Genomic DNA, 115,343 nt, shown 5'->3' on the forward strand with positions numbered 1-115,343 from the left:
TATTTACGTTGGGTTCGTGACATTGAGAGTTCCTCCTTATTCTCTTTTATTATACATGAATTCCTTGAGAATAAGGTGTCAACTTTATTTATACAACATCATTTCAAACAATTCAATGATACCATCAAGCAACGAATTGCCCTCGGCGACAACTTGTGTCCACAGTTCTTTTGAGGATTTCGGAGCTAAGACAACGGATGCGGCTTCCAATTTTTCTTTCAAGGAATTAAGTAAATTGCCCTCCAGTTTCTCATAAGCATAGCACTCAATCATTATGGTCTTATATTCACGATGCATAGAACGTTTCCATTCCATAGAGGCACGGTAGGCTTCCGTCGCACTTATTCCCTTCGTAGCTTTGAAATAAGGCGGGACTTCTCCTTTTCGGTTGATTCCAAAATACTCAATATAAATTTGGTAATCGGGTAGATAAAAATCGGGATGATATTGACCATACTCGCTGGTGCGTGTGTCAATTTCATATGGATACTCATAAACGTACTGTATGCCATTTTGCATCAGAAAATTGGCAATATCCATTTCTCCGTAGCTTTTCACCGTTTCATTATTAACGGTGGTCGGCGGATTCAATTTCAGATATTCATCATATTCTTTCTGCGTTTTGAACTCAAATTCTGATTTTGCCACCACACGATTATACAGCAGATACAAAATCAGCAAATTGAGATATGTATCGGACTGCATATTCAGCAAAAGCTGCTCCTTAACAAATTTTCGTAAACTGATTTGCGTGATTTTCGGCATTATACCATTAACTTGCGAAATAATATTCAACCCAAGTTTGTGAAATGTCGATGCCGCAATACTGTGTCCAGTCTCAGCAGAAATACGTTCACTCATCTCCGATGCAGAAGCATTTGTGAATGATAGCACTAAAATATCCTGCGGCAAACATTTACCCGTTTTAAGCAGATACTTGATTTTGCCGACAACGGTTGTTGTTTTTCCTGTTCCGGCACCGGCTATTACCAAGTGGTTATGCGCTTCTTTGACAATACAGGTCATCTGCTGTTGATCAAGTTTTCGCCCCTCAACGTCACCAATAAGATCATACGCCGCTTGTACTTTCATGCTCGCAACTCGCTCGTTATGTTGAAGAATTTGATGTGACATAGAACGAACAACATCAACCAATTCAAGTTGCTTTTCGGATAGTAGTTTATATTTAGCAGCCTTTTTCAGTTGTAGAATTTTATGCTCTTCGGAATCAGCTAATATTCCACTATTCCTGATTCTCCACTCGGTTTCGGTGTGTGGATCGATAAACACTTGCGGTGCGGAAAATATTGATTTGGCATCGTGCAGAGCATCATCTATACGAGAAATCAAATCATTACAAGCATTGTTTCGTTCTTGAACTTTCTTTTGATGCTGATCAACGATATTTTGAATAAATCCCATATTTCCTCCTAATTCCTTGGTCAAGCGTACAACCTCGCATATAGTGCCAATATCACAATCAAGATATTCGCAAATACGCAAATGCACCGCACATAATTTCTGTATTTCCATGAAGTCTCGGACTTCCATCAAATACTACAATTTTCATTGCTATCCCCTCTATCATTTACTCCGCTTTATTATACTGTGAGTTGACCGAAAATCAACTCGCCATTCTGTATCAAACCGCTACCTGTAAAATCTCTGCCAGCCGGTCCAGCAGATCTCCCTGCAGATAATACGTCGTCTCAAAATTTAAAAATTTCATAGTCTGACTGTCCCAGAGAATCCGGATCTGCGGAGCAAATTCATCATCTCCCTCCCAGAACTGAAGAAGCACCGGGAAGAACGGAAAAGCCGGAATCTGCGCTGTCACATCCGCACCGGCAAGCCTAGCTTTCACCTCGCCGCCCATGATCTTACAGGCTGCTTTCAATTCTTCCACTTTTCCATTAAATGCATCTGCATACTTCTGTGCAAAAAGATTGGCATCCGGACTCGACCCCGCTGCCGCAAAATTTCCGATCAATTTCCAGTCACCGGTAAGCGCCGGGATTTCCTGTTCCGTTCCGTGACAGAGCATATCATAGATGGTCATGACAATGGTATATTCTCGGCACTCCACATAGCCATTCTCCACTTTTCCTTCCACGGCTGCTGTCTTCCGGTCAATCCGATAGTCCGTATCCAGATACCGGATATATAAATAAGACTCATCGATTGATAAGTGAAATTTCGCCGCCAGTTTTTCCGGATCATATTTCAGGAAATACTGTCTGCCGATATCTACCTGTTTTTCATAATTGGAAGTCATCTTTTTTCCTCCGTCATCCACCTGATTTCTTCTTTTATCTTACACAACTTTCCTTTTCCTGTAAATCATGGGATTCCACATTGACAGATCATTTTTCTAATGATAAACTATCATCAATAAAAATCCCATGAAGAGCATGGAGTTTGTTCATTTTGGAATCATATACCCAAGTATAGTCGTTCGTCTGTACTTGGGTTTTTTAATGCTTACACAGGAGGAAGTCGAAAGTGGAATGGAATCTATTATTTTTCTTTAACAGCATATTGCTTGGTGTGGGACTGGCCATGGATGCCTTTTCCGTATCTCTTGCCAATGGACTCAATGAACCTCACATGCGGGCAAAAAAAATGTGTATTATTGCAGGTACCTTCGGATTTTTCCAGGCATTTATGCCTATGGCCGGCTGGTTCTGTGTTCACACGATCGTAGAGTACTTCAAGGCATTTGAAAAATTCATTCCATGGATTGCCCTCTTCCTGCTGCTTTATATCGGCGGTAAGATGGTATGGGAAGGACTGTACGGTGAGGAGGAAGCAGAAGAAGTGGTCCGCCTTGGAGCTGCCGGCCTTCTGATGCAGGGAATTGCCACCTCCATCGATGCGTTATCTGTCGGATTTACCATTGCTGATTATGGTTTTGTCATGGCTTTCGTCTGTTCCCTGATCGTTGCTGCCACTACCTTTTGCATCAGCTATTCCGGTCTGATCATCGGCAAAAAATTTGGAACCCGATTTGCAGACAGAGCAACTGTTTTCGGCGGTGTGATTCTGGTTTTCATTGGACTTGAAATCTTCATCACCGGGATCTTCTGATCCGGAAACATCTAATACAGGAGTAATCTCATGACCCTTATACCGCCGGAACTTTTTGGAGTTCCTATGATTCCTTTTGGACTCCTCAGCGCATTTGTAAATAAAAAAGAGATACGCATTACAGAATTTTCTGAAACAGGGTTCCGGTTTCGTACCGCAAAACCATGTTCCGCCCCGGTGAATATCCGCCTTGCTTTCTGGCAGATGGAACTTTCTTCCTATCAAGAAGTATCCCTTTCTGTCACCTCCTTTTCCTTCGAGCAGCGATATGATTATTTTTATGAATATACTGTACTCACAAAAGATCCCGTCTATCGCTCTGCTGTAAATGCATTGTTGGGCTGGTATGGATCTTATGTCAACCTGAAGTTGACCGAAGACGACAGCGAGCTTTCCATGGCGCTCACCGGATATCCGGCGGAACAGGAGAACATACACTTCGAAACCTTCGCTGCTCAAAAACAGGCATGGTTTCAGAAACCGGATGATCTGCCGGATTTTTCATTTCTGAATACAGATACTCCGGAACTGTCGATCGAACTGGACCGTCCGGAACTTTACACTTCTTATCTGAATATGAATTTTTCAGACTGGCTCTCCCAATATTGGGCATCTAACCATCTATCTTGGCATCCATTGTCCCGGCTGCAGCTGACTCGCCTTTATATTGGAAATCAGTTCTGTCATCTGCTGTTCCCGAAAGAAGATGTCCTGTTTGCGCTTATGGACAAGGCCTGGGCAGATGGATTGGCAATGACCCTTTCCTTTTCTTATTTGCGGGAGTTTATGCTGAAACCAATTCAGCAGCTGCTCGAAACATTAAATTTCTGGTGCCAGAAACACCAGACGACCGTGGAAATTGTCGTCAATGACTGGGCTATGGCAGACCTTCTGACAGACTTTCCACAGCTGCACCCTATTCTTGGAGTACTTATCAACAAACGCCGGAAAGATCCACGTCTTTCTTATAAGAAAGGGGAACTTTCCGCCCTCTCCGAAAACAGCATAAATGCAGATTTTTATCGAAATTTTCTTGCCGAAACCTGCAGGATCACACGGTATGAATGGGAATCCTGTGGTTATCTTCCGGAACTGCCGGAAGGAAAGCACAGCCTTCATCTGCCCTTTTACCAGACCAACACCTCCCAGTACTGTCCACTCTATGCCCGCTGCAAAAGAGGCAGTCGCGGCGCACAGACACTCCCAAAGGACTGCCCCCACTGGTGCAGGGAATATGCCTTTCTCTATCCGGCTCACCTTCACATGCTCGGACGATATAATTCCCTGTTTGCACTGGATACCGGGATTCTTCAGTCGCCGGAACTGCTTGGTGGATGGCTACGAGAAGGCGTTGACCGTCTGGTTGTCAATCTTCTGTAATTTTATTTTAATGGAGAATCTTTATGAAACTGACTGTTGGACTTGGATCTGTCGATGAATATATTCGTTTTAGCGAAGCGGGTGCCGATGAATTCTTCTGCGGGTATGTTCCTTATTCCTGGACGCAGAAATACGACACCATGATGCCTCTTAACAGGAGGGAAGTACTCTGCTCCAATGTACAGCTGGGTGCTTTCTCCGAGCTGGAAATCCTGGCATCCATGATACGGGACTATCAGCGTCCGGTTCATCTGACCTTCAACTCTCTTTTCTATCTGCCGGAGCAGTATCCAGAGATCGCTAAGATCATGAAAGCCTGTATGTGCCTTGGATTTCAGAGTTATATTATTGCCGACCCGGCGCTCATTCTGTATCTTCGGGAACATAACATTGACTGTGAGATTCATTTAAGCGGCGAAACCGGGGAAGTCAACAGCCGAATGGTCGATTTTTTCCAGCAATTTTCTTTAAAAAGAGTAATTTTTCATCGAAAGAACAGCTTTGACGATATGAAAGCAGTCATCAACGCAGAAAAATCCCATGGCGGTCTGCGGTCCAGGACAGAATTTGAGGCATTCATCCTCAATGAAATGTGCCAGTTTACCGGTGCCTTCTGTAATTCTCTCCACTGCGATGAGCTTGGACACCTGTGCCGGATTCCCTACTGGCTGGAGCCTTTAAGGGAATCTTGTGATGACTCATCTCTCAGACAGCTTCGGCCGTCAGTGCCTGCTGCTTCGTCGCAAACAGATGTGCCGAACGATTCTGATCTTCCGGATGGCTATCTCTGCGGTGCTACCGGATGCGGACTCTGCGCCCTTTACCGGCTCCGGGAAATCGGCATTACTCACCTGAAACTGGTAGGCCGCGGCAATTATACAGACTTTATGGAACAAGATATCCGCATGCTCCGGCAAGCACTGGCGATACTGGAAACAAGCGCTTCTGAAAAAGACTTTCAGCTGAATATGCGGGAGCAGCTTTTTCCACAAGGCTGCAGCTCCCACTGCTATTACCTTTAACCTCATCTATTTTCTTTTGGCAGGACGAATTTCGCCCTGCTTTTTTTCTGTTTTTTAAAGTTCACAGAAAGTTCACAAAAAATTAGCACTCACCTCTTGACAGTGCTAATAATGCGTGCTATAGTACAACTAGAACAAAGGAAAGGGAAACAAAAAGATAAGGTTCCTGATTCAGAGTTCCAGATAATGACAAATAAATATGAGGTTGACTGAAAGGAGAAATGACTTATGTTGATGCCTAGTATTTTTAATGATAACGTATTTGATGATTTCTTTGATTTTCCGTTTTACGACGACAGAGCTGAGAAAAAGCTTTATGGTCATCACGCAGCTAATCTGATGAAGACCGATATTCAGGAACATGAAGATGGTTACACTCTGGAGATGGATCTTCCGGGATTCAAGAAAGAGGAAATTCAGATTGAACTGAACAATGGTTATATGACCATCAGCGCAGCCAAAGGTCTGGATGAAGATGAGAAGGACAAGAAATCCGGTAAATACATCCGCCGTGAACGTTATACCGGTTCCTGCCAGCGTAGTTTCTATGTTGGTGAAGATGTGACCGAAGAGGATATCAAAGCTGAATTTAAGCATGGTATCCTGAAGCTCTTCATTCCGAAGAAAGAAGCAAAACCTGCTGTTGAGCAGAAGAAATATGTTTCCATTGAAGGATAACTGACTCTCCCGGCGGGAAACCGCCGGGAAGTGACTTTAAACATTTTGAATATAGATTTTATTTTTAAGGAGAGATGACTTATGTTGATGCCGAGCATTTTTAATACAAACTTATTTGATGATTTCTTTGATTTTCCGTTCTATGATGATACGAAAGCTGAGAAAAAGCTTTATGGTCATCACGCAGCTAATCTGATGAAGACCGATATTCAGGAACATGAAGATGGTTACACTCTGGAAATGGACCTTCCGGGATTCAAGAAAGAGGAAATCAAGGTGGAGCTGAATAACGGTTACATGACCATCAGCGCAGCCAAGGGTCTGGATGAGGATGAGAAAGATAAGAAATCCGGTAAATACATCCGCCGTGAACGTTATACCGGTTCCTGCCAACGTAGCTTCTATGTTGGTGAAGATGTGACCGAAGAGGATATCAAGGCCGAATTTAAACATGGTATCCTGAAACTCTTCGTTCCGAAGAAAGAAGCAAAACCTGCTGTTGAGCAGAAGAAATATGTTTCCATTGAAGGATAACTGACTCTCCCGGCGGGAAACCGCCGGGAAGTAACTTTAAACATTTTGAATATAAATTTTATTTTTAAGGAGAGATGACTTATGTTGATGCCGAGCATTTTTAATACGAATTTATTTGATGATTTCTTTGATTTTCCGTTCTATGATGATACGAAAGCTGAGAAAAAGCTTTATGGTCACCATGCAGCTAATCTGATGAAGACCGATATTCAGGAACACGATGATGGTTATACTCTGGAGATGGACCTTCCGGGATTCAAGAAAGAGGAAATCAAGGTGGAGCTGAATAACGGTTACATGACCATCAGCGCAGCCAAGGGTCTGGATGAGGATGAGAAAGATAAGAAATCCGGTAAATACATCCGCCGTGAACGTTATACCGGTTCCTGCCAACGTAGCTTCTATGTTGGTGAAGATGTGACCGAAGAGGATATCAAGGCCGAATTTAAACATGGTATCCTGAAACTCTTCGTTCCGAAGAAAGAAGCAAAACCTGCTGTTGAGCAGAAAAAATACGTTTCTATCGAAGGATAACAGAACACAGGAGGGGACTGAAAAGTCCCCTCTTTTTTATTTGCTCAGCTTATTCGCTAATTCCAGTTCACCCCGTTCTTTCATAAGTGCAAGCACTTGCTCCATAGTCGGCAGAGACGGCATTGCACCCATTCCACATACCGTAATGGCTGCTGTATAAGCTGCCATGCGAAGCGCCTCTTCCTCGGAAAGTCCTCCGGCCACACCGGTACAGAAAGCAGCAACAAAAGAATCTCCCGCTGCTGTCGGATCTTTTACGTTCGGCATATGAACACAGGGAACCTGAATTTTGTATTCCCCATCACATAAGATGGCTCCGTTGCTTCCCAGGGTAATCATCAGTTTTCCAATTCCCTTTGCACGCAGATTTTGAACCACTGCATCAAGATCTTTCGGATCCACACCGTGAGCATCTGCTTTTAAAGGAAGTCCACTTAATAATGCGGCCTCATGCTCATTCGGAGACGCATAGGCAATGCAGGAAAGAAGATCATCGTCTAATACAGCAGCCGGGGCCGGATTGAGCATTACCGGGACTTTGGCTCCATGTGCCATCTTTGCTGCTGCCTTGATCGTATCCATCCGAAGTTCTAGCTGCAGCATCAGCAGGTCATAACTGCTGATGCTCTCCTTTAACCAGGTCAGATCTTCCGGATCCAGATCATAGTTACTTCCCGGCACAACCAGAATCCGATTCTGTACCCCATCTTCCCTTACTTCCAGCTGAATATGTCCGACACCGCTGAAGTTTTTATGACTGATTTTCACATGAGATACATCAATTCCTGCCTGCTTCAGGACATCCAACATCTCCTGTCCAAATGCATCCGTTCCTACACAGCCAACCATAGTAACATCTGCGCCCAGTCTCGCACACTGCAATGCCTGATTAGCTCCTTTTCCACCAGGGGCCGTCTGAAAAGAAGTTCCAATTACGGTTTCTCCCAATTTAGGTACTCTTGGCGCGGAAGCAATTAAATCCATCATAAAGCTTCCTATTACCAAAATTTTTGCTCTTTTCTTCATAGATTCTACCATTCCTGTTCTAACGATGTCCTGTTGCACAAGATCTTAGCTTAAAATCGCCTGATTCTAAACATCACGCCCCTGATATTGAATCGTTACAACATAAACCCGCTTTTTATTTTCATCAATCTTATAGATAGCAATATAATTGTCTATCACTAATTGTTTATATCCTTTTCCTGCATATCTTCCCATCACACGGTCCTGATGGGCTTCTGGAAATATTTCTAATTTTTTTAATGCTGTCCAGATCCTGTCCGTCTGACCTCTTGCATTCTCAGGTGACAATTTATCAAGTGCAATGTAAGCATAAATATCATCAATATCCCGAAAAGCCTTTGGATATAACATTACTTCATATTTATCCATGGTATTTCTTATTCAGCCTTTCCATCGCACTGTCCAATGCTATCGGTTCCGCACCATCGTTCACTTCTGCCTCTGCTTCAAAAATAGCCTGATCAATCTTATTGATCTGGGCAAAACGTTCGTATAATTCTGCACTCATCACAACAAGATCACTGTATCCGTTTTTGGTTATAAAAATAGGTTCCTGTTTTTTATGAGCTAATTCTGATATTTCACTGGTATTTCTCAAATCCCTAATCGGCATAATTGTCGGCATAATAAATACCTCCTTTCTGTGTGACATTATTATAGCATTATTATGACTCACAACAAAGTTATTTTTTCTGAAATTTTTCTAAATATATCCCTTTTCCTTCCCATTCATGATATAATTTCTCTGTTTGAGAAAATTTTAACGGAGGTCGGCATCATGATTTATACTGTGACATTCAATCCCTCTCTTGATTATATTGTATCCGTAAAGGATTTTAAGCTCTGGAATACGAACCGGACAGACACGGAACTGATGCTCCCCGGCGGCAAGGGACTCAACGTATCCACGGTTCTGAAAAATCTCGGTATGGACAGCACTGCCCTTGGATTTACCGCAGGTTTTGTCGGCGATGAGATTCTCCGCCGAATTGAAACGATTGGATTTAAAAGTGATTTTATTAAGCTGGAAAAAGGATGTTCCCGCATCAACCTGAAGTTAAAGAACTATGACGGAACAGAAATCAACGGACAGGGACCGGTCATTGAACCCACTCATATAGAAGCTCTCTTGCAGAAGCTTGATCAGCTGCAGGAAGGAGATATTCTCATCCTGGCTGGAAGTATTCCCACTTCTATGCCTGCATCCACTTATGAAGATATTCTGGCACGGCTGCAGGATCGGAAAATCCTGACAGTTGTAGATGCCACTAAGGATCTGCTCACCAATGTGCTGAAATATCATCCCTTCCTGATCAAACCGAATAATCATGAACTGGGAGAACTTTTCTGTCTGGAATTTAATACCCATGAGGAAGTTATCCCTTATGCGAAGGAACTGCAGAAGCAGGGGGCACGAAACGTTCTGGTTTCCATGGGCGGAAAAGGTGCCGCTCTCGTAGCAGAAAATGGAGAAGTCTATACTTCTGACGCCGTAAAGGGCCGACTGGTCAACGCTGTCGGTGCCGGTGATTCCATGGTCGCAGGCTTTCTCACCGGCTGGCTGGAACAGCATGATTATGCACATGCCTTCCGCATGGCCCTTGCCGCAGGCAGCGCCAGTGCCTTTTCTGAACTACTGGCTACCAAAGACGAAATTATGGAGATCTATGATCAATTGCAGGTATAAAAAAAAGGAGGCACATTGCCTCCTTTTTTTAACCTACCGCAAATGTCATCTCTGCGCAAGCGGCCAATTTTCCATCTACCGTCGCCTTTGCGGTACCCACACCGATGGGTCCTTTCTGCTTCACAATTTCCAGTTCCAGTGTCAGCACGTCACCCGGAACGACTTTCCGTTTGAATTTCGCTTTATCGATCCCACCGAAATAAACCGTCTTCCCTTTATTTTCCGGCTGGCTTAAGATTGCCACTGCACCGGTCTGGGCCAGAGCTTCCAGAATCAGGACACCTGGCATAACCGGTTCCTGGGGAAAATGTCCGTTAAAGAACGGCTCATTATAAGTCACACATTTCTTGCCTACCGCTCTTTTTCCCGGTTCCAGTTCCTCGATCCGGTCGATCAGCAGAAACGGCTGCCGATGAGGAATGATTTCCATGATTTCTTTAATATCCATTACCATATGTATACTTCCTTTCTGTCCGGAGCCGCTTCGCCGCTTTTTTCTTACTCCGCGTATTTCTTAATCAGAATACTTGCATTGTGTCCGCCAAAGCCAAGAGAGTTGGACAATGCATACTCCAGATCCATCTCCACACCGTGACCCTGTACATAATCAAGATCCAGTTCCTCGTCTGGATGTTCCAGACCTCTGGTTACATGGACAAAGCTTTCTTCCATCTCTTTCACACAGGTGATGAACTCAACCGCACCTGCTGCACCCAGAAGATGTCCGATCATAGATTTGGTAGAGTTGATCTTCATCTCTTTTGCGTGCTCGCCGAAGGCCAGCTTGATGGCACGGGTCTCGAAAAGGTCATTATGATGGGTACTGGTTCCATGTGCATTGATGTACATAATATCTTCCATAGCGGTACCGGATTCCTCGACTGCCCATTTCATTGCGGTAGCAGCTCCCATTCCGTCCTCCGCCGGAGAAGTGATGTGGTAAGCATCACTGGTGGCACCATATCCGACTACTTCTGCCAGAATGTGTGCTCCTCTTGCCTTTGCGTGTTCCAGATCCTCCAGAATAACCACACCAGCGCCCTCGCCCATGACAAATCCATCGCGGTCTTTGTCAAAGGGAATGGAGCAACGCTCCGGATCCTCACTTCCGGACAGAGCAGTCAGTGCTGCGAATCCAGCTACACCGATGGGGCAGATACAGCTCTCGGTTCCGCCTGCCAGCATTACGTCTGCATCACCGGTCTGGATGCTTCTGTAAGCCTCACCAATAGAATGCGTTCCGGTTGCACAGGCAGTTACTACGTTAAGACTCTTACCTTTCAGGCCATAAGCGATGGAAACATTTCCTGCTGCCATATTGGAAATCATCATGGGCACCATCAACGGATTCACACGATTCGGTCCTTTTTCTACCAGTTTGGTATACTCTTTTTCCACTACCTGAAGACTTCCGATACCGGAACCGATAGAGCATCCTACACGATATGGGTCTTCTTTGCTCATATCAAGTCCTGCCTGTTCCATGGCCTCTTTTGCTGCTGCCACTGCATATTGGGAAAACGGCTCCATTCTCTTTGCTGCCTTAAAATCCATGTATTCTTTTGCAACAAATCCTTTGACTTCTGCTGCCACATGCGCTTTATACTCAGAAGCGTCAAATTTGGAAATGGTGGTAAATCCATGATTTCCTGCTTTAATGTTATCAAAATACTCTTTTACATTCAATCCCATGGGAGTGATGGCTCCCATACCGGTTACTACTACTCTTCTCATCAGATCGCCATACCTCCGTCTACGCTGATAATCTGTCCTGTTATATATGCTGCCTTTTCAGATGCCAGATAAGCTGCCATATTGGCAATGTCTTCCGGCTTTCCGAAACGTCCCAGCGGAATCTGCTTCGTCGCTGCCTCTTTTACCTCATCAGAGAGCACCTGGGTCATCTCCGTATCCACGAAGCCCGGCGCAATGCCATTGACCGTGATACCGCGGCTTGCCAGCTCTCTTGCCATGGTCTTGGTAAGACCGATGATGCCCGCCTTGGATGCTGCATAATTTGCCTGGCCTGCATTTCCAAGAATACCGGATACGGAGGTAATATTGATGATCCGTCCTGCACGCTGCTTGAGCATCTGACGGCTTACTGCCTTAATCGTGTTAAAGCATCCCTTTAAGTTCGCATCAATGACCGCATCAAAATCTTCCTCTGACATTTTCATAATCAGATTGTCGCGGGTAATACCTGCGTTATTCACCAGGATGTCAAGACTTCCATATCGTTTGATCACATCCTTGATCATGGCATCCACGTCTGCGGTATTTGCCACATTACACTGATAAGCCTCACTGTCTTTTCCCAGCGCTTTAATCTCGTCTACCACAGCCTCTGCCTTCTGTGCAGAGCCATTGTAATTTACAATCACAGTCGCTCCATCTGCAGCCAGTGCCAGTGCAATGGCTCTTCCAATTCCTTTTGCAGCTCCGGTTACCAGAGCAATCTTTCCTTCCAGCATGCTTACTCTCCTTTCAGCTCTGCCATGGCTTTCTCAAAATCAGCCATATTTTCAATGTTCAGGGTCTTCACACTGCGGTCGATCTTTCTCATAAATCCGGATAAAGTCTTGCCAGGTCCGATCTCCACAAAGGTATCCACACCATCTGCAATCATCCGTTCTACTGACTGCTGCCACCGAACGCTGGAGGATACCTGCAGACGAAGAAGTTCTTTTACTCCTGCGGGGGAGGTCACATAATCTGCGGTCACATTGGTAATATACGGAGTAGAGAACGCATGAAGCTCTACCTCTTTCAGTGCTTCGCCAAGTTTCTCACCTGCTCCGGTCAGCATTTTGGAGTGGAACGGTCCGCTGACTTTCAACGCAACCGTTCTCTTGGCACCTGCTTCTTTCAGGCTTTCTGCCGCACGGGCTACCGCTGCCTCTTCTCCTGTGATAACGATCTGTCCCGGACAGTTGTAATTTGCAATAGAGACGATACCTTCTGTCTTCTCACATACCTCTTCAATGACAGCTGCGTCAAGTCCCAGCACTGCCGTCATGGCTCCACCGGTGGGAACCGCTTCCTGCATGTAAATACCTCTCTTACGGACTACGGAAAATGCATCTTTTTCACTCATAACTCCAGACGCAATCAGCGCACCATACTCACCAAGGCTCAATCCGGCATTAACAGAAGAGGTCACTCCCTGTTCCTCAACCGCTTTTAAAATCGCTGCCTCTGCGGTGAGCATGCAGATCTGGGTGTATTCTGTCTGATTCAGACGCTCGTCTTCCTCAAAGCAAAGTGCCGGAATGTCCAGGCCTGATGCCTCCGATGCATCCTCAAATACTTTACGGCTCACCGGAAATGTATCATAAAAATCTTTTGCCATTCCCGTATACTGGGCTCCCTGCCCCGGGAACATAAATGCAATTTTAGACATTGTATTCTCCTTTATATAGTTTGAATTTCAAAGTATATATTTAAAAAAACAGAACCACGGAAATGTTCCAGCGGCTCTGTTCTCACAAATCTGCCTGCCGCAGATTGCAAACTATTCAGAGCCATGCACATGCCCATAAATATACGACTCATGTTTACATGAAGGCGTATATTTTGGTGCATGTATATGGCGAGAAGCCATACATGAGCAAAAGAAAAGCCTCGCAGAGGCGATTTTGCGAATGTGGCTCTGAATAGTTATTTCAGCAATTTCTCTGCCTGAGTCAGAATCTCATCCACGATCTCCTGACAACTCTGGCGTTTCGTGATCATACCTGCAATCTGTCCTGCCAGTACGGAACCATTATCCACATCACCTTCCACAACTGCCTTGCGAAGGCCTCCCAGAGTCAGATTTTCCAGCTGTTCAAAGGATGCTCCCTCTGCTTCCAGCTTCAGGTATTCACGGGTCATCTTGTTTCTTAAGCCCCGCACCGGATGTCCGTGGCTTCTTCCCGTCACCTCGGAATCAATGTCTTTGGCTTTCAGGATACGCTGTTTGTAATTCTCATGGATCTGACATTCATCAGCTACGCAGAAGCGGGTTCCGATCTGAACAGCCTCAGCCCCCAGCATGAAAGCTGCTGCCATACCTCTGCCGTCTGCAATGCCGCCTGCGGCAATGACCGGAACAGATACTGCGTCAACCACCTGCGGAACCAGCGTCATGGTCGTTGCCTGTCCGATATGTCCGCCTGACTCGGTACCCTCTGCAACCACCGCATCTGCACCGCAGCGCTCCATACGTTTTGCGAGAGCTACGGAAGCGACAACCGGGATGACTTTGATATTGGCAGCTTTCCACTGTTCCATATATTGCTCCGGGCTTCCTGCACCAGTAGTAACGGCTGAAACCTTTTCCTCTACCACTACCTGGGCAATATCTGCCGCATAGGGGCTCATGAGCATGATGTTCACACCGAAAGGCTTATCTGTCATCTCTTTTGCTTCCCTGATATAATTCCGAACTACCTCTGCCGGTGCATTAGCTGCACCGATGATTCCGAAGCCGCCTGCATTGGAGACCGCTGCTGCCAGATGAGACTCTGCCACCCAGGCCATACCGCCCTGAATAATCGGTTTCTCCACTCCTAAAAGTTCTGTAACTCTCGTCTTCATACTTCGCTCGCCTCTTTGCTTATGCTTCTACGCCTTTGGATTTCAGATAATCCATAACAGCGCCTACGGTTGTGATTTTCTCAAGATCCTCAGACGGAATCTCAACACCGTACTCCTCTTCCAGAGCCATTACCAGCTCAAACAGGTCCAGGGAATCAGCTCCCAGGTCATCTTTGAAAGAAGTAGCCTCAGTAATCTCTGCTGCGTCTACGTTTAACTGCTCTGCGATCATCTCTTTAATTTTTTCTAACATGGTGTTTCTTCTCCTTTTATTATCCATTCATTGTCCCCACCTGGGCGGGATATTTTTGTATCTGCCTTAATTACTTTGACATTCAAAGTATATCTGCGTCGTGCCTGTTTGTCAAGGGGATTTTTTACCACTCGATGACACATGCGCCCCAGGTCAGTCCTGCACCGAATCCGGACAGTACCACTTTGTTTCCTCTGTGAAATCTTCCCTGTTCATCAAGCTGCGCCATCAGAATCGGCAGACTGGCTGCGGATGTATTGCCGCATTCATTCATGTTCATAGGGAATTTCTCTTCCGGCTGCTTTAATCGCTTCGCTACAGACTGAAGGATTCTCACATTTGCCTGATGCAGCAAGAACAGATCTACATCATCTGCCTTCATACCCGCTTTTTCCAGGGCATCTTCCACGCACAGTGGAACGGTCCTTACTGCAAACTTAAAGACTTCCTGTCCATTCATCTGCAGGTATCCGCCCTTCGGGCAGGAAAGCACTTCCCATTTCTCACCATTACTTCCTACAGACTGAGAAAGGATTCCGCCTTCTTCCGATGCCGTCAGAAATGCAGCACCTGCCCCGTCTCCAAAAAGCACGCAGGTCCCGCGGTCTGTCCAGTCCACAATCTTCGACAGGCTCTCCGCCCCGATGACCAGTGCATTTTTATAAATACCGCTCTTGAAAAATGCATCTGCCACATGAAGCCCGTACAGAAAGCCGGAGCATGCCGCATTTATATCAAATGCCACCGCATGGTCTGCACCGATCTGCGCCTGTACTTTGCAGGCCGTACTCGGTGTATCCGTATCTCCGGTAATCGTGGCCACAATGACAAGCTCTACCTCGGATGCGTCCACACCTGCTTTCCGAAGAGCTTTTCTGGCTGCTTTTGCTGCCATGGACGTCGTAGTCTCTTCTTTTGCCAGATGTCTGGCACAGATTCCGGTTCTTTCTCTGATCCATTCATCACTGGTATCTACCAGCGTGGCAAGATAATCATTATCTGCCCTGAATGCCGGCAGTTCATAGCCGGTTCCCATTATTTTTGCATTCATTCTATGCCTCTCAATTATTTTGATTATCAAACTATTTCCTGCAAAGAATAACAGGGAATGGAATATTTGTCAAGTGCGAAACAAAAAACACCGGCCGGGAAGATTTCTTTCCCGGTCAGTGTCGTCATTTACTGCAAATATTTCAACGGATTCACCTGTGAACCATTCACAATAATCTCAAAATGGACATGGGGACCCGTACTGCGGCCCGTATTGCCGCTCAGGGCGATTTTCTGACCCTGGTCCACTTTCTGTCCGGCAGATACCAGAATCTTGCTCAGATGACCGTAGCGGGTCTGTTTGCCGTCCGGATGGCGGATGGTGATACAGTTTCCGTATTCTCCGGACCAGCCTGCGCTGACGACGGTACCGCCGCAGGAGGCTCTGACTGCCGTTCCCTTCGGTACTGCCCAGTCGATTCCCTTGTGCATACGTCCCCAACGCCATTTGAATGTAGAAGTCAGGGTTCCGCCGGTGATCGGTTTGATGTACGTCGGGGGCGTCTGGGTTCCTTTCTCGATAATCTCCGGTACCGGTTCCGTAATAACATTCTCTGACACCATCTCCCGGCTGGTCTCCGTGCCGTTCTTGGAGGTGGTAAGCACCGTTACCTCATGATGACCCGGAACCGCCTCCTGCCGAACCACCTGCTGGGTAGTATACCAGCTGTCATTCTCTATGTACTGCGTCTCCGCATCATAATCCTCTTCATAGGTAGACTGTTCTGTAGTCAGAACAGAAAGCTCCGGCTCCGGCACACTGATGACGATCTCGTCACCCAGATGAAGGGTCGCATCCCTCGTAAGACCCGGGTTCAATGCCAGCACCTCATCCACATAATAACCGCGGCTGTTGGCAATGACAGACAGAGTGTCTCCCGCCTGTACCTCATAAGTCTGATTTTTTTCCGTTTCCTTGGTCACCGCTTCGATAGCATCCTGCAGCGGTGTCACCTGATCTGCATCTACGTACGCTTCGCAGATTTCCACTTTTTCTGCAAAATTCAAAGCTTTTAAACCGTCTCCATCCGGAATCTCTTCTTTCGGGGCTACTTCCACCGTAAATGCATTCAGTTCCCGGCTGGTATCTGATACTACCTCAACCTCAAACATGCCGTCTGGATCATAAGGCTTAAGCGCCGCAGCGAGAAGTTCTTTGACTTCATCCATATTGGCAAGATAAGCCGTGAATTCATTGACCTTGACCAGATCATATTTTTGCTTTGCTGTCTTAATCTTCTCCTGAAGAAGATCGTAAATAACAGTTTCCAGTTCTTCTTCTTTCAGCGTTGTCCCAAAAAGGCGGGACACCTGTTGAAAACTGCAGTCTACATTCGCCAGTACCAGGCCATCCACTTCCCGGCCAATCCGCGCTCTGGCATCCAGAAATGCCTGATCCACAATGGTCGGATCTGCCACTGCACCGATAACCTCTCCATCCAGCAATACTTCGCAGTAAGTCGTCTCATTGCCTAACGTATTTCCCAGAATCGGCACAAAACACAACATCATCAGACAGGTAAAAACTGCCCATTCCACATAGATTATTTCGAATTTTTTCCCGAATAATTTTTTCTTCTTTTTCTTCCGCATGTATCCTTTTTCTTTCTGACTGAATATCCGAAGGTTCCGACGCGTTCACCAAGGCCATAATATTCTCCATGAGAATAAGCCACCAACCCGGACTGGTTCAGTTCAAATTTTCCGTTTTCGTTCATATACCGGTCATCGATGGTCACGTTGGTCACTTCCGCCAGAAAAAGATCGTGGCTGCCAAGGGGCTTTACCTCCGTCACCTTACACTCAATATTCACCGGGCTCTCCCCAATACCAGGGGACTGTATGGTCTGTGACGGCTGTTCCGTCAAATGCATTTCCTGAAATTTGTCTACGTCCCGGCCGGAACGGACCCCGCAAAAATCTGCTGCCCGCACCAGATCCTTCGTTACCAGATTAATGACAAATTCTCCGGTCTCCTTAAGAATGTCATAAGAATACCGCTCTTTCCTGACAGAAATCGATACCATGGCCGGTGAAGAGCATACCGTTCCCGCCCATGCAATCGTGATAATATTCGGTTTCTCTCCCGGCCGCTGACAGCTCACCATCACTGCCGGTACCGGATACAGCATATTTCCCGGTCTCCAGGATTCCTTTGCCATAATCTGCTCCTTCTATATTCCTGCCCCGCAGGGCATTTTCCCTTAAAAATCTGCAACAGTTCTATTTTACGCACTAATGGTCGGTTTGACAAGGAAAAACACCGGATTTTCACGTTATTTTCAAAAAAAATGACACCTCCATGGGGAGATGTCATTTTTATAAGGATATCTATGGCTTATGCTGCATACTCTTTTAAAATGTTTTCCAGGGCGGAACCACTGCTTGTGTGGCACCGAACCACTTCTACATTCTTCCTCTTTGCTTCATCCACAGCCGTTTTCACCATCTTATGAGATACGGTGTTGGTAAAGAGAATGAACAGGTCCGGGGTCCCCATCTGCTTGTCCATGCTGGCAGACATCTGTGTAAATATCTTTGCCTTGCATTTATAGTTCTTACAGATCTTCATATACTGACAGACCATCCGGTCATGTCCTCCTACAATTACAACACTCATGAAAACGGTACCTCCTCTTCTTTTATTCTGCTAATTTCTTTCCAAGTTCCACAAGTTTTTCTTCTGCTTCATCATCCGGAGCATCACAGCAGATAGCATCTTCTCCACCGAGAACTTCAGCGCCTGCATCCTGCATCTGTTTTACCCAGTTGCGCATCCACTCGCCGTCTCCCCATCCATAGGAACCGAAGAGTCCGATTCTTTTGCCTGCTGCAAATTTTGCTACTTCCTCAACGAATGGCTCCATCGTGCCTTCCTCAAGTACTTCGTCTCCCATTGCCGGGCATCCCAGTGCAAATGCTGCTTCATCCTTCAGCTCTGCTGCGTCAAATCCGTCTACGGATACAATCTTTGCAGTTGCTCCTGCTGCCTCTACTCCTTTTGCAACCATGGAAGCCATTGCCTCGGTGTTACCGGTCTCGCTGTAATACACGATTGTAATCTGTGCCATCTTCAGATTCCTCCTCAAAATAATTATGCCTGATAACTGATTTCGTAAAGATTGCTGCCAGCCATAATAAGCTGAAGCACTGCATCCCGGACACTCTGGTAAAGCTGAAAGGTACTTTTCGCTTTCTGTTCGTCCTGATATACTTTCCAATACCCGGAACAAAGATACTCTTTTCCGTGATGTTCGATAAATCCTTTCACGTCCCCCAGCGGATATCCCAGAAAAACACCCATCTCATGGGGAAATGGCTGCCGTCCTTCTTTATATTCCGCAAATCTGTACTGAAGCCGCAAAAGTTTCTCATCCAGACTCTCCTGGACCATCCAGTAACCGTACTGTTTCAGAAATACTCCTGTCTGAGGCCATACAAGCGCCGACTCCAACCGGTCTTTCCGATACAGAAGCCATGTACTTTTCTGTTGTCCTTCATAGAGACACAGTCTGGAAATTCCGGGAAGTTCCTCCATCTGTAAAAATACCTCTTCTTCCTCACTGGTCAGAATCAGGAGATTCGAAGGTTTCACATCCGCCAGGACCGGAGCGCATTGATTAGCTATCACTTCCCACAATTTCTTTTCCATTCTGCACCTCTTTATGTTTTATGGTTAGTCTTTACTAATTAGTTATTGCTAACTCATAATAACAAAAAACACAAAAAAAAGCAACCATGTTACTGATCACTTTTTCTCAATAACATGATTGCCTTTTCTCACTTATTTAATACGACACGCTCAATTTCCGGAGCTTCCGCATAGCCTTTTTTTTGCAGGGCATCTGTCAGCAGTTTCCTCCACTCGTCACCGGTGAATTCCACTTCTTTCTGATTCTTCAAGATGACACGGAATCCATTCCTTGGTTCCTGTAAAAAAGGATCCAGACGATAGGGAGTATGCGTCTGAAATACACCCAGCTCTCCCAACGCATTTACCATACGATAAACGGTGGCAATTCCAATATTCTTGTCTTGTTTGGATGCCTGGTAATAGATCTCCTTACAGCTGGTACATTCCTGTTCAAATACAATGTCCAGAATCAGCTTCCGCTGTTTAGTAATCCGCATCCCTTTGTTTCGAAAGAGTTCCAGAATTTTATCTTTCTCTCTGGCAACTCGAATCAGTCTTTCGTCTTGCACCCGGAACAACCTCCACAGTTTCCACTGCAGCCGCTGCAGCTCTTTCCGGATTTTTTATCCTTCCAGATACTGTGTGCAGCCGCTGCTGCAATTGCCAGAACAATCAGTCCTACAAATAAAGTTCCCATTACGCTTTCGCCGTTCCTTTCACATTTACCTTCAGGGTAGTTGCTTCTTTATACGGACGAACCAGCAACCAGATGAACAGCACGATCAGTACAGCTGCAACGATCAGCCACGGACTGAAGATACCATATACAACCAGGTTTCCTACCTGATTGATCACCAGTGATACGCAGTAAGCAAGCAGGCACTGGTATCCGATTGCGAACCAGGTCCATTTTGCATTGTTCATCTCTCTTCTGATTGCTCCGATTGCTGCGAAGCACGGTGCACACAGAAGGTTGAATACCAGGTAAGCATATGCTGCAACTGCGGTGTAATCCTGGGCGATGTTGCCCCAGAATTCCTGTCCGTCTTCAGCTACCTCACCCAGTCCGTACAGAACACCAAAGGTACCTACTACGTTCTCTTTTGCTACCAGACCAGTAATCGCTGCCACAGTCGCTTTTGCATTGCCGAATCCCTGCGGAATGAAAATCCAGGAAATTGCATTACCAACAGTTCCAAGGAAGCTGTTTGCGAAATCCTCTACTGCGCAGTAGCTGCCGCCCTCAAATCCATAGGTAGAAGTATACCAGATAAAGATGGTAGAGAGAAGGATAACCGTACCGGCTTTCTTAATGAAGGACCAGCCGCGCTCCCACATACTTCTTAATACGTTCAGTACTGTCGGTACGTGATAAGCCGGAAGCTCCATAACGAAGGGAGCCGGATCACCGGCAAACATCTTGGTTTTCTTCAGGATGATACCGGAGCAGATGATTGCTGCGATACCAACAAAGTATGCACTCGGTGCAACCCACGGAGCTCCGCCAAAGATAGCGCCTGCGAACAGGGCGATAATCGGAAGTTTAGCTCCACAGGGGATAAAGGTTGTGGTCATGATGGTCATACGACGGTCACGCTCGTTCTCGATGGTTCTGGAAGCCATAACACCCGGAACACCGCATCCGGTACCGATCAGCATCGGGATGAAGGATTTTCCGGAAAGACCAAATTTACGGAAGATACGGTCCATAATGAAAGCAACACGTGCCATATATCCGCAGTCTTCAAGGATAGCCAGGAAGATGAACAGGATCAGCATCTGCGGCACAAATCCAAGGACAGCGCCAACACCAGCAACGATACCATCAAGGATCAGGCTCTGCAGCCATCCGGCACAGCCAACGCTGGTCAGGAATCCCTCAATTGCTGGCGGTACGATCTCGCCAAACAGCACATCATTGGTCCAGTCAGTTACGAAAGTACCTACCGTTGTGACGGATATATAATATACAAGGAACATCACTACTGCAAAGATCGGAAGGGCCAGAAAACGGTTGGTTACGATCTGGTCGATCTTGTCAGATGTGGTCATCTTTCCTGCTTTTGCTTTCTTGCAGCATTTTCCGATGATGGAAGAAATGTATACATAACGCTCGTTGGTGATGATACTCTCTGAGTCGTCATCCATAGCCTGCTCAGCTGCTGCTACGATACCTTCTACATCCGGAACCTGAGCCATCTGCTCTTTGATCTTATCGTCACGCTCAAACAGTTTGATTGCGAAGAAACGTTTCTGCTCTTCCGGAACCTCACTTCCAAGCATATTTTCAATATCGGTCAGGGCATTTTCCACCTTTTTATCAAAGGTATGTACGATCTGCTGTGCCTGTTTTGCACTTGCAGCCTTCACTGCTGCCTCTGCAGCTTCCTTGATTCCGGTACCTTTCAGTGCGGAAATCTCAACCACCTTACATCCAAGTACCTCAGACAGTTTGTCGATGAAGATCTGGTCACCGTTTTTCTTGACAACGTCCATCATGTTGACTGCCATCACCATCGGGATACCAAGCTCTGCCAGCTGAGTGGAAAGATACAGGTTACGCTCCAGGTTGGTTCCGTCTACAATGTTCAGGATTGCATCCGGACGCTCGTTAATCAGATATCCTCTGGCTACAACCTCCTCCAGTGTATAGGGAGACAGAGAATAGATACCCGGAAGGTCCATGATGATAACATCATTATGACCTTTTAATTTTCCTTCTTTTTTCTCAACGGTAACACCCGGCCAGTTTCCTACAAACTGGTTTGCACCGGTCAGACCATTGAACAATGTTGTTTTGCCGCAGTTAGGGTTTCCGGCAAGTGCAATTTTCATTGACATTTTGACCTCCTGAGGTTAGTAGATTCTAACCCATATTTTTAAAAATAAGCTGTTTTTACACAGCTTTTTACAAGTTACTGTACTTCAATCATCTGAGCATCTTCTTTTCTCAGAGACAGCTCATATCCACGGACCGTTACTTCCACCGGATCTCCAAGCGGAGCAACTTTACGAACAAAGATCTGTGTTCCTTTGGTGATTCCCATATCCATGATCCGGCGTTTTACAGCGCCCTCGCCATGGAGTTTTACTACGGAAACAGTCTTTCCAACAGCCACTTCTTTTAACGTCTGCATTTTGTTCTCCCTTCCTTATGGTCGTTTTACGTCAGGCAACCATGATCTTGGACGCCAGTCCTCTGTCCAGTGCAATACGGACACCTTTTACAATCAGAATCATTCCGCCTGGAGTCTCACCTACACACTCTACTTCAGCTCCCGGAGCAAATCCAAGATCCTGCAGATGACGCAGTGTTTCATCCTTTCCGCGAAGAGTCTGTACTGTGCGCTTTTCTCCAATACTCATCAGTGCTAATGCCATCATGTTCCCTCTTTTCTTTCTCATTCTGGGGTTTATTGAAAACGACTATCATTTACGTTCCATATTATATAGTTGTAGCTAATTATTGTCAACTAACTTTTTGGAATAATCCGTATTTATTATTGATAACTTTTATCAGTATTATCAATAATGCATAAAATAAGGGCATTCTTGCGAATGCCCTTTTGATATTTTGTTTCACTTTTACTGTTGTAGTACGGTAACTATACTTGGAATCAGCTGTTTTTTCCTGGATACCAGCCCCTTCAGAACAATTGTCTCCAGATCTGCCGGCAGCTGGAATGCGCTGCGCGCCACATCCTTTGCCTTCTCCCCGAAGCAAAGAAGCTCTGTGTCTTCCTTTACAATGTTGGTAAGCATGACAAAACACATATTTACCCCAAGTCCGTCGAATTTTTCTTCCAGATACGGAACCAGCTTCTCTTTGACTTCCTCCAGTTCAATCGCGTTCATGCTGTTGATCTGTGCCACAATAAAGCTGTGATCACCTACCTGGAATTTTTTCTTATCCTGATTGAAAATCTCTTTCGGTGTACGGGAACTCATATCACTTCCGGCGCTGAACATATCAATGGCAAATTCCTCAATCTCCACACCACAGATCTCAGACAATTTCTCTGCTGCCATCCGGTCGATGGACGTACAGGTCGGAGATCGGAACATGAGGGTATCAGAAATAATCGCTGCCATCAAAAGTCCGGCAATCTTCTTGGAAATCTTGACTCCGTTCTCCTGATACATCTGATAGATGATGGTTGCCGTGCAGCCCACCGGCTGATTACGAAAATAAACCGGCTCCAGTGTCTCCAGCGTACCGATCCGGTGATGGTCAATGATCTCCATAATATCTGCAAAAGCAATTCCATCCACGGTCTGGCTGGCCTCGTTATGATCCACCAGAATCACCCGTTTCTTTCTTAAATTCAAAAGATTTCGTCTGGAAATCATACCGATGTAATTTCCATCCAGATCAAGAATCGGAAAGTCCCGATATCTCTTCTGTCCCATAATGCCTTTGATATCTTCTGTCTTCTCATTTACTTTAAAGGTTACCAGATTTTCCCGCTTCATGAAGTGGGAGATCGGCATACTCTGGTTAATCATACGTGCTACCGTGAAGGTATCATGGGGCGTCACGATAATACTGCAGTTGTGTTCCTGTGCCAGCTTCTGAATGGTCTTGGAAACCTTGGAACCCATACACACAATGATGCAGGCGGCATTCATCTCAATCGCGCACAACTGAGATTCATAACGGTTCCCCAGAATAACCATGTCCCCCTCATGAATGTACTCTTCCATTACATCCGGATTCGCTGCTGCAATGACAACTTCTCCTTTATCATAGGTCGCATTGATATCTCCCAGAAGAAGCTCTGCATCCAGCGTCTCCAGAATATTCTTATACGGGGTTTTTGCCACGGAAAGAATACAGTTGTCATAGACATCCATATACGCATTGGCAATATCACCAATCGTAATCAGTCCCTGCAGTCTTTGATTCTCTGTAATCGGAAGTGTTACCACTCCCAATGCTCTCATCATATTCCACGCTTTTTTCAGAGAAATGTCTCCCGTTACTCCCTGAGTCTTACGGATCTCAATATCCGTTACATCTGTCATTACGTCTGCCACGTAAATCGGCGCCTGTGCCTGAAAATAATTCAGCACATACTGCGTCTCCTGGTTAATCTGACCTGCTCTGGCTGCACAATAGCCGCCTCCGTAAAGCAGGTTTTTCAGTTCTGCATAGGCAACTGCAGAACAAATGGAATCCGTGTCCGGATTCTTATGTCCAATCACATATACCGGTGCTGTATCTGTTGCCATACCGTCCTCCTCTATATTTCTTTCTTCATTCTAGCACTTTCCTATTTTCTTGACAACGCTCCGTAGTTTTTTATTTGTTTTGCACAGTTTCTTTCTATTACAGACATTGTTTTTGTACTATTTAACAATGTTTTCAAAGTTTGTTCATATTTTGTTCACAAATAAATGATATATTATAACTATCAAAAAAACGTAGTTCACATCCATTTGACAGACAGATTTTTTCATAATAGCCCCGGCATCCGTATTGTCGGGGCACTCCTCATTTTATACGATATTTTTCTTACTTTTTTGTGAGATATCCTTTCTAAAGCCCGACGGGGATGATCAGACCTGACCATCCCCGTCAATTTTCTTCATTGCTTCATTGAGTGACATCATCTTCGTATCCAGACGTGAAATGATGGACGCACATTCCTGTAATTCCCGTTCAAAGTAATCCGGTGCATTTCCTTCATATTTATAATACATCTTATGTTCCAGGCTGGCCCAAAAATCCATGGCCATGGTCCTGATCTGCAGTTCCACCTTAGTAGGAATCACTGCATCTGCCAGTGCTACAGGAATGGACAGCAGCATATGATAACTCATATAACCGCTTTTCTTTGGGTTGCTTATGTAATCTTTGATACTGATCACTTCCAGATTATCCTGCTTTTTGATCACATCCGCAAGAAAGTATACTTCCGAGAAAAAAGAACAGGTGATACGGATGCCCGCAATATCATTTACATTTTCCAGCAAAGCCGGGATCTGGAATCCTCTGCCCTGCTTCTTCAGTTTCTTCATAATACTTTCCGGTGTCTTCAGGCGTGTCTTCACATATTCTATCGGATTGTAGGTATAAATATGGCTTAATTCATTATTCAGCACTTCAATACGGCTGGACATCTGAATCAGAGCAGACTGATGAACAAACATCACCGTTGCAAACGCATCTTTCTCCGGATGTCTTTCAATGTACTCCTGAATACTCATCTCTTTTGCCATTTCTACTGCCACCTCCCAATCACATATTGCATAACATTTTAATTATACCATACGTTTTTTAGGGATATTGTCATAATTTGTAAGCCGCTTATATCTTTTTCTTCTATTATAAGCGAGTTTCATAAGTATTACTAATCTCTTTACATTCTATTATAAACCCGATATACTGAACAGCATAAATCATGTAAACACGGGGAGGAGCCATATGTTTCGTGTATGGGGAAAACTATTTAAAGATAATCGGATGTTAAAGGATCTGACGGTCTGTGACGACAGTCAGGACACACGCACCCACAAGGTTCTGCATGCTCTGGATGAGATGTGCTACGCATTCGATTTAAGCAAACCAATCTGGCTGGATTCCAACGTTCGTGAGTTTCAACGCCATGCAAAAACCCGCTTCCGTCAGGATAGTTTTGTGGATGAAGTAGATTTTGATTTTCTTGAATTTCAGGTAATAGAAGAGGATTAGAAAACCGGCGGAGATATGTCCGCCGGTTTTTTTATTTACTGTTTCAGGAAGCTCTGGATCAGATCCCAGATGGAAGATACCAGTTTCGTTACAAAATTTCCTACTTTTTCACTGTCCAGCTTGATTCCCATGGAATCCAGCTTATCATACAATTCCTTTGCCTGGGCAGCCAGCTTACCCGGATCAATGTCCAGATTATCAAGCTTTAAAAGCAGATCCACAATTCTGGATACCTGCTCATCCGTCAGCTTCATGTCCATCTTATCCGATGCTTCATTGACCAGTGCAGTCAGTTTCTCCGGGTCATCCAGTCCATTTTCTGCGATCTGCTGCTTCAGATAAGCAATCAGATCTGCAATCTGTTCAGAGTTTAACTCGTCACTTAACTCTCCCGTCAGAACCAGCTCATCCGTTGCCGCTTCCAGAGCCGCATCACTGACAGATGTGCCGCTGTAGGTTTCATATGCCTTTACCGCTCCAATCAGAGCCGCTGTACCGCTCATCGGAGCCGGAGCTGCCACAACCACCTTCGCATCCTGCACCCCTGCCGTCAGAAGCGCATTCCGATACATGGCAATCGTACAATAATTGACATTATGGGTCTCCACGCTTAACCCTGCCCCGCTTTCCTGGGGAACCAGAAGCACGGATGACAGGGAATGGGTTCCCACTACAGAAGCCCCCAGGGAACTATCCAGATACTGGTGCTCCATATCATTGGTAATGTAAATCACATCATAGGATGTCAGATCCGCATCTGTCAGTCCCATTTCGGATAATACGGTGGCTTTCTGAGAATCGCTTAAGTCAGCGCCCAGAGCAAGAACCCCTTTCCCGGCCGCTTCTGCCGTCAGGCTTCCCGCCGACAGCATGACCATTGTCAGCAATAAAAACAACCACTTTTTCATGTAAATTCAGCCTCCTGCATTTCTGCTCTTTTCCCGGTGCAAAATCCCGCTGCACCAGGTCTTAATGTCCTGTGTTACCTGCTCTTTGTTCAGGTCACACAACAATTCATGACGCGCTCCCGGATAAATCTGACAGACCACATTCGTCATGCCGATCTTCTCCAGCATACGCGCAAACCGCTTCACGCCTTTTCCATTCTCTCCCACCGGATCTTCCTCTCCGGATAAGATTAGAATCGGCAGATCCTTTGGCATTTTAGCCGCTCTACGGATGTCAATATCTTCTTCAATGGTACGGAACAATGCTTCATATGCACCTCTGCTGAAATGGAAATTCCGTTTGGAATCCTGTAATGCATCCAACAGTACCTGCGGATTCCGGCTCATCCAACTGCCGGTTCTCGCATTATCCGGATACCGCTTCGCAAATCCGGAGACGGACATCAAATCCAGAATCCGGCTGTGTCCATTTCTGCCGTCCCGGAACATCCCGGCATAAGCAGTTAAGAGTCCTAATTTCACCAAAGGCAGCCGCTGCTGCCCGGTCCCCATGAGGATTGCTCCATCCACTCTCTCTCCATGATAAATAAGGTATCTGCGGACCAGATAAGAACCCATGCTGTGTCCTAACATAATATAAGGAACTTTCGGCGCTGCTGCAGACGCCATACGCCGTACCAACTCCATATCCTTCAGCCAGAGCACGGCACCTTCCTCACCAAGCTTTCCTAACTCTTCCGCACCGTTTACCGAGTCTCCATGTCCCAGATGATCATGGCCGATCACATAGTATCCTGCCTCTGCCATCTTTTCTGCAAACTCGTCGTATCTCTCAATATATTCCAGCATTCCGTGTACGATCTGCAATACACCGATCCATTTTCGACTCGGATCGTACCAGCGATAGCCGTGTATCATATGAATTCCATCCATGGAATTTACGTAAAATTCTTCCCTTGTAACCATTCTTTGTCACCTTCATTTTCCGGTCTTTTATGGCAGTATACCATACTTTCCCCGAAAATAACGGGACTTCACAGAATTTTAAGGAATCTTAAGATCCTCGCAGACCATTTCACCCCATGATGCCATAGCTCCTACACAATGAAAAAGCTTCTGTACCCACCAGGGGTCAGAAGCCTTTCTCCTGTTCTACAGCTGGGTCGTAATAAAGATATCGTAAATCGCCTTGATTGCTTTTTCAAAATCTTCGTTTCTTACACCCACAATAATGTTCCATTCACTGGAACCCTGATCAATCATCTTCACATTGACATTGGCATGAGCCAAGGCAGAGAAAATTCTTCCTGCAGTACCACGGTTAGACTTCATGGCACGTCCTACCACTGCTACCAGCGCCATATCACCTTCAACCTCCAGATAATCCGGGTTGACCGCTCTCTGGATTCCTGCCAGTACCTGCTGCTCTTTCTCCTCAAACTCATCCTGATGAACAATAATACTCATGGTATCGATACCGGACGGAATATGTTCAAAGGAAATACCCTGTTTTTCAAACTCTTCCAGAACCTTACGGCCAAAACCAATCTCAGAGTTCATCATATCTTTTTCAATATTTACCGCTACAAAACCTTTTTTACCGGCAATTCCGGTAATGGTATAATGCGGTTTGTGGCAGGTGCTTGCCACAATCATGGTTCCCTTATCCTCCGGGCGGTTGGTATTCCGGATATTAATCGGAATGCCCGCTTTACGTACCGGGAAAATCGCATCCTCATGAAGTACTGTTGCCCCCATGTAGGAAAGTTCTCTTAACTCTCTGTAAGTAATGACATCGATGGTCTCCGGATTCTCGATGAGTCTCGGATCTGTTACCAGGAAACCGGATACATCCGTCCAGTTCTCATAGAGGTCTGCCTCTACGGCTCTTGCCACGATGGAACCGGTAATGTCAGAACCTCCTCTGGAGAAGGTCTTCACACGGCCGTCTTCATAAGCTCCGTAGAATCCCGGGATAACAGCCTTTGGCATCTCTGCCAATTTTGCTCTCAGAAGCTCATCTGTCTTCTCAGAATCAAAGTCTCCGTTCTCGTTAAAACGAACAACTTCTGCGGAATCCACAAAGGGGAATCCCAAATATGCAGACATGACAATACCATTCAGATATTCTCCTCTGGATGCTGCATAATCGCTTCCTGCTTTATTTTTAAAGTTCTCTGCAATAGTCTCAAATTCCTTATCCAGAGACAGCTTCAGATTCAGGCCGCCAATAATCTCATTATAACGTGCCTTAATCTGCTTCAGCATGCCGTCAAAATTCTCGCCGTTTGCTGCTGCATAGTAGCACTGATACAGCATATCTGTTACTTTAGTATCTCCTGAATAGCGTTTGCCCGGAGCAGACGGAACTACATACCGCCGTGTCCCATCAGCCAGAATAATCTTTCCTACTTTCTGGAACTGCTCTGCACTTGCCAGAGAGCTGCCGCCAAATTTGACTACTTTTTTCATTATTTTATCTCCTCGTTTATAAAAAAGACTATCCTAGATTATACTTGTATTCCCCCAGGAAAACAACTGTTTTTTTGAAAAACACACGAAAATACCGGGGTTTTCGTATGGAAAACCCCGGTGTCGGAAAAATTTTTCTTTCTAGTTGGTATCCTGACCGTAATAAGCATTTGCACCATGTTTCCGGTAATAATGCTTATCCTGCAGTGCCTGCGGAGCCGGCTGAATCCGCGGTTCAATAATCTCGGAACGGAATGCCATCTTGGCAACCTCTTCCAGTACCACTGCATTATGTACTGCCTCATGCGGATCCTTGCCCCATGCGAAGGGACCATGGTTCTTGCAGAGGCATGCTGGAACTGCCATCGGATCTCTTCCGGTCTCCTTGAAATAATTTACGATCAGATGACCGGTATTCTCTTCGTAAGCCTCGTCGATCTCCTCTTTAGTCAGACAGCGCATGCACGGGATATCACCATACATATAATCTGCATGGGTGGTTCCATAACAGGGAATGCTTCTTCCTGCCTGTGCCCAGCTGGTCGCATAAGAAGAGTGGGTATGAATGACTCCACCTACATTCGGAAATGCTTTGTAAATCTCCAGATGAGTCGGGGTATCCGATGACGGTTTGTAACGTCCTTCTACTCTGTTTCCTTCCATATCCATGACTACCATATCTTCCGGGCTTAACTTATCATAGTCTACACCGCTCGGTTTGATCACAAACAGACCTTTTTCGCGATCAATTCCGCTGACATTTCCCCAGGTAAATGTTACCAGACCATATTTCGGCAAAAGCATGTTGGCTTCATAGACTTCTTTTTTTAATTCCTCCAGCATTTTAAAAATACCCCTTTCCGGCTTCGAAAAGCGCTCACATATTTAGTTCAAATATATACTGTTTCCAGTATAATGTCAATTCGCTTTTCCGTCGGAAGTATCCGCCGGGAACTCTTTTAATCTGCCTTTGCAGTATCCATAAATCAGCTCTGCATCCATGGCGTCCACTTCACCATCTCCGTCCACATCTGCTGCCTTTAACTGCTCTTCGGACGCCTCGATTTCTCCATTGGCAATCTGGACTACCCGTTTCGCATCATCCTCATTGACAACACTGTCACCATTCACATCTCCGGTAAGTTGTTCCGCTCCTGCTATGGTAAGCTCCACTTCTGCAGACGGTGCGGTATAATCCACCCCTGCCACGCCGTCTTTGTCCTGATATTTCACATGCTCAAAACGGATTTCAAATTCGGTATCCTCTGCCGTCAGCGGCTGATCCGAATAAGAAATCAGATCCGTAATATCTCTGGAAGTTCCATTGGTATAATGAGCAATGACTTTGATTCCTGCCGGTTCAAACAGGTCACCCACTGCATAAGCCGTCTTTGTCGGAGGTTCTGCAATCTCCAAATGGTCAATGGTGCTTCCCAATGCCATCAATCGTCCGGAATCATTTTTAAAATAAATGGTTCCGTCTTTGTCCACAATCGGGCTGCAGATGGCATACTGGGCCTCTTCCCCATCCGGGGTAAAGAGTACCGGAGCCGTCTCATAATCCACCAGTTTTCCATTGACCCGATAACTTTCCGTTATGGTTTTTCCCGGTGCGGTCTGGCCTTCCTTATCCGTAATCACCCGTAATTTGCCAGGTGTATAGTTATCAAAGAAATAGATATAGGCAACGCCTTCGCTCTTCTCGTAGGCAGTTGTCAGAAGTCCGCTGGTCTGCGGATAACCCATGGTTTTTACCTGGTATGCAATTCCCCAGTTTTTAAGATCAAGCACCGTAATATTATGACCGGAATAAGCACCAAACTGGCTGGCTCCGCAGACACCGATGTAAGCTCTGTTTCCATAGATGGTCGGAGTACTGGTACTCATGGGGATTCCTTCACTGCCATTTTTCAGCTGGATATACTTCAGAGAATTTTCATCAATAATACCATTTTCATCTACGGTCACCCCATAGAAATATCCGCCCTTGGATGTGAAATAGTAGGAGTTTGTCCCCTCTTGTCTCACAATGTTGCATCGAATATCCCCGGTGTGCGGAAGCGTGATCTGGCTGATCACAGCTCCCGTCTTCGGATCCAGAGAAAGAAGACTGGCATGTCCGGTCGTATAGCCTGCTTCACCATCATCGGTTCCAATCAGGACAAAATCATTCGATGCATAAGCTCCTGCCCAGTAGAAACCGCCCTTCTGCGTATAGGCCCAGGAAGCTTTCTTCTCTTCCTTGGTGGAAGAAAGATCTTCATCCGTCACAGACAGGCATACAAAATTCGCACGCTCCACTTCTGACCGCCAGAAACCGGTATAAATATATCCATTCTTATAGATAATCGGACAGTTCGGCTGACCGCCCAGTTCATCATGGTAGATCCACAACGGTTCCAGCGTATCCGCATTAAACGCCTGGATACAGCCATTCGCCAGCCCCACGAAGATCATGCCGTCCGCATAGGTCGGCGGATTAATGGCAAAGCTGGAAGCATGATCCATGGTTCCGCTGGCTTCCACTTCTCCCGTCATTTTGTTCACTTTATAGATCTGGTTTTTTGCGTAAGTATAAATATAATCCCCTATCAGAATCGGACTTCCGCATGCATCGGAATCGTATCCTTTTCCTAATACTGTCGACCAGTACAGAACGGCTTCCTCTGCAGTTCTCGGAACCGGAATATTTTTTACTACTCCGTTATTTTCCTCATCATACCGGAAGGTCGGCCATTCTGCATCAAATTTCACAAGTGAAGTATTTTCCGATGCTTTTTCCAGTTGAACGTTCACCGTCTCCGCCTGGGAAGATGCCTTGTAATTGCTGACTTCCTTTGCCCGATATCCGCTGGCTGTGATGCGGTACGTATAAGAGGTTCCGGGGATCAGCCGATACACGCCATTCTCCGGCAACACTGTTTTCTTGTTTCCATTATTTTTCACGAGGATCCGCGCATTTTCCGGCTCCGTCTTGAATGTTACAGATACCGGATCCATCTGCCTGATGTGAATCGTATAAGTCATGGGAACACTGCCAGCAGCAATATTGTGAATCTCAATCGCTACGTTCTTTTCATCCCATCTATCCGGGTCATCTCCCAAGGCAAATTCTACATTTTCCAGTGAGTCATATCTCGCACCATCCATCAATGCATAATATCCGCCACAGCAATCCGTGGTATCCAGCGTGTTCGGAAATTCCGCCTGGAACCAAATTGCCTTACTTCCACGCTCTACCGTCACCCAATATTCATCAACATTACGGTTAAAACTGATGATATTTCCTTTCTGATCTGTCAGATCAAGGGAAGTTCCTCCAAGAGAAGCCGCGAAATTGATTATATGGAGGGATCGTTTAATCTTGACTTCATAGTCCTGATACAGCGTAACGGATGCATCTGTATCTGAAGTTTTGGAAAGACGCAGGCTCAGGTTCTGTCCATATCCGGATTTTGCAACCAGTGAGCCGAGGATCGTGCAGGTGCCAGTTGAGGAATAAGGTTTCGTAATCGGCTTCTCATAAAAAACGTCATTGCTTGAACTTTTCGTCGTCTGCGTCTGATAGCGGGCATTAATCTGATAGCCCGTCTCACCTGTTGCCTGTGCATAGACTGCCGTATTCATATCCGGTACCACACACTCATACTGATGTGTACTCTTCTGATATTTAGAATTCAGTGTAAATTCTTTTCTTTTCGCTGCTCCTCCATTATCATACAGTGCAAAGGCTGTCATAGCATCTTTGGTCTCTGGTGCTGCCACATGCACCGTCTTTCCTTCTGAAGCCAGGAACGATGCTGTACTGTGATACCAGCTTCCTTTGGTAGCTGTATAGGTATATTGCTCTCCTGGTATCAATAAATAAGTGCCATCATCCTCTGCCTTGATTTCGGATAACGCCTGGTTCGTCACCTGCACTTCTGTATCCGCCGGGACTTGTAACGTCACTTTGGCGGCATCTGTTCGGGTGATCCGCAGTGTATAAACAGTAGGATTTCCTTCTCCATAAGATACTGATACCGGAATCTCATAGGTTTTCTTCTCCGGCAGTTCCACAATGCCGGAAGCATTCTGATCCACCAGTACCGTACACCCTTCTTCCAGAGGTGTTCCACTGATAACCACTCTGTCAGCAGTCGTGCGAAGCTCATATGCCATGGTCAGATTCTGAAATCCCGTCATCAGCTCCGTATTTCCTGCCTTGACAGAAATATTTTTCAGAGTCGGATAACGCTGCAGTTCTACCTCATAGGACTGAATCATCACATAGCCAAAATCCGCCCTGCTCTCGTCTGCAACCGTATACTGCGCCTCCAGCTGAAAGACACGTCCTTCCAGTCCCTGATTCAGACAAAACGCCAGAACACTGTACTGACTGTTCCAGGTCCGGTTGAGCTCTGATTTATCATTGCCATCCGTTCCTGTATAAATGGTTTTCAGACGGGTTGTACCGTCATCCGGAAGTGCACCGGATGCCGCATTCAGATAAATCCCGGAAGAACTGATGGTATCTGGAATCTGATAGACCGCTTTATGTGCAGATTTGTCCTGCTCTCCCGCATAAGGATTTTTGTTCTTGTCCAGTAGCTTAATATCCCCGAACCATTCGCCATCCGGAAGTGCAACCGTCAGATTTTTCTCAGAGACAATCTCCACATTTCCTTCTGTCCGGTTCCAGGTTCCATCGGATACAGAAAAATGATAGGTTCCTGCCGGTACCTGAATCGTTGTGCCATCTGCCTTTGTCTCATTCCCATAAGCATCTGTCATGGTAATCTTCAGACCGGTAACGGTCTGACTGCCTTTTGTCGCGGCAAATATTACCGTATATTTTGGTCCGTTTAAGATTGCTTCATAATCATTGACCGCCTGCACCAGGGCCGCACGCAGAGCTTCTGCATCTTCACTTCCTGCTCCGCGGCAGAGTCCTTTTAATGCATTGTCATATGCCTGCTTTGCAGGCTCATACTTCTGAAGCTTTTCATAATCTTCTTTTGCCCGGTACTGACCCAGATAACGGATCAGTTCCAGCATATTTTCTGAATAGGCATCTTCTGCTTCTGTAAAACAGAGAACCGTTACGTCTTTCAGCTTCGTATCCAGCTGATAGGCATTTCCGTCAAAAAAACGCCGGTAATTGCCGGTCACTCCGTCGATGGAAACAATCCATCCATCCTCCAGTCCTGCGAACTCATGTCCACTTTCCGCCAGAAGTTCCTTTACGGTCTGGTCTTCTCTTCCCGTAACCGCTGTCGGTTCTATGATCATTTCCGACTTTGTGGAAGCAGTTATGTAAACCGTTTTCATCCCAGCCGCTTCCTCTGCATGCACCGTACCGCCAAACCCAATCAATAATGCGGCACAGAAAATCAGGAGCGCTGATAGTTTCCTTATAGTCTTCACGTTTTTATCCTCCTCTATCGGCAGATACATAGAATCCAACGGTATTTCAGCCGTTCAATCAGATTCCATTTTGCCATACAGTTTTCCCGTACCTGCTCGGCAAACTTCATTTCCTGTCCCTTTTGTTCCTCCGTCATAGGATGACTGCTGAACATTGCCTCATCAGAAAGTGCCCGCATTTCCCGGTTTTCCTTCTCCTCCGCAGTTCCCCCATGCTGCATCAGGCAGACCGCATAACCATACCAGGCCGCCACACCTTCTTTCGGTGAAAGCTGTTCCATTTCCTGGAGTTTCTTCAAAAGCTGTCTTCTACGATAAACCTGACGCCCAATCAAAGCCAGCAGCAGAAGTAAAAGAAGCAGAAGTGCCCAGACAGGCGTCACCTTCCATTCGCTTCTGTCCCCGGATTCTTCTTCCATGGTATCCGGTTCTTCCTGCGCCATGTAGTCCTTATCCGGCGCCTCGTAAGAATCCTGTCCCAGACCATTATCCTCGCTGACTCCGATCTCTTCCTGATCAATATAGCCAGGCGTTGTCTCAAAGGGAATCCATCCGATACCGTCCAGATAATACTCTGCCCACGCATGTGCATGGGTCTCATCCAGCACCAGTTCTTCTCCCGGTGCTGCCGCATTGGCCTCCTCCGGGCGGAGATAATATCCTTCCACATACCGGGCCGGCACGCCATAATAACGAAGCATCAGTACGGCTGCCGTCGCATAATGGACACTGTATCCTTTTTTCTTCTGTTCCAGTGTATAGGCAAGAAAATCATTATTTCCATTCAGTGTCACGGCACTTTCATCATATGCGAGATTTTCTTCCAGACACTGGTAAATACGTTCTTTGATCTCTGACAGTTTCAGCCTGCCTTCCGCAGGGGGAAGCAGACGTCCCAGCGTCGCCGCTGCCGTATCCGTAATCTGAAGATCTTTATCATATACGTATTTCCGGTAAGCATCCTCACAGCGAAGATATTCCTGCTCTTTGTCCGCCTTCTGATGATCCGCCAATTTCTGTAATACGGCATACCACTGGGGAACGCTTCCCGAAAGATAAGAAATCGTCCAGTTTTCCTCGTTCTTCTTTACTTCTGCATCACCAATCACATCCGCAGAAAGCAAGGAGCTGTCATGCAGCGCATAGGGAAGATACAGGTGTTCCCTGCAGGCGCCCAGATTTGTGATCTCCACTGTCTGTTCTGCCGTCTCTTCCTCTGTCAGATCAGAAGCAAGACCGATCATTTCATTTCCGTAAAACCCATTTTTATGAAGCCAGTAAAACAGCGCCTCACTGTCTGCTTTTTCTTCCGCCGGAAGTTCCTCCCAGGCAGTTCCGGTGTAGTTTTCCCTGATGACGCCGCGCAGATACAGTTTTCCATACTGATCCGCCTTCAAGGACAATGCCGCCGCATCGGATTTCTTCCAGCTTCCCAGATTTTCCAGATTTCCTTCCGGCATGGACTCCGTACTGCTATCATACAAAAAACGATGGACACTGTCCTTCCACCAGTTCTCTTGAAACAGGTCCATTCTTCCCAGGAAAGTGCCCGCCGTCAGGAGCAGTACCAGCGATACTGCAATCACCGCCGCATAAGCCGGAAGATTCCCCTTCTCTTCCCTGTCTTTTCCGATCTGTTCCCGGAATACCGGAAGCAGTAGCACACCTGCCAGAAATACAGCTGCCGCAATCACTTCCCTGGAAAATCCGCTTATCAGTGCTGCTGCCGCCAGAAAAATCACCGGTGAGACCGGCCATAATGTTCCATACCAGATGGCATTGGCTGTCAGAAAAGCTGCCAGAAATCCAATGGAAAATAACGTAAAATACACATTTCCTTCTGCATTTACCTGAAAGTCCAGATAAATCTTTCCTGTTTTTTCCGTCATAAAATGCAGCATATCATTGGACAGTATCAGAAATCCATCCCGAATCCGTCCATAAAAGATCCCGGCAAATAAAAGATAAGGGATCAGTACGGCTGCCTGCCGGCCTTTGCTGTATCCTGCCAGCAGAAAAATTCCCAGACAAATGGAAGTGCCGCAGATTCCAGGGATTACCCATCCGCAAGACACAGAAGGAAATGCCGGCACAAACAGTCCGGATAATCCCATCATCAGAAACACAGCCGCCAGAAATCTTCCGGCATATGCCCTTCCACCATCCACCGCTTCTTCCGGCACCGCCATCGCAAGCCCTGTTTTTGTCACGTCTTTTTTCCTCATCTACAACACCACCATCTGAAGATCCTCTGCAAAAGTCTGTGCATGGTATACCATGGTATTCCACCGGTTATCCGCAGGAATCCCATCGCAGAGCAGAATGGAGATCTCTCCACCGGAAAATTCCTCCAGACTCTCCGGAATCCTCTTTGCAAAATAAATGATCTTTCCATATTCCGCCCGGCCATAAGCATCCATCCAGAGAGAAACTCCATCTTCCACTGGATTCTGCCCGTTTTTGAGCATCTGTGGCAGAAGTCTTAACAATTCTTCCAATGTAAACGCTTCTTCCTGGCAGATCTCCTGTCCATCCGTCCATCCCAGGGTGTACTGTACTCCATCCTGGCTTAATGCCTGACAGATGGATGATACCGATTCCGCCATTGCATCCATCTCATCCGGACTTGCTTCTTCTGTATTCTTATCCCAGAATACCAGCAGAGAACGGGATACCGGAAGACTTGCTTCCTTAATTAATATGTGGTTCAATTTGCTGGAAAGCTTCCAGTGAATCTGCTTTACCGGATCACCCGGTACATAATCCCGAAGCTGGAAAATCTCCGACGCATCGTTTCCTTTCCGGTCCGGTGCATAATTTTCCTCCTCATCCTGCTGACAGTAAGGAATCTGAAGTGACACTTCCGTGGAAAAGGTATTAGGAAGAATCGAAGTTCTTCCATCGCTTTTACAAGGAATTCTAAATGGGAGGAATCCAAACCAATCCATCACCGTTACTTTGCTGATCTCTGTATGAATATAGCCACAGTGTGTCCCGCAAATCGTGAACTCACTTTTGCCACTTCCTCCTGCCGGTACAGACATGACCAGCTCCAGTATGGAGTTCTCCCCTGTCAGCCTGTTTTCCGCCTGCACGGTACAAAAGAGATGAACTGCCGGTATTCTGGCATGATTCTGAATGGTCACTTCTGCCTGAATCTCTTTTCCTTTCTCAGCTGTGGACGGCATTTTCAATTCTGCTTCCAGTTTCTCTTTTAATAAGAAATTCATCCCCCAGGTACCCACAGGCAGAACCAGCAGCAGCACAACTCCGCCCCAGACCTGCGGAGCCATTCCCGACACCGCAACTGCACAGAGTAACAGGAACAGCAGCAGCCATCCTCCTAATGCAGTGAATTGTCTTTTTCTCATCTGGCACGAAACTCCTTCACTGACGGTTTTTTCACGTCTTTCAGAATCTCTGTCAGCAAATCATCTGCAGTGTATTCATGAAGCCGCGCCTTTGGGGACAGAACCAGTCGATGTGCACATACGGATAAAAATACTTCTTCTACATCTTCCGGCAGCACATAATCTCTGCCTTTCAAAAATGCATTGGCTTTCGCAGTCCGGCATACCGCCAGCGCACCTCGGGGGCTGACACCCAGCTGAATGTATTCCTGATGACGACTTGCCTCCGCAAGATCCGTTACGTATCCGTAGATTTCATCTGCCACATAGACTTCCGCTGTATCCACAATCAATTTTCTGAGTTCCGGAATATCCACTACCGCTTTTAACTGATCCAGCGGATTGGAATGGTGACGTTCTTTCATCAGCGCCACCTGGCTGTCACGGTCCGGATATCCCATGCTGAGGCGCATAAGAAAACGGTCCAGCTGTGCAGACGGCAGAAGCTGTGTACCTGCAGAACCAACCGGGTTCTGTGTTGCAAGTACCACAAACGGATCCGGAAGCGGATGGGTCACGCCATCTACTGTTACCTGATGCTCTTCCATTGCTTCCAGAAGCGCTGACTGTGTCTTACTGGACGTACGATTAATCTCATCTGCCAGCAGCAGATTGGTCATAATCGCTCCTGATTTGTACTGCAGTTTTCCGGATTCTTTTTCATATACAGAAAAACCGATAATATCAGAGGGAAGTGTATCGGAAGTAAACTGAATTCGTCTGGAATCCAGACCCAGTGCTCTGGCAAATGCCATGGCAAGCGTTGTCTTTCCTACTCCCGGAATATCCTCCAGCAAAATATGTCCCTGTGCCAGGACTGCCATCAGTACTTTTCTGATGACATCGTCCTTACCAATAATTGCTTTTTTAATCTCATTTTGAATCTGTTCTGTCAGCTCCTGCATTTGTCTTCCCCTTTCTTCTCACCGCCAGTACCACTGCTCCTGCAGCAACTGCCGCGATCACAGCAATCACGATTTTCATCATCGAAGTTCCGCTTTCCTGCGGACCTGTGTATTGTTCAAAACTATATAACCGCTCTTCACCCTGTCTGAGACGAAGAAGCGCCGTCTTCGCAAGAAGCACCTGCTCGCTTGCCATAAAGTTACTCTCTCTGTCAGACTGTGCATGTGCATATCCACCGTCATTTCTTGCAAAAGCTTCCATGCCATCGAGAAGCGTCACGCCATTTTTTGCAAACCGGTCATCTTCTGCCGGATCAGTTCCAAGAGCACAAAGAGCAATGACCGTCTGTGCACAGGATTCTGCACTTTCCTCCCCATAACGCACATAAGAACCATGTTCTGTCATGTGTTCTGACAGCCAGACAAGTGCTTCGTCAGATGCCGCCTTTACTTCGCTGTCTTCCTGATACGGCGCCAGCGCCTGCAGTGCCATGGCTGTGAGATCAGGATCTGCCGATCCTTTCTGCAATCCAAAACTTCCATCCTCGTTTTGCTCCGCAAGAATCTCTTCCACCATCATTTCCCGTGTATACTTTGCATCCTGTGGTTCCTCATAGGATCCTGCATCTGCAGCAATCAGAGAATAAATCCATCCATTGACTCCCTGATCTCCCGGGCTTCCGCCCTGATACTGCCAGATACCATCTTCCAAGAGATTTACCCCGCCAAACTGCTCCGGATCTTTTCCAAGTGCCAGAACAGTAAGAATAATGCGGTCATATTCTGTTATTTTCCGGTCAGACAGGCTGCCATTCCTTTCATAAGTTTCCTTCACATAGGTTTCCAGGTTTTTTGCATAAACCTGATAATGATCTTTCTCTCCCGCCAGCGCCAGTGCCATGGCCGCCCAGTCACTCTGGGGAGAGCCAGCAGGCAGTATTTCCTGCCGGTTTAGGATCATTTCGTCTTTTCCTTCCAGTGCGGTTCTTAAGCCTTTTGCCGCACTTCGCACTTCCTCTTTCATAGTTCCGACAGCTGTTCCTGCGCCCAGCAATATTAGCATCATACACAGCAACACTGGAATTATCCGTCTTCGTTTCATGCTTCTTCTCCTCCCTGGTCAGGAGCCGGATCGGGATCCGGTTTATCTGGTTCCGGATCCGGTTTATCTGGTTCTGGGTCCGGTTGGTCAGGATCTGGCTGATCTGGATCCGGTTGGCCAGGATCTGGCTTGTCGGGGTCCGGTTGATCGGGATCTGGCTTGTCGGGGTCCGGTTGGTCAGGATCCGGCTTGTCGGGGTCCGGTTGGTCAGGATCCGGCTTGTCGGGATCCGGCTTGTCGGGATCCGGTTGGTCGGGATCCGGCTTGTCGGGATCTGGCTGATCGGGATCTGGCTTGTCGGGGTCCGGCTGATCAGGATTCGGCTTGTCGGGATCTGGTTGATCAGGATTCGGCTGATCGGGATCTGGCTTGTCGGGGTCCGGTACATCCGGATTCTCCGGCAGCGGATCCAGGTCCTCTGTTTTCTCATCTCCGCAGATTTTACAGGTATATTTTACGTATCCTGCTACTCCCGGTTCCGGGTCTTTTCTGTCTGTCTCTTCGTATTTATGATCCTTCGCATGATAAGAACCATTGATCCAGGTACCACAGTAACCGGACAGACTTCCTTCCGTTCCACCGGATGCTTCAGAACCGCCGATATCTTTTCCATATGCCAGTGTAAAGCGGAGATATAAAGTATCTCCATCATTCAAATGGTATTCTGACATCCCTTTTCCTACCGCATAGGAACCATTCACTGAATACATCCATCCGGATCCTCTTGTGAAATCAAACTCTCCCAGCTGGTCTCCGCTGCACGGAGAGGTGAATGTAATATTATCCCGCTCCAGCAATTCCTGCAGATGTTCTTCAATCTCGGCTCCTGCAAAAGTATCTGCGCGCTCCAGGCTTCTCAGGTAGAATCCGCTGGCAGCACTTCCCGAATAATTTGCGGTATATCCGTATTCATCCAGCATCTTCAGAAGTGCATCTGCCGCTGTCTCTCCCTGTATGAGTTCAATGCCATCTGCCTCGTCAATAATGCCAAGATCTACCGTTGTTGCATCTATTACCACCGTGACAGATCCAATCACTTCTCCATCATCCGGCACCAGTGTCTCTACAATGTATTTGACAAACTTAGAATTTCCTTCGTCATCCCATGCCATAACCGTAATGACATGTCGACCGATATCCTGATTATTGGGACGCTCAAACCACAATGCATATTCGTAAGTAGAACTTCCTGTAGGATTCGTGATCGTCTGCCCATCCATGGTCACGCGGATATGATTGGAGCGGATCACTTCTCCCTGCCAGGTTCTCGCTTTTACCAGGAAGGTAAAATTCTGCTGCTGAATGTAGCCTTCCCAGTCATCCAGGTTTGTCTCTATGGTTGGCGGGTTTTCTCCGATTTCCGGTGTACGCTCATCCGCCTTATTCGCCTCATAGGTTATAATATAACGCTTTGTTTTCTTTTCTCCTTTGGAATCCTTATAGGAAACCGTAATCTCATTTTTCCCGGCTTTCAGTTTGGTACTGTAATTATGTCCGTCCGCTCTCAGCCAGGTTCCATTCCCCGTATCACTCTGAGCTCTGTATTTTACTCTCAGATTTGCATCCACACTCTCCGGTGTGTAATAGGCGTAGAATGAAAACTGATCATTGGTAAGTTCAGAAAATAATATAGTTTTACTGGAAAGATCCGTTACCAGACCTTCTTCCAGATCAGGATTGTCCGGTTCCACCGGCTGCGGCTGATCGGGATCCTGACTGCCATCATCTTTCTTATCTCCATCTCCCGGTGTATTTCCGGTATCCTCTCCGGTTCCCGGTGTATCTCCGGTTCCATTTCCACTGTCTGTATTTGTTTCATTATTTCCGGGCTGATCTCCTCCCGAAGTATTTTCATCCGTAGTCTTCCCTCCGGACTGACTGCCATCTGACTTTGATTCATCAGAATGATCCGAAGAATCTTCGCCTGTATGATCCTCTGAATCCTGCTCCTCTGCCTTTTCCTCCTCATCCGGTTTCTGTTCGTCCGGCTGCGTCTCTTCCTCCGGCTTCTGCTCTTCCGATTGCGTTTCTTCTTCTGATTCTTCTTCGTTCTGATTTTCATCCTGCCCGGCTTCACTGTCCCCATCACCGGTTCCGGTTTCTGCCAGAAGAAGATAGCCCTGATCCACCTGATCCGAGTAATCTTCTGTCATAAGTACTTCCGGCTCTGTCGTAATCGGATCTTCGGGCTCTATGCGTATCGCCTTCCCCGGCATCTGCAAATGCCCGACTGCCAGCAGAAAAGCAAGAAATATCGCAAATATGCGGTACAATCTCTTCTTATTTCTGTGCATACTCCCCACCTTCTTTTTCTCCTATAACGCAAAGTAACCCCCTGTTCTTCTCTGAAGAACAGGAAGTACTTTACTTACATATTCTTTTACTCGGTCAGTTTTCCAGGAAATTCTTTTATCTTTCCCGATACATAACCATAAATGATCGCAGAATCCAGTGCATCCACCTGTCCGTCACCGTTTACATCCGCGAGTTTCATAATGTCGTCTCCAACTGTCCGGGTTCCGTTGGCAATGTTCCATACCATGGACGCATCTCTCCTGGTAACCGTTCCATTCTGATCAATATCTCCCAGCATCGGAACCGGTTTTACCGTTACCTTGGCTGTAGGCGGAGCACATGATGCAGCTTTCGTACCGGCATTTGCATCCAAACCAACAATATAGTAGGTTCCCGGCTTATCAAATGTTACACTCCAAGTTCCACCTTCACCTGCATCAAAAACTTGATCTGTCAGCATGCGGTCCTCTCCAAGAACTACATATCCCTGAAGACTTCCATCAACTGCAGCTTCAAAGGATTCCGAACCGCCATCAGCTACAGAACTGGTATCATATTTTAATGTCTTTCCAGTCAATGCCTCCCCGGCTGTGCATGTATAAGAGTCGTGTTCAAAGGCTAAAAATGCTCCGGTTGTCCAGAAATTCCAGTTCGCAAACATGGCAAGATCAACAGAATCATCATCTGACAGCAATATATAATCTGCTGTAGCTCCCCAACCTTTACTCATCAACGGATATACATGATTTCGATAGTACATCAGGTTCTCATCATGTCCCCAGAACTGCTGCATATAAAGAGAGGTCGGACTACCCGTAATATTCAACACTTTATTGGTCGATTCGTATGCAGTGTCACCTTTCATATTCATTACAGGATCATACTGATCTGCTTCAGTTACTCCGTTTTGCAGCCGGCCCTGCCCGCATTCATCTTCAGAAAGTCCCATGCAATAACGTTCCAACAGATAAATATATAAATGCAGTAATGTCGGACGCCTGATTAACTCATTGTCGATATATGCTCCCGTTCCATCTTTTGTGTGATACCGTTCAAAATCAGTAAGTCCATATGGTTCCAGTGAAAACCACGGAATATTAACATCCAGATGAGCCAATGTTGTATCATCTTCATCGTGTCCTACAATGGGAATTCCATCGCAGGATACTGTCACAACCACATGTACGCTTTCCTGGTCTGTCTCTTCATATGAATAAGGAGATGCATCAGCTGGATCCTTTGCAAGAACCGGCTGAACAGGAAGCGTCAGTAACAGTGCAATTGCCAGAAAACAGGCACTGATTCTTCTAAAAATTTTTAATTTCTTATTCATGCCTTCTTCTCTTTCTCGTCAATACCCAAATGCAGCCAATCATTGCTACTGCTGCAAGAACAATCCAAAGCATCGGTCCCTGATCTCCCGTCTTGGCAGACTGCAGATTCTGAGGTGTAGACGCTGCTGCTGCAGCTGTATTTGATCCAGAAGTTGCTGTCTCTTCTGTTTTACTGGAGGAATGATGGTGTTTCTTTCCCGGCTTTGCTTTTGCCTCGATGGTCAGGGTAGCCTGTGCCGGATCTTTCTCTGCTTCCGGTGCATCCCGGGTGATTGCCTGACTCTCTACGTCCATCTGTGCAGAATCAATGGTTACTTTTGTCGTACCGGCTTTTTCCGTATGAAATGCCAGCTGAAACACTTTTCCATCCTGCTGTTTTTCTCCATATTTGAGAAGACGCAGTTTTCCGTTCTCTTCCTGCACCGTATAATCATCCAGACCTGTTGATGCCTTCTGGTCAAATGTCAGATAATCCTTTTCATAAGAAAATGTCAGATCGGCTGTGTTAAAAGTTCCACCCGGTGCAGCTACTGTTATATCCAGAAGTACTGTCTGATCTGCTGTTACGGTCTGATCCTTCCCAATTCCAATCCGATAGTTTTCTGCTGCTTCAGACGGAATGCCGGCTGCCAGGCTGAATGCCATCAGAAATGCTGCCAGAATCAGCCCTTTTTTTCTATTCCATTTCATGTTCCGTCTCCCTTATTACTTGCTTTCTGCCGGAAATTCTGCAATTTTTCCATTGACGCGGGCATAAATCATTGCCGCATCTGCCGTATTAATCTTGCCATCTCCATTTACATCCGCTACTTTTTGCTGTTCTTCTTTAAGTGTTACCTTGCCATTAATGCTTGCGTAGGTTAATGCAGCATCCGCTGTATTAATCTTACCGTCTCCGTTTACATCTCCATATACTATAGAAGATTTTACATCATAACTTACCTTACCATTGTCCGTTTCCTTCAATGTATTCCAGTAATCCGTTGTAGCAAAATGCTCACGTTCTACTCGAAATGTATCTTTCCAATCCGCTGTCATATCTTTTTTCGCCGTAAATGTCAGCTGACAGATCTCCCCGCTTCGTAGAGCAACTCCTTCAGATGTTGTATCTACAAAATTAACACTATAACAAGGTTTTTGTTCCGAACCATAGGTCATCGCTTTTGTACTGACCTGTGCGTCTTCACATGCGGTTCCTATCGTACTCTTCTTCAGAGAGAAACTATCCGTATCAAAATAAACCCGGTAGTCGAAACAGATCACATCATTCACTGCTTCATCCAGTGTCAAGGTCAATGTAATATCACTTCCACTGGTCACCTTCGTCTGATCGGATGTCACTTTTACCTCAGCAGCCGACACTGGCAGACCGGAACCGGCCGCCAGTATCAGTGCAAGAAGAGCTGTAAATCCTCTTCTTCCATATTTCATATAGGTATTCTCCTTCTAAAACCAAACCCTTTATTTCAGAATCTCAGATACAACTGCTGCTGCATCCGCAACCGTCAGATTTTTACTTCCATTCATATCAGCACGGAGGAATCTCTCTACAGATAAGATATCAAAATCGTCATATACTGGTTTGTACATATCATATACAAGCTGGGCATCGTTGATATCGATCTGGCCTGTCTTGTTGACATCTCCAGAATAATCAATTTCTGTCTTGGTTCCTTCCACACTTCCAAGATGTTTTACTGCTTCTTCTTTCATTTCCTGCTCAGCCTTATCAGAAATTACAAGACAGCAGTATCCGTCATACTTTTCAGACCAGTACATTGCGGAACCGTCATAAGTAAGTACTTTTCCTTCTGTCAGAGAACTGTCATTTGCAACAACCAGATACATTACCTTGCCATTCAGTTTCACATACTGATATACTTCTGCGGTTTTGTTCGGGTTTTTAGCCACATTTACCATAATGTTTGCACCGTCAATATCAGCTGCTGCAATGGTATAGGTACCGTCTCCATTATCTTTTACATTAACCGTATTCTCGCCTTTTACTGCGGTTACTGCATATACAAAATCTGCCGCTTTTGTAATCTTGAAAGTAAAGTCCTGATGAAGCGGAGCATTCTGACTGGTTCCTCCAACTACATCTCCGGCACCCTCACCTTCAAAAGTAACTGTTCCTGCTGTCTGCTCTTTGGCCACATTAATCTCTACTGGACCTGTAATCTTATCCCCTGCAATCTTGTACTGATTTGCAGTTCCTTCCTGAAGTTCTGAAGTAATCTCTGTACCACCAGCTGTAATCTTTACCGTATAAGCATAGTTGCTATCCTGCGTTAAAGTATAAGTATAATCCGTTCCATAGGTTGCTTTTGCCGGTGCCGTTACATCTGCAGCGCCATTTCCGGTAACTGTTACCTCATATTGTTTAGCTGTTTTGGTTGCAGTTACGGTAATGTTTCCATTGATCTGCTCTTTACTGATGGTGTAACTTCCGTCCTTATTGTCTGTCACTGTAAGCTGAGTATCACCGATCTTCGCAATTACATCATAATCATAATGTGTATTTTTTGCAGTAAAGGTATAATCTGCATCCGGAGTTGCAGTGCCTGCACCCTCAAAGTCGTCCGGAAGGGTTACCGTATATCCACCGACCGTAATGGTAACTTTATCAGTAACCTTTGTTGCTTCCGGCGCGTCATCACTGATTGCATGATCTGCCTTATCTACTTTTGCAGAAGTAAATGCCACTTCTGCCGTGCCCACCTGCTGTGCCTTAAAGTTCAGAGTAAATGCGTTGCCGAGCTGCTTTTCTTCACCATAACCAGTAACTCTTACACTTCCATTGGACACATCATTCGTGATGGTATATCCTTCACCAAGTGAAGTAGTATCCAGTGCCAGTTTCTCTTTATCATACTTAAGCGTTACATCCACCGCATTGTAAGTTGTTGCATTATCAGAGGCAATCTTTACAGTTACCGGTGCGGTTTCACCCATCTGAACTGTCTGGGTTCCTTCAAGATCCACTTTATAAGATGCTGTAGCCGGTGCCGGAGTTACCGTAACACTGACCGGATCTCCCGCAGTTACTTTATCTGCATCTACTTCTACCCATGTAGTATCCATAACAGATTCTCTTTTTACTTTAAAAGATACATCATCACTGGATGAAATATCATCTTTAGCAGTAAAAGTCAGGTTATAGATAGTTCCAGCTTTGATCGTAACTCCCTCAGAAGAAGGATCTACAAAGCTGACCACATAATACGCGCCATCTGCATCTGTCATAGGAGAAGAAATCTTCATACCATTACAAGAATTTCCATTTTCAGATCCTGTCATAGTAAATTTATCCGAATTATAGTAAAGCCAATATTCAAATGAGGTACAATTTGCAATATCTTCATCCAAAGTCAAAGTTACGGTAACGCTTTCTCCTGCTGCCACACTTGTCTTATCTACTGATGGTTTCACCGAACCGGCAAATGCTTCCAGAGTAAAGCCAAACATCATGCAGAAGCATAAGATGAATGAAATTGCTTTCTTTATCTGTCTCATACAAAATTCTCCTTTTTATTATTTTGCTGCTGGAAATGTTTCTATTTTTCCATTGACACGCGCATAAATAAGTGCTGCATCTCCGCTGTTAATTTTTCCATCTCCATTTACATCAGCTGCTTTCAACTGACCTTCTTTGAATTTTATTTTTCCATTGACATATGCATAAGTCAGTGCTGCATCTCCGCTATTAATTTTTCCATCACCATTCACATCACCATAAACAACCGTAGACTTTCCGAATGTGGTAGTCAGCGTCTTCAGTCCATAATTTGCATTGTCAAATCCATAAGTATAAGTAACAAGATAAGTACCATCATCCTGTTTCGTCACTTTTACATCATCACTGATATCTCTCCGCTCACCGTTTTTCAGATTGGATACGACCTTTAATCCTTCCGCAGTAATGGTTCCATCTTTCTCTATAACAGAAGTAGGTTGCTCCGTTACCTCAATAGATTCAATCTTAGATGTAATCGCCATCATGTAACAGCTATCGTTTTTGTAGTAGATCGTTCCATATTCATCTGCAATGGTAGAACAGATACAATACTGTGCCAGAGGACTTACCGGGGTAAATACTTCACTGTAACCAGAATCTGTTGTGGTCAGTGGTGCTGTCTGACCTTTCTTATCTTTCAATACAGAAACACCACCCGGCGTATAGTTATACGGGAGGTAGATATATACATATCCATCCTCATCTACATATCCCGTCGTTACCATAGCAGAAGTCTGCGGATAACCAAGGATTGCATATGCATATGCCTGGGTCATGGAACCATCCTCATTCAGATCATACACGCCAATGGCATGTCCTGAATTTTTCCCAAACTGGCTACTTCCTGAAATTCCAATATAAATTCTTCCGTTATACACAGATGGTGTACAGGTGGACATTGCCTGTGTATTTCCCTGTGCATCTGTAATTACTACAGACTGTTTATCTGTGATTTTCCCAGTCTCCCAGTCAATCTGTGCATTGCAGAGAACACCACCCTTACTGGTGAAAAATACTCTGTCAGATTCCGGATCGTGAGAAACATTGGATCGGATATCTCCGCGGATACCATCCCAGGAATCTACTACCTCTCCGGTCTCCCGGTCAAATACCAACAGACTTGCACCTTCCGTGCTATATCCACTGGCTCCATCATCAGTTCCTACTACCGCAAATTTGTCTGTTACATAAGCGCCGGCCCAGTAAAATCCTCCTGCCCGCTTATATGTCCAGGAAGCGACCTTTGCTTCTGTTTCTTCAGACGGCTCTTCATCGGCTACGCTAATACATGCGAAGTTAGCATCTTTCTCCTCACTGTTCCAGAATCCAGCATAGACATAACCATCTTTGTACGTAATCGGACAGTTCGGCTGGCCTTTCAGTTCATCCTGATATACCCAGAGGGAAGTCAGATCCTTTGCATTAAATGCCTGAATTCTTCCATCACTTAATCCCACAAAAATCATGCCATCGCCATAGGTTGCCGGAACAATGGAGAAACTGGAGGAACCTACCATAGTACCTTCCGCTACAACTGCTCCTGTGTTTCTGTCCAGTTTGCGGATTGTAGAACCTGTGTAAGTTACCAGATCTCCATCCACCATAATCGGAGATCCCGGTGCTGCTGCCCATCCTGTTCCGTATTTTACTGCCCAGAGCAGTTCTGCATCATCCGGATTATACGGCGTTTTTGATGTCGTAATACCTAACTCATCATCACCGTTTCGGAAATTTCCCCACTGTGCATAGATGGTCTTGTCGATATCATTATTGTCTTCTGCCCTCTCCAGCGTGATCTCCGCTGTACCTGCTTTTGCTACAAAATTATTTTTCTGGCCAATATAGCCATTTTTTGTTACAACATAGCTGTAGGTATCTCCGATCTGAAGTGTCCATGTTTTATCATGATTCGGCCAGATTCTGACACCTTTGGCATCCCGTACTACTACCAGTGCATCTTCCGGATTTGTTTCAAAAGAAACTTCTCCACTACCCAGATTTTCTATTCTGGTAATCTTTATCTTATAATCAGTACTAACATGCTCTACCGGATCAATCACCGAAACATTGATCTCATTCTCACCAAGCTGCAGTGGGATTTCATTACTGCTTTCCCCATTATACTGAATAACATAAGTTTTATCAGTAATTTCTTCCTGTTGGGCAGCTGTAATGACTACCGTATCTGCCTTTGTAGTTGCTGTCATATTCTGCCAGGTCTTACGATTGCTTTCTGTTGCTTCCCACTGAAATCCATTATCAATCTCAATTTCTGATCCGGATTTGTCTGCAAGTGCAAGTGTTTTCAGACAGGGAAGTCTTTTCACATGTACGGTTACCGTCTGCTCTTTCTTTTCTGATATAGAAGAAGCAGTAACCTTCATATCCTGTCCTGCACTTGATGCTTTCTTGGTCACTCCAAGGAGTCTTGTTCCAACACCTGATGTCAGTTTCTCGCTTTTTGCTTTTCCTGTAAACATCTGAGTCCAGTCAACAGAGAGTGTCGTATCCGCCGGTGCATCATCTGCAAGCGTTGCTATAATATAAGGCATTGCTGACTGTGCATCCGGAATATAGATTGTACAGTCTTCCGTTCCATTCCAGTGCCCTTCGATTTCCTTATCCGGCGCCTTATTTACATAAGATTCGAAGAACTTCACTCCCTGCAGATACTTTACAGATTCAGCTGCCTGCGCTGCAACCGATGTTTCCTGTTCTTCCTGAGCTGCCTGATCCGCAGTCGGTTCTGTGATTTGTTCTTCCTGTGTCTCTTCTTTCGGAGCAGATTCCGTCACCTGTTCCTCCTGTTTTACTTCTTCCTGACCAGGCTCCGTCGTCTGTTCTTCCTGTTTTTCTTTTCCCTGACCAGGCTCCGTCGTCTGCTCTTTCTGTTCCTCTTCTCCCTGAGCAGGCTCCGTCGTCTGCTCTTCCTGTTTCTCTTCTTCCTGACCAGGCTCCGTCACCTGTTCTTGTTCACCAGCTGTTTCATCGCCAGCTTCCTTTGTTTCATCAGTCACTTCCGCCTGTTCCTGACTCTCATCCTGAACAGCCGTCAACTCTGATGCTGCCGCTGCTTCTGCCGCATTTGCTTCCACAGGCAGACTGCCTGTTACCATAGCGCAGGTTAATATCAGCGCTAACACAGAAGCACATGTCTTTCTTTTCATCTTTTTCCCTCCTTATGATGATTTATTTTAAAAACGGGCAATTTCTCTTCCGCTGAAGTTACACATCCGTCGTGCAAACTTACAAAAAAAGCTGCAGAACTTAAAAGTTCTGCAGCCGTTTTTCTGCCAGTTTCAAAATATGTAATTAATTCTATCGAAAGTTTCTTCAGCAGGTCTTCTGATTTACATCTCAAGCGCTGGCTATTCTGCCTTCCCAGTCCCCCAGTGGCCGACTTGCGTCCTTGAATATCAACATCGATGCTTACAGCGGCGGTGCCATCCGGGAATCTCACCCGGTTCTCTCTTAGCTTTTTGTTCTTCTCAGTTCAAAAAGCACTGAAGTCTTACTTTCTACGATTTATAAATACTCACACAGAAAATCATTCTCCTGGCAATACTTATCAATTTTGCTGCCTTTTCTGCAACGTATGGTACAACTTCTGTTTACAATCCAGTCTCCTACAACCTCTGGATCACCTGGAATTTCCAGAACTTTTAATCGGTTACATCCGTGGAATACCCATTTGCCAATTATTTTTACAGATTCCGGAATTCGCACATATTCTAACTGCGTACACTTAAAAAATGCGCTGTCACTAATCTTTACCAATCCATTCGGAAGATGCAGTTCCGTTAATCCATTTTGATAAAATGCTTCTTCTTCGATTTCTTTCAATGTGGCAGGAAATTGAATGCCATCCAGCTCTTTGCATTTATAAAAAGCTCTAGGTCCAACTTTTTCCAGCTTTTCAGGAAGTACAATGAGCTGAAGTCGATTGCATTCACGGAATACTTCTGGAGAAATCACGGTACTGAGATTTTCTGTTTCATATCGTATCTCTCGAACAGCTTTATTTTCCATAAATGCATTTTTCTCTATATAACGGAGACTCTTTGGAATATCCAACGTTTTCAAACTGGTACATCCCTGAAATGCACTTCTCTGTACGGTTCGCACCCCATCAAGGGTAAGGAACCGCAGATTGCTGCAGCCCTGAAATGCTTCTTCCCCAATTTCTTTTACACTATTCCCGATCTGCAACCGTTTCATCTTAATATTATTCTTCATTGCACCGCTTCCAATTCTGCGGTACGGCTCCGCAATTCTTATCTCACGGTCAACCATTGACTTGCCCAAGCGCCTGTCAAACACATCATAATTGCGGTCTGATACCCAGACTCCGGTATGATAAATATTTCCCATAATTCCCCTTACTGATATTCTGTCTCGTTAAGATTAGCTATCCCTAATAATAAAAAAACACGTTTGCCCATGATACGCAAACGTGTTTATGCTCTGTCAAAAAATATCCAGTTATCGTATGAAAATCAAACCGTGATCAGTAGACTTCCTGGGTCACATTTCAAAATTCTGTTCTGGATTTTACCATTTTACAGATCTCTTCATGTTCACAGCGGCGTTGCCCCTTCGGATTTGCACCAAATTGTCTTTTCAGTTCTGTTGCTGTATATACAGTACCAGACACTCTGTATCACTTATGAGTATAGCTCATAAATCGTTAAAAAGCAATGCTTATTTGTCACCTTTTTAACGTAATTTATAAAAAAAAAGCCGGAACCATAACTGATTCCGGTTCTGTTCAGTTATCCAGCAGATAACTGACGCCCCTGCCAAGGAGTCGATGCGACAGGATTTGAACCTGCGACCTCTGCGTCCCGAACGCAGCGCTCTACCAAGCTGAGCCACGCATCGTTATTGTGTTTTGCCCCATCACCAGAGCACTTGCTTAGTATACATCGGTTTTGGGGATTTGTAAAGAGTTTTTTTTATTTTTTTAAATTTTTTTATTTTGGCTCAAAAAGCAGACCAGAAAGCAGGAAAATCTGAGGTCTTCCTGCTTTCTGAATATGAATATGTTAATTATTCATAAAATGATTTACTACTGCGGTCGCATCTTCAACCGTTACCGTTTTGCTTCCATTAACATCAGCTTCCAGGAATTTTCTCATGGAAACATTGTCAAAGTCACTATATTTTGCATTATACATATCGTAAACCAGCTGTGCATCGTTGATATCTACTAAATTACTTCGGTTCACATCAAAATCATATGCCAGTTCAACCTTCTCCGCAGACACCTCAGCAATCTTTGATGCAGCCTCCGTCTTCATCTGTTCTTCTGTATTTGCAGAAATCACAAGATAACTGTATGCATCGTATTCTTTTGACCAGAACATTGCGCTGCCATCATAACCCAGTACCTTGTCCTCTGATACAGTGCCTGAAGCGGTAACCAGCCACATGCTCGTTTCTTCCAGATCAAGATATTTAGATACCTGTACTTCCAGCTTCTGTTCTTCTTCTTTTTCTACCGTAACTGTCAGCTGTCCTCCGGTCAGTTTATTTCCCGGAATGGTATATTTGCCATCTTCTCCTGCGGTCAGTTCGTCGTCTCCCAGTTTTACAGTGTAAATATAACCATCTTCCTTATCAAGCTCAAAGGCAAAGTCTTCTCCATTATTTGCTTTCTGGGATGTTCCACCCTTAACATCTCCGGAACCGCTTCCTGCGAAAATGACCTCTGTCATTGTTTCCGGCTTCCGGGTCTTTTCAACAGTAATGACAATATCACCAGTCACATCAGAACCTGCAATAGTATAAGTCTTTTCGTCTGCGCCCAATACTGCACTGACAGTAGTCTCGCCTGCTTTTACCGTTACATCATAAGTATAGTTGGCATCCTTATCCAGGGTAAAGGTATAATCCTTCGTATAAGTTGCTTTATCAGCAGCTGTTACATCATCTTTTCCACTGCCTGCTACTGTAACATTATAAGTTTTTGGCGTCTTGCTGGAAGTGATGGTCAGATTTCCGGTAACATTCTTGATCGTATAAGAACCGTCTTTATTGTCTATTACGTCTGCTGTATCTTCGCCCATCTTTGCATCAATGGTGTAATCATAATGGAGATCTTTTGCAGTAAATGTATAGTCTGCACCAGCATCTACCTTGCTGTCGCCTATAAAGTCATCACTCAGATCAACTTTGTATCCGCCTACCGTAATCGTCACAGTTCCGTTTGCAATGGTCGCTTCCGGTGCATCCTGTTCTACTGCATTTGCAGACTTATCAATATTGGCAGCTGCTACAGTCACCTGTGCATCACCCGCGGATTTTCCTTCAAAGGTGATGACCAGCTTATCCGTGCCACAGGTTTTGTCGTCGCCATAACCGCCAATCTTCAAAACCCCATTCTCATCCTTTACATTCGCATCTGTATTGATGCCAACATAGTTCAATTTTTCCGCATCATAATTAACGGTAAAGTAATAAGCATTGTAAAGGTTCTCTTCTTCACTGCTGATATCGAGTGTTACCGTTGCCTTTTCACTTGCAGAAATATTTGCATCATCACCCACAGTTACCGTATAAGTGGTTGTAGAAACCGGCGGTTCCGGGTCCGGCTCTTCCTCCGGCTCCCAGGTAAGTTTCGGGTAAGAACCACTGACAGCCTCAAACTGACTTCCCATGGTTTTTGCAAAAGACTCAGACTTCATCTCATCTGACGTCTTTGTACCGTTATCAAAGAATGTACCACCATTATAACCAATCCAGTCTGCTGCCGCACTGTTCAAAGAATAAAGTTCCATTCCCATGGTATAATCCGCACTTCCAATTACACCGCCTGCATAAGTCCACCGGCTTGTATCAAGCGCAGTAATCGTACCTACATTATAGCAGTTCATAATTGTATTTTTGTTCGTTGGCTCACTGCCCCAAACTGTTGGAAATGTACCAACCACACCGCCTGCATATCCTTCATTGGTCAGAAGAATATCTCCGGTGTTGTAGCAGTTAAGAACTTTACATGGATATTCGCCTGCTGTTGCCGCATTTGTACTGATATCCAGATTACATTCACCTGCAATACCCGCCGCTCTGATTACACCGGTAATCTTTCCTTTATTTACACAGCCGTTAATATTGCTTCCATTTGAGTTTGCCACAATACCGCCTGCTGCTCCGTTATCAGAAGAAGTCGCTGTGACAGTACCGCTGTTTTTACAATTCTTAAATTCTGTTTTAATGCCTGCATATCCCAGAATACCTCCAGCTGCCCAGCCGCTGGTGATATTTCCCTGGTTCTCGCAGTTTTCAAATGTGGTACCAGTCATGGTGCTTCCTGACTGATACAGGATTGCAGAAGCAGTGATTCCGCCTGCTCTACAGGCGCCGCCGGTTCCGGTAACAGAAACGTTTACTTTGGAAACTAAATTCGTAAATTTAGACCCGTGATCTTGAGCTGCAACGCCTGCCGCATAGATAAATTTATAACTGCTTGCATCAGTTACATCTACATTTACCGCGCCTTCCACTGTTAAATCCTGAATTGTCGCCGTCTCTGTATACGCAAATAATGCAAGGCTGGAATCCGTCTCATCAGACGCATCATTAAAAGCAGCACTGATAGACAGTCCCTTTATGGTATGTCCATCACCATTGAACGTTCCGCCATACGGATAGGTGGAGGTACCAATCATATAATTTGGATACAGATTCTCTCCGCCAAGATCAATATCATCCGTCAGGATCGCTTTGTATTTCTTCCCCTCATACGCCTGCGTCTGTTGTGCAAACCACTCCAGTTCCCCTGCAGTACTGATCTGGTATACCCCATTTACCTGCTGTGGCACTGTAACTTCCGCCTGTGCTGCTGTTCCTGTAGTTTCTGCCGCCATCGCCCCCATGGGCATGATACTTAACATCATCGATGTCGCCAGAATACAGGAAAAAATTTGTTTCTTCATGTTCCTTTTTCCTCTCCTTTTTTTATTAAAGAAAGGCAGAAAACCTGTATAATTTTCTGCCTTCCAATGATGTCATATTACTTTTCTGATTATTTTCCGCTGTTCAATATGTAATGTACGGCTGCTGCTGCATCTTCAACCGTTACGGTTCCATCTGCAGTTACATCCGCTTCCAGGAACTTCCGCATAGATACGCTGTCAAAGTTCTCATATTTTGCATTGTACATGCCATATACAAGCTGTGCATCGTTGATATCTACCTGACCGCTTCGGTTTACATCAAAGTCGTAAGCCAGATCTGTCTTTGTTGCAGAAGCTTCTGCAATCTTTCCTGCTGCCTCTGTTTCCATCTCTGCTTTTGTCTTTTCAGAAACAACGAGATAGCTGTATGCATCGTACTTCTCTGACCAGAACATCGGATTGCTGTCATAAGCCAGTACCTTTCCTTCGGATACAGTACCTGAAGCTTTCACCAGCCACATGGTCTTGCCATTTAATACAATATACTGAGAAACCTCTACCTGGATCTTACTCTTTTCTGTCTTTTCTACAGTTACTGTAAACGCTGTTCCATTGATCTTGGAACCCAGAATCGTGTATTTTCCTCCTGCATCTGCAGTCAGAGTCTCATTATCAAGGGTAACGGTATACTCATAGCCGTTTTCTTCATTGATTTCAAACTTGAAATCTTTTCCATTCTCTGCGACCTGAGTTACTCCGCCTTTAACGTCAGCAGAACCGCTTCCTGTAAAGGTAATTTCTGTAGCAACACCTGAATTCAATTCCTTACTTACAGAAATGATGATATTTCCGGTTACATCTGCACCCTTGATGGTGTAGTTATCCTCACTGACAGTAGGCTGAATAGTATTTTCTCCTACTTTAATGTTCACCCCGTAGGTATACTTGGCATCTTTCGCCAGCTTGAAACTGTAATCCGTACCATAAGTTGCAGAATCTTCAGCTGTTACATCCGCTGCTCCGTCTCCTTCCACGGTAACTGTGTAAGTCTTTGGAGTCTTGGATGCTGCCTTAATGTTCAGATTTCCGGTAACATTACTGATGGTGAAAGTACCATCTCCATTATCTTTCACATCCGCTGTTCCGTCTCCCATCTTTGCATCGACGGTATAATTATAATGAGGATCTGCGGCAGCAAATGTATAATCAACACCCGGCATTACAGTGTCATTTCCAACAAAATTCTCATCAAGAGAAACGCGATATCCGCCAACAGAAATAGTTACTTCAGATGTCTCAATCAAAGCATCCGGTGCATCATGAATGGCAGCACTCAGTGACTTGTCAATTTTTGCAGAAGTTACATTGACTTTTGCTTCTCCGGAAGTCTTCCCTGTAAAGGTGAGAACCACATGATCCGTTCCGCAGGTTCTCGGATCACCGTAGCCTGCAATGGTCAGAGTACCATTTTCATCTTTTACAGTGGCCTCTGTGTTGATTCCTTTATAAATCAGCTTTTCAGCATCATAGGTTACATTAATAAAGTATGCATTGTAAACAGTCTCCTCATTATGGGTTACTGTCAGAGTCACTTCCGCATCTTCACCAAGCGTAATCTCGCTGTTCTTACTTGCGGAGATTGTGTATGCATCTGTCTCCGGAATATCCGGTTCATCCGGACCTTCAGAAATCTGCCATGTAAGAACCGGATAACCGTTATTGATCTTTCCAAGATCTCTCTTAAATGCATCTCCCAGAGCAGTTCTGAGAGCCGGAGATTTCAGCTGATTCGTTGTCTTTACTTCTGCTGCATTTTTATCTGCACTGATTACATCGCCAATTCCTTTTTCAGCAGTGCCATCCAGGTAATACAGATTCGTTGCAGGTTTCACCTCTACAAGATTCCCGGAAATCGCACCTACCCAGATACGGTCTCCCGTTTTTCCTGAAGTTACATTACCTGTGTTATAGCAGTTTTCAATGCTGCTAAAGATATTATTGCTTGAAGAACCGCTGCATCTTCCGGTAATTCCTCCGGCAAGTACCGTTGTATTGTTTCCCTCACAACGTACAGTCACATCTCCTGTATTGTAGCAGTTTCTGAGAATTCCCTGCCAGGAACCCACATTCTCTGCATGGGTACTCCGTCCATATGTAAAACCAGCTGCAATTCCGGCTGCCATGTTTTCACCGGAAATGTTTCCAGTATTCACACAATTCTCGACCGTACCACCTTCTCCGCTTTCGAGAACTCCCCCGGCAGAGCCATAAGAAGTAATCGTTCCAGTATTGATACAGTTTCTGATCGTCGCACCATGACCAAGCTTCCAGCAGATACCTCCAGCATATCCACTGCCGCTGATGCTTCCTCTGTTTTCGCAATTGCTGATCACCGTATTGGTAATGGTCGGATCTCCGCCATTCGGATCTTTCTCAGAGCAGAAGCTCGCATTAGCTACAACGCCTCCGACTTTTCCTCTTGCATATCCATTGGCATCATTCTTCACAGTGATATCCACATCATTGATTACATTTTCAATGGTGCCTCCATCTACTTCACTGATAACACCACCCATATAATAGAGGGAAAGCTTTTCTGTTGCCTGGGACGCGTCCAGTACCATCTGTCCATCCAGGATCAGATTCTTAACCGTACCTTTTACGACATACCCGAACATTCCCATATGAGTCGTAGAATTCTTTTGGATTGCGCGTTCATAATAATAACCGCTGATGGTATGGCCATCGCCATCAAAAGTTCCTCTATATCCGGTACCGTAACCGCTGGTACCTCCGAATTCATTGCCCGACCAGTTCTCATTATTAAGATTAATATCTGCTGTCAGTCTGGCAGAAATTCCCTCATTTCCGCTTACTCTGCTCTTCTTTGCAAACCACTTCAACTGTTCTGCATTGCTGATCAGATAGACACCATCTTCCTGAGCCGGTTCTACCTGCATGGTTACTTTATAGGACTTAAGGTTTGCGGACTGTGCCGTATCAGCTGTAGCATCTGCCGATTTATCAATCTTTGCAGACGTGATTTCCACATTGGCACTTCCCATTGCCTTTCCGGTAAAGGTAAGAACCAGATTGTCAGTCTCACAGGCTCTGTCCGTTCCACTGCCCGTAATGGTGAGAATTCCATTTTCATCCGTTACGGCAGCATCGGTATTGATTCCTTTGTACGTCAGCTTTTCCGCATCATACTGCACCGTAAGGAAATATGCATTATATGCAGCTTCTGTCTTGTGCGTCAGTGACAATGTCACTTCTACATCTTTGCCAATGCCAACATTGCTGTCTGCGCTGGCGGAAATGGTATATGCACTGGCGGAACTGCCAGCCGTCTGCCATGCAAGAATTGGATAGCCCTGATTGATATTTTCGGTGTCAGCTTTGAATGCCTCACCAAGAGTAGTCAGCATCTCGGAAGATTTCAGTTCATCCTCACTTTTTGCTACTGCTGTAGTCGTATCCGCAATTGTTCCATTTCCAATACCAACTGCTCCGCAGCCTCTTAAATAATAAAGATTCTTTGTCTCAACCTTTGAAAAGTATCCACTGATTGCACCAGCATAGAGAAATCCTTTTGTTCCCTCGGTACTCACAGTTCCAGCATTATAACAGTTTTCAATAGTGGCAATAACAGTTGAATCCTTTGATGAGCCATAACTTCTTCCTAAGACTCCACCGACATAAATATTTCCTGTATCTTCACGCCGTAAAAGAATATCTCCTGTATTATAACAGTTTCTGGTAACAGTCTTCCCAGTCGTTTTATATATATTTTCATACGCAATTCCAGCAGCACCGCTTGCACCTGAAATATTTCCTACATTGACGCAGCTTTCAATAACCGTTTCTGCACCTTTGGATACAACTCCTCCTGCCATACCATACAGAGAATTGATATTTCCGGAATTCAGACAGTTCTCAACGGTTGTACCTACACCGGCATCACCGCAAACGCCACCGGTACTTCTTCCGCCTGTAATATTGCCCAGATTCTTACAGTTCTTAATCGTAGCGCCGGTGGTTTCTCCCACAATACCGCCGGACACCCACTGAGCACGTTTGGACGTATCGTTTGTGATCACCATCTCTACGTTACTCACAACATTCTCAATGGTACCGTTTCTTACCACACCTGCAACACCGCCTACTCTATTACCACTGTTGCTGTTGGTAAGTGTATACTCAATCTTTCCTTCCACAGTCAGATTTTTTATCGTACCATTGGTAACAAGTCCAAATAAACCTACCCCATTGGACGAATAGGTTGCTGCTTTTTTCATATAGAAACCACTGATGGTATGTCCATCGCCATCAAAAGTTCCTGCATATCCTGTTGCCCTGGAGGTAATACCGTTACCACCCATCTCTTTGTTCTGCCAGTTCTGATTATTCAGATCGATATCTGATATCAGTCTGCCGGAAATTCCTTTTGTGGCAGTTAACCTGGTTTGTTTTGCAAACCAAAACAATTTCTCCGCACTGTCAATCAGATACACACCGTCCCCATCCGTTTCCGGTACCTTATACGAAGTGCCATTCCATCCAGCACCTTCTGCTGCCATGGCACCGACCGGCATGATGCTCAACATCACCAGTAACGCGAGAACAAAAGAAAAGATTCTTTTTCTCATTTTTTCCTTTTCCCTCTCTTCATTTTTTATTACAATCCACTTACTGTGGAATGTTTTCTTAATTTTGTGACACAAAAACGACTGCAGATTTCTCTGCAGCCGTCCTGCTGTTCGCCTAAAAAAAAATGAAAATATAATTGTAATTTGTATCCTTCACAGCAGATATCTGAGTTATGTCCGTTCTTCTGTCGGACAATTACAGCGACGCATTCCTCCCTGAATCTCACAGGGTTCTCTTTTCCTGCAGATTACCTTTTCCCAAGGCAACGCAGACTGTAAAGTTTATTTATGACTGTTTCTTTTTACGATACCATACCGCACCGCCTGCGGCAGCCGCCAAAATCACAATAACAACAATGATTCCGTACTGGCCTGTCTGCGACTCGCTCTGCGGTTCGCCCTCTGCCCATTTTGCATAAAGGGTCATGTTTCCTTTAACTGTATCTTCTGAGAAATCCCATGCATTGTTCAGGTCCATATCGGTACACCATGCTTCCAGATAATAACCCTCCCGCACCGGATCCTCCGGTTTCTGCAGCTTCTCTCCCAGCACCGCCGTCACATCATCCACTGCGCTTCCGCCATTGGTTTCATAGTGAACCTTGCAGTCTGTGCTGACAACGACCGTCACATCTTTGGTCTCGGACGGATAAGAACCGGAACCGTCCTGATAGGATACCAGGCAGTCTTCATTGGAAATCGTGGAGCTCCCTTCCGTTCCGGTGACTTTCAGCTGAAAGGTTCCAATCAAAATGCTTGGCTGCCAGCTATCACCGCCGCTCATGGAAACATAGTTCATATAGAACTTTCTCATGTTATCTCTCATGGCAAGATCTCTGGTCTCAATACCGTTGGTCACCAATGCACTTCCATCTACCAATTCAAAGAAATTACTGTCATAAGCAATCTCATCCTGCATGGCATACATGGTATATGCTTCCTCTGCATCTGTCCGCTTCAGGGTAAAGGAAACCGTAATCACATCGCCGGGATTCACATTGACCGTATCTTTTCCATCTACTTCCAGCTGGAAAAGAAAACTTTCCTCGTCTCCTTCCGCTGCTGCAGCCGTACTTTCCTCCGTGGAGTCTGTTTCGTCCACACTTGCTGCATACACCGGCAGCATACTTCCCGCAAAAACAGTAAATGCTGTCAAAAATGCACCTACTTTTGCTATTGTTTTACTCTTCATAGTTCCTCCCAAGATAAGTTTTTCTATTGCCGTTCCTATACGACAAAAAAACAGCTGCAGAATACTCTGCAGCCGTCTGTCTTACTGTCCGTCATAAAAATGAAAATCAATTCAATTGTAACCAAAGTACTTTACAGCAGATGTCTGAGTTATGTTCGACACACTTTATCGAACAATTACAGCGACGCATTCCTCCCTGAATCTCACAGGGTTGTCTTTTCCTGTCCATTGTTTTCATCAAAACAACGCAGACTGTAATGCACAATTTCACTATAGCACATTCTTATTTTTTTGACAATCCATTAACAAAATTTTTCCCCGATCCAAATATTTTCCCAGTTCTTCCCTGCTCCTTGTAATATATTCATAGGTCACATACAACGGCTGTATCCGCCTGACTTTTGCAGCTAAATGGATATAAAAAACCCGCCAAACCTAGTAAATACAGGGCTTAAGGAAATGTGCTTCGATATGTTCTTTTGTCCAGACATACAAAGGAAAAATTACCTTTATAATCAGATTCACAACAAAAATATCGCGGACACCAATTGGCATCCGCGATATTTTTGTCACTACTTATTTCTCTTGATCATCTCCTGTACTGCCTGGCTTGCATCCAGTACATTGACCTTGCGGTCATTGTTCACATCTGCATTCAGGAATTTTTCCATGGTAGCCATGTCAAAATTCTCATACATAGCATTGTACATATTGTAGATGAGCTGGACATCATTGATACTCACTGTTCCAGTACCGTTCACGTCATAGTCATATGCAAGGGTCTGCTTTGTTCCTGCAGCTTCCTGTACCTTACCAGCTGCTTCTGCCTCTACTTCACTCTGGCTCTTATCAGAGATCAGCAGATATGCATATGCCTGGTAGTTCGTGGACCAGTACATGCTGTGCGTGTCATAGGTCAGGATATTTCCATCGTCCACTGCACCAGAAGCCGTTACCAACCAGATCGCCTTCTCGTCTCCCAGATCCAGATACTTGCTGACCGTCTGTGTAATAATACCTTTCCGCTCAGCGGTAACGTTCAGTTCTTCACCAGTCACTTTCGAAGCCGGGATCTTGTAGGTCTTGCCGTCTGCCTCCGGAATCAGGACTGTTCCGTCTTCCAGCTTCAGGATGTATTCATACACATCCGTTGCTGTCATCTCAAAGATAAATTCCTGATTTTTCATGGCCAGCTGAGTTGTTCCGCCGGTCACGTTACCAGAGCCATTGCCTGTGAAGTTGATCTTTGTTCTGGTAGACATGTCTACCTCTTTGCTCACAGTGATCTGGATATCACCAGTCACATTGATTCCTGCGATGGTATAGGTCTTCTGGTCTGCATCCATACTTACCGGGCAGTCTTCCCCATTTTTCTTCACGGTCACAAGGTAGGTGTAACCATATTTCTTATCTACCGTAAAGGTGTAATCCTGAAGATAAGTAGCCGATCCTGCTGCTGTCAGATCTTCTTTTCCGGTTCCATCTGTGGTTATCGTATAGGTCTTCGGTGTTCTGGTGGCTGTCACATTCAGATCGCCGGTTACATTGCCGATGTTGTAATAAATCTCTCCATTGGTATCCGTCTTCTTCTCAGCCGTCACGTTCTGTCCATTCATCTGAGCCGTGATCTCATAATCATAATGCTGGTCGTTCAGATTGATCCGGTAATCCGTTCCGTCTTTTACCGTGGAGTCACCATGGATCTCTCCTACCAGAGTCACTTTATGGATATTTTCCACCGTCACTTTACAGGAATCATTCAGAATCTGTGCATTCGGAGCATCTGCGGTGGTGGCATGTTCGCTCTTATCGATCTTTGCTGCTGTGACAGTGATATTACTCTCACCTGCTGCATTTCCGGTAAATGTCAATAAGATACTATCGATGCCAACGGTACGGTCTTCTCCATAGCCAGTGATCCTCAGTGTTCCAGATCCATCGTCTGTCACCTTCAGATTGGAAACATTGGCATCATTGATTCCCTTATAAGTCAGTACCGCAGGATCATAGGTCACTGTCAGATCATACGCATTGTAAGTGGTCTCATCCTTACTCTTAACTGTGATCACTGCCTGTACATCATCTCCAATCGGAAGGCTTGCACTGCCTCCTGATACAGAGAGTGCATATCCTTGATCCGGAAGCTGCTCTGCCCCTGGCTGTACCATCACTTTACAGATGGCCGGAGCACTCACATCCGTTCCTTCCACCATCAGATACTGGGTTCCTGCATCTGGGAATCTGCAGATAATGCTTCCATCATCTCTTGTCGTACCCATCTCGGTCCACTGCTCTTTTGGTAATGACGGGTCTGTTGTATAGTACACCTTTGCACCGGCAACCGTCATATCTGTCGGCTCACCTGTGTTCATATTCGCCCAGCCACGGCGAAGCACTACTTTCCTGGGTTCGCTTGCTGTCATCTCCATCTGCTCTGCTGCCGTACCGTCTGTCAAAGTGAAATACGGGAATCCGGCATTGGCATCTTTGTAGAAATTCTGATTACTGTACATGGCAACATCAATTACATCACCATCTTCCAGGGTCATATAATCTGCCGTAGCACCCATACCCGGCTTCATCAGCGGATACTGATGATTCAGGAAATAGGTCAGGTTTTCACCGTGTCCCCAGAATTTCTGGAAATACATATGACTGAATCCACCTGTAACTGTCATTGCAGAAGAATTGTTCGTCACTCTTGATCCATCACTCAGATAATATTTTTCCAGCATCTGGATCATCAGATGCAGTACAGTCGGCTGCTCCACCGGTGCGCCATTTTCAGTTATCATATACTTCTGCAGATCATATGCAGAGAGGTCAAAATATTCCACATCCACCGGAACCATTGCAAGTAATGTGCTGTCTGCATCATTTCCAGTTACATACTTTCCATCAAGTGAAAGTGAAAAATACACGGTCTTTTTGTTCTGTTCTCCAGTTGACGGACGAATCAGTGTCCAGTGCGCATAGAGAACGGTATCTGCCTTGAATTTCGTCTCAGTTGTAATGGCTTCTCCACCATCTTTTTCTGTAAACCAGCCGTCAAACTTATAATTCCATCGATATGGAGTCGGAAGTTCATTGAGAGAACCATTCACTGCTACATTCACATTTGTGATATCACAGTCGCCGCCGTTCGCATCAAATGTAACCTGGAATCCATCTACTTCCCATGTCAGGATCGGATATCCGTTGTTCTTATTCTGCGTGTCTTTTGTATAACAGGTCACATATGCATCCGCATTCAGTTCCGATACGAAGGACTCTTTCTTCATATCCTCTGCGCTCCGCATCTTCGCACCATTTGCCTGATATGCCGCAGAGAGCGGTCCCTGATAGAAGCTTCCCTTCTTGATCGTGATATAATCATCTCCGCCAAAGCTTCCCACTGCGCCGCCGCAATGCATACCACTACTTACTGTTCCCACATTATAACAGCCCAGCGGCATGGATGCCACATAGACATTACCTGCGATTCCACCGATATAATCTGCTCCGCTGACAGCTCCTGTATTGTAAGAACCAATCAGTTCCGCATAATTCTGATGTTCTCCGACAATTCCTCCAACCTGTTCTGCCTTATCATTTCCAACTGTTCCTGTATTACGGCAATAACGGATATTTCCATAAGAGTTCGCTCCGGCGATTCCACCGATCAACTCTTTTCCACTAACTGCCGCCGTATTGCTGCAGCGCTCCACATTGTTATGGAGACCCACACAGCCCACGATTCCTCCAACCTGGATATTGCCGCTGACACTTCCTGAAAAGCTGCAGTCTGTGATGCTTGAAGCTTTCTCTACATCTTCCATAGCACCGGCAATTCCACCGGTCTGGGATCCATCACCGGTAACTGTGACAGTACCTGACAGATTCAGGCTCTTAACTTTTCCTCCGCCTGCGATCAATCCGAAGAATCCGGTCTCATCTTTCGCAGATGTGATCTTCAGATTCGTAATATGTTTTCCATTGCCATCAAAGGTACCTGCATATGCATGACCACTACGGCCAATGGGATACCAGTTGTCTGTAGTAAGTTTAATATCGTTCAGCAGCTTACCGCTGATCGCCGTATTGCCTCCATTCACCTCGCTGGCAAACCAATGCAGTTCCTTCTCAGTCCCGATCATGTAGACACCGCCTACATTGGCAGGCTCAGTGCACTGAGCACTTTCCCACATATCTGCATCTGCTGCTGTGGTGACTGTCTTTGTGGAGGCCTCGAGCATACCTGCCACTTGATCGCTGGTAACGCGCACAGTCAGGACTTTACCCTGATCTGCCGCTGTCACGGTATAAGTCTCGCCGGTCGCTCCTTCGATCGGGGTCTTGCCCTCCTGATACCACTGATATTTTACAGGTACGCTGTCAGAAGATTTGAATACTGCTGTCAGTGTTCTTCCGACTACCGGTGCTCCTTCGATCTTCAGAGAACCAGTCAGACCTTTCACTGCACTTTCTGTCTCTGCCTTCAGCACTCCTGATGCATCTGCACAGAGTGCTTTGACCCGAAGCTTTCTTCCTGCCATATTCTGCGGAATCTTGTACTCCGGTTTCTCTGTGATCGCCAGAACTACATCATCGTTTTCACCATAGCTGTAGTACCAGATATAGATCAGACCAGTCTGATCTCCGGTGTACTGAGCAGTCACTGTCGCCTCTACTTCAGCAGTTCCATTGATGGAAAGGGTTCCGCTGATGGCTTCTTTACTGCCAAGACGTGTGAGCACCTCGGTCATCTGATTTTTTGCCTGGGCAAGTTCTGATTCAGAGCTTACCTGATTGTCGGTCGGATAACCGTCATCTTCAAAGTCTCCGCCGGTCACATCTCCGATGTTGTACAGATTGCTCTTCTCAGCTTTCGTAACATTCAGTCCGAGGGTACCGCCTACACAGCCGCCCATGCTTTCCACACTGCCACTGTTGTACAGCTTGTCAACTTTTCCGTTATTACGTCCTACACAACCACCGGCGTAACTGCGCATGGTGGCGTCTGTATTGATAATATGACCGCTATTTGCCACATTTTCGATCAATGCTGCGGCAAAATTTTCTCCATATCCATCATTATTTCCAGCGATGCCGCCCGCCATATATCCGGTTGCACGGATCATACCTGTATTGATGCAGCCGGAGATCTTTGCTGTACTGTTCTTCGATGCTGTGTTCTCTCCAGCAATTCCACCCACATACTGGGCACCGCTGACTGCACCCTGGTTGGTACAGCTGGTAATGATTCCGTTATTTTCTCCGGTAATACCGGCTGTATAATTTCCACCAGTTACTGCTGCATCAGCAATACAGTTCTCAATGGTTCCCTGATTCTGAGACGCAATGGCTGCTGCACAGTCTCCGCTGATCACTTTTCCGGTTACTTTCAGGTTCTTGATCGTACCTTTATTCCATGCAAAGAGACCTGCTTCACCATTGGTCTTGCAGTACAGGTTCTTCACTGTATAGCCTGCACCGTCAAGGATTCCGGCAAATGCGCTGTCCGACGTGGTTCCGCCGATCGGTGTCCATGCCTGATGATTCAGATCCACATCAATCTTCAACACACCTTGGATGTTTGTTGTCGCCTTTGCTGTATCTGCAAACCACTTCAGTTCAGCCGCTGTGGAGATCTGGTAGATGCCATTCTCCTGTGCAGGCTGTGTGGCTGTATGACCATCCCAGCCAGCCGGATCTACGACCGGCTGATCCGGATCCGGTTCGTCGCTTCCTGCCTGCCACTTGAGGATCGGATAGCCCTGATTACTATTCTCGCTGTCTTCTGCAAACTTGTCTCCCAGAGTGTCTGCCAGTGCTTTTAGCTCTTCTGCTGTCTTCGGTTTTGCATCACCGGTCTGGATAGTACAGCTGTTAAGATTTCCTACCGTATTTAACTCACTCTGTAGAACGAAGACCTGATCTAAAGTCTTCTGTCCACTTGCCCATTCCAGCTTTCCTGCCACACTTCCTGCATTTGCCGCTGATGGCATGATGCTGGTGTAAGCATTTTTTATAACTCCTGAACGGAAATTTCCGGTCAGACCACCCGCCACACCGGTAGTAGCAGTTACGGTACCTGTATTGTAACAGTCACTGATAGTTCCACCATTATAAAGGTCGCCCACAAGTCCGCCAACGAGAGAAGCTCCTTTCACGGATCCGCTGTTATAGCATTCGGTCATGGCAGTCGTCTTGTTGGACTGAACTCTTCCCGTCACACCACCAGCTCTATTTGCTGTTGCTGTAACAGTGCCTGCATTGGAAGATGCTGTAATTGAGTTATCTACAGAACCTGCTACACCTCCAACATAATTGCTTCCCGTAACGGTTACACTGTCCGTCACATGGCAGTTCTCTATGTCATAGGCATTACCTGCAATCGCTCCTACATTATTTCCACGATAAGATCCGGACGCCTCGATCTTACTGTCCGTTATCGTAAGGTTGCTGATCTTACTGTCCGTTCCGGCATATCCGAACAATCCTACATAATTCGATGTATAACCTGATCCGGTCATAGAAACATAGAGACCGGAAATGGTATGTCCATCACCGTCAAATGTACCCATATATTTAGCAGATGAATCATAGCTCTTATACCATCCAATGGGCGTCCATTTATAAAGTTCGGTTGCTCCTGCATTCACATCTTCATTGATCGTAATATCAGCCGTCAGCACTGCGGAGTCCGTCATCTTGGCATGTTCATCAAACCACATGAGTTCATCCGGGGAACCGATGAGATATGCTCCGCTTTCATTCTTCTGCGGCTCCGTATAATTCTCTCCGTCCCATGCAGTCTGCACCTCCAGTGTATATGCCTGGATCTGTACTGCCTGATTCTCTACGGTAAAGCTGTTCTTGACAGATTTATACCCGGAACAGGAGATGACATAATTATAAGTTCCTGCCGGAAGTGCGTAGCTTCCATCTGCCTGTGCCTGCAGATTCTCACCCGGCCACTCCTGACAGGTCACTGTGATCACCGGTGTGATCTCTTTGCCATCAGCCGCAGTAATATTACCAAATGTCACCTTCTGCTTTGCAAGCTCTGTCATGGTGATACTCTGTGCATCCGCTGCTTTATCGCCAGTCACCGAGAAGCTGCCTGTCTTCTCTTCATATCCAAACGCTTTCAATGTATAGCTGTAAGGATTACCGGATTTGGGCAGGCGGTAGGTCCGTCCATCTGCCTCCGGAGTCCGTCCAGCCACCGTCAGTTCCGCATCTGCAGGAACCGTCGTAAATACCACATCATAGAGTGCTTCTTTTAATGCGACTGTAATTGTCTGTCCACCATAAGCAACGGTAAAGCTGCCGGTCTCAGTCTGACATTCAGGAGCTGACACTTCATATGTATAGGTACCATTTTTCAGTGCGTAGCTTCCATCCTCTTTCGGAGAGATCTCTGTATCGTTCTGTTTAACTGTAAGCTTTGCATCCTTTGGAGTGACATCAAATGTTACCGTATATTCTGCATCCGGATCCTGCCATCCGAGGATCGGATAGTTGTCCGTCTGAGAAATATAAGAACCACCCAGCAGACTTGCCATGTTAGATGCTTTTAACTCATCTGCCGTCTTCGCAGTGATGCCTGACGCATCTGCATTGGCGCCATCGCCGTTCAGACCATCTGCGGATAAATAGTAGCAGTTTTGGGCCGTGATGAGATTGGTTTTCATTCCTGAATAACTGTTCCCAGAGCTGCTTCCTACTACACCACCCGAAACAATGTCTGCAATTGTAGATTTATTTACAATTGTTCCTGCATTATAACAATTGGTCAGTATACTCCCACTATTGGAAGCGGAACAAGGATCTCCAACAACACCTCCAACTCCTTTTGTTGCTGTATCACTAAATGTACTGGCTGGTGTCAGGCTCTCTACTTTTCCCCAATTATAACAATCTGTTATCTTCGTATTGGATGACGCACAGCCTCCTGCAATACCTCCCAGGGAATAGATACCCGTCACATCACCAGTATTAAAGCAGGACTGAACTGTACCAGCCGCACTTCCTACCACACCTCCGGTACGTTTGAGAGTACTGGTAATCTTTCCTGTATTTCCACTGCGTTCAATAGAAGAGGAACTGTTAATTGCACCTGCGATACCTCCCACGCAATAGTTATATCCACCTGGCTTACCAGTTTCCACAATCTCTGCACTGTTTATACAATTCTCTATCACTGTATTATTGGCTGCTCCAACAATGCCTCCCACATAATCTCCTGCACCGCTGACTGCTCCCTGATTCGTACAGCCACTGATACTGCTTCCTGTCGTACTTGTATATCCGACAATTCCTGCAATATTTCCTTTCTGTGTTGCCGTAACCGTTGCCTGATTCACACAGTTCTCTATGGTGACCGGAGATCCATAACCCACGATACCTGCCGCATATGCGGAAGATTTGGTTGATGTGGTCACACTTCCGGCCACCGTCAGGTCTTTGATCTCTCCGCCTTTTACATAGCCAAACAATCCCTGATAAGCAGTAGTGGCATTGATAGAAAGACCGGAGATCGTATGACCGTCACCATCAAAAGTACCGCCATATGTCACATAGTCATTATAAGTATTGGTTGCTTTGCCGATTGGCTCCCAGTCGCCTTCCAGATTGCTTAAATCAATATCCTTTGTCAGTTTCGCACACAGCGTGGATGTTGACTTCTTCTTTGATGCATTGACCTCATTTCTGAAATCCACCAGATCCTGTGCGGTGGCGATCAGATACGGATCATCTTTGGTTCCGCTTCCACTGGATGCCGGACTTGCCTGTACCGTTGCCGGCATAAGACTCAGCACCATCAGCAGTACCAAAAACATAGATGTAATACGCTTTTTCATCTCTTCCTCCTTGTTATATAGATTTCTGTCTCCCATTTATGTAATGGCACAAAAAAAGGATGCAAGTAAGTCTCCTTACCTGCACCCGTCTTATCGTGCTCTTAAAGAATATATAATTGTTATTCCAATGTTCCGCAGCAGATGTCTGAGTCACATGGTGCGAACATTTTACAAATTACTTTCCCATGTCCGTAACATGCTTACAGCGTCGTAACCCCCCCCCCCGATTCTCACGGGATTCTCCTTTACCTGCTCTGTTAATACGCAGACTGCAAATCATTGTTATCAATATAACACATTCAGCCTGTGCAATCAAGAGGCTGAATTCTTTTTAATTGGACAATCAGAAAGAAAAAACTACATGCTCTTAACCAGCGAAATGGAAGCCAGACCCGTGTATGTCTGGACAAAAGAACATATCGAAGCACATTTCCTTAAGCCCTGTATTTACTGGGTTTGGCGGGTTTTTTATATCCATTTAGCTGCAAAAGTCAGGTTATAGCACATTCTTATTTTTTTGACAATCCATTAACAAAATTTTTCCCTGATCCAAATATTTTCCCAGTTCTTCCCTGCTCCTTGTAATATATTCATAGGTCACATATAACGGCTGTATCCGCTGTACCATGGCAGGTACCCCTTCTGCAGTAAAAGGTTCATGCTTATCAATTTTGAAAATATGTTCATATACCTTGCAGAACCGTTCCGACGGATCTTCCGGCAGTTCATGGCGGGTACTCAGCCACTCTTTGACATAATCTCCCGTCAGGGACTGCTGCAGATGAATACCTTTGATATATGAAACCAGATCTCCATGCGCATCCAGCATCTGGTTCAAATAGTCCACGCCTTCTTCCTGAGTCTTCAGATCCAGATTGGTGTGCAGGAAATGTCCTGTATCCAGCATAAATCCTTTCTTCTCATAATGTACCCGTTCCAACAGATAACGGGTATCTTCCGGTGAAAGGAAGTTAAGTCCCGGCCACCATAAGTTCTCCATGAGAAACCAGAAGTCGTAATCCTGTCCCTCCAGAAGTTCATTGATAAAGGATGCCGCTGCTGTCAACACTTCCCGGTCTTCATGCTGCATGACGTATGTAAATCCTTCCTCGTCATTGACCTGCACCACATGAAAAACCACATACTCTGCTCCCATCCATTTCGCATAGTCCAGATCCTTCCGGTAATGGCGGATCAATTCTTCCCGGTCTTTGTCCATCCAGTCTCCCAGGCAGCAGCAATGCACGCCTCGCACCATGGACGACCGAATCAGGCTACACTCTTCCGGTGGTATGGGGTGTTCCAGATCTGCCGGATCATAATTGTCTAACGGCATGACCTCCAGTCCGTCACACCCATGGCTTTTATAAAAGCTCTTCAGATCATCTGCAGAAAAAAATCTGCATACATCGTCATAAGACGTTGTTATGTTCATCTGAAATTTCACTGCGCCTTCCACCTTTCCTGTTACTCATGCGTATCCATCCACTCCTGTGCTCCCGGCATATCTGCATCGAGATCCAGGCCCAGATCACAGGTATAATCCCAGCGGACCACATCTCCATCGGCCAGCTTGCACTTGCCACATCCCATATTCTGGTATTCACCATTGACGCTATACATCCAGCCACTCCAACGGCCTCCGTCAAATTCATACAGGTTTCCGATTCCTTCAATGTACTCTGTCCCTTTGCCCCCATTATATTCCATCTGAATACCTTCCTCATCACGGATTTTACAGAGCAGGTCAAAAACAGTGTCTCCTTCCTGTACTTCCACTTCCGTATCCGGCAGGATCACCCCATCTTCCGGCAGAATGCCTTTCCATTTCTTCTGTTCACAAAGTCCTTTTGCTACTGCGTTATCGCAGCGAATGGATATTTGAACCCTATAAGTCTCTCCGCTGTTTCCTCCATATCCGCATCCCGTCATGAGAAAGCAAAGCAAAACTGCCAGCAACAGCTGTTTTATTTTTTTCCCCATACATACTCCTCTCCATCCAGACCAAACTTGCGTTTGATTCTACTTAACTTTCTCACCCAAGGTTCCGCCGCCACCCAGAGCACTAATGCCGTACAGATACCATGGCTGATATCAAACCATGCGCTGGACAGATAAGAAGCAGCCACTGCCTGCAGACTGAACGGACGCACATACCCCAGAATATACTGGAGGTTCATAATCCAGCCGTACAAAACGCTGAAGAGAAATCCAGCCACGCACAGCAATATCGGCTTTTTTCTCTTTCCTTCTTCATCAGTAGCCGCCTGTCCCACCGTTCCAAAGATTCCGGTCCGGTACAAGGTTCCGGTCAAAAATCCCACGATTCCCCAGCTAAACATCTGCCAGGGCGTCCAGGGTCCCTGTCCAAAAAGGAAATTGCTCAAAAGAGCTGCCAGCGCTCCGGTCAGATACCCCGCCTCCGGACCAAAGGCAATCCCCGTAATCATGACAATCGCTGTCACTGGCTTAAAATTTGGCAGCGGCACAATGGAAAATGCCGTCCTCCCCACCACACACATGGCGGCCATCAGCGCAATGGGCACCAGGTCCCTGGCTTGGGCTTTTCTGCGGTCAAACATCAGATAAAATGGTAACAGAGATAATACCAGAAATACCGCTGCCATCAGAAGGTCTGAATTCTGAATCAATGTATCTTGCAGATTCCATTCCTTAGGATCATGAAGTCGCGGCCTATGTTCCATAAACCAGCTGTAGAACACCAGAAGCAGTGGAAGCAGAAAGGTAATTCCCCATGCGGCAATTCTGCTTCTCTTTTTCCTTATTCTGCATTCTGACATGCTGCGATCACCTCCCCGCAGGTAATGACTTTTTCAATCCGATCCCCGGCAATCAATCCGGCTGCCGTCGTATAAAATCGGTTGCCAGAGAAAAACCCATGAGGTTCATCTTCCGATATGAGTTGTCCGTCAAATAAAAGTCCACACCGGTCTGCATAGGATGCTGCAAATTCCAGATCATGAGTCACCATAAGAATGGACAATTTCTGATCCGCAAGCTTTCTGAGCATTTCCGCCAGCGACTGCTTCAGATACGCATCCAGTCCTTTGGTAGGTTCGTCCATGAGAAGAATATCGGCCCGCTGCAAAAGCAGCTTTCCTACCGCTGCCCGCTGCATCTCCCCACCGCTTAAATCATAGGGATGAGAAAACTTCTTTCCATCCAGTTCCAGAAAAGCTGCCATCTCTTCTGCTTTCTGTCTAGCAGCCTCCTCCTTCCAGCCTGCCACCGCACTTTCCAGAAATTCCTCCCAGACCGTATCATAGTGAAATAATGCCTGGGGACTCTGAGGCAGCATGGCGAGCCGCATGCCTTCTGAAGTCTTTACTTTTCCCCTCTGCGGACGTAATAATCCGGCAGCCAACTTCAGAAAAGTACTTTTTCCGGCTCCATTGCCGCCCAGCAGTGTAAATATTTCGCCTTTTTTTAACTGAAAATCCATGCTGCGCAGAATATCCGGCGCATTTTTCTCATAACGGAACCAAAGTTCCTTTGCTTCTATGACATTTTGCTCTGTGTTATCTTTTTTCTCTTTCTCCAATGTTCTGATCACATACTGACCGTCTGTCCGTAACTCTGCAAGGGCATTTCTCGCATCCCGGATATTCAGCGGAAGTTTTTTCCCCTCCGGGTATATGCCCTGCTTTCTCAATTCACCGAAGATTCGCACCGCCCCCGGGAGTCCGTAGTAGATTCTGGAGCTGTCCGGATCCTGCTGTAAATGTTCTGCAATCCGTTCCGGTGTATCTTTCCACAGTATTTTTCCTCTTTTCATTAACAGGATCTGATCTGCGGTCTGAAACACCTCTTCCAGCCGATGCTCACAGATCAGCACCGCCACCCCCAGTTCCCGGTTAATCCGCCGTACCATTCCCAATAAGTTCGCCGCCGCCAGCGGATCCAGCATACTGGTCGGTTCATCCAGAATCAGCACCTCCGGATCCATGGCCATAACCGCCGCCAGATTCAGCATCTGTTTCTGGCCACCTGACAACTGACAGGTCTTCTTGTGAAACCATTCTTCCATTCCAAAGAAACTTGCCATCTCACTGACCCGCCGTCTGATATCCTGCACCGGAAGTGCCATATTTTCCAGTCCAAATGCCAGCTCATGCCATACATAGTCTGTGACAATCTGATTATCCGGATTCTGCTGCACGAATCCTATTTTAAATGCACTTTGTTCCGCATTAAGCTGCTGCACTGGTTTATCTTTATAATATACCGTACCTTCTCCCTGTCCGACAGGTCGAAGCTCTGATTTTGTCATTCTGAGGAGCGTGGTCTTTCCGCAGCCCGACTCTCCGCATACAACCACATATTCTCCCTTTTCTATTGAAAAAGAAAGCGCCTCTAATGCGTTCGTTTCCGCATCCGGATAACGGAAGCTTACAGATTCAAATCGTAAGAGCGCCATAACAATTCCTCCTTCCATTCCATCAGTCCCGGCAGCCACATGAATGCCATAAATACCAGATAAAATAAAATATCCCCTGCACCATTCACAATGCTGTCCATTCTTGGATAAAATTCCATGGTTCCATAGCCAAGACAACGCCCCGCAATGCAGCTTCCTCCTAAAAGCAATAAAAGCAGCATAAATTTTCGGTCTCCGGATTCAAACCGGAACAGATGAAAGGTTGTCCTTCTCCGAAGCCCATATCCTCTGGCTTTCATAGAATCTACCTGCTCCACCGTATTCTCCAGGCTCCATCCCAATAGTGTTGATACATGACGGATGGCCTTTCGTATCTTTTCCATATGCCCCGGTTTATCCGGATACAGCATCTCCTGTCCTTCCCGGATCTGCTGCAACTCCTGTTCCAGCTTCGGCACCAGATTCAGTGCCATGGAAATCAATAATGCAGTTCCAGGTGCCGCCTTTCCAAACAGATAGAGAAATTTATCACTGGTGATCACTTCCTGATAACATCCAAACCATAAAATCAGCGCAGCCAAAGACAGTCCCGCCGTGATTCCATAACACAACGCTTCCAGAGTCACCCATTGGTTCATGATTTTCACAAGTCTTGTCACACCTCTGTGATTCAAAAGCGGGTTTGCAAATGCAATCAGCAAAAGCATTGGCAAAAGATAGCGAAGGCGTTTCCATACCTTTCCTCCTTCCGTACAATGCAGAAAAAAAACTGCTCCGGCTAAAGCTTCCACCATGGCAACGGGGGTCTGGCAGACCAGTACCAGAATGATAGCTATTGCAAAATAGGAAAAACTGCAGATCGGATGAAGATTTTTAAAACCGCTCATACTTCTTTTTCTCCTTTTTCTTAAAAATAAAAAAGGAAACAGCAGCTGTTTCCCCATTACAGCCGTGTTTCCTGAAAATATAGATTTTTTAATTATCCGATGTCGGCGGAGATGACGTCTTTTCCTCTGTTTCGGAAGAAGTACTGCTGTCATCCGGTGTCTGCGTCTCTGTTGAAACACTTCCAGAATTGTCTGGTGTCTCGGTTGAAGTGTTTCCGGAATTATCCGGTTCAGGTTCAGGCGAAGGTGTCGGAGTCGGTGTTACATCTGGGGTTTTATTATCCGAATCTTTCTCTGAAGAATCATCTTTCTTGGTATCATCATCTTCTATATCTTCGCTTTCATCCTCATCGTCGTCATCGTCATCATTTGACGTATTATTATTGCTGGAGGAACCTGTTGTATAACTGGTCCAGTAATAATAGAAAATATGGTCTTTAATAATCCAGTAGGGCACACCGCCATTCTGCAGGTTCGTTACCAGAGATGGTACCGGTGCCCAGGTACGGAAGAACAAGGACTCTCCCACGTTGCTGGTTCCATTCACTACCGCCCGTGCCGCATTCCAGCAGGACTGGGTGACAATGTTCGGAATATCATCATCCTGCTCCGCTTTCAGCACCAGATCAAAACGCCCTGAACCCACCGGTTCGAATTGTTTCGACTGGCGAAGCACCCCTTCCAGCGTATTAGGAAATCGTGAGCTTCGGATCCGGTTCATAATGACATAACCCACTGCCAGCTGGCCGTCCGTTCCCTGATTGCCCGCCTCACAGTAAATAATTGTGGCAAGCATCATGATCTCATAATCACTCAAGGAAACACTTCCACCGGAGATTCCTGAATCTGCCTGTTGAATATTGCCAGAGGTGTTCATGGATGCTGCCGCCTGCTGTGCTGCCCTGATACGAGCCGCTGCCTCTTCCTGAGCCGCTTTGGCAATCAACTGATTGAGGAGATCCGTCTTTTCCTTAATGAACTCTGCCATGTCCGTGATCTCGCCCTCTTTCTGGGCAAGGAGTTTCTCATATTCACTCAGTTTGGAACCTGTAGCTGCCTGCTGGTCTGCCACCTGCTGTTTCTTCTTCTCAGTCTCTGTCTTCAAAAGTTCCAGCGCATCCTGCTCATCCTGCAATTTTGCATACTGGTCATCCAGATCCGCTTTGGACACTTTATAATTTTCCAGCATATTCCGGTCGTACTGATTGACGCTGACCGTATATTCCACCTGGTTCAGAAGTCCGGTAAGACCACCCGTAAGAGCCGCCGTGATAATGCTCTGTATGGCAGTCTGATCATTTTCATACATGTACTGGATACGGGTTTTCATATCCTCGTACTGCTTGTCCAGATCCGCCTGCGCCTCTTCGATCCGCCCCTCCATGGAGCTGACCTGGCTCTCCTTATCTGTAATCTGCTGATCCAGTTCTGCCACCTGCTCATTCAGGCTTTTAGACTGATTATCCAGCTCCTTCAGATAATTTTCCATCTCGGACTTGGCGTTATTCAGTTTATTCTGTTCCTGCTCCGTCTTTTTCTTCTCTTCCTCTGCTTCGCTTTTCTCCTGCTTGACCTTGTCAATCTTGTCCTGCGTATCCTTGCTGGCCGCCAGTGCGGTGCAAGAAGAAAAGCCAAGGCAAAGCGCCAGCGTGAGACAAAGCAGTCTTCCCGCCAGACTCTTCCGTTTCTTTCCCGTCATTTCTTAATCCCAGTCGTATTTCGTAAGTGTTCCTGTCATCTGCATGTTCGCAAAATTCTGCTGCCGCAGCGCTTCATAAAGCACAATCGCTACGGAATTAGACAGATTCAGCGAACGAATACTTGGATTCATGGGAATACGGATGGAATTCTCCTTATTCTCATGAAGAATTTCTTCCGGGATTCCCGCACTTTCTTTTCCGAACATAATGTAACAGTCCGGCTCAAAATGAGCCTCTGTATAGACATTGGGGCCTTTTGTAGTCGCCATATAGATCTTCGCCCCTGGATTTCGGTTCAGAAAATCCTCATAATCCATATACGTAGTCACATCCAGGTCTTTCCAGTAATCCATACCGGCACGACGCAGATGTTTTTCGCTTAATTTGAACCCAAGCGGTTCAATCAGGTGAAGCCTTGTCCCGGTTGCCACGCAGGTTCTGCCGATATTTCCGGTATTGGCCGGAATCTCCGGCTCGTAAAGTACAATATTCAGCATTTCTTACGCCTGCCCCTTCTGCTCCGCACGAAGTTTCTCAACAAAGCGCTCCAGTCTTGCCAGTGCAGCCTTCAGATTTTGCAGAGAATATGCATAAGAAATACGCAAGAATCCTTCTCCGCTGTCGCCAAATGCGGTGCCCGGTACAACGGCTACTTTCTCTTCCATCAGGAAACGCTCCGCAAATTCTTCCGACGTCATGCCAAATTCTTTAATACACGGGAAAATATAGAATGCGCCGTAAGGCTCAAAGCATTCCAGTCCCATCTCTTTAAATGCATTAACCAGATAACGACGACGCTGATCATAAGCCTCCCTCATGGTAGCCACATCTGTATCTCCGTTTCTCATGGCTTCTACGGCCGCATACTGGCTGGTCGTCGGTGCACACATAATCGCAAACTGATGAATCTTCGTCATCTGTTCAATAATCTCTCTCGGTCCACAGGCATAGCCCAGACGCCATCCGGTCATAGCATAAGCCTTGGAAAATCCGTTGATCAGGATCGTACGCTCTTTCATGCCCGGAATGGAAGCGATGGTTACGTGGTCGCCCTTGTAACTTAACTCGCTGTAAATCTCATCGGACAGGACAAAGATATCTTTCTCCATGACGATCTCTGCAATTTTTTCCAAATCCGCCCGCTCCATAATGGCTCCGGTAGGATTGTTCGGATACGGAAGCACTAAAATCTTCGTCTTATCCGTAATGTGCTCCAGCAGTTCCTCCGGTGTCAGCCGGAATTCATTTTCTGCCTTCAGCTCGATAATCACCGGCTTTCCGCCTGCCAGAATCGCACAAGGTTCATAGGATACATAGCTCGGCTGTGGGATCAGCACTTCATCCCCCGGATCCAGCATGGCACGCATGGCAATGTCAATACCCTCACTGCCACCAACGGTTACAATCGTCTCATGATGCCAGTCGTAGGATACCTGGTAGCGGCGGTCCAGATAGTTGCAGATCTCTTCTCTTAATTCTTTCAGTCCGGAATTGGACGTATAGAAGGTCCGTCCTTTTTCCAAGGAATAGATTCCCTCATCTCTTACATGCCAGGGTGTGTCAAAGTCCGGCTCACCTACACCAAGGGAGATCACATCCTTATCATTCATCTCACTTACCAGATCAAAGAACTTACGGATTCCGGATGGTTTAATATTTACAATGGTTTCAGACAGTGGGTTTCTCATGGGGTCACCAACATCCTTTCATCTTTTGACGGATTTACCATCACAGAGCCATGATCTTTATATTTCTTCAGAATGAAATGCGTTGCAGTGCTCAATACGGACTCCTGTGTGGACAGCTTCTCGGATACGAACTGTGCCACGCCGCGCATGGTTTTGCCCTCGATCATGACCATAAAGTCAAATCCTCCGGAAATCAGATAGACACAGTCTACTTCCGGATAGTTGTAGATTCTCTCTGCAATCTTGTCAAATCCCAGACCTCTCTGCGGAGTTACCTTTACCTCAATCAGCGCGGTTACTTTCTCGGAGCTGGTCTTATCCCAGTCAATCAGTGTATGATAGCCACAGATCACGCCTTCTTTTTCCATATCAGCGATCTCATTTGCCACTGCTGCTTCGTCCGTTCCCAGCATAATAGCAAGATCTTTCAGATCCACACGACTGTTCCGCTCGATGTATGTTAAAATCTTTTCTCTCATTTCTCTATTCCCCTACTCATATATCTTATATAATTCGTCTGTCTTCGGTCTTTCCAGATAAGCAGTGTCTTCCCCGTTCACTATCTTCTTTGCTTTTCCTTCCACGCAGCGTCCTACAATCGACGCCGGAATTCCGGCTTTCTTCAGTGCCTGCACCAGACCCAGTCCGTCGGGTGCCGCCATCAGCATAGAACCGCTGGAAATCAACTGGTACGGGTTCAGATGAAACTGCTCACAGACCTCTACGGTTTCCTGACGGATGGGGATTGCTTTCAGATCAATCTCCAGTCCCACGCCGGATGCCTCTGCCAGTTCCCAGAGCGCTCCGTAGATACCGCCTTCCGTTACGTCGTGCATGGCCGTGACTCCATGAGCCACAGCCACCATGGCCTCTGGAACCACCGAAAGATACTGATCAAAGGCTTTCGCCTGATCCACAAAGCTTCCGGTGAAATGTTGTTTTAGTTCTTCTTCTTTTTCTTTTGCAATGATGGAGGTTCCCTCGATTCCAATCCACTTGGTCACGATCACGTCATCCCCCACATGGGCTCCGCCGGTGGTGATCAGACGGTCTTTCTTTGCCTTACCCACTCCGGTCACAGAGATGACCGGTTGATTGACTACTGCCGTCACCTCCGTGTGTCCACCCATTACCTGTATATGCAGTTTCTCACAGGCGCATTCCACTTCCTGCATCAGCCTCCGAATCAGAGGCTCATCCGCAGAAGGCGGCAGTAAAACAGTCAGAAGAACTCCTACCGGTTCCGCTCCCGCGCTTGCCAGGTCATTAGCCGTAATCTGCAGGGCCAACGTTCCCATATCTTTCTCCGTTCCCGTAATCGGGTCTGTAGAGAGCACAAACACTTCATCCGGCGCCAGCTGCATGACTGCACAGTCCTCGCCCACTCCGGCTCCTACCAGCACTTCATCTCTCTTGGTATGAATCTGACGGAAAACTGCTCTTTTTAATATACTTTCCGGTACCTTTCCTATCTCCATGGGTTCTTTCGCCTCCGTTATTGTGCCGGTGCCGCAGCTGCCGCAGCTGCATTAGCCGCATTAGCCGCTGCTACATTCGCGTCCGCCAGTGCCTCGTCCTGTGCTGCGATGGCCGCCCTCAGATTCTCCGACAACGTCGGATCTCCTGCCGTACCATAGGTAACAACACGGTCACTGCCCTTGTAAGTACTCTTATTGATCTTAATCCGGTCTGTCTGCACACCATTGACCTTTACGATCTTGTAAAGCTCTGCCACATATCCGGTCTTTCCGGCAGATACGTTCTTATAACCAAGTCCCTGTCCGGCATCATCTCTTAAGATGGTGTTCGGCTTTACTTCATTTACCAGAACACTCTCGAAGGAAATGCTCCGGTTGCTGTCTCTGGTTTCTTTTCCGTAGATATTAAATGTAATCTTCTTATCAGAAGTAGTATATCCTTCTATATAAATCGGGTAATCCGTAGAATTCTTGAATTTAAAATCCTTATAGGTTCCGGCAATAGCCGCATCCTCAGACAGTTCTACATAATGAACGGTCATGGAATGAGGAGAACGCTCCACCACTTCCAGCTCTGCCCGCAGAACTGCATTGTAAAGGGTCGTAGATACCTGGCAGATACCGCCTCCCATACTGTCGACCACTTCACCATTCAGATAGGATCCCGCCATGGCATACCCATTTTCTGCGGTAAATGGCGCTACCGTCTCATACATAGAAAATGTCTCGCCCGGATATAGTACCGTTCCATTCACATGTTTTGCACCACTGTTTACATTCTTGGAACGATCCGCACCGGAAGTAGAAAAACTGGTGGTGAAGGATCCAAGCAAATCCTTTACATAAGCCAGATCCTCGGCACTTCCCTCCGGTTCCGTTACCTGTACCGGAAGCTCCAGAGAATTTTCCCCATCTGTCCAGTCATTTTCCAGATAATTCACAATAGCCTGAATGGAACTGTCTGTATTCAGCTCTACACCCTGTTCTCCCGGTACAAAAGTAAATGCGCCGTTTTCACGGCTCAGAGAAGCATTCTTCGCCGGCTGGTCATACTGAGTGCAGGTCTCTTCCACATACACCTTAACCATTTCTTTGTTAGCCTGACGGCTCAAGGTATAATTCATACCACTGTGCTGCAGGTCCTTCTGGTCTTTATAACGTTTTACGATATTGCCGGTACGGCCGACTCTTAACGCACTTGTCACTGCGTCTTCATTGGAATAGGTTACACCAAAAGATGACAATGGGGCATCCAGCTCATTGTTCCCGATCTTCAGCTTCAAAATCTCCTCACCCAGTTTTGTCTCATAGGCTTCCAACGCGCTTATTGCCTGGTCTTTCGTCATTCCTGACACATCTACACCCTCAATGGTAATTCCTTTGAGAATCGTCGCTTCCGCCGCACAGACGGTCATGCCAAGCGCCAACACCAGCAGACAAGTCAGAACTGTTGCGCTTCTCCACAACTTTTTCATCATACTCTCCTCTTCTCCCGATTACAGTGCGTAGCTCAATAATGGCAGTACCATGGCAATCACCAGAATTGCCACAATCACGCCCGCTACAATTCTTCTTTTTTTATCATTATACATGCTTTCGATCCTCCTGCATTTTTCTGCGTCCCGGAATCTTCCCATATTGTAAAATAATCTTATCAATCATGCGGGAAGCTTCGCTTTTTGTCATAGTTTCCATGCGAATATTTGTATCTATTCTATGATATTTCAGTAAATCATTCAAGTATCCTTTTTGTGAATCTGTCATAGGACTCTGTTTTTTTACACTATACTGCAGCTTTCTTGCTACAAAAGCTTCCGGCTTCTGCTCCCCGAATTCTGCCCAGAGTTTCCACAACAGTTCATGGGTGGCCAGTGCATCGTCAAGAGCCCGATGGGAATGCCCCGGATCAATTCCATAATGTGCACAGAGATCCGGTAGTTTTCTGGACGGCAGATCCGGCAGAAACTGCCTTGCCAGCATCAGCGTATCTAGTCCCTCTTTTTCAAAGGTGAATCCCAGATTCACCGCACCCTGCTTCAAAAATCCGAAATCAAAGGAAATATGATGTCCCAGAATGGGCAGATCGCCACAGAATTCCAGAAATTCTGAAAATGCCTGCTGCGGTTTCTTTCCTGTGTTCTGCATTTCATCCGTAATTCCTGTCAGTTCCACTATCCGTTCAGGAATCTCCACTCCTGTATCAATCAGCGTAGTAAAGGTTTCCCATACCTTTCCATCGCAGACTCTGGCTGCACCGATTTCCAGCACCCGGTCTTTCACCGGATTCAGTCCGGTTGTCTCCGTATCCAATGCAATATACTGACTGATCACTCCGGCTCCTCCAATATCTGCATGACAGCGTCTCCGGTCAGCGGATCCCTCGTCCGGTAGTCAAACATCACATAAACCGGTCTCCTTTCCCGCTCCAGCACTTCCACATGCACCTGTCTGCCATATTCTCTTGTCATGATTTTCAACTGCTCTTTGTACGGACTTAAATCCGATGCAAATGCCGGGCGGCTTTTGAGATTTTCCCTCGCATAGAGATCCAGCACCATGCACTGCTCATATTCTTTCAATTCCCAGCCTTTTTCTTCTGACAAGAAGCGGCGCAGGATTTCATACCGGGCAATTCTTGCGTGACCGATACCGGCCAGGCCTTCCCGATCATAAAAGTCTGCCAGTTCCTTGAAAAACAAGAAGGGTGATGCATACCGTTCCATAATCTTCGAAATAGTCCGGTCAAACTGACGGCTGTTATAGTAAACTTCCACCATATCTTCCACGCCCTTTAGGAGCAATACATCTCCATAGGAAAGCCAGTCTGTGGTCAGCACTTCATAGGGTGCTCTCTCATGCCAGTTAATTCCGTATCCCGGAGCATCCTCCCGCATACCGGAGCCTTTCAGCACCTTCAAAAATCCAAGCTGCAGCTGATCCGGCCTCATGGCATAAACGTCATCAAAAGATTTCTGAAAGCTGTTCACATCTTCATACGGAAGACCCGCAATCAGATCCAGATGCTGATGAATATTTCCAAAGCTCTTCACCCGGCTGACTACTTTTTCAAGTTTCTTAAGATCCATGGTTCGATGAATGGCTTCCACAGTCTTCGGATTGGTAGACTGTACACCAATCTCCAGCTGAATAAGCCCCGGTCGCATCTTCTCCATGATGGCAAGCTCTTCTTCCGTTGTAATGTCTGCGGCAATTTCAAAATGAAAATTAGTGATTCCATTGTCATGCTCCAAAATCCACTGAAGCAATTCTACGGTCCGTTTCGGATTGCAGTTAAAAGTACGATCTACAAATTTCACCTGCGGGACTTGTGCATCCAGGAATATCTGCAGTTCCTTCTCCACAAGGGGAAGACTTCGGAACCGGACTCTTTTATCTATAGAGGAAAGGCAGTAACTGCATCGGAATGGACATCCTCTGCTGGACTCGTAATATATAATCTTATGATTAAAATCCTTCAGATCTTCATAAGCAAAGGGTATCTCATCCATATTAACAGGCTCCGCCCACGGATTTTCCCGCAGACCTCCTGATGCTTCTCGGTAAGTAATACCGGAAATCTGCTCCAGCGTACCACTTTCTTCTATATAATAAGACGCCAGCTTCGAAAAACTTCTTTCTCCTTCTGCCCGCATGACACCGCGGACCTTCGGGTAACGTTTCAGAAATTCTGGTGCATCATAGGATACTTCCGGACCTCCAACCCACAGTTCTGCCTGCGGGAGCACCTTTGGAAGCTCCTGCAGCAGTTCTCCTATCATCTCACCATTCCAGATATAACACGAAAAAGCAACCACATCCGGCTGCCTTCGATAAATGTCCCCCAGCACCTGATCCGGCTGCTGATTGATTGTATACTCCGCGATCTCAATTTGATCACCATATGCTCTGGCCGCTGCACGCAGGCTATAGACAGCCAGATTGGAATGAATGTATTTGGCATTTACTGCCACAAGCAAAATCTTTTTCATTGCCTCATTGTAACATATCCCCCGCAGATTGCAACTTTCTTCTCTTTATGTTTCGCATTTCTTTCGTCTTTTTAGAAATCCTTTATTTTGTGACCACATTTTGGTCACAATTCCCTGTTATTATAATACTCGTAACAGGAACACATCAGTATTTCATTCATAACACTTTAGGGGGCTCGAAAGAGTCCCCACTCCCTCGAAAAATTCAAGACCGCAAGGTCTTTTTATTTTGCTCTTTTGTCGGTATACATTCGTGTACACTTTCCTCTGAACGCAAAAAATAGGAACCATTGAATTAACAATGATTCCTGATCTTAGAGAAGAGCACGAGACGGGATTCGAACTCCTTCGTGCTCCAAAATATCTTGTAAAATGGAGGTTTGCACAACGCTCACTCTCCTTGTATACAAGTTGTATACATTTTCATGTTAGCATACACAATTAAGTGATTAACAACGATGATTGTAACAAAATATTTTTAAGTTGTCCAGCCTTTTTTTGAATAACTTTTAATTTTGTGGTTCTTTTTTGTTTGTATCTGTCATACTATAAATGATTATAACTGTTCTTTTATTTCATAGTATGACGGATCATGACTAAATGGTTCTAATGTTGGTGCATCTGCAGTGTATCGAGATGTCGAATGTGTATAACCTGCAGTATCTTTTTCTGATGATGAAACTAAATATTCTTTACACTCTTTCGACATCTCATTAAATGTCTTATATGCACTGTCAGTTGTTAAGTTCCAAAAAGCAGATTCAGTTATACTCTTGTTTCCAATTTTTGCTACTTGTGGATTTATTGCATATATCGCGGGATCGTGGCCTGCTGCTTTTTTGTATAATGCAATGAATCCACATTCTATTAGTGTTTGAATTTCATTTCTTATCGTTGTTGGTCTTAATTGCAATAATTCTTGTACACTATTCCCTTGCGTTTTTTTAGTTTTGCTTTTATAAACTTGCATTGATACTGTTCCATCTTTGCACATACGTTCTATCATTAAGTGCAATATATGATGTGCAGTTGGATGAGCATAAAGTAATGTCGATAATTGTGGACATGCATTTATGTTGCTTGATTGTACAAATCTAATTGTGTGATCTGTATATTGATGTAGCCTATATTGATTATCTGTATCTTGAAAATCCTCATCTGTTAATGATTTTAATAAGTCTTCTATTTCTTTGCAATGACTTGGACAAGCAACCATCATATCTAATAATATCTGTTTTGATGTTGACTTTATTTTATTGTCCATATATATGTATCCTTTCTATATTATGTTTTATTTTATTTAATTATTTGTTTTTATTTTATTATGATTTATCATAATATATCATATATAATAAGTGCGGGCCCGATTTTCCCCGTGGTTGAAAGGTTTTTGAATTTTAGACCGTTCCCGCTGGAATACCCAGACCCTTCCCGTGGGAACACCCTAAATTCTTTAGAGTATTCCCGTGGGGATGGTCTAATCCGACACAGACGAAACCCTGTACCGTGGTAGGGTTTCTTCATGTGTCTTTTGTATTTGTTTAATTGACTATTTGTATTGAATAGATCTTATTCAGTTGATTGGAATATTTGTTTATGTTGATAGACGATCTTTCGCAAACTTATATTTCATCTAGCGCCTAATATTTTGTTTCTGGTAAGTTTTGATTCTATGGGCATTTTGCTATGGATTTCAATTTGATCCTTCTTTTTCTAAACAAGCAAAATGCTTAGTATATCTTCCGAAACAAAATATTATCTAGATCTTTAATTTGTGATGATGAAACATAAGGTTTGCTAGTCTGTCTTATCAAAAGAGACTCGCCAAAACACTTTGTCTTCGTACCTTGCCAAAGTGCAAAAGGTTAGCGCACTTTTTGTTTTTAGTTTTTAGAATAATGAAAGTTAATGATTGCTATTTGTTTGATTATCTATTAAGTTCTTGCCACTGCTTGTCGTTTGCCATGTATTGTGCAATTATGAATTTGATAAAACCACACATAGTAAGACCATGGTCGTCAGCTCTCTTTTTAAGATAACTCATCATACTTTGATTTACAGCAATGTGAATAGTTTGTTTTAATACAGCCATAATTAAGACTCCTTTCAAATTTGTATATTCTTAATATGACAGATGGATCAATAAACAACATAAAAAAATACAGACCCAAAAAATTATGAGTCTGTATCGTTATTACTAAAAACTTTTTGCCAAATCATGTCAACTTGTTCAGGTGTCAAGTGTTCGTATTTTTGCAGTAGCTCTTTTTCATGTAGCCTTGTTTTTATTTTTTGGAGCATTTCATTCGATTGTGTTGTAAATTTTTTGAGTTGATAATTCTGTATCGGATGAAGCAACGGCCATATGTATTTCAAATAAAAGCATCTTCTGTCCGCCCACTTTTGACACCGTATAGGGTCTTTTTCATACTCCTCAAGAATCTTGTCATTCAGTTTCATATTATACCCCACTTTATATTGTATATTTTGCGTGTAATATCATGTATATATTACCATATTCCAACACATTATAATAGATGTGAAAGGAATAATTGTTATGCTGAAGATCGAAAAACGTGAGTATGTTAATCGTACATATAGAATGCCTAAATCACTTGTTGAAGAAATGAGCCAAGTTGCTCAAGATAAAAACATATCAGTGAATCAACTTGTCATTACTTTATGCGAGTATGCGCTTGAAAATTTGGATAAGTCTGAAGAGTAGTTCTTAAAATCAATTCTAAGGTCTAAATTATAATGAAATTCATTATAAAATCCGATCTAGAATGATTTAGACGATAAAGTATACCCTAGATATATTTTTATTAGAATTTATAATAAAATTTATTATGTTTTGGCTATACTTTTATTTTTTGGCTATTGCAGGTATTGAAAATCACATCTAGGACGAATGGAATGTGTTGGCAATCGGACTCATCTCCGCTAGTATGCTTTTGTCTATACGGGATGATCTATATTTTACATCTACCTGGCCGGTGGCTTAAGCAAGTATTTAAAACCAATTCTACACTCTAAATTATAATGAAATTCATTATAAAATCTGATCTAAAGTAAATTAGTCGATAAATTCCCCATTAAATGCCTTTTTTATGAGTTTTATAATAAATTCATTATAAAAAAAGACTTATACTCATTTTTGAATATAAGTCTCATGTTTCATCTTTTAATATCTAAACGATCATTGTAGTATGTATTCATCATCTGCAGGAGTGCAGCATCTAATAGCGTTGATGGATATTTTACGTCAACTTCTTGTATAAATGATTTCCACATTTCTGCTACATCTTTGCTGACTGTATATTGCTGTCTCACAGTCTTACATGTCTTATTACTTGCATCTACTGTTATCTTATTTGTACTATCTGAATCAACGTATATACGTCTTATGTTGCGCCGTTTCAGCTCGTTGCTAAATGCTGTATATGAGAACTCTGCATTTGTTATCTGCTTAAATGATGCTGTCTGTTTGTCTATTGCATTTGCAATTTCAATTAGTTCTGTGTTGCTCATGTTCTTGAGATCTGCTAATGTCATATATATAACCCCTTTCTGCTTTTATCTACTTCTAGTATGTCAGAAAAGTGTTGATAATAACTGTAATTGCATACCATGTATCATGCTATGAAACACTGTATGCAATTCTAACGCTCAAGGTCATCTAATTCATTGATTGACTGATTTAATTTGTCTATGTCTTTGTTGATTTTTATTCCAATATGCTTTGCAATCTGATCGAATCCGGGCACTTGGTCAATGACTGTGTTAATATGATCTGATATCATTTGTTCAGTCTTATCTAATACATCTAATTGCTTGTTCAATTTTGCTTTAGTCTGCTCATTACGTGATACTAGATCATTGTATTCATTATTTAATTTTTGTCCGATTTCATTAAACTTTTTTGTCTCATCATCTAGTGTATTATTCATTTCATCTATTTGTTTTTGCACGTCCGTAATTGCCCTGTCAGCACGTTGTTGTTCTGCAAGTATCATTTTATCTGCTTGTTGCTTTGCTTTCAGTTTACGAGCGTCCTGGCGCTGTATTTCAGCATCTGCATTTTGTTTTAACAGTTCTGCTTGTTCTATTGTTTGTTGTGCCTGCATCATATCCTGCTGTGCCTTATATTCTGCAATAGACAATGACTTTTTACCTTTAGAATCGCCGTCTACGATTTCAATATCATATTGTTTGCAAAACTCTCTGATATACTCACGCTCGGACTCTTGCCATTTAATTTGTGCTGTGTCTCTTTTGCTTTGTGATTTATAACCTGTCAATTCTTCAAATGCTTTGTTGCTTGATGCCTGTAATCGCATACCTTTGTCATAATGTCCGATCGGGATATAATCAAGATGCATGTGTGCGCTTGCTTCTTCGTCCAAATGAATATATGCTCCAATAAGATATAAGTTCTGATTGCGTTCTTGGAATGATGCTACATAGTCAGCACATACTGCAACAAATGTATCATCATCAATCCTGTTTTTTATGTTCCCCAACTGAAAAATGTATTCATAATGTGTGTTTTTCTTCTTATCGCTACGTACTTTTGAGTAATAGTTTTTAATTTTTCTGTCAGATCGTTTTTGTGTTTTATTATAATCGTCTACAGCATCTTGAAACAGTTGTTTATATGCTTCTTTGATGTCTATATCTATCAACGTAACATTGTTATCTGATAGTTCATTTTTAATTGTTGAATGCTTTCCCTCTTTACCTTGTACACGTCTATTATGCTCTATACTTGCCATTCTGCCCCCGTGCAGAGATAGTGTTTTATTATCCATGTAATCACCTTCCTTTTAGTGATTATGTCAGACAGGGTTCATCTTTAATGTGAAATTGCACCATCCATGTTTGTGTGTCGGCTGTCTTTACGCCAGCCTTATTTTTCTTTGTGGCTATAATATTCATTTAATGGCTGTGTCAAATACTAACCCAGTAGTAAAAATGACACTTCGCTTCGCTTGTATCATCTTTTCACTGGGCCCGCTGGGAGCCCTGCCGGGAGCTTTTTTTGCGAATTTCTATATATAACTTTTTTTCGAGTTTCTTTTGTTCAATAAAATTCATATTCCTAGTAAACAACTGAAGGGATATATGTTTATGACAAATAGAGAATTGACTGAAGCAATAGATCTAGGTATTATAGATATGAGCGCTGTGCATCAAAGTATTATGGCTACTAAAAAACAACAGGTACTAAAAATGCACAAATATAAAATTGCTCTTGCATCTGATGGACGTTATCAAACTATGTTTGTTGATCAAACAACTGGCAAACGTAAAAATATCAAGGGCAAAACTGAAGATGAAGTTCTAACTAAATTAGTTGATCTTTATTTTCAGAATACGTACATTGACAACTTAACATTTCATGATGTGTATACAGAATGGCTTGAACACAAAAAATTGACTACTTCTTCAGTCAATACGATTGTAAGACATAGACAACATTACAACAGATATTTTGCTAATTCAAAACTTGATAAGATGAAATTCAATAAGATTGATTCTCTCAAACTTGAAGAGGAATGTTGTCAGATTATTAAAAATTTCAATATGAGCCACAAGGAATGGCAAAATGCAAAAACGATTTTGAATGGAATGTATGATCTTGCTTTTACTAAAAAGTACATATCCACTAATCTTATGCATGATCTTAAAATCACTGTAAAGTTCAGACAAATTGCTAAAAAATCAGCAAAGACCGAAGTCTTCAATAATAGTGAATTGCCAGAACTCAATTCATATTTAGACAGTATGATTTCTGATACTCATGATGCTTCATTTTATGCAGTACGGATTAACTTCCTCTTAGGGTTAAGAGTTGGCGAACTTGTTGCACTTAAATGGGCTGATATTGAAAATCTGAATTTGCATGTAGTACGTGAGGAAGTACGCAATCAAGAGACTAACACTTATGAGATTGAAGATCATACAAAAACTCATGAAGACAGATATGTTACGTTAATTCCACAGGCACTGGAATTATTCAATCAGATTGATCGACAAGGTGAATATGTCTTTATGCGAAATGGGGAAAGGCTTACTAGTCGTCAAATTCAGTATGTTCTTGAGAAATATGCAGAGCGTAATGATAAAATCGTAAAGCGATCTCATAAAATGCGTAAGACATTTGCAAGCCGTCTTGCTAATGCAGGTGTTGCATTGGATTTTGTCCGGGAACAAATGGGACATACAAATCTTGAGACAACTTTATCATATGTCTACAATACTGCCACTGATGCAGAGACTTATGATTTAATGCAAAAAGCATTAGCATAGAATTTTATAATAAATTTATTATAAATTTCAAAAAAAATCAGTTTAGAGTATACTTTATCGTCTAAATCATTTTAGATCGGATTTTATAAAGAATTTTATTATAATTTAGACCTTAGAATTGATTTTAAGAGTGTCAGTAATCTCTAGTCAAAAGATTTATGCTATTTGAAATAATCTGTATACATTTGTATACAAGGGATAAAAAAAAGAAATGCTTGATTCTTCAGCATTTCTTTTATAAACCAAGAGCACGAGACGGGATTCGAACCCGCGACCCTCGCCTTGGCAAGGCGATACTCCACCACTGAGCCACTCGTGCATATCTATATGTAAACCCTTTCGGGTAAAGCGGGTGATGGGAATCGAACCCACGTATCTAGCTTGGAAGGCTAGTGTTCTACCATTGAACTACACCCGCATATATGTAAAACCCTTTCGGGTTTGCTGTTATATGTGAAAGCCCTTACAGGCCTTATTGTTGTATGTAAAAACCCTTTCGGGTTGTTTACGAAGTTGTTGTCTCGCTCGCGACAAGTGGTATCATACTATAAATCGCCGCACCTGTCAACTACTTTTTTTAAATTTTTCAAAAAAATTTTTATGCTGTCTTTCAACTGACGGAAAGAAGTGACAGGTCTTCATGGCCTGTCACTTCGATTTTTTAGTAGAATACGTGAGCCCCAATGACGATTCCATCCGTGCTGCCGGCACGTTTGAAATGAGTCAGATTCCCAATGACGGTCTCTCCGTTGATAGCCGCCTGTGCGGCCTGCATACAACTGGACTTGGGACCATTTGCCATAATAGATGCCACCTGTCCGGTTGCCGCCGGCCCGAACTGTCCCGGCTGAGAGATAACACCCTGAATACTATTCGGATAACTGCCACTTCTCACACGATTCATAACCACAGCACCCACTGCCAGCTGTCCCTCATAAGGCTGATTGCCGCTCTCGGCCTGAATAAGTGCCGCCAGAAGCGTCACCTCATCGCCACTTGCTGCAACAGCTCCCAGATTCTTTGTTCTCTTGGCTTTCTCCTCTTCTGCTTTTCTGGCAGCTTCCTCTGCCTCTATCTCCGCGATGGTCTTAGCCTCCCCATACTCGCAAGTCACTTCCACATACTCCGCAGAAATGTAGTCTTTTTCCCCATCGGCATAAAGGATTTCCAGCCATCCATCCTGTTCATCCCCAACTTCGATCTTCTCGCCTCTGCCGATCAGGTCAATAACCGATGCCTCGGTGCTCGGTTCATCCCGCACCTTCAGAGCATCCGTCGTTACCGTTGCAATCTTCGGTACATCTTCTTCCGCACGCTTTGCCGCTTCCAAACCAAATGCCAGATATTCATCGTTGACCCATCCAGTCACATCTCCGGACTGAATCTCGGTCCAGCCGTCTGTCTGCTCCAGAATCTCACCTGCATCTCCACGGAACATTTTCCCCACAACCGCAGAATCTGTATTGGCCTCTTCTCTCACGCTGACCGACTCATCCACCTTTGCCATCACTCGTCCTGTCCACTCACTGCCTGCCAGAACTTCATCCATCTGTTCCGGTGTCAGATCTTCCAGAACTGCATTCCAGGTATTCTCCCCTTCATTTCCCAGACTTGCAAATCCAGTCAGTCCCAGCCACATGGCGGTCATACCAATAATGATCATCCCTCTTTTCAACATACGAAATTCCTCCCGTCATTTGTTTTCTCCCCTATATATTATGATATCGAGAGAAAATATATTACAGAATTGTTACATATATTGCAAAGAGTTTAACAGAAAATAATAATTTTGTCAACTTTCAGAACATTTAACGCAATTTCAGGAAAAAAAAGAGATCTACCGACGCTGTCGGCAGACCTCGTACATCAGAACCGAAGCGGCCACTGCCGCATTTAACGATTCCAGTTTTCCATGCATGGGAATACGAATCCATACATCGGCACAGTTGCTTAAGCCCTCCGTGAGCCCATTGCCCTCATTGCCGATAAGGAATGCAGTTCCCTCTTTATAATTTTCTTCGTCGTAACAGTTTTTTCCCTGCAGATGTGCCGCATAAGTTCGAATTCCACGCCTCTTAAGTTCCGGCAGAATTTCTTCCAGCTGATCCACATAGAGGAACGGCATCCGGTATATAGAGCCCATGGTAGCACGAATCGTCTTTGGATTATAAATATCCACAGAGGTACGGCTCAAAATCACGCCATCCACACCAGCACCCTCTGCTGTACGAAGAATGGTGCCCAAATTCCCCGGATCCTGCAGATTTTCCAGAATCATGAGAAACGGATGCTTCTTTCCAGCCAAATCATCCAGGCTGTAATGATACTGTTTCATGACACACAGCACTCCCTGAGGCGTTTTTGTATCACTGACTGATGCATACACCCTGTCATCCAGTACTTCCAGTTCGCTGTTCCCGAAAAATGCCGCCCCTTTCTCGTCATAAAGGCTTTTGGACACATAGAGTTTCTGAATCCGTTCCCCGGGAGCTTCCTGGAACATCTTAATACCTTCTACCAGAAAGGCATCCTGCTCATTTCTGGCAGATGCTTTTTTCTTCAACTGCTGCAGGTTCTTCACTTGCGGATTGGATGTGCTTGTAATCATTATTTCGCCATATCTCCTGCAACTTCGATCATATAATTAGAAATATCTTTTCTCATACCCAGTGCATCATCGATGTCAAAATCACGAAACTCTCCGTGCTGATATCCTACCACTCGGTTGGTCTTTCCTGCACAGAGCAAATCCACGGCCATGGAACCCATCATAGTTGCATAAACACGGTCACGACAGGTTGGACTTCCTCCTCGCTGCATATAACCAAGAATGGTGGCTCTGGTCTCTACACCGGTAGCTGCCTCAATCCTTCTTGCCATGGATGTGGAATGTCCAATCCCCTCTGCATTGATGATAATATGATGTTTCTTTCCTTTTTTACGATTGCTGATAATATTGTTGATGATCTTCTGCTCATCATAATCATAGCGCTCCGGAATCAGAATATCCTCTGCTCCATTGGCAATACCGCACCAGAGTGCAATATAACCAGCATTACGTCCCATAACCTCGATAATACTGCAGCGCTCATGTGACGTCGACGTATCACGTACTTTATCAATTGCCTGCATAGCTGTATTTACTGCGGTATCAAATCCGATGGTATACTCGGTACAGGCAATGTCAAGGTCAATGGTTCCCGGCACGCCCACTGTATTAATTCCCAACGCTGCAAGCTTCTGCGCTCCTGCATAAGAACCATCTCCGCCAATAACAACCAGACCGTCAATACCGTGTTTTCTGCAAATCTCGGCGCCTTTCTTCTGCCCTTCCTCCGTACGGAATTCCGCACAGCGGGCAGTGAACAGGATGGTACCTCCCTTGTCCACAATATCACTGACCGAATGTCTGGACATATCGATGATATCTTCCTCCAGAAGTCCCTGATAGCCTCTCCGGATTCCTTTCACGTTCTTTCCTGCAGCACAGGCTTTTCTTACCACCGCCCGAATAGCTGCATTCATTCCCGGCGCGTCTCCGCCGCTTGTCAAAACACCAATTGTCTTTATCTCTTTTGCCATGGTCGCTTCCTCCGCAAACAGTTATCCAAAACAAGTCTCTTCCACATTCTAATTCATTTTTTCCATATTTTCAATACGCTTCTGGACTGCTTTTACGTTTTTCTCTCCAAAATCCAGGCTCAGTTTTTCCAGCAGCAGATCGCTCACATGGACATTCCGGCTGGCCGGAAGAATTTTCTTTTTCTTCTCTTTTCTGACGTAGATGATGACTTCGTCTTCACCCTCGCTGTCCATAAGTGCCCGGTACAGCTCCTGCTCTCTTCTACTGTACTCTTCCATATCGGAAAACTGAATCCAAAGCTCCTTTTTCGGAATATCAAAGGGCACGATTTTTTCCAGAATCAGTTTGCTCGCCCTGTCTTCCTCTGCAGAAATACGTCCGCTCACAAACACTTTGCTGTCCACATTGAGCATGCTCGCATTTTTCTCATAATCCCTCGGAAATACAATCACTTCCACACTGCCTACCAGATCTTCCACGGTGATAAAGGCCATCATTTTATTATTTTTCGTTGCCTTCATGGTCTTGGATGTAATCATACCACCCACAATGGCCCGCTCTCCATCCCGGATGCGCTGTTCCTCGCCTTCTTCCGGCGGCAGGAAATCTGCGGTCACATGGGAAATTCCTCGCTTCCACTGTTCTTCATACTCCTCCAGCGGGTGCCCGCTGATATAGAATCCCAATACTTCTTTTTCAAAAGCCAGCAGATCTTCTTTTCCATATTCAGACACCTGTGGAATCTTAATCTTAAAAGCAGCCTTATCCTCTTCCGCCGCAAAATCAAAAAGACTGATCTGACCTGCGAAGTCTTTCTTCTTTTTCTGTGCGGCATCATCCATAATCTGTCCGTAGATCATCATCATCTGACGCCGGTTGGCCGGAAAACAGTCAAAGGCACCTGCCTTGATAAAGTTTTCTACTGCACGCTTATTAACCTCATGACCAGACATCCGGTTGATGAAATCCGCCAGATCTTCAAAATTACCTCTTTCTTTCCGTTCCTGAATGATCTCTTCAATCACAGGTTTTCCTACACTTTTAATGGCATTAAGTCCATAACGGATAGCACCGTTTGATACGGAAAATGCACTGACACTTTCATTAATGTCTGGCGGCAGAATCTGAATTCCCATCTGCCGGCAGGTAAGAATATATTCCGATACCTTAGAAGAATTATCAATGACGGATGTCATTAAAGCCGCCATAAACTCTACCGGATAATAATATTTCAGCCAGGCTGTCTGATAGGCCACTACCGCGTAAGCGGCCGCATGAGATTTATTGAATGCATATTTGGCAAAATCAATCATATCATCATAGATTTTATTTGCCACCTGCTCAGAAATACCATTAGAAATACACCCTGGTACATGCTCTGCTTCATTTCCATATACAAAGTTCTGGCGTTCCTGCTGCATGACAGCTGCTTTCTTCTTAGACATGGCACGACGCACCAGGTCTGCACGGCCCAAGGTATAGCCCGCCAGCTTCTGCACGATCTGCATAACCTGCTCCTGGTACACGATACAGCCATAGGTCGGTTCCAGAATAGATTCCAGCTCCGGGCAGTCATAGGTGATACTGTCCGGATTATTTTTCCCTCGGATATACTGAGGAATAAAGTCCATAGGACCCGGACGATACAGGGAAATACCTGCGATAATATCTTCCAGACTCTGAGGCTTCAGTTCTTTCATGAAGTTCTTCATACCCGTACTTTCTAACTGGAACACACCATCCGTCTTTCCCGTTCCCAAAGAATCCAGCACTGCTTTATCATTATAATCAATCTCATCGATGTTGATCTGCTTTCCACTGCTCTGTTCTGCAAACCGAACTGCATTCTGAATAACCGTCAGTGTACGCAAACCGAGGAAATCCATTTTCAGAAGACCCAGCTCTTCCAACGTAGTCATAGTGAACTGCGTGGTGACAGAGCCATCTGACCCTCTGGAAAGCGGCACATATTCATCTACTGCTTTCTGGCTGATGACAACGCCCGCAGCATGCATGGAGGTGTGACGCGGCAGACCTTCCAGTCGTTTGGACATGTCCACCAGTTCTTTTACCTGCTCATTGCTCTCATAGAGATTCCGGAATTCCGGATTCATCTGAAGTGCTTTATCGAGGGTAATATTCAGCTCCTGCGGCACCATCTTAGCAATGGAGTCCACAAATGCATAGGGAAGATCCATGACTCTTCCCACGTCTCTTAACACACCGCGGGCCGCCAGCGTACCGAAAGTGACAATCTGTGCCACCCGGTCTTTGCCGTATTTACGAACCACATAATCAATGACTTCCTGCCGCCTCTCATAGCAGAAGTCAACGTCAATATCTGGCATGGAAACACGTTCCGGGTTCAAAAAACGTTCAAACAGCAATTGGTATCTGGCCGGATCAATATTAGTGATTCCTAACGTATAAGAAACCAGGCTTCCGGCTGCGGAACCTCGCCCCGGTCCTACGGCAATCCCATGATCTCTGGAATATTTGATAAAATCCCATACGATCAGGAAATAGTCCACATACCCCATCTTCTGGATGATAGATAGTTCATAAGTCAACTGGTCTCTTAGATGGCCATCATCCTCCGGGTAACGTTTTGCAAATCCGTCCCAGCAGAGCTTATTCAAATACTCCCAGGATGTATAGCCATCCGGCACATCATATTTCGGCAGCTTAGTCACGCCAAATTCAATCTCTACATTGCAGCGGTCTGCAATTTTCTGAGTGTTTTCCAGCGCCTGTAATGCGTAAGGAAATAACTGTGCCATTTCCTCCGGAGATTTTACAAAATACTGTCCGCCCTCATAACGCATCCTGTCTTCGTCCGACAAACGTTTTCCTGTCTGCAGGCAGAGCAGGATATCGTGAGGCTTCACATCTTCTGCATAGGTATAATGAATATCATTAGTAGCCACCAATTCTATATGCAACTCTCTGCTCATACGGAGCAACGCCTGATTCACCTGCTTCTGCTCTGGCAGTCCATGATCCTGCAGCTCCAGGAAGAAATTTCCCTTTCCGAAAATCTCCTCATACTCCCCGGCAGACTTGCAGGCTTCCTCATACATGCCCCGGAGCACATTTCTCTGCACCTCTCCGGCCAGACAGGCACTGGTCGCAATAATTCCTTCATGATATTTTCGAAGAATCTCCTTATCCACACGAGGTTTATAATAGAAGCCTTCCGTAAATCCGATGGAAACAATCTTCATCAGATTCTGATAACCTTTATTATTTTCCGCCAGCAGCACCAGATGATGATAACGGTCGTCTCCGCTGCCTGCTTCTTTATCAAAACGGGATCCCGGCGCCACATAGACCTCGCAGCCAAGGATTGGCTTGATTCCCTGTGCCCGCGCCTCCCGGTAAAAATCGATCACACCGTACATAACACCATGGTCCGTGATGGCAGCACTGTTCATCCCCAGCTCTTTCACCCGCGCCACATACTCTTTTATCTTATTGGACCCGTCCAGCAGACTGTACTCCGTGTGTACATGCAGATGTACAAAATTCATATTCTCTGTCCCTCATTCAATAAAATCTCTCGCAAGAGTTTTTCATATACAAAAAGGCGCAGCAACCCGTTCCCGGATCGTTGCGCCCGTTTCATTCTTTTTAAATTAACCGTTGATCATGAAGGATAACAGTTTGTCAATGTCCTCTTTCTCATATGCGATAATTTCCAGTTCCGGAATCTCACCATTGGAGAAAATATTTGCAAGGGATACATACTGACACAGTTTTGATTTCAGGTTCAGTCTGTCTCCTTCTCCTGTTACTAACTCTACTCTACCTTTACAGCTGTCTACTACGTCAAAGAATTTGTTTACGTCTTTGATATTCTGTACTTTCATGCTCTTAATCTCCTTTCTTCTTCTTCGCTTCTCATTATACTCAAGACTTCTCAGGATTGCAAGCAGTTTTTTTACGAATGCATTTCTCGGAAATCTCGATTTTTTCTTCTTTTAAAAGGTGTCCTACTGCACGCTTAAAAGCGTTCTTGCTCATGGACATCTCACGGCTGATAACCTCTGGTGTAGCCTTATCCGTAAACGGCAGCACACCGGCAAATTCATCGATGACTTTCATGACCTGTTCCGCATCTTTTTCAATCTGAAGATAAGTCTTCTCGCGGAGACTCAAATCCAGTTTGCCGTCCTCTTTGACTCTGGTGACACGGGTCTCCACTACGTCGCCGATCTTCGCCTGTCCGAAAAATTCCCGTTTCGGAATCAATCCGGAATACAGATCATCCACAGCCACAAAGGCACCGAAATTCTCGCTGATTTCATAAATAGTTCCTTTTACCCGGTCATCCTTCTTATAAGGACTCTCTTTGGAAAGATATTCATATACGTTCATGGTGGCGCACAGACGGCTGCTCTTGTCTGTATAAAGACCTACCAGCACTTCATCTCCCGCCTTTACTTTTCTGGTCTGCTGCTTGAAGGGAAGGAACAGATCCTTCTCCAGTCCCCAGTCCAGAAATGCTCCGATCTTCGTCACTTCTTTTACCTGTAATCTTGCTGCTTCCCCCAGGTGGATCTTCGGCTCTGCGGTGGTGGCAATCAGGCGGTCCTTGGAATCCTTATACAAGAATACTTCCAGTTCATCTCCGGTCTGTGCTCCTTCCGGCACCTGTTTGGCAGGAAGCAATACTCTCTCTTCCGGTGCTTCCGGCGCTGCCAGATATACGCCAAAATCTACCTTTTTTACAATTGTCAAGGGCTGTGTCTTTCCTAACTGCATCTCTTTCTCCTATCGAAATTCTATTACCGCATAAGGCTTTTCGTTCTGATCCCCCAGAACCACTGTCACTCCGTCCGGACTCACCTTCACACCCGGATAAATCACATCTCCGAGCACAGCAGACTTCTTATATTCCGCCCGCATCTGGTGAATCTCAAAATCTTCCGGCAGATATTCCGCCGCCATCTGTACATACTGTCCGTTATTTACATGGTGATTCACATCCAGATGGTAACTATGAATAGGGAAGGATTCTTTCTTCTCCAGTTCCTCCGGAATCTGAATATGGTCATCCTCATACTCCATATCAAGCTTTGGTTCCATGGTGTAAGCGTCTACCACATCCTTTTCCAGTTTGCAGGGACGCATCCGTACAGTATCCATGTAAACCCACAGCGTGTCCGCCCAGGCCACAACTTCTCCCTGTCCGTCCAGCATTCGGAAATTCCTTCTTCCGGTTATCTTTGAAAATTCATAGGGCCAGGTTTCCACACGAATATGCTCTGTCATCTCCGGATAACGCCGAATCACTATCTTCCAGGAACTTAATACCCACATCCGGTTTCTATTCTCCAGAAATACGGCTCCCACTCCCAGATCTTCTGAATGAAAACTACTGCAGTCCTGAAAATAATTCAATACCGCATTAAGTGTCATTTTCCGATTCTCGTCTACTTCTGATACTCTTACCCTGCTGTCATATCCGTACATGTGTCGATCCTCCCCAAGCCCGTTCCTACACGTTTCTCTGATCGTATTTATTATACCGACAAACCCGAAAAAAAGCCACCCCTACTTTTATTTCTTCGCAAAAGGAAAGAGCCATTCGAATTTTTATTTTTCGAATGGCTCCTCACCTATCAATCTGAAGTTTCACCTTTATAATCTCCTTCCAAGATTATTTTTTTAGACTTTTGTGATTACCGTCCCATTGGACTGTACCTCGTCTTTCTGAGATTTTGTATCTCTTTCTTGTTTGTGATCTTATATTACAATAACTTTCTCTATTTGTCAATAGTTATTTGCAAATATTTTAATTATTTTTATATTATCTGAATATTATTTGTCATTATGCAAATTAACAGCCGGAATCTCATTAAAAATCCCGGCTGCAAACTGTACTTTCTTTATACCAGATACGGTGTATCCTCACCATTCATATATTTCATTGCTCCGATGATGGAGTTTTCCGCCATATTGGCAACTGCTTCCTCCGTATAGAATGCTGTATGCGGGCTTACCAGCACATTGGAATAGGATCTTAAAATTGCCAGCTTCGGATTGTGAAGCGGTTCTCCCATCCGGTTAAAATAATAAAGACCGCTCTCATGTTCCACTACATCAAGGCCTGCAAAGCCGACTTTCCCGCTCTCGATACCGTCAATCAGTGCATCCGTATCCATCAGCGCTCCACGGGCACAGTTGATGATTACTACATCCTGCTTCATTTTTTCGATAGCAGCTGCATCAATCATATGATAGTTGTCATCGGTCGCCGGAGCATGAAGCGTAATCACATCGGAATTTTTCAGAAGAGTATCAAGATCCGTATACTCGGCATACTGTTTCACTTCCTCATTTTCATAGAGATCATAGGCAAGCATCTTACAGCCAAATCCGGATAAATGCCGGATCACGGTGCGGCCAATTCTTCCCGTACCAATTACACCGACGGTGCAGTCCGGAAGTTCCCGTCCAATCTTTCCCTTCAGAGTATAATCCTGTATGCTGGCCCGTTCCATAATATGAGGCATTCTGCGTAGTCCCATGAGCATCATCATAATCGCATAGTCAGCTACACTGTTGGGAGAATAACTGATATGGATGACCCCCATTCCAAGACTTTTTGCATAGTCCACATCAATGTGATCGTAACCGATTGTTCTGGTGGCAATACATTTCACACCCATATCATGAAGTTTTTTGAGCATTGGCTGATCGAACACCGTCGTGATGACATTGACCACGTCGTAACCTTTCGCCAGATCCAAATTATCCATGCAAGGTGTCTCCGTCGTATAATCATACTCGATCCCGTATTTGGGGCAGTATTTTTCAAAACATGGAAGTTCGTCAAACGTACGCATGCTGAATACAAACATTCTCATCTTCTAGTTCCTCCCAACATATATTTTTGAAGAAAATTATACGCTTTCATCCAGCGCACTGCAAGCTCATTTCTGCGCTTCAATTTTCTCATTCAGTTCCGTCAAATACATCCAACGCTCCATCTTCTCGTCCAGCTCTGCCTGTACTTTTTCCTTTTCTTCCGTCAGCTCTGCCAGACGGCTGTACTGACTGGCATGGACTGCCATCTCTGCATCCAGTTCCTCGATCTTCTGTTCCAGTGCCGCGATGTCATCATCAATGGTCTCGAATTCCTTCTGTTCCTTATAAGAAAACTTTAACTTCTTCTCACCCTTATCCCAGGTGGCTTTTTTCTTTCCACTGGCAGTCTCTGCACCGGAAGCTGCTCTGGCACCGAAGGATTTTTCCTCAGCTGTACTTCCGTTTTCCCGGTTCTTCGCATCCAGATACTCCGTATAACCGCCCTCATACTGGCGAAAATGTCCATTTCCATCAAACGCGAAAATACGGTCTGCCACATTATCAAGAAAATAGCGGTCATGGGATACCAGAATCACAATACCAATAAAGGAATTCAGATAATCTTCCAGTATGGTCAGTGTCGGGATGTCAAGCTCGTTGGTCACCTCATCCATAACCAGTACATTGGGTCCCTGCTGCAGCACACCCAGCAGATAGAGCCGCCGTTTCTCTCCTCCGGAAAGCTTTCCAATGGGTGCATACTGCATGTCCGGCGTAAACAGAAACCGTTCCAGCATCTGGGAGGCCGTAATTCGCCCGTCTCGGGTGGGAATATATTCTGCAATATCCTTTACGTAATCGATCACCCGCTGATTTTCATCCATCTGCGGAATTTCCTGGGCAAAATATCCCATTTGAATGGTTTCTCCAAATTCCACGCTGCCCTCATCCGGCAGAATCTGTCCGGCAATCATTTTCAGAAGGGTAGATTTTCCACAGCCATTGGAGCCCACAAACGCCACGGTCTGATTTTTCAGAAAAATATAATCGAAATCTTCTACAATCTTTCTGCCTTCATAACTCTTGGAAACATGATGAAGCTCGATGGTTTTCTTGCCCATTCTGGTCTCCACAGAATCCAGTTCCAGGGCCTTGTCAAATACTGGCGCTTTTCCGGCTTTCAAAGCTTCCAGGCGATCCAGACGCGCTCTCTGCTTGGTGGTCCTTGCCCGGCATCCTCTGGCTGCCCATTCCAGCTCCATCCGAAGAATGCTCTGTCGCTTCCGTTCCGTCGCCAGCTCCATCTCTTCCCGTTGTGCCTTTAATTCCAGAAATTTCGAATAGTTCGCATCATAGCTGTAAATCTTACCACGGCTGATCTCCAGAATCCGGTTTGTCACCTGGTCCAGGAAATAACGATCATGGGTAACGGTAATCACCGTTCCGCGGTATCTTCTCAGATACTGCTCCAGCCACCGGATCATATCCTCATCCAGATGGTTGGTTGGCTCGTCCAGAATCAGAATATCCGACGGCAAAAGCAATGTTCTCGCCAGTGCCGCACGCTTCTTCTGCCCTCCTGATAACGTACCCATTTTAGCATCATGCTCCAGGATACCAAGGGTATTCAGCATACTTCTTGCCTCATGCTCCATAATGTCCGCTTCTCCGGCATCAGCTCCGCCCCAGCTGCCCTTCACCGCTGCGGAACCGGATATCACATAGGAAAGCACCGTCTCCTCCTCCGGGAATTCATGCAGCTGAGTCAGATAGGCAATCTTCGCACCATTCTGGCGAATCACCTGTCCCTGATCCGGCTCCTCCGTTCCCGCAATGATCCGAAGAAGCGTCGTCTTACCTGTTCCATTAATTCCGATAATACCGATCTTCTCCCCTTCCTGAATTCCACAGGAAATGTCGTCGAAGATCCATTTGTCACCATATAACTTGCTGACATGCTCAATATTTAAAATGTTCATTTGTTGTAATCCTCTCTCATGTTAGAACCGCTTTTATTCTAGCATAAAGAAGAAGATTGCGCAAAACTTACTGCCCTGCAAGGAAGTTTCGTTGACAGCATAATATGGAAAATATATACTAAAATCAATCTCTTTCTATACTAGCATGTGAATATGATACATCTTCAGATGTTCTTTTGAGGAATGATTTATGTACAGTGATATTTTTAGCAAAATATATGATGCATTTGGCTGGAATTATTATCCAGAATCCTTTGCTCAACTTTTGCTTCGTTGGATCGATGAGCAAGGATTACATATCAACAATATGCTTGACCTGGGATGTGGTACCGGCATCCTTTGCAATATGATAGCTGAGCATGGAATTGAAACTATGGGAATGGATTTGTCTCATGGGATGATTGCCATGGCAAAGCAGAATTATCCTCATATTGTTTTTCAGCAGGGAAATATGATCGACTGGAAGCCTGAGATGAACTTTGATCTGGTAACCAGTACCTGTGATGCGATCAATCATATCCTGGAGCCGGAGGATGTGAAAAAGGTGATGAAGAATGTATATTCCTATCTGAATCCAGGCGGCATTTTCCTATTTGATTTTTTGCGTCCTGGCGAGGAAGCTGACTGTGAGCCAGTTGATATGGGAGAACTTGATGGAAAGCGTCTGCAGTTTCAGATCTATCATCCGAAAGAGCAGTTTGTAACATTACAGGCAGATTTATTTGAAGGGGATAAGTTGATTCATACAGAGAAGATTCAGGAACATCTATATGAGCCTGAGTGGATCTTACAAATATTAAAAGGAATCGGATATCAGGATGTGCGCTGTACTGATCAGCTATTGAAATCTGAATCAGTACATGCTGCAACCTGGTTTATTATAGCCAAAAAAGCGTGATAATAACAAATTCTTCTCCTGATGCTGGTTTGTTTTCACAGGTCATTCTTTTCGTTCCCTGCAGTTGGCAAACCCCAGTTCTTCCCGGTACTTTGCTACTGTTCTCCGGGATATCTTCGTTCCCCTTTTTGCAAACAGATCTGCCATCTGCTGATCGCTTAGAGGATGCTTTTTATTTTCTTCTTCCATCATCTTACGAAGTTCTTCCTTCACATGAAGGGAAGCAACTGACTCTTCATCCGTATTCTGGAGTCCTTTCGGGAAAAAGTAACCAAGCGGATAAGTCCCCCAACAGCACTGCAGATATTTATTCTTGATTGCACGGCTTATCGTTGACTCATGCACCGAAAGAAGCTCCGCCGCCTCGCTCATGCGAAATGGCCGCAGATACATTTCTCCTTTCCGGAAAAAATCCTGTTGTTCTTTCACAATACAGTTTACAAGATTCATCAAAGTAGAATTTCTCTTTATAATACATTTCTGAATCTGCTCGGCCTGTTCTATCTTTTTAGAAAGGTAGTCCTTCACTTCCGCAATTGGTTCTGTTTTCAGCATCTGTATGTATTCTTTGCTGATATGGAACGATGGACAGGAATAATCATTCAAAAGAATTTCAAAATAGTCTTTGAACTTTACTACAACCGCATCCGGCACAATATACTGGGTCATTTCTCCGGTAGAGTACCCCTGCGCCGGCTTTGGATTCAATGTGCAGATTCGGTCTCTTGCCAGTTTGATCCGATCCACTGGAACGTGAATAATTTTTGCAAGGGTCTGTAGTTGCTTCTTTCCCAGCAGTTCCATTCCATCCTGAATGATTGCCAATTCTACCTCACAGTCTTCATAATTCTTTTTTAACTGCAGGCATAGACATTCTTTCACATCATAGGCGCAGACTCCAACTGGTTCCAGTTCTTTCATAATATCAAGACAATTCTTCACAATCTCTTCTTTGCTTCCAAGCTGCTCTGCCATCTCCGCGACAGAAAGTTTCAAGAAACCAGACGTATCCAGATTATCTGCAATATACTCAAATACTCTATCCTCTTCTTTGCTGTAAGAATTACTCAAAAGTTGCTGCATCAACACATCCTTCAATGTCTCTGCATTCGGGGCACTGATATTATTCAGATAATTGTCTTTGTCCTCATCTTCCTGATCATACCGATAATATGCACGGTTCTGCTCATCCAGACCGGTCAGCCACTCCAACTTCTTCAGGCGCTCTTCTTGTTTATTCTCCGGCATATGCTCATCCAGATCCATCACCGGATTTCCCATAGACTGCTCTTTGATGTAATCTGCCAGCTCCACAGAACTCATCTGCAAGATTTCCACCGACTGAATCATGTTCTGTGACAATGTCTGCTTCTGTGATTGTACAAGTTCTACCCTCATGTCGATCCCCTCTTTTGTATCCACTTTACAAAAATTTCAGATAGTTTCAGTATATGGCAGAAGCAGCAGTTGTGTCAACGAAGCAGGATTAGCTTTTATCAAATGTCTTATCATTACTTATATTTACGCCTCATCTTAAAGGGAAATTCTTGTTATTTTTACATATGTATGTTATAGTTAGCATGCTGATAACTGTTCGTATATATTGCATCCTTATTAGCGTAAAAAGGAGTATATACGTAAATGAATTATTTAAATAACGTAACAATTTTTTCAGACGAAGAATCTCGTTGTATCTCACCAGAGAATTTAACAGGTATCCCTGGCGGTGCCTGCCACGCATCTGGAGTTCTGGGGCCAGGTCGGAAAGGAAATGGCAGTATCTGCTTGCCAACAGGCGAGGAGACTACTATTGCCCACATAACAGGACCAGGCATCATCCGTCATTTTTGGATGACTGTCCGAAACTTAAGTGAACTCGGCGGTTTTGTATTACGTGATCTTGTTTTACGAATTTATTGGGACGACTCTGAACTTCCTGCCGTTGAATCTCCCCTTGGTGATTTCTTTTGTAACGGATTTGGTGAACGCTGTGATATCGATTCTTTACCAATTGTGGTAAACCCTGTAGGTGGCATGAATTGCTATTTTGAAATGCCATTTATGAAAAGTGCACGATTTACAATAACAAACGAACATCCAAAAGACATTACTTCTTTCTTTTATACAATTAATTACGCTATTCCAAAAGAAATTGATCCTAATCGTCTTTATTTTCATGCATATTGGCGCAGAGACTGGAATACTACTCCAAAACAGGACTATGTTTTAATTGACGATATAGCAGGATATGGATACTACGTTGGCACTTATTTAGCAATTACGGCGTTATCCCGCTATTGGTGGGGTGAAGGTGAGTTTAAATTCTATATAGACTCCGACAAGGAATATCCCTCTATTTCTTCAACTGGAACCGAGGATTATTTCGGTGGAGCCTGGGCTTTCCATCACAAACGAATTGGGGATCTTCCAACTGTAACTAATTTTTCAAAATTATTTACCGGCTATCCTTTTTACTCCCGACGTGATTCAACCAGAGACTTTTTTGAGAAAGCAAAGCTCAATGATATGCATAGCTTTGGTGATGATGCACTTCCCATGCATGGTTTATATCGCTGGCATTTGCCTGATCCGATTGCATTCCATTCCGGTATCCGTGTTACTCTTCAACAAATAGGAAATGATGATATTGGTCTTTTCGAAAGATCGGATGACATCTGTTCCGTTGCCTACTGGTACCAGGACTCTCCTAACGGTATTCGCAAGCCTTTCCCGGAAAGGAAGTTACGCCTTCCCAGATAAGCTGAATATTATAAAAACCTTGACATAATAGGAAAAGCGGACTCTGAATAGTCCGCTTTTCTTATCTCAATATATAATAAGAGAATTTCTTTAATATTTTTTTAATGCTATATTTCTTGTCTGCCCTGCCGGAATTGTGTAAATCAATTCTCGCACTTCTTTACCAAGAAACTTCATCTCATTTTCTTGTACAGGCTGTTCATTTGGTTTCTGATAATCTGCACCGCTTCTTACAACTGCATTTACCTCAAAATCATTTTTATTAGAGATTTCTATCATATACATATCATCTGAATACTCTGTTTTAACGTCGAATTTCGCATTCCCAATTGAAAGATTTTTCCATTCAAATGATGGCATAAAACTGAGTGGCTGTACCAGTAACTCTTTTTCACAAGCTTCATACCGTATACCCATAAACTGGTCTATCATCAGATTCGTAAATACACCTGCAGACCAACCACATTTTCCGCATTTTGTCATACGGACAACTTCGCCTGTCTTTGCTCCCGTCGGATATGGCCACCACCACCATGAACCATCGAGATCCATTAATCGCTCTAATTCGGTCAGGCTTCCATTCTCTCCTGAAAATGTTTCCTTATCTACTGCACGGATAAGAAAACTCGTATATCCCGGGAAAGTTGCATCTGACTGAATTCCCCATTTGATACCACGGCTTTCTTCTCCATATGTAGGATTATAAGAAGACGCTGCAAATTTCGCATAATTTCTCAGACACGTATCATCATATTGACAAAATCCATATACAGGCATAAGTGTGGTATCAGATTCTTCACCATCATGCATTAACAGGTTCGCCTTTGTTCCCTGCAGAATATCTGTTAAAAATCCCAATCCTTCACTAAAGAATAATCTGTCATAGTTAGATACGTCAAATGTGGTTTTATCACCTGTAATTCCAGATATACCCTCCGTATACTGTAATCCAAATGGTCCCTCTACCTGCATATGTTTTCGTATAGCTGAACCGATACGTTCCGCAGCCTTTGCATATTTTTCTGCAAGCATTGTATCCCCATATAAACCAGCTGCCATTTCTGACATTGATTTGCAGGAAAACCACAGACAAACATTAGATCCCGTGTGATACTTTCCAAGTGAGATCGCATCAGATAACCACAACGAGGAAAACAAAGAAACCTCATCTTCTGTCTCAAGGATTTGATCAATGATATTTTTCATTCTCTCCCAGTATTGAGAATTCTCTAACAATAATTTTAATGTCCCGTGACTTCGATAATATATGCCAGCCAAAATAATTGGAGCTAAAGAATTGCTCAGAGAGTGAAATACCCCGCCTTCATATTTTGTACCTTTTTTTCTTACACTATACTTCAAAAACCATTCTAATGATTTTGTAAACACAGGATCATTGGTATGATGAAGAGCCATAACAGAGTAAAACATATCTTTATTCCATGTTCTTTCTGTTGCCGGATAGGTTCCCCAGTTAGCACCTACAATCTCATCTTTTTCATTCATTCCTATTGCGCCAAGAGACTGATACAGACACCGCTCCGTCATATATCCCAAAATCGGATGTTCCGGAACTGTCAAATCTCCTTGCAGCGATTTATAGTAATTGAGTGTGGTACATATCCAGTTTAAAATTCCTTCCTGTTCAATCCGTACAGTCTCATCATAGAATCCCGGATTGTAAAATACGTAAGGAATCCACATTTTATCTTTCTCTGCCAATGTGAAGCTGACCGTATTTTCAGAAGCGTCATAATTGGTAGCTTCTCCTGCCAAACGATGTGAAATATAACGGACATCATAATGACGCTCTGTAAACAATTTCGGCAGATGTACTTTTCCTTCTACAGTATCCTGAGTTTTATTCTCCAGCATCAACCCATATAAGAGAGTATTCATCCTTTGGCCGTTTCGGTCTATAAAAGGAAGGCAAAATACCGTAGCTTCAATTCCATTTAAAACGTGCTTAGAACGCGGTATTAAATTCAATAAAAGATCAGAACTTACCTCTTCCTTATCTTCTGCAAGATCTACCTTCTGATTTCCCATAGTGATGGAAAAAGAAAAATCATTTTGTTTAGAAAATGACTTAGCCACCCATACGCCTGGAATATCGTCACATTCATAACAATTTCTGTAGCTGGTCAGCTGCCGTATCGTGCCGAATTCATCCATATTACACAATAATTTATTATTGGATATATCAAATGTAAAATCCGAATCCGGCAGCTTATCCTTGTAGTAACTGATGTTATTTGTTGTACTATATTTTCCTTTCCGCACTAAAACATTGAAAAACGGATTAAGTTCCTGATTTAGCAATTCTGAAACTGAAGAAAACATAATCTGTGTCATGATTTTTGCCTCCGTCCTTACTAGTTAAAAGAATCCAATTAATGCCCCAACCAGACAAACCCCAATTAAAATAAGCAGGATTTTCAGCATAGACATTTTCTTTACTTTCATCAAATAAAAGACACCAAACACAAGCGCCAGCGGAAGAATTCCAGGTGCAATCTGATCTAAAACTTCCTGTAAACTGATAACTTTTCCAAATACATCCACTTTCAATGCTGTCGAAACTGTTACAAATGAAGCCGATAATGCACCCATCATAAACATTCCTAAAATAGAACCTGCCTGAATCAAGCTTTTTACCAAGCCGCCCTTTAACACTTTTGCTATAGAGTTCTTGCCTAATTTATATCCCATGTTAAACATAAAACGTCCGATAAAGAAGTCGAATATGTTATATGCAATAATCAGAAGAGCTCCAAAAATGTTTCCCTGCATAGCAAAGGATGCACCCATTGCGTTAATAATTGCCATAAAGCATCCACCTTCGAGAGCATCTCCGATACCTGCCATTGGTCCCATCAAGCCTGTTTTAAAACTTGAAATGGTTTCTGCTGGTATGTCATTGCCATTGGCCTTTGCCTCTTCCATTGCCAGTACGCTTCCCGGAATCACTGCACCAATCATAGCCTGCGTATTAAAAAATTCCAGGTGGCGTTTTAAAGCTTCCTTGAGTTCATCTCCCGGTCCGTACAGCTTTTTAAGACATGGTGCAAATGCATTGCAAAAGCCAAGGGCCTGATACCGTTCAAAGTTCAACGTCAACTCACAGCCCATCCACCAACGCAAATATACGTTGCGAATATCTTTTTTAGATAAACGTGGCATCTGTTTTTCCTGTTCTGTCTTTTCCATCATATCCATCATATTATCTTCCCCTCCTATTCTTCTGTTTTTGTCGCAAATGTAGCAAGCAGAGCAATACATACACCAAAGATCGCAGCTCCTACAACTGAAAGTTCAAAAAATTTAACCATATAAAACGCGATAATAAAGAGCGGAATATATTTGTTTTTTCCAATCACAAAAATCGTCATTGCAAATCCAAGAGCCGGAAGAACTCCACCCATAACTGTCAATCCTGTCATAATCCAAGCCGGAATAACATTTAATACCTGCTGAACTAAATCACTTCCGAAGTAACTTGCTACAAATACAACCGGAAAACGCAGGAAGAATCCAAAAATCAAAGAATATATCGTCGCGCAACGCCATATTCCTCCAATATCTCCCTGTTCAGCAAATTTGTCTGCTTTCTGGATTAGAAATGCATTACCTGTACGACGAACATTATTTAAAAACACACCAATAATTCCTACTGGAATCGCAATACTGACAGCTACTTGAGGATCTACTCCCGTCTGCAGAACAACCGGAATCGCAATCAGACCTGCAAGCATTCTGTCAGCCGGCAAATTTCCTCCGGCATTAACCATACCAATATAAATTACTTCCAGACTGGCACCCGCAATCAAACCAGTTGTCACATCTCCATATAAAAATCCAAATACCATTCCGATTACTGTCGGTGAAATGACAATTGGATAAATCGTATAACCAATAAAGCTTCCGCCAAGCCAATACCATACTGCCGCCAAGAGCGCTGTTGCAATTGTTGACATAATATTATTCTCCTTTATTCTTTAAATTTTTTAATTATTTCATCAAACTTCACTTGTGGTTCTTCTGGAATAATATGTGCAAAGATTTCCACTCCCTGTTCGTGTAATTCCATAATCTGCGCTACATCTGTTTCATCCAGGGATACTGCTGAAATGATCTTTTTCTTTCCTGGAGACTGCGGAATTCCACCCAACTGCAGGGATTCAAAATGCAATCCTTCCTCATAAGCTTTTGTTGCCTGTGCAAGAGTTCTAAAAAGCAGCAGAATTTTGCCTTCTCCCATTTTGTCCTTTTTAAATTCTTCTGCCGCGCGCGTAGTAGAATAAATCTCGACGGACATGCCACTCGGAGCCGCCATCTGATAAATATCTACCATAAAACTATCCTTTTCCAATTCATCATCTACAATTACAATCCTGTTGCCATTCGCTATGCGCGACCATTTCACAATTACCTGACCGTGAATCAATCTGCTGTCTATACGTGTGAGTGTGATATTTGCCATTCTATATCTCTCCATTTTCATTAAATTTCTGGAATTCAGACACCAAATCAGTTGTCTTGATCCGGCTTTGCCGGCACAATTCATCCGTAAAAACGGTTCTTTCAACGTTCTGCTCTAAAAGACAACTAATTTCCATTAATAACTGAAGTGACAATCCGCTATACGCAAGCAATCCATATTTCAAAGCAATACTTAAGGCTGTTTGAAAAGTTGTGCTTCCATATAAATCACATATGAGGATTACATCTTTTTTCTGATTTACATATGCATCAACGTCCCGATAGTATTCTACTGCTTCGGTATCTTTTCTCAGTGGAAATACTTTAATAGGAATATTCGTTCCAAAATACTGTACATAATCTTCATATAAGTTTTGTCCCCAATTTCCATGACAAAGCAAAACTATATGAGAACTCATTTCTTTCATTCCTCCTTTTCCCCAAGCAGCAGCGTATTCAGTACAATGGGAATCTCATCAGGTATCACTTGATGAATGATCTGAATTTTTTCTTCTGCCAAATACTTAAGAATTTCAATTTCTTCTTCTTTTAGATAGACTCCGTTCGTAAGTTTTCTCTTGCCAATTCCTGCAGATGTGTGCCCTATATTCAACGTACCTCTTAGAATCTTACAATCAAATAAAATGCGTGCTGCCCATGGATTGGAAATTAGAACAAGGCTATCTTTGACATTTTTTTGCAAACTTTCAATTTCGTTTACTGAAAAAAATAACAAATCATATTCTCGGGATATGGACATCCTAATAATGCTCTTTTTCTGAGAATCATTGGCTGTCTCATTATCAAAAACAATAATTTTTGATAATTTTCTTCCACTTAGCCAGCGATATAGTACCTGTCCATGTACTAACCTGTCATCCCAACGCACCAATATCATTTTTCTTACCACCTTTGAATACTTTCTTTTTACAGTCCCTATTGCATCCTTTTTTCAATCTGGTTACGCCGATAACTGATCGATTACTTTTGTTGCTTCTGATGCAGCATTGACTGCTTCTTTTGCCATTTCTTTTACGTCTTTTTCCATATTTCGTGCCTCAACAGCGCCAAACACCATAGACATATTTACTCCGGTTGCGACAATCATGTTTTTCTTTTGTTTCGCAAAGGCATTAGCAACATTGCTTGGAGAACCTCCAAATAGATCTACCATGCAAAAAATGCTGTCATGCGAATCAATAAAAGGCTGTATTTCTTCCTTAAATTCTTGTAAACTCTCGTCTCTGGCCAAACCAAATGCTTTACATTCCGGTATTTCACCAAAGATCATTTCACAGCTTTTTAATAATTCTTTTCCGAAATTTCCATGTGTTACAATTAAAAGTCCTGTCATTTTTTCACCTCCCTCTTTATCTATAATAATGAGCAATTCTCATGCCAATTCTTTTGTGTGCCTTGCATTTAATTATGCCTGTCATTCATAATCGGTTTATTTTCAACAAAAAAAGAGAATCCCCACCGATCATCCATTCTGATGTTCAGACAGAATTCTCCTTTAAACAACACACTTCTTACTGTTTAAAACTTAGATTCTTTAAAAAATACTGTGTGTCATCTTTTGTGTCAAAATTTGCATTTTGTTTTTTCAAAAGTTCTAATGTGTTATTTGTGTGTCATTCCAATTTCCGGATATTCGTAAATAATAACCTCCATTATATGACAAATTTCCTGTGGATTTATCTCAAGATCATAATATTCTTCTAAAGGGCAAAAACTTTTTTTAACTATACGATAAAGATCTGTCCATTTTTTTATAAAATCTTCATAGCCATTAAACAGAAGTACCTCTCCCGTATACATACGTTCTACCATACACGCACTATGAAACATGAATTTTACAATAAAATCATCCGACGTTGATACTTTGCATTCCATGCAAATTTTTTTCAATATCGGTTCCAATATGTTATATACTTTCTCTGCATCCAGAAAATGCAGGATTTTTCGCAGATTCTTTATCAGCATTCGATCAAAATATCTCAGGTTGATATCATCATCCTCTTTTGCTTTGTACGAAGTCAGATGACTCACAATTTGATAGACTTCCTCCAGATCTTTTTTCTGCAGCAGCACAAGATTCGCAGCTTCAATAGCCACAGGTGTACTTATGGAATCTACTATTCGTACACGAAATCCACATTTTTCTTTCAATGGTTTTTCAAAAGAACAAATAGAACCCATATCTGCTAAGATTAACACGCCTGCCCCTCTGTCAATTTTTTCAATCATTCTAACTGTTTTTTCATAAACATTTTGAATGTTATCATCCAAATGCATATTGATATAATAGATTTCATCTGTTTGCAGGACTTCTTTTGCAACCTTCGCCATACTGCTTGCCGTTGAATCTCCGTGCATAATAATCAATAATGCAACTTTTTCTCTGTCCTTTCCTGATATCAAAATTTGGAACAATCCCGAAAACGTCTGGATATCTTTCTCTTCATAATACCAATTTCGTACGGAAGCTATCTCATCAAACATCTGCCATACGATCTTATCATTGAAATCTTTCGGTTCTAAATATAATCCTTTATTATTTTCTCTTCTTTTTACTTTTCCAAGATGATAAGCCAACAACTGCGCGCAGTACTGTACTCTGTCTAAATTATGTTCGCATATCTTAACATACTTACTAATAAGATCCACTAACTGCCTGTCTACAAGAGTCTCCATTACAGATTTGTTACTTGAAAATGTAATTTCATCCGTTCTCGTAAGTGATAAGTATTGCTCCTTTAACTGTACAACATATTCAAGCAGTTCTGTTCTCTTCTCTTTTTCTGCCTTATCCTCTCTGTCCCCACTTTCACTTATCTGCCCTTCGCTCCCGTAAGGCAAAGGAGAAAGATATAAAAAAGAGCCAATATTCTCCATCGGATATGTAATCTCGGCCGGAAGAGAATAAAAGAAACCACGGTTAAACTTATTTGAGTACTCAAAAACATCTTCTTGTAAATGATCTGGTATATCGATCCGTTTTATGGATAAAATCTTCTGGTGGTCCGCTTCTGCTCTAAGAAAAGCATTCGCACATGTAAACTGAACGTCACTTTTTAGCTGACCGATATTTCCTGTATAGTTTCCTTTTAGAAAAATACAAAGTATTTCCCTCTCTATTTGTATTTTCTTTCCTATATCAGACGCTTCATTGCTAAAAAAACTGTTAATCAACATAAGACGTTCTTTCATGCTCTTCTGAGCCATTGAACTTAAACGAATATGCATTGGTATACGGCGCAGGAACGTATTTAACATCACTTTGGTCGGTTCTTCTGTCGTTGCGGCAATGATACGGACTTCTGCCCTCTGCGGTTTCCCTGTCTGACCGAGCTTACGATATTCATTCTTATCCATTAATGAAAAAAGCATTTCCTGTCCTTTTGCCCCGAGTCTATGAATTTCATCTAAAAACAGAATTCCTCCATCAGCTTCTCCTACTAAGCCTTCACGCTCGCCATTAGCACCTGTAAAACTTCCTTTTACATATCCAAATAATTGCGAAAGAAGGAGCTGCTCATTGTCTGCATAATCCGCACAATTAAAAGAAATGAATGGTGATTTTTCTGTCAATACTCCTTTCTCAATTGCATATTGATACATTTTTTTAGCGAAAAGAGATTTTCCTACTCCCGTTTCTCCTGTCAGCAGCGTTGCCAAGCCAAGCGGTGGATATAACACTGCTGCCTTCGCCTTCTTTACCGCATCCGCGAGAGAATCATCATAGCCTATCAGACTTTGAAAAGCAGCTTCTTTTTTTTCAAATTTTTGCACGGTTACTTTTGAGAATGACATTAATTCTTTTATGCTTCCAAATTCTCCTGCAATTTCAGCATCCGTTCCTATTAGTTCTTTTATTTCCTTCAAGGAAAAATACTGTGCCGGACGACTTTTCACTTTCACTGTCAGACCTTCTCTGACAAGTATGTTCAGCTCTCTGCTTACGTTGCTGCGATCTATATTCAATATATCTGCCAACTCTTGCGTCAGAGCACCTTTCTGCAATGTACCATACAACAAAATTTGTTCTCTAGTATGCATGCTTACCCATTCATAAATCCGATCACGCCTTGATTTTTGTCCCATTTTCATTTTCCCCTTTTTTAGGTAGCTCATAATTTTCTCAGCCACCAGCGCAATCCGTTTCCGTAAACTCCTTACTTCTAAAGCCCTGCAAAGAACAGTTCGTAGAAATCATCCTCGCCCTCCAGCATTGGGGAGTTCTCCCCGCCGCCGTTGGTACTCCGGCGCATGGCC

At 44.4% G+C, this 115,343-nt stretch carries 93 protein-coding genes, 3 tRNA genes and 1 riboswitch (1 of these 97 running past the window's edge); of the genes, 12 read left to right on the plus strand and 84 right to left on the minus strand.

What is annotated here, in order from left to right; all coding sequences use genetic code 11:
* Positions 1–84 precede the first annotated feature (84 nt).
* Positions 85–1,533, minus strand: a complete 1,449-nt coding sequence (locus ACZMB2_RS05590) for a UvrD-helicase domain-containing protein (RefSeq protein ID WP_487595905.1) — start codon at positions 1,531–1,533, stop codon at positions 85–87.
* Between the two features lie 109 nt (positions 1,534–1,642).
* Positions 1,643–2,275, minus strand: coding sequence for a DUF3786 domain-containing protein (locus tag ACZMB2_RS05595; protein ID WP_487595906.1), 633 nt, complete (start codon positions 2,273–2,275; stop codon positions 1,643–1,645).
* A gap of 227 nt (positions 2,276–2,502) precedes the next feature.
* On the opposite strand from ACZMB2_RS05595, the gene ACZMB2_RS05600 reads away from it, so the two are divergent.
* The 6 genes from ACZMB2_RS05600 (at position 2,503) to ACZMB2_RS05625 (ending at position 7,235) form a co-directional block, all read left to right on the plus strand.
* Complete coding sequence (locus ACZMB2_RS05600; protein ID WP_487595907.1) at positions 2,503–3,087, plus strand: manganese efflux pump MntP; 585 nt, start codon at positions 2,503–2,505, stop codon at positions 3,085–3,087.
* 30 nt (positions 3,088–3,117) lie between these two features.
* Positions 3,118–4,467, plus strand: coding sequence for a hypothetical protein (locus ACZMB2_RS05605; RefSeq protein ID WP_487595908.1), 1,350 nt, complete (start codon positions 3,118–3,120; stop codon positions 4,465–4,467).
* A 23-nt stretch (positions 4,468–4,490) separates the two neighbouring features.
* Positions 4,491–5,489 (plus strand): U32 family peptidase, encoded by a 999-nt coding sequence (locus ACZMB2_RS05610; RefSeq protein WP_487595909.1) that lies wholly within the window; start codon positions 4,491–4,493, stop codon positions 5,487–5,489.
* A gap of 228 nt (positions 5,490–5,717) precedes the next feature.
* Entirely contained in the window at positions 5,718–6,167 is a 450-nt protein-coding gene (locus ACZMB2_RS05615) for an Hsp20/alpha crystallin family protein (RefSeq protein ID WP_487595910.1), read from the plus strand.
* 81 nt (positions 6,168–6,248) lie between these two features.
* The gene (locus ACZMB2_RS05620; RefSeq protein WP_487595911.1) at positions 6,249–6,701 is read left to right on the plus strand and encodes an Hsp20/alpha crystallin family protein; all 453 of its coding nucleotides are present in this window, start codon (positions 6,249–6,251) and stop codon (positions 6,699–6,701) included.
* A gap of 81 nt (positions 6,702–6,782) precedes the next feature.
* Complete coding sequence (locus ACZMB2_RS05625; RefSeq protein ID WP_487595912.1) at positions 6,783–7,235, plus strand: Hsp20/alpha crystallin family protein; 453 nt, start codon at positions 6,783–6,785, stop codon at positions 7,233–7,235.
* A 36-nt stretch (positions 7,236–7,271) separates the two neighbouring features.
* Here the strand turns inward: ACZMB2_RS05625 and ACZMB2_RS05630 are convergent, their stop codons facing one another.
* The 3 genes from ACZMB2_RS05630 to ACZMB2_RS05640 are packed head-to-tail and all read right to left on the minus strand — an operon-like array spanning position 7,272 to position 8,886.
* Positions 7,272–8,273 (minus strand): ribokinase, encoded by a 1,002-nt coding sequence (locus ACZMB2_RS05630; RefSeq protein ID WP_487595913.1) that lies wholly within the window; start codon positions 8,271–8,273, stop codon positions 7,272–7,274.
* A 54-nt stretch (positions 8,274–8,327) separates the two neighbouring features.
* On the minus strand, positions 8,328–8,630 hold the full coding sequence (locus ACZMB2_RS05635) for a type II toxin-antitoxin system RelE/ParE family toxin (RefSeq protein ID WP_487595914.1): 303 nt from the start codon (positions 8,628–8,630) through the stop codon (positions 8,328–8,330).
* Positions 8,623–8,886: a type II toxin-antitoxin system prevent-host-death family antitoxin gene (locus tag ACZMB2_RS05640; RefSeq protein ID WP_487595915.1), complete on the minus strand. Its 264-nt coding sequence runs from the start codon at positions 8,884–8,886 to the stop codon at positions 8,623–8,625. Before ACZMB2_RS05640 ends, ACZMB2_RS05635 begins: the two co-directional genes overlap by 8 nt.
* Before the next feature lie 153 nt (positions 8,887–9,039).
* Between ACZMB2_RS05640 and pfkB the strand changes: the two genes are divergently transcribed.
* Positions 9,040–9,948, plus strand: coding sequence for a 1-phosphofructokinase (gene pfkB, locus ACZMB2_RS05645; RefSeq protein WP_487595916.1), 909 nt, complete (start codon positions 9,040–9,042; stop codon positions 9,946–9,948).
* Between the two features lie 28 nt (positions 9,949–9,976).
* Here the strand turns inward: pfkB and fabZ are convergent, their stop codons facing one another.
* The 19 genes from fabZ to ACZMB2_RS05740 all read right to left on the minus strand — a co-directional run bounded on the left by fabZ (position 9,977) and on the right by ACZMB2_RS05740 (position 25,688).
* Complete coding sequence (gene fabZ, locus ACZMB2_RS05650) at positions 9,977–10,402, minus strand: 3-hydroxyacyl-ACP dehydratase FabZ (RefSeq protein WP_118771525.1); 426 nt, start codon at positions 10,400–10,402, stop codon at positions 9,977–9,979.
* Between the two features lie 44 nt (positions 10,403–10,446).
* Positions 10,447–11,682, minus strand: a complete 1,236-nt coding sequence (gene fabF, locus ACZMB2_RS05655; protein ID WP_487595917.1) for a beta-ketoacyl-ACP synthase II — start codon at positions 11,680–11,682, stop codon at positions 10,447–10,449.
* On the minus strand, positions 11,682–12,422 hold the full coding sequence (fabG, locus tag ACZMB2_RS05660) for a 3-oxoacyl-[acyl-carrier-protein] reductase (RefSeq protein ID WP_487595918.1): 741 nt from the start codon (positions 12,420–12,422) through the stop codon (positions 11,682–11,684). The genes fabF and fabG overlap by 1 nt, the downstream gene beginning before the upstream one ends.
* A 2-nt stretch (positions 12,423–12,424) precedes the next feature.
* On the minus strand, positions 12,425–13,351 hold the full coding sequence (fabD, locus tag ACZMB2_RS05665; protein ID WP_308459669.1) for an ACP S-malonyltransferase: 927 nt from the start codon (positions 13,349–13,351) through the stop codon (positions 12,425–12,427).
* 257 nt (positions 13,352–13,608) lie between these two features.
* Positions 13,609–14,529, minus strand: coding sequence for an enoyl-[acyl-carrier-protein] reductase FabK (fabK, locus tag ACZMB2_RS05670; protein WP_487595919.1), 921 nt, complete (start codon positions 14,527–14,529; stop codon positions 13,609–13,611).
* Between the two features lie 19 nt (positions 14,530–14,548).
* The gene (acpP, locus tag ACZMB2_RS05675) at positions 14,549–14,782 is read right to left on the minus strand and encodes an acyl carrier protein (protein WP_118771520.1); all 234 of its coding nucleotides are present in this window, start codon (positions 14,780–14,782) and stop codon (positions 14,549–14,551) included.
* A gap of 124 nt (positions 14,783–14,906) precedes the next feature.
* Positions 14,907–15,833 carry a beta-ketoacyl-ACP synthase III gene (locus ACZMB2_RS05680; RefSeq protein WP_487595920.1) on the minus strand — a complete coding sequence of 309 codons (927 nt, stop codon included), beginning with the start codon at positions 15,831–15,833 and terminating at the stop codon, positions 14,907–14,909.
* 128 nt (positions 15,834–15,961) lie between these two features.
* On the minus strand, positions 15,962–17,371 hold the full coding sequence (locus tag ACZMB2_RS05685; protein WP_487595921.1) for a peptidoglycan DD-metalloendopeptidase family protein: 1,410 nt from the start codon (positions 17,369–17,371) through the stop codon (positions 15,962–15,964).
* A 5-nt stretch (positions 17,372–17,376) separates the two neighbouring features.
* Positions 17,377–17,994 (minus strand): flavin reductase family protein, encoded by a 618-nt coding sequence (locus ACZMB2_RS05690; protein ID WP_487595922.1) that lies wholly within the window; start codon positions 17,992–17,994, stop codon positions 17,377–17,379.
* A 176-nt stretch (positions 17,995–18,170) separates the two neighbouring features.
* Entirely contained in the window at positions 18,171–18,452 is a 282-nt protein-coding gene (locus ACZMB2_RS05695) for a DUF2325 domain-containing protein (RefSeq protein WP_487595923.1), read from the minus strand.
* A 22-nt stretch (positions 18,453–18,474) separates the two neighbouring features.
* On the minus strand, positions 18,475–18,903 hold the full coding sequence (locus ACZMB2_RS05700) for a flavodoxin (RefSeq protein WP_487595924.1): 429 nt from the start codon (positions 18,901–18,903) through the stop codon (positions 18,475–18,477).
* Between the two features lie 23 nt (positions 18,904–18,926).
* Positions 18,927–19,484, minus strand: coding sequence for a DUF3793 family protein (locus ACZMB2_RS05705; RefSeq protein WP_487595925.1), 558 nt, complete (start codon positions 19,482–19,484; stop codon positions 18,927–18,929).
* Between the two features lie 128 nt (positions 19,485–19,612).
* Entirely contained in the window at positions 19,613–20,035 is a 423-nt protein-coding gene (locus ACZMB2_RS05710) for a transcriptional repressor (protein ID WP_487595926.1), read from the minus strand.
* On the minus strand, positions 20,017–20,163 hold the full coding sequence (locus ACZMB2_RS05715) for a FeoB-associated Cys-rich membrane protein (RefSeq protein ID WP_118771512.1): 147 nt from the start codon (positions 20,161–20,163) through the stop codon (positions 20,017–20,019). Before ACZMB2_RS05715 ends, ACZMB2_RS05710 begins: the two co-directional genes overlap by 19 nt.
* On the minus strand, positions 20,163–22,307 hold the full coding sequence (gene feoB / locus ACZMB2_RS05720; RefSeq protein ID WP_487595927.1) for a ferrous iron transport protein B: 2,145 nt from the start codon (positions 22,305–22,307) through the stop codon (positions 20,163–20,165). Before feoB ends, ACZMB2_RS05715 begins: the two co-directional genes overlap by 1 nt.
* Before the next feature lie 74 nt (positions 22,308–22,381).
* Entirely contained in the window at positions 22,382–22,603 is a 222-nt protein-coding gene (locus tag ACZMB2_RS05725) for a FeoA family protein (RefSeq protein ID WP_118771510.1), read from the minus strand.
* A 31-nt stretch (positions 22,604–22,634) separates the two neighbouring features.
* The gene (locus tag ACZMB2_RS05730) at positions 22,635–22,850 is read right to left on the minus strand and encodes a FeoA family protein (protein ID WP_308459657.1); all 216 of its coding nucleotides are present in this window, start codon (positions 22,848–22,850) and stop codon (positions 22,635–22,637) included.
* Positions 22,851–23,051: 201 nt separating this feature from the next.
* The gene (locus ACZMB2_RS05735) at positions 23,052–24,698 is read right to left on the minus strand and encodes a putative manganese-dependent inorganic diphosphatase (RefSeq protein WP_487595928.1); all 1,647 of its coding nucleotides are present in this window, start codon (positions 24,696–24,698) and stop codon (positions 23,052–23,054) included.
* A 327-nt stretch (positions 24,699–25,025) separates the two neighbouring features.
* Positions 25,026–25,688 (minus strand): GTP pyrophosphokinase, encoded by a 663-nt coding sequence (locus ACZMB2_RS05740; RefSeq protein ID WP_487595929.1) that lies wholly within the window; start codon positions 25,686–25,688, stop codon positions 25,026–25,028.
* Positions 25,689–25,893: 205 nt separating this feature from the next.
* Here ACZMB2_RS05740 and ACZMB2_RS05745 point away from each other — a divergent pair, with 205 nt between their 5' ends.
* Complete coding sequence (locus tag ACZMB2_RS05745; RefSeq protein WP_487595930.1) at positions 25,894–26,160, plus strand: hypothetical protein; 267 nt, start codon at positions 25,894–25,896, stop codon at positions 26,158–26,160.
* 35 nt (positions 26,161–26,195) lie between these two features.
* Here ACZMB2_RS05745 and ACZMB2_RS05750 read toward each other — a convergent pair whose 3' ends face one another.
* The 37 genes from ACZMB2_RS05750 to ACZMB2_RS05930 all read right to left on the minus strand — a co-directional run bounded on the left by ACZMB2_RS05750 (position 26,196) and on the right by ACZMB2_RS05930 (position 86,698).
* Positions 26,196–27,068: a DUF1002 domain-containing protein gene (locus tag ACZMB2_RS05750; protein WP_487595931.1), complete on the minus strand. Its 873-nt coding sequence runs from the start codon at positions 27,066–27,068 to the stop codon at positions 26,196–26,198.
* 6 nt (positions 27,069–27,074) lie between these two features.
* Positions 27,075–28,034 (minus strand): alpha/beta hydrolase, encoded by a 960-nt coding sequence (locus ACZMB2_RS05755; RefSeq protein ID WP_487595932.1) that lies wholly within the window; start codon positions 28,032–28,034, stop codon positions 27,075–27,077.
* A gap of 186 nt (positions 28,035–28,220) precedes the next feature.
* Entirely contained in the window at positions 28,221–29,540 is a 1,320-nt protein-coding gene (locus ACZMB2_RS05760; protein ID WP_487595933.1) for an aspartate kinase, read from the minus strand.
* Between the two features lie 141 nt (positions 29,541–29,681).
* Positions 29,682–30,383, minus strand: a complete 702-nt coding sequence (locus ACZMB2_RS05765; protein ID WP_487595934.1) for an L-ribulose-5-phosphate 4-epimerase — start codon at positions 30,381–30,383, stop codon at positions 29,682–29,684.
* A gap of 75 nt (positions 30,384–30,458) precedes the next feature.
* Positions 30,459–34,946 carry a dockerin type I domain-containing protein gene (locus ACZMB2_RS05770; protein ID WP_487595935.1) on the minus strand — a complete coding sequence of 1,496 codons (4,488 nt, stop codon included), beginning with the start codon at positions 34,944–34,946 and terminating at the stop codon, positions 30,459–30,461.
* Positions 34,947–34,960: 14 nt separating this feature from the next.
* Positions 34,961–37,171, minus strand: coding sequence for a transglutaminase-like domain-containing protein (locus tag ACZMB2_RS05775; protein WP_487595936.1), 2,211 nt, complete (start codon positions 37,169–37,171; stop codon positions 34,961–34,963).
* A complete protein-coding gene (locus ACZMB2_RS05780; RefSeq protein ID WP_487595937.1) occupies positions 37,172–38,317 on the minus strand; it encodes a DUF58 domain-containing protein in 1,146 nt (381 codons plus the stop codon).
* On the minus strand, positions 38,314–39,261 hold the full coding sequence (locus ACZMB2_RS05785) for an AAA family ATPase (protein ID WP_487595938.1): 948 nt from the start codon (positions 39,259–39,261) through the stop codon (positions 38,314–38,316). Before ACZMB2_RS05785 ends, ACZMB2_RS05780 begins: the two co-directional genes overlap by 4 nt.
* Entirely contained in the window at positions 39,230–40,363 is a 1,134-nt protein-coding gene (locus tag ACZMB2_RS05790; protein WP_487595939.1) for a hypothetical protein, read from the minus strand. The genes ACZMB2_RS05785 and ACZMB2_RS05790 overlap by 32 nt, the downstream gene beginning before the upstream one ends.
* Positions 40,360–42,657, minus strand: a complete 2,298-nt coding sequence (locus ACZMB2_RS05795) for a hypothetical protein (RefSeq protein WP_487595940.1) — start codon at positions 42,655–42,657, stop codon at positions 40,360–40,362. Before ACZMB2_RS05795 ends, ACZMB2_RS05790 begins: the two co-directional genes overlap by 4 nt.
* Positions 42,658–42,743: 86 nt before the next feature.
* On the minus strand, positions 42,744–43,991 hold the full coding sequence (locus ACZMB2_RS05800; RefSeq protein ID WP_487595941.1) for a dockerin type I repeat-containing protein: 1,248 nt from the start codon (positions 43,989–43,991) through the stop codon (positions 42,744–42,746).
* Positions 43,984–44,682, minus strand: coding sequence for an LPXTG cell wall anchor domain-containing protein (locus ACZMB2_RS05805; RefSeq protein WP_487595942.1), 699 nt, complete (start codon positions 44,680–44,682; stop codon positions 43,984–43,986). Before ACZMB2_RS05805 ends, ACZMB2_RS05800 begins: the two co-directional genes overlap by 8 nt.
* A 15-nt stretch (positions 44,683–44,697) precedes the next feature.
* On the minus strand, positions 44,698–45,423 hold the full coding sequence (locus tag ACZMB2_RS05810) for a dockerin type I repeat-containing protein (protein WP_487595943.1): 726 nt from the start codon (positions 45,421–45,423) through the stop codon (positions 44,698–44,700).
* Between the two features lie 30 nt (positions 45,424–45,453).
* Positions 45,454–47,508, minus strand: a complete 2,055-nt coding sequence (locus tag ACZMB2_RS05815) for a cohesin domain-containing protein (protein ID WP_487595944.1) — start codon at positions 47,506–47,508, stop codon at positions 45,454–45,456.
* Positions 47,509–47,526: 18 nt separating this feature from the next.
* Positions 47,527–50,676, minus strand: a complete 3,150-nt coding sequence (locus ACZMB2_RS05820; protein WP_487595945.1) for a dockerin type I domain-containing protein — start codon at positions 50,674–50,676, stop codon at positions 47,527–47,529.
* A 151-nt stretch (positions 50,677–50,827) separates the two neighbouring features.
* Positions 50,828–51,032, minus strand: a riboswitch (cobalamin riboswitch).
* 2 nt (positions 51,033–51,034) lie between these two features.
* Entirely contained in the window at positions 51,035–51,880 is an 846-nt protein-coding gene (locus ACZMB2_RS05825; protein WP_118771491.1) for a leucine-rich repeat domain-containing protein, read from the minus strand.
* Between the two features lie 436 nt (positions 51,881–52,316).
* Positions 52,317–52,390, minus strand: a tRNA-Pro gene (locus tag ACZMB2_RS05830).
* Positions 52,391–52,554: 164 nt separating this feature from the next.
* Positions 52,555–55,446 (minus strand): autotransporter outer membrane beta-barrel domain-containing protein, encoded by a 2,892-nt coding sequence (locus ACZMB2_RS05835; RefSeq protein WP_487595946.1) that lies wholly within the window; start codon positions 55,444–55,446, stop codon positions 52,555–52,557.
* 89 nt (positions 55,447–55,535) lie between these two features.
* Positions 55,536–60,056, minus strand: coding sequence for a hypothetical protein (locus ACZMB2_RS05840; RefSeq protein ID WP_487595947.1), 4,521 nt, complete (start codon positions 60,054–60,056; stop codon positions 55,536–55,538).
* Between the two features lie 286 nt (positions 60,057–60,342).
* Positions 60,343–61,248: an InlB B-repeat-containing protein gene (locus ACZMB2_RS05845; protein WP_487595948.1), complete on the minus strand. Its 906-nt coding sequence runs from the start codon at positions 61,246–61,248 to the stop codon at positions 60,343–60,345.
* A 572-nt stretch (positions 61,249–61,820) separates the two neighbouring features.
* Positions 61,821–70,097, minus strand: a complete 8,277-nt coding sequence (locus tag ACZMB2_RS05850) for a GLUG motif-containing protein (RefSeq protein ID WP_487595949.1) — start codon at positions 70,095–70,097, stop codon at positions 61,821–61,823.
* Positions 70,098–70,593: 496 nt separating this feature from the next.
* Positions 70,594–71,544: a TIM barrel protein gene (locus tag ACZMB2_RS05855; RefSeq protein WP_308459502.1), complete on the minus strand. Its 951-nt coding sequence runs from the start codon at positions 71,542–71,544 to the stop codon at positions 70,594–70,596.
* Between the two features lie 20 nt (positions 71,545–71,564).
* Positions 71,565–72,080: a DUF4430 domain-containing protein gene (locus tag ACZMB2_RS05860; RefSeq protein WP_118771159.1), complete on the minus strand. Its 516-nt coding sequence runs from the start codon at positions 72,078–72,080 to the stop codon at positions 71,565–71,567.
* Positions 72,065–72,898, minus strand: coding sequence for an ECF transporter S component (locus tag ACZMB2_RS05865; RefSeq protein WP_487595950.1), 834 nt, complete (start codon positions 72,896–72,898; stop codon positions 72,065–72,067). Before ACZMB2_RS05865 ends, ACZMB2_RS05860 begins: the two co-directional genes overlap by 16 nt.
* A complete protein-coding gene (locus ACZMB2_RS05870) occupies positions 72,880–74,535 on the minus strand; it encodes an ABC transporter ATP-binding protein (RefSeq protein WP_487595951.1) in 1,656 nt (551 codons plus the stop codon). The genes ACZMB2_RS05865 and ACZMB2_RS05870 overlap by 19 nt, the downstream gene beginning before the upstream one ends.
* Complete coding sequence (locus tag ACZMB2_RS05875) at positions 74,508–75,383, minus strand: energy-coupling factor transporter transmembrane component T (RefSeq protein ID WP_308459505.1); 876 nt, start codon at positions 75,381–75,383, stop codon at positions 74,508–74,510. The genes ACZMB2_RS05870 and ACZMB2_RS05875 overlap by 28 nt, the downstream gene beginning before the upstream one ends.
* A gap of 88 nt (positions 75,384–75,471) precedes the next feature.
* Positions 75,472–77,082 (minus strand): cell wall hydrolase, encoded by a 1,611-nt coding sequence (locus tag ACZMB2_RS05880; protein ID WP_487595952.1) that lies wholly within the window; start codon positions 77,080–77,082, stop codon positions 75,472–75,474.
* Positions 77,083–77,085: 3 nt separating this feature from the next.
* Positions 77,086–77,580, minus strand: a complete 495-nt coding sequence (gene trmL / locus ACZMB2_RS05885; protein ID WP_118771154.1) for a tRNA (uridine(34)/cytosine(34)/5-carboxymethylaminomethyluridine(34)-2'-O)-methyltransferase TrmL — start codon at positions 77,578–77,580, stop codon at positions 77,086–77,088.
* 3 nt (positions 77,581–77,583) lie between these two features.
* Positions 77,584–78,771 carry an aminotransferase class I/II-fold pyridoxal phosphate-dependent enzyme gene (locus ACZMB2_RS05890; protein ID WP_487595953.1) on the minus strand — a complete coding sequence of 396 codons (1,188 nt, stop codon included), beginning with the start codon at positions 78,769–78,771 and terminating at the stop codon, positions 77,584–77,586.
* Positions 78,768–79,250: an Lrp/AsnC family transcriptional regulator gene (locus ACZMB2_RS05895; RefSeq protein WP_118771152.1), complete on the minus strand. Its 483-nt coding sequence runs from the start codon at positions 79,248–79,250 to the stop codon at positions 78,768–78,770. Before ACZMB2_RS05895 ends, ACZMB2_RS05890 begins: the two co-directional genes overlap by 4 nt.
* Before the next feature lie 12 nt (positions 79,251–79,262).
* Positions 79,263–80,249 carry an AIR synthase family protein gene (locus ACZMB2_RS05900; protein ID WP_487595954.1) on the minus strand — a complete coding sequence of 329 codons (987 nt, stop codon included), beginning with the start codon at positions 80,247–80,249 and terminating at the stop codon, positions 79,263–79,265.
* 17 nt (positions 80,250–80,266) lie between these two features.
* Positions 80,267–81,727, minus strand: coding sequence for a VanW family protein (locus ACZMB2_RS05905; protein ID WP_487595955.1), 1,461 nt, complete (start codon positions 81,725–81,727; stop codon positions 80,267–80,269).
* 106 nt (positions 81,728–81,833) lie between these two features.
* Entirely contained in the window at positions 81,834–82,580 is a 747-nt protein-coding gene (locus ACZMB2_RS05910; protein ID WP_487595956.1) for a 3'-5' exonuclease, read from the minus strand.
* The gene (locus ACZMB2_RS05915; RefSeq protein WP_487595957.1) at positions 82,577–84,238 is read right to left on the minus strand and encodes a B12-binding domain-containing radical SAM protein; all 1,662 of its coding nucleotides are present in this window, start codon (positions 84,236–84,238) and stop codon (positions 82,577–82,579) included. The genes ACZMB2_RS05910 and ACZMB2_RS05915 overlap by 4 nt, the downstream gene beginning before the upstream one ends.
* A gap of 556 nt (positions 84,239–84,794) precedes the next feature.
* Positions 84,795–85,502 (minus strand): hypothetical protein, encoded by a 708-nt coding sequence (locus tag ACZMB2_RS05920; protein ID WP_487595958.1) that lies wholly within the window; start codon positions 85,500–85,502, stop codon positions 84,795–84,797.
* A gap of 663 nt (positions 85,503–86,165) precedes the next feature.
* A complete protein-coding gene (locus tag ACZMB2_RS05925; protein WP_487595959.1) occupies positions 86,166–86,330 on the minus strand; it encodes a hypothetical protein in 165 nt (54 codons plus the stop codon).
* 83 nt (positions 86,331–86,413) lie between these two features.
* Positions 86,414–86,698 (minus strand): hypothetical protein, encoded by a 285-nt coding sequence (locus ACZMB2_RS05930; protein WP_487595960.1) that lies wholly within the window; start codon positions 86,696–86,698, stop codon positions 86,414–86,416.
* Between the two features lie 97 nt (positions 86,699–86,795).
* Between ACZMB2_RS05930 and ACZMB2_RS05935 the strand changes: the two genes are divergently transcribed.
* The gene (locus ACZMB2_RS05935) at positions 86,796–86,963 is read left to right on the plus strand and encodes a hypothetical protein (protein ID WP_487595961.1); all 168 of its coding nucleotides are present in this window, start codon (positions 86,796–86,798) and stop codon (positions 86,961–86,963) included.
* A gap of 452 nt (positions 86,964–87,415) precedes the next feature.
* Here the strand turns inward: ACZMB2_RS05935 and ACZMB2_RS05940 are convergent, their stop codons facing one another.
* Both ACZMB2_RS05940 and ACZMB2_RS05945 read right to left on the minus strand, forming a co-directional pair.
* Entirely contained in the window at positions 87,416–87,793 is a 378-nt protein-coding gene (locus tag ACZMB2_RS05940; protein ID WP_487595962.1) for a hypothetical protein, read from the minus strand.
* A gap of 107 nt (positions 87,794–87,900) precedes the next feature.
* The gene (locus tag ACZMB2_RS05945) at positions 87,901–89,049 is read right to left on the minus strand and encodes a plasmid recombination protein (protein ID WP_487595963.1); all 1,149 of its coding nucleotides are present in this window, start codon (positions 89,047–89,049) and stop codon (positions 87,901–87,903) included.
* A 319-nt stretch (positions 89,050–89,368) separates the two neighbouring features.
* On the opposite strand from ACZMB2_RS05945, the gene ACZMB2_RS05950 reads away from it, so the two are divergent.
* Positions 89,369–90,550: a tyrosine-type recombinase/integrase gene (locus ACZMB2_RS05950; protein WP_487595964.1), complete on the plus strand. Its 1,182-nt coding sequence runs from the start codon at positions 89,369–89,371 to the stop codon at positions 90,548–90,550.
* Between the two features lie 247 nt (positions 90,551–90,797).
* Here the strand turns inward: ACZMB2_RS05950 and ACZMB2_RS05955 are convergent.
* From ACZMB2_RS05955 to ACZMB2_RS06005, 11 genes are all read right to left on the minus strand, one after another.
* Positions 90,798–90,869 (minus strand) — tRNA-Gly (locus ACZMB2_RS05955).
* Positions 90,870–90,897: 28 nt separating this feature from the next.
* Positions 90,898–90,968: transfer RNA gene (locus ACZMB2_RS05960), tRNA-Gly, on the minus strand.
* Between the two features lie 243 nt (positions 90,969–91,211).
* The gene (locus ACZMB2_RS05965; protein WP_487595965.1) at positions 91,212–92,228 is read right to left on the minus strand and encodes a cell wall hydrolase; all 1,017 of its coding nucleotides are present in this window, start codon (positions 92,226–92,228) and stop codon (positions 91,212–91,214) included.
* 159 nt (positions 92,229–92,387) lie between these two features.
* On the minus strand, positions 92,388–93,158 hold the full coding sequence (locus tag ACZMB2_RS05970; protein ID WP_487595966.1) for a TrmH family RNA methyltransferase: 771 nt from the start codon (positions 93,156–93,158) through the stop codon (positions 92,388–92,390).
* Positions 93,158–94,132, minus strand: coding sequence for a 6-phosphofructokinase (gene pfkA / locus ACZMB2_RS05975; RefSeq protein WP_487595967.1), 975 nt, complete (start codon positions 94,130–94,132; stop codon positions 93,158–93,160). The genes ACZMB2_RS05970 and pfkA overlap by 1 nt, the downstream gene beginning before the upstream one ends.
* 48 nt (positions 94,133–94,180) lie before the next feature.
* A complete protein-coding gene (locus ACZMB2_RS05980; protein ID WP_487595968.1) occupies positions 94,181–97,663 on the minus strand; it encodes a DNA polymerase III subunit alpha in 3,483 nt (1,160 codons plus the stop codon).
* A 105-nt stretch (positions 97,664–97,768) separates the two neighbouring features.
* A complete protein-coding gene (locus tag ACZMB2_RS05985; RefSeq protein WP_487595969.1) occupies positions 97,769–98,002 on the minus strand; it encodes a polya polymerase in 234 nt (77 codons plus the stop codon).
* 40 nt (positions 98,003–98,042) lie between these two features.
* Entirely contained in the window at positions 98,043–98,897 is an 855-nt protein-coding gene (locus tag ACZMB2_RS05990) for a CvfB family protein (RefSeq protein WP_487595970.1), read from the minus strand.
* A 9-nt stretch (positions 98,898–98,906) separates the two neighbouring features.
* Positions 98,907–99,608, minus strand: coding sequence for an acyl-[acyl-carrier-protein] thioesterase (locus tag ACZMB2_RS05995; RefSeq protein ID WP_487595971.1), 702 nt, complete (start codon positions 99,606–99,608; stop codon positions 98,907–98,909).
* 416 nt (positions 99,609–100,024) lie between these two features.
* Complete coding sequence (locus tag ACZMB2_RS06000; RefSeq protein WP_487595972.1) at positions 100,025–101,005, minus strand: D-isomer specific 2-hydroxyacid dehydrogenase family protein; 981 nt, start codon at positions 101,003–101,005, stop codon at positions 100,025–100,027.
* A gap of 66 nt (positions 101,006–101,071) precedes the next feature.
* A complete protein-coding gene (locus ACZMB2_RS06005) occupies positions 101,072–102,925 on the minus strand; it encodes an ABC-F family ATP-binding cassette domain-containing protein (protein WP_487595973.1) in 1,854 nt (617 codons plus the stop codon).
* Between the two features lie 190 nt (positions 102,926–103,115).
* Between ACZMB2_RS06005 and ACZMB2_RS06010 the strand changes: the two genes are divergently transcribed.
* Positions 103,116–103,823 (plus strand): class I SAM-dependent DNA methyltransferase, encoded by a 708-nt coding sequence (locus ACZMB2_RS06010; RefSeq protein ID WP_487595974.1) that lies wholly within the window; start codon positions 103,116–103,118, stop codon positions 103,821–103,823.
* Positions 103,824–103,865: 42 nt separating this feature from the next.
* On the opposite strand, the gene rpoN is transcribed toward ACZMB2_RS06010, so the two are convergent.
* Positions 103,866–105,221, minus strand: coding sequence for an RNA polymerase factor sigma-54 (gene rpoN / locus ACZMB2_RS06015; RefSeq protein ID WP_487595975.1), 1,356 nt, complete (start codon positions 105,219–105,221; stop codon positions 103,866–103,868).
* A gap of 243 nt (positions 105,222–105,464) precedes the next feature.
* Between rpoN and ACZMB2_RS06020 the strand changes: the two genes are divergently transcribed.
* On the plus strand, positions 105,465–106,583 hold the full coding sequence (locus tag ACZMB2_RS06020) for a glycoside hydrolase family 172 protein (RefSeq protein WP_487595976.1): 1,119 nt from the start codon (positions 105,465–105,467) through the stop codon (positions 106,581–106,583).
* A gap of 90 nt (positions 106,584–106,673) precedes the next feature.
* On the opposite strand, the gene ACZMB2_RS06025 is transcribed toward ACZMB2_RS06020, so the two are convergent.
* From ACZMB2_RS06025 to ACZMB2_RS06065, 9 genes are all read right to left on the minus strand, one after another.
* A complete protein-coding gene (locus tag ACZMB2_RS06025) occupies positions 106,674–108,938 on the minus strand; it encodes a glycoside hydrolase family protein (protein ID WP_487595977.1) in 2,265 nt (754 codons plus the stop codon).
* Positions 108,939–108,962: 24 nt separating this feature from the next.
* Complete coding sequence (locus tag ACZMB2_RS06030) at positions 108,963–109,805, minus strand: PTS system mannose/fructose/sorbose family transporter subunit IID (RefSeq protein ID WP_487595978.1); 843 nt, start codon at positions 109,803–109,805, stop codon at positions 108,963–108,965.
* A gap of 14 nt (positions 109,806–109,819) precedes the next feature.
* Positions 109,820–110,560: a PTS mannose/fructose/sorbose/N-acetylgalactosamine transporter subunit IIC gene (locus tag ACZMB2_RS06035; protein WP_487595979.1), complete on the minus strand. Its 741-nt coding sequence runs from the start codon at positions 110,558–110,560 to the stop codon at positions 109,820–109,822.
* A gap of 14 nt (positions 110,561–110,574) precedes the next feature.
* Positions 110,575–111,066: a PTS sugar transporter subunit IIB gene (locus ACZMB2_RS06040; RefSeq protein ID WP_487595980.1), complete on the minus strand. Its 492-nt coding sequence runs from the start codon at positions 111,064–111,066 to the stop codon at positions 110,575–110,577.
* Position 111,067: 1 nt separating this feature from the next.
* Positions 111,068–111,493: a PTS sugar transporter subunit IIA domain-containing protein gene (locus ACZMB2_RS06045; RefSeq protein ID WP_487595981.1), complete on the minus strand. Its 426-nt coding sequence runs from the start codon at positions 111,491–111,493 to the stop codon at positions 111,068–111,070.
* Entirely contained in the window at positions 111,490–111,975 is a 486-nt protein-coding gene (locus tag ACZMB2_RS06050; RefSeq protein ID WP_487595982.1) for a PTS sugar transporter subunit IIB, read from the minus strand. Before ACZMB2_RS06050 ends, ACZMB2_RS06045 begins: the two co-directional genes overlap by 4 nt.
* A gap of 51 nt (positions 111,976–112,026) precedes the next feature.
* Entirely contained in the window at positions 112,027–112,419 is a 393-nt protein-coding gene (locus tag ACZMB2_RS06055; protein WP_487595983.1) for a PTS sugar transporter subunit IIA, read from the minus strand.
* 269 nt (positions 112,420–112,688) lie between these two features.
* Entirely contained in the window at positions 112,689–115,217 is a 2,529-nt protein-coding gene (locus ACZMB2_RS06060) for a sigma 54-interacting transcriptional regulator (RefSeq protein ID WP_487595984.1), read from the minus strand.
* Positions 115,218–115,249: 32 nt separating this feature from the next.
* Positions 115,250–115,343: the 3' portion of a hypothetical protein gene (locus ACZMB2_RS06065; protein WP_487595985.1), read on the minus strand. Its footprint extends 185 nt past the window's final position; the window shows 94 of its 279 coding nt (coding positions 186–279); the start codon falls outside the window, past its right edge — the gene reads right to left on this strand; the stop codon is at positions 115,250–115,252.

This window comes from Hominiventricola sp. (genome assembly GCF_057604405.1).

What these genes read in the sequence shown, in the direction of transcription:
- ACZMB2_RS05590 (WP_487595905.1), bottom strand. Translation starts at nt 1,533, where the DNA reads ATGGAAATACAGAAATTATGTGCGGTGCATTTGCGTATTTGCGAATAT.
- ACZMB2_RS05595 (WP_487595906.1), bottom strand. Translation starts at nt 2,275, where the DNA reads ATGACTTCCAATTATGAAAAACAGGTAGATATCGGCAGACAGTATTTC.
- ACZMB2_RS05605 (WP_487595908.1), top strand. Translation starts at nt 3,118, where the DNA reads ATGACCCTTATACCGCCGGAACTTTTTGGAGTTCCTATGATTCCTTTT.
- ACZMB2_RS05610 (WP_487595909.1), top strand. Translation starts at nt 4,491, where the DNA reads ATGAAACTGACTGTTGGACTTGGATCTGTCGATGAATATATTCGTTTT.
- ACZMB2_RS05615 (WP_487595910.1), top strand. Translation starts at nt 5,718, where the DNA reads ATGTTGATGCCTAGTATTTTTAATGATAACGTATTTGATGATTTCTTT.
- ACZMB2_RS05620 (WP_487595911.1), top strand. Translation starts at nt 6,249, where the DNA reads ATGTTGATGCCGAGCATTTTTAATACAAACTTATTTGATGATTTCTTT.
- ACZMB2_RS05625 (WP_487595912.1), top strand. Translation starts at nt 6,783, where the DNA reads ATGTTGATGCCGAGCATTTTTAATACGAATTTATTTGATGATTTCTTT.
- ACZMB2_RS05630 (WP_487595913.1), bottom strand. Translation starts at nt 8,273, where the DNA reads ATGGTAGAATCTATGAAGAAAAGAGCAAAAATTTTGGTAATAGGAAGC.
- ACZMB2_RS05635 (WP_487595914.1), bottom strand. Translation starts at nt 8,630, where the DNA reads ATGGATAAATATGAAGTAATGTTATATCCAAAGGCTTTTCGGGATATT.
- ACZMB2_RS05640 (WP_487595915.1), bottom strand. Translation starts at nt 8,886, where the DNA reads ATGCCGACAATTATGCCGATTAGGGATTTGAGAAATACCAGTGAAATA.
- pfkB (WP_487595916.1), top strand. Translation starts at nt 9,040, where the DNA reads ATGATTTATACTGTGACATTCAATCCCTCTCTTGATTATATTGTATCC.
- fabZ (WP_118771525.1), bottom strand. Translation starts at nt 10,402, where the DNA reads ATGGTAATGGATATTAAAGAAATCATGGAAATCATTCCTCATCGGCAG.
- fabF (WP_487595917.1), bottom strand. Translation starts at nt 11,682, where the DNA reads ATGAGAAGAGTAGTAGTAACCGGTATGGGAGCCATCACTCCCATGGGA.
- fabG (WP_487595918.1), bottom strand. Translation starts at nt 12,422, where the DNA reads ATGCTGGAAGGAAAGATTGCTCTGGTAACCGGAGCTGCAAAAGGAATT.
- fabD (WP_308459669.1), bottom strand. Translation starts at nt 13,351, where the DNA reads ATGTCTAAAATTGCATTTATGTTCCCGGGGCAGGGAGCCCAGTATACG.
- fabK (WP_487595919.1), bottom strand. Translation starts at nt 14,529, where the DNA reads ATGAAGACGAGAGTTACAGAACTTTTAGGAGTGGAGAAACCGATTATT.
- acpP (WP_118771520.1), bottom strand. Translation starts at nt 14,782, where the DNA reads ATGTTAGAAAAAATTAAAGAGATGATCGCAGAGCAGTTAAACGTAGAC.
- ACZMB2_RS05680 (WP_487595920.1), bottom strand. Translation starts at nt 15,833, where the DNA reads ATGAATGCAAAAATAATGGGAACCGGCTATGAACTGCCGGCATTCAGG.
- ACZMB2_RS05690 (WP_487595922.1), bottom strand. Translation starts at nt 17,994, where the DNA reads ATGGCAAAGGAATCCTGGAGACCGGGAAATATGCTGTATCCGGTACCG.
- ACZMB2_RS05695 (WP_487595923.1), bottom strand. Translation starts at nt 18,452, where the DNA reads ATGAGTGTTGTAATTGTAGGAGGACATGACCGGATGGTCTGTCAGTAT.
- ACZMB2_RS05700 (WP_487595924.1), bottom strand. Translation starts at nt 18,903, where the DNA reads ATGGCACAGATTACAATCGTGTATTACAGCGAGACCGGTAACACCGAG.
- ACZMB2_RS05705 (WP_487595925.1), bottom strand. Translation starts at nt 19,484, where the DNA reads ATGGAAAAGAAATTGTGGGAAGTGATAGCTAATCAATGCGCTCCGGTC.
- ACZMB2_RS05715 (WP_118771512.1), bottom strand. Translation starts at nt 20,163, where the DNA reads ATGGGAACTTTATTTGTAGGACTGATTGTTCTGGCAATTGCAGCAGCG.
- feoB (WP_487595927.1), bottom strand. Translation starts at nt 22,307, where the DNA reads ATGTCAATGAAAATTGCACTTGCCGGAAACCCTAACTGCGGCAAAACA.
- ACZMB2_RS05725 (WP_118771510.1), bottom strand. Translation starts at nt 22,603, where the DNA reads ATGCAGACGTTAAAAGAAGTGGCTGTTGGAAAGACTGTTTCCGTAGTA.
- ACZMB2_RS05730 (WP_308459657.1), bottom strand. Translation starts at nt 22,850, where the DNA reads ATGATGGCATTAGCACTGATGAGTATTGGAGAAAAGCGCACAGTACAG.
- ACZMB2_RS05735 (WP_487595928.1), bottom strand. Translation starts at nt 24,698, where the DNA reads ATGGCAACAGATACAGCACCGGTATATGTGATTGGACATAAGAATCCG.
- ACZMB2_RS05740 (WP_487595929.1), bottom strand. Translation starts at nt 25,688, where the DNA reads ATGGCAAAAGAGATGAGTATTCAGGAGTACATTGAAAGACATCCGGAG.
- ACZMB2_RS05745 (WP_487595930.1), top strand. Translation starts at nt 25,894, where the DNA reads ATGTTTCGTGTATGGGGAAAACTATTTAAAGATAATCGGATGTTAAAG.
- ACZMB2_RS05750 (WP_487595931.1), bottom strand. Translation starts at nt 27,068, where the DNA reads ATGAAAAAGTGGTTGTTTTTATTGCTGACAATGGTCATGCTGTCGGCG.
- ACZMB2_RS05755 (WP_487595932.1), bottom strand. Translation starts at nt 28,034, where the DNA reads ATGGTTACAAGGGAAGAATTTTACGTAAATTCCATGGATGGAATTCAT.
- ACZMB2_RS05760 (WP_487595933.1), bottom strand. Translation starts at nt 29,540, where the DNA reads ATGAAAAAAGTAGTCAAATTTGGCGGCAGCTCTCTGGCAAGTGCAGAG.
- ACZMB2_RS05765 (WP_487595934.1), bottom strand. Translation starts at nt 30,383, where the DNA reads ATGCTGGAGGAATTAAAAAAAGAAGTCTATGAAGCCAACATGCTTTTG.
- ACZMB2_RS05775 (WP_487595936.1), bottom strand. Translation starts at nt 37,171, where the DNA reads ATGAGGAAAAAAGACGTGACAAAAACAGGGCTTGCGATGGCGGTGCCG.
- ACZMB2_RS05780 (WP_487595937.1), bottom strand. Translation starts at nt 38,317, where the DNA reads ATGAGAAAAAGACAATTCACTGCATTAGGAGGATGGCTGCTGCTGTTC.
- ACZMB2_RS05785 (WP_487595938.1), bottom strand. Translation starts at nt 39,261, where the DNA reads ATGCAGGAGCTGACAGAACAGATTCAAAATGAGATTAAAAAAGCAATT.
- ACZMB2_RS05790 (WP_487595939.1), bottom strand. Translation starts at nt 40,363, where the DNA reads ATGAAACGAAGACGGATAATTCCAGTGTTGCTGTGTATGATGCTAATA.
- ACZMB2_RS05795 (WP_487595940.1), bottom strand. Translation starts at nt 42,657, where the DNA reads ATGCACAGAAATAAGAAGAGATTGTACCGCATATTTGCGATATTTCTT.
- ACZMB2_RS05800 (WP_487595941.1), bottom strand. Translation starts at nt 43,991, where the DNA reads ATGAATAAGAAATTAAAAATTTTTAGAAGAATCAGTGCCTGTTTTCTG.
- ACZMB2_RS05805 (WP_487595942.1), bottom strand. Translation starts at nt 44,682, where the DNA reads ATGAAATGGAATAGAAAAAAAGGGCTGATTCTGGCAGCATTTCTGATG.
- ACZMB2_RS05810 (WP_487595943.1), bottom strand. Translation starts at nt 45,423, where the DNA reads ATGAAATATGGAAGAAGAGGATTTACAGCTCTTCTTGCACTGATACTG.
- ACZMB2_RS05815 (WP_487595944.1), bottom strand. Translation starts at nt 47,508, where the DNA reads ATGAGACAGATAAAGAAAGCAATTTCATTCATCTTATGCTTCTGCATG.
- ACZMB2_RS05820 (WP_487595945.1), bottom strand. Translation starts at nt 50,676, where the DNA reads ATGAAAAGAAAGACATGTGCTTCTGTGTTAGCGCTGATATTAACCTGC.
- ACZMB2_RS05825 (WP_118771491.1), bottom strand. Translation starts at nt 51,880, where the DNA reads ATGGGAAATATTTATCATACCGGAGTCTGGGTATCAGACCGCAATTAT.
- ACZMB2_RS05835 (WP_487595946.1), bottom strand. Translation starts at nt 55,446, where the DNA reads ATGAAGAAACAAATTTTTTCCTGTATTCTGGCGACATCGATGATGTTA.
- ACZMB2_RS05840 (WP_487595947.1), bottom strand. Translation starts at nt 60,056, where the DNA reads ATGAGAAAAAGAATCTTTTCTTTTGTTCTCGCGTTACTGGTGATGTTG.
- ACZMB2_RS05845 (WP_487595948.1), bottom strand. Translation starts at nt 61,248, where the DNA reads ATGAAGAGTAAAACAATAGCAAAAGTAGGTGCATTTTTGACAGCATTT.
- ACZMB2_RS05850 (WP_487595949.1), bottom strand. Translation starts at nt 70,097, where the DNA reads ATGAAAAAGCGTATTACATCTATGTTTTTGGTACTGCTGATGGTGCTG.
- ACZMB2_RS05860 (WP_118771159.1), bottom strand. Translation starts at nt 72,080, where the DNA reads ATGGGGAAAAAAATAAAACAGCTGTTGCTGGCAGTTTTGCTTTGCTTT.
- ACZMB2_RS05865 (WP_487595950.1), bottom strand. Translation starts at nt 72,898, where the DNA reads ATGTCAGAATGCAGAATAAGGAAAAAGAGAAGCAGAATTGCCGCATGG.
- ACZMB2_RS05870 (WP_487595951.1), bottom strand. Translation starts at nt 74,535, where the DNA reads ATGGCGCTCTTACGATTTGAATCTGTAAGCTTCCGTTATCCGGATGCG.
- ACZMB2_RS05875 (WP_308459505.1), bottom strand. Translation starts at nt 75,383, where the DNA reads ATGAGCGGTTTTAAAAATCTTCATCCGATCTGCAGTTTTTCCTATTTT.
- ACZMB2_RS05880 (WP_487595952.1), bottom strand. Translation starts at nt 77,082, where the DNA reads ATGACGGGAAAGAAACGGAAGAGTCTGGCGGGAAGACTGCTTTGTCTC.
- trmL (WP_118771154.1), bottom strand. Translation starts at nt 77,580, where the DNA reads ATGCTGAATATTGTACTTTACGAGCCGGAGATTCCGGCCAATACCGGA.
- ACZMB2_RS05890 (WP_487595953.1), bottom strand. Translation starts at nt 78,771, where the DNA reads ATGAGAAACCCACTGTCTGAAACCATTGTAAATATTAAACCATCCGGA.
- ACZMB2_RS05895 (WP_118771152.1), bottom strand. Translation starts at nt 79,250, where the DNA reads ATGAGAGAAAAGATTTTAACATACATCGAGCGGAACAGTCGTGTGGAT.
- ACZMB2_RS05900 (WP_487595954.1), bottom strand. Translation starts at nt 80,249, where the DNA reads ATGGAGATAGGAAAGGTACCGGAAAGTATATTAAAAAGAGCAGTTTTC.
- ACZMB2_RS05905 (WP_487595955.1), bottom strand. Translation starts at nt 81,727, where the DNA reads ATGATGAAAAAGTTGTGGAGAAGCGCAACAGTTCTGACTTGTCTGCTG.
- ACZMB2_RS05915 (WP_487595957.1), bottom strand. Translation starts at nt 84,238, where the DNA reads ATGAAAAAGATTTTGCTTGTGGCAGTAAATGCCAAATACATTCATTCC.
- ACZMB2_RS05920 (WP_487595958.1), bottom strand. Translation starts at nt 85,502, where the DNA reads ATGGACAATAAAATAAAGTCAACATCAAAACAGATATTATTAGATATG.
- ACZMB2_RS05925 (WP_487595959.1), bottom strand. Translation starts at nt 86,330, where the DNA reads ATGGCTGTATTAAAACAAACTATTCACATTGCTGTAAATCAAAGTATG.
- ACZMB2_RS05930 (WP_487595960.1), bottom strand. Translation starts at nt 86,698, where the DNA reads ATGAAACTGAATGACAAGATTCTTGAGGAGTATGAAAAAGACCCTATA.
- ACZMB2_RS05935 (WP_487595961.1), top strand. Translation starts at nt 86,796, where the DNA reads ATGCTGAAGATCGAAAAACGTGAGTATGTTAATCGTACATATAGAATG.
- ACZMB2_RS05940 (WP_487595962.1), bottom strand. Translation starts at nt 87,793, where the DNA reads ATGACATTAGCAGATCTCAAGAACATGAGCAACACAGAACTAATTGAA.
- ACZMB2_RS05945 (WP_487595963.1), bottom strand. Translation starts at nt 89,049, where the DNA reads ATGGATAATAAAACACTATCTCTGCACGGGGGCAGAATGGCAAGTATA.
- ACZMB2_RS05950 (WP_487595964.1), top strand. Translation starts at nt 89,369, where the DNA reads ATGACAAATAGAGAATTGACTGAAGCAATAGATCTAGGTATTATAGAT.
- ACZMB2_RS05965 (WP_487595965.1), bottom strand. Translation starts at nt 92,228, where the DNA reads ATGTTGAAAAGAGGGATGATCATTATTGGTATGACCGCCATGTGGCTG.
- ACZMB2_RS05970 (WP_487595966.1), bottom strand. Translation starts at nt 93,158, where the DNA reads ATGATTACAAGCACATCCAATCCGCAAGTGAAGAACCTGCAGCAGTTG.
- pfkA (WP_487595967.1), bottom strand. Translation starts at nt 94,132, where the DNA reads ATGGCAAAAGAGATAAAGACAATTGGTGTTTTGACAAGCGGCGGAGAC.
- ACZMB2_RS05980 (WP_487595968.1), bottom strand. Translation starts at nt 97,663, where the DNA reads ATGAATTTTGTACATCTGCATGTACACACGGAGTACAGTCTGCTGGAC.
- ACZMB2_RS05985 (WP_487595969.1), bottom strand. Translation starts at nt 98,002, where the DNA reads ATGAAAGTACAGAATATCAAAGACGTAAACAAATTCTTTGACGTAGTA.
- ACZMB2_RS05990 (WP_487595970.1), bottom strand. Translation starts at nt 98,897, where the DNA reads ATGCAGTTAGGAAAGACACAGCCCTTGACAATTGTAAAAAAGGTAGAT.
- ACZMB2_RS05995 (WP_487595971.1), bottom strand. Translation starts at nt 99,608, where the DNA reads ATGTACGGATATGACAGCAGGGTAAGAGTATCAGAAGTAGACGAGAAT.
- ACZMB2_RS06000 (WP_487595972.1), bottom strand. Translation starts at nt 101,005, where the DNA reads ATGAGAATGTTTGTATTCAGCATGCGTACGTTTGACGAACTTCCATGT.
- ACZMB2_RS06005 (WP_487595973.1), bottom strand. Translation starts at nt 102,925, where the DNA reads ATGAACATTTTAAATATTGAGCATGTCAGCAAGTTATATGGTGACAAA.
- ACZMB2_RS06010 (WP_487595974.1), top strand. Translation starts at nt 103,116, where the DNA reads ATGTACAGTGATATTTTTAGCAAAATATATGATGCATTTGGCTGGAAT.
- rpoN (WP_487595975.1), bottom strand. Translation starts at nt 105,221, where the DNA reads ATGAGGGTAGAACTTGTACAATCACAGAAGCAGACATTGTCACAGAAC.
- ACZMB2_RS06020 (WP_487595976.1), top strand. Translation starts at nt 105,465, where the DNA reads ATGAATTATTTAAATAACGTAACAATTTTTTCAGACGAAGAATCTCGT.
- ACZMB2_RS06025 (WP_487595977.1), bottom strand. Translation starts at nt 108,938, where the DNA reads ATGACACAGATTATGTTTTCTTCAGTTTCAGAATTGCTAAATCAGGAA.
- ACZMB2_RS06030 (WP_487595978.1), bottom strand. Translation starts at nt 109,805, where the DNA reads ATGATGGATATGATGGAAAAGACAGAACAGGAAAAACAGATGCCACGT.
- ACZMB2_RS06035 (WP_487595979.1), bottom strand. Translation starts at nt 110,560, where the DNA reads ATGTCAACAATTGCAACAGCGCTCTTGGCGGCAGTATGGTATTGGCTT.
- ACZMB2_RS06040 (WP_487595980.1), bottom strand. Translation starts at nt 111,066, where the DNA reads ATGGCAAATATCACACTCACACGTATAGACAGCAGATTGATTCACGGT.
- ACZMB2_RS06045 (WP_487595981.1), bottom strand. Translation starts at nt 111,493, where the DNA reads ATGAAAGAAATGAGTTCTCATATAGTTTTGCTTTGTCATGGAAATTGG.
- ACZMB2_RS06055 (WP_487595983.1), bottom strand. Translation starts at nt 112,419, where the DNA reads ATGACAGGACTTTTAATTGTAACACATGGAAATTTCGGAAAAGAATTA.